Annotated in this window: 111 protein-coding genes, 1 other RNA gene and 2 pseudogenes (1 of these 114 cut by a window edge); 53 read left to right on the top strand and 61 right to left on the bottom strand. The window is 64.2% G+C overall.

Translation table 11 applies throughout. From position 1 onward, the window contains the following. From lldD to ssrA, 4 genes are all read left to right on the top strand, one after another. Positions 1-637, top strand: the 3' portion of a protein-coding gene (lldD, locus tag M2D63_RS06220; protein ID WP_285861950.1) for an FMN-dependent L-lactate dehydrogenase LldD. It extends 509 nt beyond the left edge of the window; 637 of the gene's 1146 nt are visible here — the last part of the coding sequence; its start codon lies beyond the left edge, outside the window; it ends in the stop codon at positions 635-637. A gap of 77 nt (positions 638-714) precedes the next feature. Beyond that, positions 715-3525 carry an FAD-binding and (Fe-S)-binding domain-containing protein gene (locus M2D63_RS06215; RefSeq protein WP_285861949.1) on the top strand — a complete coding sequence of 937 codons (2811 nt, stop codon included), beginning with the start codon at positions 715-717 and terminating at the stop codon, positions 3523-3525. A gap of 146 nt (positions 3526-3671) precedes the next feature. Then, a complete protein-coding gene (locus tag M2D63_RS06210) occupies positions 3672-3944 on the top strand; it encodes a hypothetical protein (RefSeq protein WP_285861948.1) in 273 nt (90 codons plus the stop codon). Positions 3945-4039: 95 nt separating this feature from the next. Then, positions 4040-4431, top strand: a transfer-messenger RNA (tmRNA) gene (ssrA, locus tag M2D63_RS06205). Positions 4432-4572: 141 nt separating this feature from the next. Here the strand turns inward: ssrA and M2D63_RS06200 are convergent. From M2D63_RS06200 to M2D63_RS06160, 9 genes are all read right to left on the bottom strand, one after another. Next, complete coding sequence (locus tag M2D63_RS06200) at positions 4573-5841, bottom strand: OprD family porin (RefSeq protein WP_285861947.1); 1269 nt, start codon at positions 5839-5841, stop codon at positions 4573-4575. A 76-nt stretch (positions 5842-5917) separates the two neighbouring features. After that, complete coding sequence (locus M2D63_RS06195) at positions 5918-6928, bottom strand: branched-chain amino acid ABC transporter permease (RefSeq protein WP_285861946.1); 1011 nt, start codon at positions 6926-6928, stop codon at positions 5918-5920. A 2-nt stretch (positions 6929-6930) separates the two neighbouring features. Then, positions 6931-7818 carry a branched-chain amino acid ABC transporter permease gene (locus tag M2D63_RS06190; protein ID WP_285861945.1) on the bottom strand — a complete coding sequence of 296 codons (888 nt, stop codon included), beginning with the start codon at positions 7816-7818 and terminating at the stop codon, positions 6931-6933. Positions 7819-7876: 58 nt separating this feature from the next. After that, positions 7877-9106 carry an ABC transporter substrate-binding protein gene (locus tag M2D63_RS06185; protein WP_285861944.1) on the bottom strand — a complete coding sequence of 410 codons (1230 nt, stop codon included), beginning with the start codon at positions 9104-9106 and terminating at the stop codon, positions 7877-7879. Between the two features lie 110 nt (positions 9107-9216). Then, positions 9217-9939: an ABC transporter ATP-binding protein gene (locus M2D63_RS06180; protein ID WP_285861943.1), complete on the bottom strand. Its 723-nt coding sequence runs from the start codon at positions 9937-9939 to the stop codon at positions 9217-9219. Beyond that, a complete protein-coding gene (locus M2D63_RS06175; RefSeq protein WP_285861942.1) occupies positions 9936-10712 on the bottom strand; it encodes an ABC transporter ATP-binding protein in 777 nt (258 codons plus the stop codon). Before M2D63_RS06175 ends, M2D63_RS06180 begins: the two co-directional genes overlap by 4 nt. A 234-nt stretch (positions 10713-10946) precedes the next feature. Next, positions 10947-11537, bottom strand: coding sequence for a peroxidase-related enzyme (locus M2D63_RS06170; protein ID WP_285861941.1), 591 nt, complete (start codon positions 11535-11537; stop codon positions 10947-10949). Positions 11538-11779: 242 nt separating this feature from the next. Continuing rightward, positions 11780-13033, bottom strand: a complete 1254-nt coding sequence (locus M2D63_RS06165; RefSeq protein WP_285861940.1) for an amino acid permease — start codon at positions 13031-13033, stop codon at positions 11780-11782. 273 nt (positions 13034-13306) lie between these two features. Then, the gene (locus M2D63_RS06160) at positions 13307-14317 is read right to left on the bottom strand and encodes an NAD(P)-dependent alcohol dehydrogenase (protein ID WP_285861939.1); all 1011 of its coding nucleotides are present in this window, start codon (positions 14315-14317) and stop codon (positions 13307-13309) included. A gap of 142 nt (positions 14318-14459) precedes the next feature. Here M2D63_RS06160 and M2D63_RS06155 point away from each other — a divergent pair, with 142 nt between their 5' ends. From M2D63_RS06155 to M2D63_RS06145, 3 genes are all read left to right on the top strand, one after another. After that, the gene (locus M2D63_RS06155) at positions 14460-14960 is read left to right on the top strand and encodes a sigma-70 family RNA polymerase sigma factor (RefSeq protein ID WP_285861938.1); all 501 of its coding nucleotides are present in this window, start codon (positions 14460-14462) and stop codon (positions 14958-14960) included. Then, positions 14961-15908, top strand: a complete 948-nt coding sequence (locus M2D63_RS06150) for a FecR domain-containing protein (RefSeq protein WP_285861937.1) — start codon at positions 14961-14963, stop codon at positions 15906-15908. A 105-nt stretch (positions 15909-16013) separates the two neighbouring features. Beyond that, positions 16014-18485: a TonB-dependent receptor gene (locus M2D63_RS06145; protein ID WP_285861936.1), complete on the top strand. Its 2472-nt coding sequence runs from the start codon at positions 16014-16016 to the stop codon at positions 18483-18485. Between the two features lie 71 nt (positions 18486-18556). Here the strand turns inward: M2D63_RS06145 and M2D63_RS06140 are convergent, their stop codons facing one another. From M2D63_RS06140 to M2D63_RS06130, 3 genes are all read right to left on the bottom strand, one after another. Beyond that, on the bottom strand, positions 18557-19150 hold the full coding sequence (locus tag M2D63_RS06140) for an HAD family hydrolase (protein WP_285861935.1): 594 nt from the start codon (positions 19148-19150) through the stop codon (positions 18557-18559). Continuing rightward, positions 19147-20016 (bottom strand): acyl-CoA thioesterase II, encoded by an 870-nt coding sequence (gene tesB / locus M2D63_RS06135; RefSeq protein ID WP_285861934.1) that lies wholly within the window; start codon positions 20014-20016, stop codon positions 19147-19149. Before tesB ends, M2D63_RS06140 begins: the two co-directional genes overlap by 4 nt. A gap of 76 nt (positions 20017-20092) precedes the next feature. After that, positions 20093-20662: a GNAT family N-acetyltransferase gene (locus M2D63_RS06130; RefSeq protein WP_285861933.1), complete on the bottom strand. Its 570-nt coding sequence runs from the start codon at positions 20660-20662 to the stop codon at positions 20093-20095. A gap of 206 nt (positions 20663-20868) precedes the next feature. On the opposite strand from M2D63_RS06130, the gene M2D63_RS06125 reads away from it, so the two are divergent. Both M2D63_RS06125 and M2D63_RS06120 read left to right on the top strand, forming a co-directional pair. Beyond that, positions 20869-21552, top strand: coding sequence for a histidine phosphatase family protein (locus M2D63_RS06125; RefSeq protein ID WP_285861932.1), 684 nt, complete (start codon positions 20869-20871; stop codon positions 21550-21552). A 2-nt stretch (positions 21553-21554) separates the two neighbouring features. Next, the gene (locus M2D63_RS06120; RefSeq protein WP_285861931.1) at positions 21555-22403 is read left to right on the top strand and encodes a phosphatase PAP2 family protein; all 849 of its coding nucleotides are present in this window, start codon (positions 21555-21557) and stop codon (positions 22401-22403) included. Here the strand turns inward: M2D63_RS06120 and M2D63_RS06115 are convergent. Continuing rightward, the gene (locus M2D63_RS06115; RefSeq protein ID WP_285861930.1) at positions 22369-22794 is read right to left on the bottom strand and encodes an EamA family transporter; all 426 of its coding nucleotides are present in this window, start codon (positions 22792-22794) and stop codon (positions 22369-22371) included. The two genes, M2D63_RS06120 and M2D63_RS06115, sit on opposite strands and share 35 nt — an antisense overlap. 101 nt (positions 22795-22895) lie before the next feature. On the opposite strand from M2D63_RS06115, the gene M2D63_RS06110 reads away from it, so the two are divergent. Together M2D63_RS06110 and M2D63_RS06105 are read left to right on the top strand one after the other, a co-directional pair. Beyond that, positions 22896-23810, top strand: coding sequence for a histone deacetylase (locus M2D63_RS06110; protein ID WP_285861929.1), 915 nt, complete (start codon positions 22896-22898; stop codon positions 23808-23810). A 149-nt stretch (positions 23811-23959) separates the two neighbouring features. Then, entirely contained in the window at positions 23960-25195 is a 1236-nt protein-coding gene (locus M2D63_RS06105) for a TIGR03862 family flavoprotein (protein WP_285861928.1), read from the top strand. Between the two features lie 114 nt (positions 25196-25309). On the opposite strand, the gene M2D63_RS06100 is transcribed toward M2D63_RS06105, so the two are convergent. Together M2D63_RS06100 and yedA are read right to left on the bottom strand one after the other, a co-directional pair. Further along, entirely contained in the window at positions 25310-26641 is a 1332-nt protein-coding gene (locus M2D63_RS06100) for a DEAD/DEAH box helicase (RefSeq protein WP_285861927.1), read from the bottom strand. 37 nt (positions 26642-26678) lie between these two features. Beyond that, positions 26679-27665: a drug/metabolite exporter YedA gene (yedA, locus tag M2D63_RS06095; RefSeq protein ID WP_285861926.1), complete on the bottom strand. Its 987-nt coding sequence runs from the start codon at positions 27663-27665 to the stop codon at positions 26679-26681. A gap of 153 nt (positions 27666-27818) precedes the next feature. Here yedA and M2D63_RS06090 point away from each other — a divergent pair, with 153 nt between their 5' ends. Continuing rightward, positions 27819-28277: an Lrp/AsnC family transcriptional regulator gene (locus M2D63_RS06090; protein WP_285861925.1), complete on the top strand. Its 459-nt coding sequence runs from the start codon at positions 27819-27821 to the stop codon at positions 28275-28277. Here the strand turns inward: M2D63_RS06090 and M2D63_RS06085 are convergent. The 3 genes from M2D63_RS06085 to M2D63_RS06075 all read right to left on the bottom strand — a co-directional run bounded on the left by M2D63_RS06085 (position 28274) and on the right by M2D63_RS06075 (position 30202). Further along, positions 28274-28876 (bottom strand): PolC-type DNA polymerase III, encoded by a 603-nt coding sequence (locus tag M2D63_RS06085; RefSeq protein WP_285861924.1) that lies wholly within the window; start codon positions 28874-28876, stop codon positions 28274-28276. The two genes, M2D63_RS06090 and M2D63_RS06085, sit on opposite strands and share 4 nt — an antisense overlap. A 19-nt stretch (positions 28877-28895) precedes the next feature. Then, a complete protein-coding gene (locus tag M2D63_RS06080; protein WP_285861923.1) occupies positions 28896-29375 on the bottom strand; it encodes an NYN domain-containing protein in 480 nt (159 codons plus the stop codon). Positions 29376-29476: 101 nt separating this feature from the next. Beyond that, complete coding sequence (locus M2D63_RS06075; RefSeq protein ID WP_285861922.1) at positions 29477-30202, bottom strand: DUF2076 domain-containing protein; 726 nt, start codon at positions 30200-30202, stop codon at positions 29477-29479. A gap of 151 nt (positions 30203-30353) precedes the next feature. Between M2D63_RS06075 and M2D63_RS06070 the strand changes: the two genes are divergently transcribed. After that, entirely contained in the window at positions 30354-31022 is a 669-nt protein-coding gene (locus M2D63_RS06070) for a hypothetical protein (protein WP_285861921.1), read from the top strand. Positions 31023-31140: 118 nt separating this feature from the next. Then, complete coding sequence (locus M2D63_RS06065) at positions 31141-31644, top strand: hypothetical protein (protein ID WP_285861920.1); 504 nt, start codon at positions 31141-31143, stop codon at positions 31642-31644. A gap of 5 nt (positions 31645-31649) precedes the next feature. On the opposite strand, the gene hrpB is transcribed toward M2D63_RS06065, so the two are convergent. Then, the gene (hrpB, locus tag M2D63_RS06060; RefSeq protein WP_285861919.1) at positions 31650-34178 is read right to left on the bottom strand and encodes an ATP-dependent helicase HrpB; all 2529 of its coding nucleotides are present in this window, start codon (positions 34176-34178) and stop codon (positions 31650-31652) included. A 118-nt stretch (positions 34179-34296) separates the two neighbouring features. Between hrpB and M2D63_RS06055 the strand changes: the two genes are divergently transcribed. Together M2D63_RS06055 and M2D63_RS06050 are read left to right on the top strand one after the other, a co-directional pair. After that, a complete protein-coding gene (locus tag M2D63_RS06055) occupies positions 34297-34716 on the top strand; it encodes a polyribonucleotide nucleotidyltransferase (protein ID WP_285861917.1) in 420 nt (139 codons plus the stop codon). A gap of 25 nt (positions 34717-34741) precedes the next feature. After that, entirely contained in the window at positions 34742-35614 is an 873-nt protein-coding gene (locus M2D63_RS06050; protein WP_285861916.1) for a cation diffusion facilitator family transporter, read from the top strand. A 47-nt stretch (positions 35615-35661) separates the two neighbouring features. Here M2D63_RS06050 and M2D63_RS06045 read toward each other — a convergent pair whose 3' ends face one another. Then, entirely contained in the window at positions 35662-36174 is a 513-nt protein-coding gene (locus M2D63_RS06045) for a hypothetical protein (RefSeq protein WP_285861915.1), read from the bottom strand. A 379-nt stretch (positions 36175-36553) separates the two neighbouring features. Between M2D63_RS06045 and M2D63_RS06040 the strand changes: the two genes are divergently transcribed. Then, positions 36554-37030: an Lrp/AsnC family transcriptional regulator gene (locus M2D63_RS06040; RefSeq protein ID WP_285861914.1), complete on the top strand. Its 477-nt coding sequence runs from the start codon at positions 36554-36556 to the stop codon at positions 37028-37030. Between the two features lie 56 nt (positions 37031-37086). Next, entirely contained in the window at positions 37087-37290 is a 204-nt protein-coding gene (locus M2D63_RS06035; RefSeq protein ID WP_285861913.1) for a DUF2788 domain-containing protein, read from the top strand. On the opposite strand, the gene M2D63_RS06030 is transcribed toward M2D63_RS06035, so the two are convergent. The 4 genes from M2D63_RS06030 to M2D63_RS06015 all read right to left on the bottom strand — a co-directional run bounded on the left by M2D63_RS06030 (position 37287) and on the right by M2D63_RS06015 (position 43179). Beyond that, complete coding sequence (locus M2D63_RS06030) at positions 37287-37916, bottom strand: pseudouridine synthase (RefSeq protein WP_285861912.1); 630 nt, start codon at positions 37914-37916, stop codon at positions 37287-37289. The two genes, M2D63_RS06035 and M2D63_RS06030, sit on opposite strands and share 4 nt — an antisense overlap. Positions 37917-37922: 6 nt before the next feature. After that, a complete protein-coding gene (gene amn / locus M2D63_RS06025; RefSeq protein WP_285861911.1) occupies positions 37923-39395 on the bottom strand; it encodes an AMP nucleosidase in 1473 nt (490 codons plus the stop codon). Between the two features lie 66 nt (positions 39396-39461). Next, complete coding sequence (locus M2D63_RS06020; RefSeq protein ID WP_285861910.1) at positions 39462-41114, bottom strand: acyl-CoA dehydrogenase family protein; 1653 nt, start codon at positions 41112-41114, stop codon at positions 39462-39464. An 82-nt stretch (positions 41115-41196) separates the two neighbouring features. Next, entirely contained in the window at positions 41197-43179 is a 1983-nt protein-coding gene (locus tag M2D63_RS06015) for a hybrid sensor histidine kinase/response regulator (protein WP_285861909.1), read from the bottom strand. A 265-nt stretch (positions 43180-43444) separates the two neighbouring features. On the opposite strand from M2D63_RS06015, the gene M2D63_RS06010 reads away from it, so the two are divergent. The 4 genes from M2D63_RS06010 to M2D63_RS05995 all read left to right on the top strand — a co-directional run bounded on the left by M2D63_RS06010 (position 43445) and on the right by M2D63_RS05995 (position 46899). After that, the gene (locus M2D63_RS06010) at positions 43445-44242 is read left to right on the top strand and encodes a hydroxymethylpyrimidine/phosphomethylpyrimidine kinase (protein WP_285861908.1); all 798 of its coding nucleotides are present in this window, start codon (positions 43445-43447) and stop codon (positions 44240-44242) included. 15 nt (positions 44243-44257) lie between these two features. Next, on the top strand, positions 44258-44884 hold the full coding sequence (gene thiE / locus M2D63_RS06005) for a thiamine phosphate synthase (protein WP_285861907.1): 627 nt from the start codon (positions 44258-44260) through the stop codon (positions 44882-44884). 15 nt (positions 44885-44899) lie between these two features. Then, positions 44900-46183, top strand: a complete 1284-nt coding sequence (gene hemL / locus M2D63_RS06000; protein WP_285861906.1) for a glutamate-1-semialdehyde 2,1-aminomutase — start codon at positions 44900-44902, stop codon at positions 46181-46183. A 167-nt stretch (positions 46184-46350) separates the two neighbouring features. Then, a complete protein-coding gene (locus tag M2D63_RS05995) occupies positions 46351-46899 on the top strand; it encodes a tetratricopeptide repeat protein (protein ID WP_285861905.1) in 549 nt (182 codons plus the stop codon). A 6-nt stretch (positions 46900-46905) separates the two neighbouring features. Here M2D63_RS05995 and M2D63_RS05990 read toward each other — a convergent pair whose 3' ends face one another. Beyond that, positions 46906-47232, bottom strand: a complete 327-nt coding sequence (locus M2D63_RS05990; RefSeq protein ID WP_285861904.1) for a DUF1820 family protein — start codon at positions 47230-47232, stop codon at positions 46906-46908. A gap of 129 nt (positions 47233-47361) precedes the next feature. Here M2D63_RS05990 and miaB point away from each other — a divergent pair, with 129 nt between their 5' ends. From miaB to lnt, 5 genes are all read left to right on the top strand, one after another. Beyond that, positions 47362-48690: a tRNA (N6-isopentenyl adenosine(37)-C2)-methylthiotransferase MiaB gene (miaB, locus tag M2D63_RS05985; RefSeq protein WP_285861903.1), complete on the top strand. Its 1329-nt coding sequence runs from the start codon at positions 47362-47364 to the stop codon at positions 48688-48690. 123 nt (positions 48691-48813) lie between these two features. Next, entirely contained in the window at positions 48814-49815 is a 1002-nt protein-coding gene (locus tag M2D63_RS05980; RefSeq protein ID WP_285861902.1) for a PhoH family protein, read from the top strand. Continuing rightward, positions 49808-50281 (top strand): rRNA maturation RNase YbeY, encoded by a 474-nt coding sequence (ybeY, locus tag M2D63_RS05975; RefSeq protein ID WP_285861901.1) that lies wholly within the window; start codon positions 49808-49810, stop codon positions 50279-50281. The genes M2D63_RS05980 and ybeY overlap by 8 nt, the downstream gene beginning before the upstream one ends. 27 nt (positions 50282-50308) lie before the next feature. Next, complete coding sequence (locus tag M2D63_RS05970; RefSeq protein ID WP_285861900.1) at positions 50309-51148, top strand: HlyC/CorC family transporter; 840 nt, start codon at positions 50309-50311, stop codon at positions 51146-51148. An 8-nt stretch (positions 51149-51156) separates the two neighbouring features. Then, on the top strand, positions 51157-52674 hold the full coding sequence (lnt, locus tag M2D63_RS05965; protein WP_285861899.1) for an apolipoprotein N-acyltransferase: 1518 nt from the start codon (positions 51157-51159) through the stop codon (positions 52672-52674). On the opposite strand, the gene M2D63_RS05960 is transcribed toward lnt, so the two are convergent. Then, positions 52671-53432, bottom strand: coding sequence for a YdcF family protein (locus M2D63_RS05960; RefSeq protein ID WP_285861898.1), 762 nt, complete (start codon positions 53430-53432; stop codon positions 52671-52673). The genes lnt and M2D63_RS05960 overlap by 4 nt on opposite strands. 122 nt (positions 53433-53554) lie before the next feature. After that, the gene (locus tag M2D63_RS05955) at positions 53555-53872 is read right to left on the bottom strand and encodes a hypothetical protein (RefSeq protein WP_285861897.1); all 318 of its coding nucleotides are present in this window, start codon (positions 53870-53872) and stop codon (positions 53555-53557) included. A gap of 238 nt (positions 53873-54110) precedes the next feature. Here M2D63_RS05955 and leuS point away from each other — a divergent pair, with 238 nt between their 5' ends. The 5 genes from leuS to M2D63_RS05930 all read left to right on the top strand — a co-directional run bounded on the left by leuS (position 54111) and on the right by M2D63_RS05930 (position 60122). Next, the gene (gene leuS / locus M2D63_RS05950; RefSeq protein ID WP_285861896.1) at positions 54111-56717 is read left to right on the top strand and encodes a leucine--tRNA ligase; all 2607 of its coding nucleotides are present in this window, start codon (positions 54111-54113) and stop codon (positions 56715-56717) included. 65 nt (positions 56718-56782) lie between these two features. Beyond that, entirely contained in the window at positions 56783-57391 is a 609-nt protein-coding gene (gene lptE, locus M2D63_RS05945; RefSeq protein WP_285861895.1) for an LPS assembly lipoprotein LptE, read from the top strand. Positions 57392-57427: 36 nt separating this feature from the next. Next, on the top strand, positions 57428-58465 hold the full coding sequence (gene holA, locus M2D63_RS05940) for a DNA polymerase III subunit delta (RefSeq protein WP_285861894.1): 1038 nt from the start codon (positions 57428-57430) through the stop codon (positions 58463-58465). A gap of 114 nt (positions 58466-58579) precedes the next feature. After that, positions 58580-58744: an alternative ribosome rescue factor ArfA gene (arfA, locus tag M2D63_RS05935; protein WP_285861893.1), complete on the top strand. Its 165-nt coding sequence runs from the start codon at positions 58580-58582 to the stop codon at positions 58742-58744. Between the two features lie 61 nt (positions 58745-58805). Beyond that, on the top strand, positions 58806-60122 hold the full coding sequence (locus tag M2D63_RS05930) for a lytic murein transglycosylase (protein WP_285861892.1): 1317 nt from the start codon (positions 58806-58808) through the stop codon (positions 60120-60122). A gap of 81 nt (positions 60123-60203) precedes the next feature. Here the strand turns inward: M2D63_RS05930 and M2D63_RS05925 are convergent, their stop codons facing one another. From M2D63_RS05925 to M2D63_RS05865, 13 genes are all read right to left on the bottom strand, one after another. Beyond that, positions 60204-61157, bottom strand: coding sequence for an LD-carboxypeptidase (locus M2D63_RS05925; RefSeq protein WP_285861891.1), 954 nt, complete (start codon positions 61155-61157; stop codon positions 60204-60206). 135 nt (positions 61158-61292) lie between these two features. Then, positions 61293-62291 (bottom strand): lipoyl synthase, encoded by a 999-nt coding sequence (lipA, locus tag M2D63_RS05920; RefSeq protein ID WP_285861890.1) that lies wholly within the window; start codon positions 62289-62291, stop codon positions 61293-61295. Positions 62292-62293: 2 nt separating this feature from the next. Continuing rightward, the gene (gene lipB / locus M2D63_RS05915) at positions 62294-62941 is read right to left on the bottom strand and encodes a lipoyl(octanoyl) transferase LipB (protein WP_285861889.1); all 648 of its coding nucleotides are present in this window, start codon (positions 62939-62941) and stop codon (positions 62294-62296) included. After that, a complete protein-coding gene (locus M2D63_RS05910) occupies positions 62941-63216 on the bottom strand; it encodes a DUF493 domain-containing protein (protein ID WP_285861888.1) in 276 nt (91 codons plus the stop codon). Before M2D63_RS05910 ends, lipB begins: the two co-directional genes overlap by 1 nt. Before the next feature lie 76 nt (positions 63217-63292). Further along, positions 63293-64453: a D-alanyl-D-alanine carboxypeptidase family protein gene (locus tag M2D63_RS05905; protein ID WP_285861887.1), complete on the bottom strand. Its 1161-nt coding sequence runs from the start codon at positions 64451-64453 to the stop codon at positions 63293-63295. Between the two features lie 134 nt (positions 64454-64587). Beyond that, a complete protein-coding gene (locus M2D63_RS05900; protein WP_285861886.1) occupies positions 64588-65583 on the bottom strand; it encodes a septal ring lytic transglycosylase RlpA family protein in 996 nt (331 codons plus the stop codon). Then, the gene (gene mltB / locus M2D63_RS05895; RefSeq protein ID WP_285861885.1) at positions 65583-66593 is read right to left on the bottom strand and encodes a lytic murein transglycosylase B; all 1011 of its coding nucleotides are present in this window, start codon (positions 66591-66593) and stop codon (positions 65583-65585) included. The genes M2D63_RS05900 and mltB overlap by 1 nt, the downstream gene beginning before the upstream one ends. A gap of 17 nt (positions 66594-66610) precedes the next feature. Further along, positions 66611-67714: a rod shape-determining protein RodA gene (rodA, locus tag M2D63_RS05890; RefSeq protein WP_285861995.1), complete on the bottom strand. Its 1104-nt coding sequence runs from the start codon at positions 67712-67714 to the stop codon at positions 66611-66613. Between the two features lie 38 nt (positions 67715-67752). Further along, positions 67753-69642, bottom strand: coding sequence for a penicillin-binding protein 2 (mrdA, locus tag M2D63_RS05885; protein ID WP_285861884.1), 1890 nt, complete (start codon positions 69640-69642; stop codon positions 67753-67755). Positions 69643-69658: 16 nt separating this feature from the next. Next, a complete protein-coding gene (rlmH, locus tag M2D63_RS05880; protein WP_010222895.1) occupies positions 69659-70126 on the bottom strand; it encodes a 23S rRNA (pseudouridine(1915)-N(3))-methyltransferase RlmH in 468 nt (155 codons plus the stop codon). A gap of 9 nt (positions 70127-70135) precedes the next feature. Continuing rightward, the gene (rsfS, locus tag M2D63_RS05875; protein ID WP_285861883.1) at positions 70136-70564 is read right to left on the bottom strand and encodes a ribosome silencing factor; all 429 of its coding nucleotides are present in this window, start codon (positions 70562-70564) and stop codon (positions 70136-70138) included. A gap of 45 nt (positions 70565-70609) precedes the next feature. Next, a complete protein-coding gene (gene nadD, locus M2D63_RS05870; protein ID WP_405309181.1) occupies positions 70610-71266 on the bottom strand; it encodes a nicotinate-nucleotide adenylyltransferase in 657 nt (218 codons plus the stop codon). A gap of 31 nt (positions 71267-71297) precedes the next feature. Further along, complete coding sequence (locus M2D63_RS05865) at positions 71298-72569, bottom strand: glutamate-5-semialdehyde dehydrogenase (protein ID WP_285861882.1); 1272 nt, start codon at positions 72567-72569, stop codon at positions 71298-71300. A 272-nt stretch (positions 72570-72841) separates the two neighbouring features. Between M2D63_RS05865 and M2D63_RS05860 the strand changes: the two genes are divergently transcribed. Beyond that, positions 72842-73534, top strand: a complete 693-nt coding sequence (locus M2D63_RS05860) for a DNA-3-methyladenine glycosylase (RefSeq protein WP_285861881.1) — start codon at positions 72842-72844, stop codon at positions 73532-73534. A 4-nt stretch (positions 73535-73538) separates the two neighbouring features. Beyond that, positions 73539-74855, top strand: coding sequence for a bifunctional DedA family/phosphatase PAP2 family protein (locus tag M2D63_RS05855; protein ID WP_285861880.1), 1317 nt, complete (start codon positions 73539-73541; stop codon positions 74853-74855). Positions 74856-74859: 4 nt separating this feature from the next. On the opposite strand, the gene M2D63_RS05850 is transcribed toward M2D63_RS05855, so the two are convergent. Genes M2D63_RS05850 through M2D63_RS05840 form a run of 3 tightly spaced genes read right to left on the bottom strand, consistent with a single transcriptional unit; the run spans position 74860 to position 76535 of the window. After that, positions 74860-75450, bottom strand: coding sequence for an LON peptidase substrate-binding domain-containing protein (locus M2D63_RS05850; protein ID WP_285861879.1), 591 nt, complete (start codon positions 75448-75450; stop codon positions 74860-74862). Between the two features lie 9 nt (positions 75451-75459). After that, complete coding sequence (locus M2D63_RS05845) at positions 75460-76170, bottom strand: LrgB family protein (protein WP_285861993.1); 711 nt, start codon at positions 76168-76170, stop codon at positions 75460-75462. 2 nt (positions 76171-76172) lie between these two features. Next, a complete protein-coding gene (locus tag M2D63_RS05840; RefSeq protein WP_285861878.1) occupies positions 76173-76535 on the bottom strand; it encodes a CidA/LrgA family protein in 363 nt (120 codons plus the stop codon). A gap of 169 nt (positions 76536-76704) precedes the next feature. Here M2D63_RS05840 and M2D63_RS05835 point away from each other — a divergent pair, with 169 nt between their 5' ends. From M2D63_RS05835 to M2D63_RS05825, 3 genes are all read left to right on the top strand, one after another. Beyond that, positions 76705-77160 (top strand): MaoC family dehydratase, encoded by a 456-nt coding sequence (locus M2D63_RS05835; protein ID WP_285861877.1) that lies wholly within the window; start codon positions 76705-76707, stop codon positions 77158-77160. 88 nt (positions 77161-77248) lie between these two features. Continuing rightward, entirely contained in the window at positions 77249-78979 is a 1731-nt protein-coding gene (locus M2D63_RS05830; RefSeq protein WP_285861876.1) for a C13 family peptidase, read from the top strand. A 26-nt stretch (positions 78980-79005) separates the two neighbouring features. After that, the gene (locus M2D63_RS05825) at positions 79006-79647 is read left to right on the top strand and encodes an oxidoreductase (RefSeq protein ID WP_285861875.1); all 642 of its coding nucleotides are present in this window, start codon (positions 79006-79008) and stop codon (positions 79645-79647) included. A 119-nt stretch (positions 79648-79766) separates the two neighbouring features. Here the strand turns inward: M2D63_RS05825 and M2D63_RS05820 are convergent, their stop codons facing one another. The 5 genes and pseudogenes from M2D63_RS05820 to M2D63_RS05800 form a co-directional block, all read right to left on the bottom strand. Beyond that, the gene (locus M2D63_RS05820; protein ID WP_285861874.1) at positions 79767-80054 is read right to left on the bottom strand and encodes a YceK/YidQ family lipoprotein; all 288 of its coding nucleotides are present in this window, start codon (positions 80052-80054) and stop codon (positions 79767-79769) included. Further along, positions 80051-80680 (bottom strand): flavin prenyltransferase UbiX, encoded by a 630-nt coding sequence (ubiX, locus tag M2D63_RS05815; RefSeq protein WP_285861873.1) that lies wholly within the window; start codon positions 80678-80680, stop codon positions 80051-80053. The genes M2D63_RS05820 and ubiX overlap by 4 nt, the downstream gene beginning before the upstream one ends. Further along, positions 80677-82026, bottom strand: coding sequence for a UDP-N-acetylmuramate:L-alanyl-gamma-D-glutamyl-meso-diaminopimelate ligase (gene mpl / locus M2D63_RS05810; RefSeq protein WP_285861872.1), 1350 nt, complete (start codon positions 82024-82026; stop codon positions 80677-80679). Before mpl ends, ubiX begins: the two co-directional genes overlap by 4 nt. A gap of 66 nt (positions 82027-82092) precedes the next feature. Then, positions 82093-82245, bottom strand: a pseudogene (locus M2D63_RS05805) (helix-turn-helix domain-containing protein); the annotation flags it as partial. Positions 82246-82334: 89 nt separating this feature from the next. Next, positions 82335-84063: pseudogene (locus M2D63_RS05800) on the bottom strand (sigma-54-dependent Fis family transcriptional regulator); the annotation flags it as partial. Between the two features lie 266 nt (positions 84064-84329). On the opposite strand from M2D63_RS05800, the gene M2D63_RS05795 reads away from it, so the two are divergent. From M2D63_RS05795 to M2D63_RS05755, 9 genes are all read left to right on the top strand, one after another. Continuing rightward, positions 84330-85850 (top strand): aldehyde dehydrogenase family protein, encoded by a 1521-nt coding sequence (locus tag M2D63_RS05795; protein ID WP_285861870.1) that lies wholly within the window; start codon positions 84330-84332, stop codon positions 85848-85850. A 109-nt stretch (positions 85851-85959) separates the two neighbouring features. Beyond that, positions 85960-87408, top strand: a complete 1449-nt coding sequence (gene eat, locus M2D63_RS05790; protein ID WP_285861869.1) for an ethanolamine permease — start codon at positions 85960-85962, stop codon at positions 87406-87408. A gap of 52 nt (positions 87409-87460) precedes the next feature. Then, complete coding sequence (locus M2D63_RS05785; protein ID WP_285861868.1) at positions 87461-88855, top strand: ethanolamine ammonia-lyase subunit EutB; 1395 nt, start codon at positions 87461-87463, stop codon at positions 88853-88855. Positions 88856-88866: 11 nt separating this feature from the next. Next, entirely contained in the window at positions 88867-89688 is an 822-nt protein-coding gene (gene eutC / locus M2D63_RS05780) for an ethanolamine ammonia-lyase subunit EutC (RefSeq protein ID WP_405309231.1), read from the top strand. Between the two features lie 98 nt (positions 89689-89786). After that, positions 89787-90245 (top strand): N-acetyltransferase, encoded by a 459-nt coding sequence (locus M2D63_RS05775; RefSeq protein ID WP_285861866.1) that lies wholly within the window; start codon positions 89787-89789, stop codon positions 90243-90245. A gap of 267 nt (positions 90246-90512) precedes the next feature. Beyond that, positions 90513-91160: a DedA family protein gene (locus M2D63_RS05770; RefSeq protein ID WP_285861865.1), complete on the top strand. Its 648-nt coding sequence runs from the start codon at positions 90513-90515 to the stop codon at positions 91158-91160. 9 nt (positions 91161-91169) lie between these two features. Continuing rightward, positions 91170-91985 (top strand): zinc-dependent peptidase, encoded by an 816-nt coding sequence (locus M2D63_RS05765; protein WP_285861864.1) that lies wholly within the window; start codon positions 91170-91172, stop codon positions 91983-91985. A gap of 91 nt (positions 91986-92076) precedes the next feature. Continuing rightward, positions 92077-92604 carry an inorganic diphosphatase gene (gene ppa / locus M2D63_RS05760; RefSeq protein ID WP_133210484.1) on the top strand — a complete coding sequence of 176 codons (528 nt, stop codon included), beginning with the start codon at positions 92077-92079 and terminating at the stop codon, positions 92602-92604. Positions 92605-92835: 231 nt separating this feature from the next. Beyond that, complete coding sequence (locus tag M2D63_RS05755; protein WP_285861863.1) at positions 92836-93546, top strand: XRE family transcriptional regulator; 711 nt, start codon at positions 92836-92838, stop codon at positions 93544-93546. Between the two features lie 252 nt (positions 93547-93798). Here the strand turns inward: M2D63_RS05755 and M2D63_RS05750 are convergent, their stop codons facing one another. Beyond that, on the bottom strand, positions 93799-95004 hold the full coding sequence (locus M2D63_RS05750; protein ID WP_285861862.1) for an RtcB family protein: 1206 nt from the start codon (positions 95002-95004) through the stop codon (positions 93799-93801). 407 nt (positions 95005-95411) lie between these two features. On the opposite strand from M2D63_RS05750, the gene M2D63_RS05745 reads away from it, so the two are divergent. From M2D63_RS05745 to M2D63_RS05730, 4 genes are all read left to right on the top strand, one after another. Further along, positions 95412-95654 carry an exodeoxyribonuclease VII small subunit gene (locus M2D63_RS05745; protein WP_285861861.1) on the top strand — a complete coding sequence of 81 codons (243 nt, stop codon included), beginning with the start codon at positions 95412-95414 and terminating at the stop codon, positions 95652-95654. Further along, a complete protein-coding gene (ispA, locus tag M2D63_RS05740; RefSeq protein ID WP_285861860.1) occupies positions 95651-96538 on the top strand; it encodes a (2E,6E)-farnesyl diphosphate synthase in 888 nt (295 codons plus the stop codon). The genes M2D63_RS05745 and ispA overlap by 4 nt, the downstream gene beginning before the upstream one ends. Before the next feature lie 131 nt (positions 96539-96669). Continuing rightward, positions 96670-98568, top strand: a complete 1899-nt coding sequence (gene dxs, locus M2D63_RS05735; RefSeq protein ID WP_285861859.1) for a 1-deoxy-D-xylulose-5-phosphate synthase — start codon at positions 96670-96672, stop codon at positions 98566-98568. A 93-nt stretch (positions 98569-98661) separates the two neighbouring features. Then, the gene (locus M2D63_RS05730; RefSeq protein WP_285861858.1) at positions 98662-100536 is read left to right on the top strand and encodes a TonB-dependent receptor domain-containing protein; all 1875 of its coding nucleotides are present in this window, start codon (positions 98662-98664) and stop codon (positions 100534-100536) included. Here the strand turns inward: M2D63_RS05730 and M2D63_RS05725 are convergent. The 12 genes from M2D63_RS05725 to nrdR form a co-directional block, all read right to left on the bottom strand. Then, a complete protein-coding gene (locus M2D63_RS05725; RefSeq protein ID WP_285861857.1) occupies positions 100514-101323 on the bottom strand; it encodes a cobalamin-binding protein in 810 nt (269 codons plus the stop codon). The genes M2D63_RS05730 and M2D63_RS05725 overlap by 23 nt on opposite strands. Then, positions 101323-101742: an MFS transporter gene (locus M2D63_RS05720; protein ID WP_285861856.1), complete on the bottom strand. Its 420-nt coding sequence runs from the start codon at positions 101740-101742 to the stop codon at positions 101323-101325. The genes M2D63_RS05725 and M2D63_RS05720 overlap by 1 nt, the downstream gene beginning before the upstream one ends. Continuing rightward, positions 101739-102356, bottom strand: coding sequence for a GTP cyclohydrolase II (gene ribA, locus M2D63_RS05715; protein ID WP_285861855.1), 618 nt, complete (start codon positions 102354-102356; stop codon positions 101739-101741). The genes M2D63_RS05720 and ribA overlap by 4 nt, the downstream gene beginning before the upstream one ends. 113 nt (positions 102357-102469) lie before the next feature. Further along, complete coding sequence (locus M2D63_RS05710) at positions 102470-103222, bottom strand: ABC transporter substrate-binding protein (RefSeq protein ID WP_285861854.1); 753 nt, start codon at positions 103220-103222, stop codon at positions 102470-102472. Between the two features lie 12 nt (positions 103223-103234). Next, entirely contained in the window at positions 103235-103738 is a 504-nt protein-coding gene (locus M2D63_RS05705; RefSeq protein ID WP_285861853.1) for a phosphatidylglycerophosphatase A, read from the bottom strand. Further along, a complete protein-coding gene (thiL, locus tag M2D63_RS05700) occupies positions 103735-104700 on the bottom strand; it encodes a thiamine-phosphate kinase (protein ID WP_285861852.1) in 966 nt (321 codons plus the stop codon). Before thiL ends, M2D63_RS05705 begins: the two co-directional genes overlap by 4 nt. Positions 104701-104718: 18 nt before the next feature. Beyond that, positions 104719-105219: a transcription antitermination factor NusB gene (gene nusB, locus M2D63_RS05695; protein WP_285861850.1), complete on the bottom strand. Its 501-nt coding sequence runs from the start codon at positions 105217-105219 to the stop codon at positions 104719-104721. Continuing rightward, positions 105216-105692, bottom strand: coding sequence for a 6,7-dimethyl-8-ribityllumazine synthase (gene ribE, locus M2D63_RS05690; RefSeq protein ID WP_028944446.1), 477 nt, complete (start codon positions 105690-105692; stop codon positions 105216-105218). Before ribE ends, nusB begins: the two co-directional genes overlap by 4 nt. An 89-nt stretch (positions 105693-105781) precedes the next feature. Continuing rightward, on the bottom strand, positions 105782-106873 hold the full coding sequence (ribBA, locus tag M2D63_RS05685; RefSeq protein WP_285861847.1) for a bifunctional 3,4-dihydroxy-2-butanone-4-phosphate synthase/GTP cyclohydrolase II: 1092 nt from the start codon (positions 106871-106873) through the stop codon (positions 105782-105784). Between the two features lie 18 nt (positions 106874-106891). Further along, on the bottom strand, positions 106892-107557 hold the full coding sequence (locus tag M2D63_RS05680) for a riboflavin synthase (RefSeq protein WP_285861846.1): 666 nt from the start codon (positions 107555-107557) through the stop codon (positions 106892-106894). A 42-nt stretch (positions 107558-107599) separates the two neighbouring features. Next, positions 107600-108730 carry a bifunctional diaminohydroxyphosphoribosylaminopyrimidine deaminase/5-amino-6-(5-phosphoribosylamino)uracil reductase RibD gene (gene ribD / locus M2D63_RS05675; RefSeq protein WP_285861845.1) on the bottom strand — a complete coding sequence of 377 codons (1131 nt, stop codon included), beginning with the start codon at positions 108728-108730 and terminating at the stop codon, positions 107600-107602. 2 nt (positions 108731-108732) lie between these two features. Continuing rightward, a complete protein-coding gene (gene nrdR, locus M2D63_RS05670; protein ID WP_026144921.1) occupies positions 108733-109197 on the bottom strand; it encodes a transcriptional regulator NrdR in 465 nt (154 codons plus the stop codon). Between the two features lie 108 nt (positions 109198-109305). Here nrdR and M2D63_RS05665 point away from each other — a divergent pair, with 108 nt between their 5' ends. The 3 genes from M2D63_RS05665 to trxA are packed head-to-tail and all read left to right on the top strand — an operon-like array spanning position 109306 to position 111315. Further along, complete coding sequence (locus M2D63_RS05665; RefSeq protein ID WP_285861840.1) at positions 109306-109752, top strand: hypothetical protein; 447 nt, start codon at positions 109306-109308, stop codon at positions 109750-109752. After that, the gene (locus M2D63_RS05660; RefSeq protein ID WP_285861838.1) at positions 109752-110411 is read left to right on the top strand and encodes a methyltransferase; all 660 of its coding nucleotides are present in this window, start codon (positions 109752-109754) and stop codon (positions 110409-110411) included. The genes M2D63_RS05665 and M2D63_RS05660 overlap by 1 nt, the downstream gene beginning before the upstream one ends. Before the next feature lie 31 nt (positions 110412-110442). Beyond that, positions 110443-111315, top strand: a complete 873-nt coding sequence (trxA, locus tag M2D63_RS05655) for a thioredoxin (RefSeq protein ID WP_285861836.1) — start codon at positions 110443-110445, stop codon at positions 111313-111315. The last annotated feature ends 100 nt before the right edge of the window (positions 111316-111415 follow it).

Here is a 111415-nt window from a genome sequence, read left to right as displayed (position 1 = left end):
CGGCATGAGCGGCCCGAACGCGCCACTGCGTCGCGTCTGGCAGGCCATGACCCATCCACAGTGGGCGCTGGACGTCGGCTTGCTGGGCAGGCCCCACGACCTGGGCAACATCTCCAAGTACCGTGGCAACCCCACCGGCCTTGCCGACTACATCGGCTGGCTGGGCGCCAACTTCGACCCGTCGATTTCCTGGAAGGACCTGGAGTGGATCCGTGACTTCTGGGACGGTCCCATGGTGATCAAGGGCATCCTCGATCCGCAGGACGCCAAGGACGCCGTGAAGTTCGGCGCCGACGGCATCGTGGTATCCAACCACGGCGGTCGCCAGCTCGACGGCGTGTTGTCCAGCGCCCGCGCCCTGCCGGCCATCGCCGATGCGGTCAAAGGCGACCTGAAGATCCTCGCCGACTCCGGCATCCGCAGCGGCCTGGATGTGGTGCGCATGATCGCCCTGGGCGCCGACACCGTGCTGATCGGTCGCGCCTTTCTCTACGCCCTCGCCACCGCTGGCGAAGCCGGGGTGAAGAACCTGCTGGAGCTGTTCGAGAAGGAAATGCGCGTGGCCATGGTGCTCACCGGCGCCAAGTCCATCAGCGAGATCACCCGCGATTCGTTGGTACGCGAACTGGGCGCCTGATAGCGCGCCCGCACGAACACCGCCTGATTGACCGGGGCACAGGGCGCGTCAGATGCCAGGCCCCGCGAGGAGATTGCATGAGTCTGCCTGCCGCGTTCCTCGACACGGTTGAACACCTGATTCCCCGCGAGCGGCGTTTCGACGACCCGCTCTCGACCCTGGCCTTCGGCACCGACGCCAGCTTCTACCGCCTGATTCCCAAGCTGGTGATCCGCGTCGAGAGCGAAGAGGAAGTCGCCACCCTGCTCAAGGCGGCCCACGCCCAGCAGGTCGCCGTGACCTTCCGCGCCGCCGGCACCAGCCTGTCCGGCCAGGCCGTCAGTGACTCGGTACTGCTGGTGCTGGGCGATAACTGGAACGGTCGCGACATCCGCAACGACGGTACGCAGATCCGCCTGCAGCCCGGCGTCATCGGCGCCCAGGCCAATGCCTGGCTGGCACCGTTCGGGCGCAAGATCGGCCCGGACCCGGCCTCGATCAATGCCTGCAAGATCGGCGGCATCGTCGCCAACAACGCCAGCGGCATGTGCTGCGGCACCGCGCAGAACAGCTACCACACCCTCGCCGGCATGCGCCTGCTGCTGGCCGACGGCACCCTGCTCGACAGCGAACGCCCCGAGACTGTCAGCGCTTTTCGCTACAGCCACGGCGAACTGCTCGAACAACTCGGCGAACTGGGGCGCCAGACCCGCGCCAATACCGAACTGGCCGCCAGGATCCGGCATAAGTACCGGCTGAAAAACACCACCGGGCTGTCCCTGAATGCGCTGATCGACTATGACGAGCCGCTGGATATCCTCACCCACCTGATGGTCGGTTCCGAAGGCACCCTGGGCTTCATCAGCGCGGTGACCTACAACACCGTGCCGGACCATCCGCACAAGGCCAGTGCGCTGATCGTCTTCCCCGATGTCGAGACCTGCTGCAAGGCGGTACCGGTGCTCAAGCAGCAGCCGGTCTCGGCGGTCGAGCTGCTCGATCGTCGCAGCCTGCGCTCGGTGGAGAACATGCAGGGCATGCCGGTGTGGGTGAAAAGCCTGTCCGCCAGTGCCTGTGCGCTGCTGATCGAATCCCGCGCGGCCAGCCAGTCGCTGCTGCATGAACAACTGGCCCAGATCAGCGCCTCCATCGCCGGCTTCCCGGTGGAAAAACAGGTGGATTTCAGCGAAGACCCGCTGGTCTACAACCAGCTCTGGCGCATCCGCAAGGACACCTTCCCGGCGGTCGGCGCCGTGCGCGAGACCGGCACCACGGTGATCATCGAAGACGTCACCTTCCCGGTGGAGAAACTGGCCGAGGGCGTGAACCGCCTGATCGCGCTGTTCGACAAGCATGGCTACGACGAGGCGATCCTGTTCGGCCATGCCCTGGAAGGCAACCTGCACTTCGTCTTCACCCAGGGCTTCGACTCGCCTGAACAGGTGGCGCGCTACTCCGCCTTCATGGACGACGTCGCGCAGCTGGTGGCCGTGGAATATGGCGGCTCGCTGAAGGCCGAGCACGGCACCGGGCGCAACATGGCACCCTTCGTCGAGCTGGAATGGGGCAGCGATGCCTATCAACTGATGTGGCAACTCAAGCGCCTGCTCGACCCCGCCGGGATCCTCAACCCGGGTGTAGTGCTGACCGACGATCCACAGCTACACCTGAAGAACCTCAAGCCGCTGCCGGCCGCCGACGAGATCGTCGACAAGTGCATCGAGTGCGGCTTCTGCGAACCGGTGTGCCCTTCCAAGGGCCTGACCCTGAGCCCGCGCCAGCGCATCGTCATGTGGCGCGATATCCAGGCGAAGAAGCGTGCCGGCAGCGACACTCGCCAGCTCGAACGTGACTACCAGTACCAGGGCATCGACACCTGTGCCGCCACCGGCTTGTGTGCCCAGCGCTGCCCGGTCGGCATCAACACCGGCGAGCTGGTGAAGAAGCTGCGTGGCCAGGCGGCCGCCCATGGGAAAACCGCCGACTGGCTGGCCGAGAATTTCCACACTGCGCTCAGTGGTGCGCGATTCACCTTGAGTGCAGCCAATAGCGCGCGCAAGCTGCTCGGCGCACCGCGCCTGAGCCGCCTCAGCGCCAGCGTCAACCGCCTCAGCCACGGCCGCGTGCCGCAGTGGACGGCGGCCATGCCGCAACCACTGAAGGCGCTCAATCTGACGTCCGCCAGCCATGACGCACGCCCCCGGGTGGTGTACCTGGCCGCCTGCGTCTCGCGGGTGATGGGCCCGGCCGCCGCCGACCGCGAGCAGACCTCACTGCTGGACAAGACCCGCGCCCTGCTGGAAAAGGCCGGCTACCAGGTGGTGTTCCCGGACAACGCCGACAGTCTCTGCTGCGGCCAGCCCTTCGCCTCCAATGGCTATGCCGAGCAGGCCGAACACAAGCGCCAGGAACTGATCAACGCCCTGCTGCATGCCAGCCGCGGCGGCCTCGATCCGATCTACTGCGACACCAGCCCCTGCACCTTGCGCCTGGTCCAGGACCTGGCCGAAACCCGCCTGGACCTCTACGACCCGGTACGTTTCATCCGCACCCACCTGCTCGACAAACTGGAGTTCACGCCCCAGGACGAACCCATCGCCGTGCACGTGACCTGCAGCACCCAGCACCTGGGCGAGAGCCAGGCGCTGATCGACCTGGCCCGGCGCTGCAGCAAGCAGGTGGTGATCCCGGAGGGTATCCACTGCTGCGGCTTTGCCGGCGACAAGGGCTTTACAACGCCGGAGCTCAACGCCCACTCGCTGCGCAGCCTCAAGGAGGCGGTGCAGTACTGCAGCGAAGGGATCTCCACCAGCCGCACTTGTGAGATCGGTCTGTCGAATCATGGCGGGATCGATTATCACGGTCTAGTTTATCTGGTGGACCGCGTGACCCGGCCTCGGAGTCTTTGAACACCGATCGCGGGGCAAGCCCGCTCCTACAGGATTGGTAGGAGCGGGCTTGCCCCGCGAAGAGGCCACCAGATCTGCCTCCCGGCAAGCATCGCAGTCCATCCGCTAAGCCCCTTTCCCAAGGCCATCGCGCCAAGGAGATTTACATGAAGCGAACTGCGATTTCCGGACTGTTCATTGCCGCTGCGTTGCTTGCCTCACCTGTGTTTGCGGCTGACGACCTGTGTGCCGACAACCTGAAGAAGATCAACGATGCCATGGCCATGGCCGGCGCGACCTCCGAAGGTTTTGACGATGCGATCAAAAAGAACGTCGAGGAGGCCAAGAACGCACAGGCAAGCGGCGATGACAAATCCTGTATTGCCATCACCAGCAAGGTCTTGGAGCGCCTGGCCAAAATCGAAAAAGGCGGCCAGTAACGAATTCATCGGGCGACGGGAACCGCAGTCGACGTCGCCCGAGCGATGACGTATACTGGGCTCAAGCGTTGAAAAACGCTGCTAGAGCAATACATGGGGCCGATTAGGATTCGACGCCGGTAGTGAAACTCTAGGTGCATGCCGAGTTGGTAACAGAACTCGTAAATCCACTGTTGCAACTTTCTATAGTTGCCAATGACGAAAACTACGAGGGCTACGCTCTCGCTGCGTAAGCAGCTGAGCCCGCTCTTCTGGTAGCTTCGGCTCCAGCAATCATCAGGGGATGCCTGTAAACCCGAAATGATTGTCATACAGAACAGGATCGCCGCGTAGTACGTTGTGGACGAAGTGGCTAAAACTTACACAACTCGTCCAAAGCACCCTGCCCGTCGGGCGGCTGCGGATTAACTCAATAGACACGGCTAAGCATGTAGGACCGACAGCGGAGCACTGGCGGACGGGGGTTCAAATCCCCCCGGTTCCACCAAACACGCAAAACAGAAAAGGCACTTGGCGAATCTCGCAAGTGCCTTTTTTGTGCCTGTTCGATTTGTCCTGGCCGGGAGGTGCCCGCGATGTGGATGCGCCACACCGCGAGCCCCACGCCTACCCGCCTGCCACTACCCGGTTACCAGAGCGCCAGGGTGTAGCTGAGGATCAGACGGTTCTCATCGATGTCGCTGGTGAAGCTGGTGCGATAGGTCGCATTGCGCCATTTGATCCCGACGTTCTTCAGCGGGCCACTCTGGATCACGTAGCCGATGTCGGTGTTGCGTTCCCACTCCTTGCCCTCGCCTGGCGCGGCGCCCAGGTTGACGTTGTCGCCTTTGACGTAACGGGTCATGAAGGTCAGGCCGGGAATACCGATACCAGCGAAGTTGAAGTCGTAACGCGCCTGCCAGGAGCGTTCATCCTGGTTGGCGAAGTCGTTGATCTGCACCAGGTTGACCAGGTACGGATCGGCGCCGTTGACGTTGGCAAAGCCGGTATCACCGCTCATCTTCTGATAGGTCACACCGAACGCATGGGCACCCAGCGAGTAGGTAAACATCGCGCCGAGCATGCGGTTGTCGACGTTGCTGTTACCGTCATCGTCCGCGCTGGACCAGCGCAGGTCGGTCTTGAGCGACTGGCCCTCGGCCACCGGCCAGAGGTGGGTGAGTGTCAGGAAGTGCTGCTTGTACAGCTCGTCCAGGTGCGCATAGTGATAGCCGGTGGTCAGCGCGCTGGTCCACTTGTAATCGGCACCGATGAAGTCGAACTGGTCGGTGGTGGCATTGGCCCCAGTGACGATGTTGCGTCGCGGGCCTTTCATCAGCGTCATGTCTTCGCGGTTCGACGAGTTGCGCTGGCTGACTTGGGTCAGGCGACCGGCGTTGAAGCTCAGGTTGTCGAGTTCCATCGAGTTCAATTGCCCGCCCTGGAAGGTCTGCGGCAACAGGCGTGATTCGTTGGGCTGCAAGACCGGCAACTTGGGCGCCAGGGTGCCCACCTTGAGGGTCGACTTGGAGACCCGCAGCTTGCCGGTCAGGCCCAGTTCGCTGTAGTCATCCGGCGCGCGCTTGGATTGCGGCCCCTGGGGCAGCAGGCCGGTGACCCCGGCGCGATCGGGGCTGGAGTCGAGCTTGATGCCCAGTTGCCCCAGGGCATCGATACCCACGCCCACCGGCCCCTCGGTGTAACCCGACTCCATGCGCAGGATGAAACCCTGCGCCCATTCCTCACCTTTGCTTTGTGGCGCGCCGGCCTGGCGGAAGTCGCGGTTCATGTAGAAGTTACGCGCCTCCACACTGGCTTTGCTGTCCGCCACGAACGCAGCCGACGCTGGCGCGCTGACCCCGATAACCCCGGCGATACCAGTCAATTGAACAACTCGGGCAAAACGTATGGCGTGCATAAAACTCTCTTTTTTATTGTTGTGGTCAAGCCCACCCACGCAGACCACGCGGGCTCCCGACAGCGATGGTTACGAATCAGTTGTGGAAGTTGCGCCGGCTGAGCTTGAGTACCCAGCCGACGATGCCGACCCGGAACAGCAAGACGCAGAGGACGAAGATCAGCCCCAGGATCACGTGCACCCATTCCCCCAGCGGGCCGTTGGACAGGTAGCTTTGCAGCGTCACCACGACCGTGGCGCCGACCAGGGGCCCCAGCACCGTGCCCACGCCGCCGAGCAGGGTCATCAGGATCACTTCGCCAGACATGTGCCAGTGCGCGTCGGTCAACGACGCCAGCTGGAACACCACGGTCTTGGTCGAGCCGGCAAGGCCGGTCAGCGCCGCCGAGATGACGAACGCCAGCAGCTTGTGGGCATCGACGTTGTAGCCCAGGGAAATGGCCCGTGGCTCATTCTCACGAATGGCCTTGAGCACCTGGCCATAGGGTGAGTGGATGGTGCGCTGGATGACCGCGTAGCCGAACACGAACACCGCCAGCACGAAGTAGTACAGGGTCAGGTTGTTACTCAGGTCGAACACACCGAACAAGGTGCCGCGCGGCACACCGTGCAGGCCGTTCTCGCCGCCGGTGAACGGGGCCTGGACGTAGATGAAGAACACCAGCTGGGCCAGGGCCAGGGTGATCATGGCGAAGTAGATGCCCTGCCGGCGGATCGCCAGAAGCCCGAACACCAGGCCGAGCGCGGCCGATGCCAGGGTGCCGGCGAGAATCCCCAGCTCCGTGCCCAGGCCAGTGTAGTGACTGAGCAAAAAGCCGGTGACATAGCCGCCGGTTGCCAGGAATGCCGCATGCCCGAAGGACAGCAAGCCGGCATACCCCAACAGCAGGTTGAAGGCGCAGGCGAACAGGGCAAAGCACAGCAACTTCATCAGGAACACCGGGTAGATCGCCATGGGCGCCACCAGGGCAACGGCAAACAGTGCCAGGTAGAAGCCACGCTTGCGGCGACTGGCCGCCTGTTGCCGCTCCAGCACCACCTGGGGTTGCAGGCGTGCAGCGGCCGGTTTGATTTGCAGACTCGTCATCGTCACGCCTCCTTTCCGAACAGCCCGGCCGGACGCACGAGCAGCACCAGCACCATTACCAAAAACACCACCGTGTTGGACGCTTCGGGGTAGAACACCTTGGTCAGCCCTTCGATCAGGCCCATGGCCAGCCCCGTGACGATGGCGCCCATGATCGAGCCCATGCCGCCGATCACCACCACGGCAAACACCACGATCAGCAGGTTGGCGCCCATGGTCGGCGTCACCGAATAGACCGGCGCCGCCAGCACCCCGGCGAAGGCGGCCAGGGCGGCGCCGTAGCCATAGGTCAGAGTGATCAGCAGCGGCACGTTGATGCCGAAGGCCTGCATCAGTTTCGGGTTCTCGGTACCGGCGCGCAGGTAGGAGCCCAGGCGCGTGCGTTCGATCATGAACCAGGTCAGCAGGCACACCGCCAGCGCGGCGACGATGACCCAGGCGCGATAGGTCGGCAGGAACATGAAGCCCAGGTTGTAGCCGCCCTTGAGTTGCTCCGGCATCGGGTAGGACATGCCGGACACCCCGAACAGCTTGACGAACGAACCTTCGAAAATCAGGGCCAGGCCGAAGGTCAGCAGCAGGCCGTAGAGGTGATCCTCACCGGCGATGCGGCGCAACAGAAAGCGCTCGATGATTACCCCGACGACGCCCACCAGCAGCGGCGCCAGCACCAGCGCAACCCAATAGTTGACGCCCAGGTAGTTGAGCCCCAGCACCGCCGCGAACGCTCCCAGCATGTACTGTGCGCCATGGGCGAAGTTGATGATGCGCAGCAGGCCGAAAATGATCGCCAGGCCAAGGCTGAGCAAGGCATAGAAGGCACCGTTGATCAGCCCCAGGAGCAACTGCCCCGACATGACGCTCAGGGGTATACCGAATATCAAAGTCATGATTCACCACCCGCAGAAAGTCCGTGACGCCCGGCTGACAGCAACCGGGCAAGCAACATCAGTCACGCTTGGCCAATTCCTTGGTCAGCAACTGGCACTTGCTTTCGGATGCCGGGCGGTACGCCTCGTCACCGGGGATGGTGCGGACGATCTTGTACAGGTCCCACTCGCCCTTGGACTCAGCGGGCGTCTTGACCTGGGCCAGGTACATGTCATGGACCATGCGGCCATCGGCGCGCACCTTGCCGTTCTTGGCGAACATGTCGTTGACCGGTGTCGCCATCATCTGCGTGCGTACGGTCTGCGCCTCGTCACTGCCGGTGGCCTTGATCGCGTTGAGGTAGTTCATGGTCGCCGAGTAGATGCCTGCTGGCACCATGCCCGGCATTTTGCCGAAGCGTTTGTGGTAGCGCTGGGCCCAGGCGCGGCTCTCGTCATTCATGTCCCAGTACCAGCCGGTGGTCAGCATCAGGTTCTGGGTCACGTCCAGCCCCATGGCGTGGATATCGTTGAGAAACACCACCATGCCGGCCAGCTTCTGCCCGGACTGGGCCACGCCGAACTGGCTGGCGGTCATCAGCGAGTTGACGGTATCGGCACCGGCGTTGGCAAAGGCGATCACGTCCGCACCGGAGCCCTGGGCCTGAAGGATGTAGGAGGAGAAATCGCTGCTCGGGAACGGGTGGCGGGCCTTGCCGACCACCTGGCCGCCATCGGCTTCGACGACCTTGGTGATGTCCGCTTCCATCGCGTGGCCGAAGGCGTAGTCGGCGGTGAGAATGAACCACTTCTTGCCGCCGCTGGCCAGCACCGACTTGGCGGTGCCGTTGGCCAGCGCGTAGGAGTCGTAGGTCCAGTGGATGTGGTTGGGCGAGCAGTATTCGTTGGTCAGGCTGGAAGCGGCGGCACCGGAGATCAGCGCCAGCTTGCCGGACTGCTCGACCACCTTGCTCGCCGCCAGCACCACCGAGGAGGCCACCATGCCGGTGACCATGTCGACGTTGCGCTCATCGACCCACTGGCGCACGGTGTTGGCGCCGACATCCGGCTTGTTCAGGTCATCGGCACTGAACACGACGATCTTCTTGCCATTGACCTGTCCGCCGAAATCTTCGACGGCCATGTTCAGGGCCTCCAGGCCACCCGGGCCGGAAAGATCGCGGTAAGTCCCGGACATGTCCGCCAGGTAACCGATGCGGATCTCGTCGTCACTGATCTGGGCCTGGGCCGCGCCGGCGATCAGGCTGGATACGAGGATGGCGCTTGCTGTGTGCTGAAAAAACTTCATGACATTCCCCCACTGTCCAACGTTATTTTTATTGTTCCAGGCAAAGCGACCCCGGGTCGTCAGGCTCTCTGGCCACGGCGACCTGCATAGTGCACGGGGTAAAACGGGGTTCAGACGCCCAGGCAGCGGTGCAAAAGATCTTGCTTGGCGTCCAGTTCAGCGGCGCTGATTTGCTCCACGATCTGACCGTGGTCCAGCACGTAATGGCGGTCGGCCAACGGTGCGGCGAAGCGGAAATTCTGCTCCACCAGGACGATGGTCAGGCCCTTGTTCTTGAGCTTGATCAGCACCTGCGCCAGCTTCTGCACAATCACCGGGGCCAGGCCTTCGGTGATCTCGTCGAGCAGCAACAGGTTGGCGCCGGCGCGCAGGATCCGCGCCATGGCCAGCATCTGTTGCTCACCGCCAGACAGGCGCGTGCCCTGGCTGAAACGGCGTTCGTAGAGATTGGGGAACATCTCGTAGATTTCATCGAGGCTCATGCCGTCACTGCGCACCGTTGGCGGCAGCAACAGGTTTTCCTCGACATTGAGGCTGGCGAATATGCCCCGCTCTTCCGGGCAAAAGCCAACGCCCAGGCGCGGGATCAGGTGGGCAGCCAGGCCGATGGTCTCGGTGCCGTTGACCATGATCGAGCCGGTGCGGCGGCCCACCATGTTCATGATCGCCCGCAGCGTCGTGGAGCGGCCGGAGCCGTTGCGCCCGAGCAAGGTCACCAGTTCGCCACGGCGCACTTGCAGGTCGATGCCGTGCAGGATGTGCGATTCGCCGTAGAAGGCATGCAGGTCGCAAACCCGCAGCTGTTCAAATTCAGGGGCGTGCAGGCTGCTCATGCGTGCACCTCTTCAGCCATCGCCGCTTCGCTGCCCAGGTAAGCCTCGCGCACCTGCGGGTCGGCGGAAACACTGGCGTAGTCGCCTTCAGCGAGAATCGCCCCGCGGGCCAGTACGGTGATGCGGTCGGACAACTCGCTGACCACACTCAGGTTGTGTTCGACCATCAATACCGTGCGCCCGACCGCTGCACGGCGCACCAGTTCGATGACCATGTTCACATCCTCATGCCCCATGCCCTGGGTCGGCTCGTCGAGCAGCAGGACACTGGGCTCCAGTGCCAGGGTGGTGGCCAACTCCAGCGCACGCTTACGACCGTAGGGCAGTTCGATGGTCTGGATGTGGGCGTAATCGACCAGGCCGACCTCGTCGAGCATCTGCATGGCCCGTTCGTTGAGGGCATCGAGGCCGCGCTCGGGTTTCCAGAAATGGTACGAATTGCCCTGCTTGCGTTGCAGCGCCACGCGCACGTTTTCCAGCACGCTCATGTGGCCGAACACCGCCGAAATCTGAAACGAGCGCACCAGCCCCTGGCGAGCCACTTCGTTGGGCTTGAGCTGGGTGATCGGTTTGCCTTGGTAGAGGATCTCGCCACGGGTTGGCGGGAGGAATTTGGTGAGAAGATTGAAAACGGTGGTCTTGCCGGCCCCGTTGGGACCGATCAATGCGTGGATGTGTCCCTTCTGCACACGCAGATCGACCGAGTCAACGGCGGTAAAGCCGCGAAACTCCTTGGTCAGCCCGCGTGTTTCCAACACAAACTCTGGTGACATGTGGAGCCCTCTAACCTTGATTGTTTTTATTGGTTATGGCGCTGCTGACACACTTGCTTGGTTACTTACGTTTACGTAAACGTGACGAAATATACAAAAGCCCTACAAAGACTAAAGGAACAACTTGTAACAAAATGTTTCAGTAATGGCGCATAGCCACGCAACGCGCTCAAGCCCGGGCATTAGCGGCGCACAGGCGGGGTAAAAAAACGTTCAAACGCCCGTGTGAACCGCTCACTTAGCGGCCCTGGGCAGGCGTCCCATCAGGTAAAACTCGGGATTGGGCGGCGTCCCGGCCAACGACACCAGGCGATTGGACAAGCTGAAGAATGCGGTCACCGCGCCGATGTCCCAGATGTCATCGAGGCTGAACCCAACCGCCTGCAGTCGCTCACGCCACGCCTCATCCAGGGCGCCACCGGCAAAGCTGAGGTGGAAGGCAAAGTCGAGCATCACCCGCTGCCGCTCACCGATGGGAGCGGTGCGATGGTTGACCGCCACCTGATCGGCCAACAGCGGGTCCTTGCTGTAGATACGCAAAATGGCGCCATGGGCCACGACGCAGTACAGGCAGCCGTGGCGCGCGCTGGTGGCGACCACGATCATCTCCTTCTCTGCTGCCGTCAGGCTGTCGGACTCACGCGCCATCAGGGCATCGTGATAGTCGAAAAAGGCCCTGAACTCTGCCGGGCGGTGCGCCAGCATGAGGAATACATTGGGCACGAACCCGGCCTTTTCCTGCACCGCCGCGATGCGCTCGCGCAGGTCCACAGGCAGGTCTTCAAGGGTTTCGGGAAGCGGGAAATGGCTGATGCTTGAGTGCATGGGACGTCCTTGAGCAAAGTTCACAGAGGGTGAATTCAAGCTTACGTTAACGTTAACGTAAATAGCAAAAAGCAACAAATCCTGCCACTGGACAAGGGGCATCACGTTCAACTACCGAAAAATGAGCGACGCAGGCAAAAACACAAAAGGCATCGTGCGCCAGGCGCACGATGCCTTTTTTTGCCTTGATCCTTGAACAAGGTGCACCAGGCCTGCCGCAGCGGGCCTGGCTCACGCCGGCATTACCAGCCGCCCGGCAACCAGCCCAGGGCGCTGGCAATGGCATAGGCCATGCTGCACAGGTAAAGGATTACCACCAGGACCTGGATTGCGGGATGGGCGATCCAGCCGCACTGCCAGGCCGGGACGATATCGCCGTGCTTGCGCGCCGAACGCAGCATCAGGATCGGCATGATCGACAGGATCACGCCGCTGAACACGCCGGCAAAGTACAGCGCGTTGACGAAGCCGACCATGCCGCTATAGGCCAGGATGAACGGCGGTACGCAGACGATCGCCAGCACCACCAGACGGTTCTTCGGGTTGCTTTCCGAGCCCAGGCGCTTGAACTTGTCGAAGATGTTGGTCAGGAAGCTGCCACCCAGGCCCCAGTAGGAGGTCATCATGGCGCACAGGGCAAAGGTGTTGGCGGTGTAGAAAGCCCACTGCCCCAGCGCCTGGCCCCAGGCCAGGGTGGCCACTTCGGTCTGGTTTTCCAGGCCGTTGAGGGCAATCACCGACATCGGCACGACGGCCAGCAGAATGAAGGTGATGACCATGCCGGTGATCACCGCAACCGGCAGGCGCTTGGGATCATGACTGAAGCCGCGGGCCATTTCCGGTACGACGTACTGCGCCGAGAAGCAGAACACGGCAATGTTGAACACCGGAATCATGTAGACCCAGCTGCCATCGAGCAGGTTGGCAAAGTCGGTTCTTTCGTTGATCAAGGTTGCCGCGACCAGCACCAGGGTCATCGAAACCATGCCGATGCTGATGAACTTCTCACCCTTGCCGATGGCTTTCAGGCCCAGGTACAGCACCAGTGCTGCCGGCAGGAAAAACAACAAGCTGCCCAGCGCCGGACTGATACCGAAGAACTCGCTGAGGATCTTGCCGCTGCCGCTCATGTAGGCGGTCAGTGCGCCGATGCTGTTGACCGCCACCGACAGGAAGATCGCCCAGGCGCCGAAGGAGCCGACATAGCGCTGTGCCAGGCCACTCAACTGGTGGTGACTGCGGGTGCGCAAGGTGGTTTCCGAGACATAGAGCATGGAAATGGTGGTGAAGACACCGGCCACGGCCAGCCACAACAGCAGCGGCATGTAACCGGCCAGGCGGCTGGCATAGGCCATCGACAGCACGCCGGCACCGATATTGGTGCCCACGATCATCGCCACGGCCTCGACGAAGGTCAGGCGTTTGACCTCCAGGCCCGATGAATCGGATACGGACGCGTCAGCACCGCCGAAGGCGGTGTTGGGTTTTGCACTCATGATCACACTCACTGCGTATTTGTATTTATTACCGGAAGCACCTGAAACGATGCGTCACTGGCCCATCGTGATGAGGGGCGCTGTTCCATGGATTTTTCGAGCGACGGGCAAAATATCACACGGAGCGTTCGAAATAACATTCACACTAGGCAATGAGGTGTTACACGATTTTTCGTGAAAAAGTTATTTAAAATCAGATAGTTATGCTGGTTTAAAGAGAGCAGGATCAAGGTCAAGCCCGACCAAGGTCGGGCCACCTTGTAGGTGAAAAGATCAGAATTCCAGACAGATCTTGCCGAAATGTCGGTTACTTTCCTGATAACGGAAGGCCTCGACGATCTGCTCCAGGGCGAAGGTCTTGTCGATCACCGGCTTCAGGCCATTGGCATCGATCGCCCGGATCATCGCCTGCTGCTGGGCCCGGCTGCCAACCAGCACGCCCTGCAGGCGGATCTGCCGGACCAGGGCCTGCACCAGCGGCAGTTGCCCGGCGACGCCGGTGAGGATACCGATCAGCGAGACATGGCCGCCGATGCGCGCGGCGATCATCGATTGCTCCAGGGTGGCCGGCCCGCCCACTTCGATCACATGATCGACACCGCGGTTGTTGGTGAGCTGGCGCACGGTTTCGCCCCAGGCCGGGGTCTTGCGGTAGTTGATCAGGTGATCGGCGCCCATGGCCTTGAGCCGTTCGAGCTTCTCGTCACTGGACGAGGTGGCGATCACCGTGGCGCCAGCCAGCTTGGCGAACTGCAGGGCGAAGATCGACACGCCCCCGGTGCCTTGCACCAGCACGGTATCGCCGGGCTTGAGCGAATCATCGACCATCAGCGCCCGCCAGGCGGTCAACCCCGCAGTGGTCAGGGTCGCTGCTTCGGCATGGCTGTAACCCTTGGGGGCATGGGTGAAGGAAGTGGCACGGGCGGTCACCTGCTCGCGGGCATAGCCGTCGATACCGTCGCCCGGCACCGTGGCGAAGCCTTCCACCAGCGCCTGACCGTCCAGCCAGTCGGGGAAGAAGGTGCTGACCACCGCATCGCCTACGGCGAACTCGCTGACGCCAGCGCCGACAGCGGTCACCACCCCTGCTCCGTCGGCCATGGGAATGCGCGATTCGCTCGGCCCCCACGCGCCGCTGACCACGGCGAAGTCGTGATAGTTGAGCGAGTTGGCGTGCAGGCGCACGGTGATTTCGCCCGCCTTGGGTGCTGCGGCCTCGCAGGTGCCGACCTGCACCTTGTCGTAACCACCGCCCGCCTGGACGTAGATAGCCTTGCTGGTCATGGGAATCTCCTGATTCGATCCGACAAATAGCTCATCAGTCTTTGCCGGGCACAGGCGCAGGTCAAGCGACCGCACTTGCGAAACATCCAGACAAACCACGATAATGCGAGTAATTATCAATTACCAACGGGTCGCACCGCTCATGCCCGCCCCCGATCACACCGCCCTGCATGCGCTTTACAGTGAACACAACGGTTGGTTGAAGAACTGGCTGCGCGCTCGCCTGGGCAATGCCAGCGATGCCGCGGACCTGGCCCAGGACACCTTTATCCGGGTACTGACCGCACGCAATGTCGAGAGCATTCGCGAGCCGCGCAGCTACCTGGGCGCCATCGCCCATGCGCTGATGGTCGACAAGTTCCGCCGCAAGGCGCTGGAACAGGCCTACCTGGCCGAACTGGCGAGCCGGCCGGAGCGCATGGCCGATTCGCCGGAAACCCGTCTGCTGATCCTTGAAACCCTGGTGGCCGTGGACACCCTGCTCGACGGGCTTGGAGAACGCACCCGGCAGATCTTCCTGGCGGTGCAACTGGAAGGCTTGAGCTATGTGGCCACCGCCGAGCGCCTCGGGGTTTCGGTTACCACGGTGAAAAAACACCTGATCCGCGCCATGACCCACTGCCTGTTGCTGACGGATGACTGAATGGCCCAGCCCCCCGATTACCGCACCCTGGAAGCGGCGGCCACCTGGTTCGTCCAGCTCAACGCCGCCAAGCCCAGCGATGCCCAACTGCAGGCCTGGCAGGAATGGCTGGGCAAAAGCCAGGCCCATGCCCAGGCCTGGGCGCGGGTGGAAAAGCTGCAACGGCAACTGGGCAGCCTGCCCGCCGATGTCGCCCTACCGACCCTGGCCGGCGTACGTGCCCGTCGTCGCGCCGTGCTCAAGACCCTGGCCATGCTCCTGGCGGTGGGCACCAGCGGCTGGGTTTTGCGTGAAAGCCATCCGGGCCAGGCGCTGATGGCCGAACTGCGCACCGGCAAGGGCCAGCGCCACAAGCTCAGGCTCAGCGACGGCAGCCAGCTTGAGCTCAATACCGACAGTGCCGTGGACATCCACTTTGACCACCGGCAGCGGCAGATTCGCCTGTACCAGGGTGAAATCATGGTACAGACCGCCAGCGACCCAGCCGCCCGCCCCTTCCTGGTACAGACGGCCGAAGGCAGCGTTCGTGCCCTGGGCACGCAATTCAGCGTGCGCAGCGACAACGGCGTAAGCCGGGTCAGCGTGCTGCAACACGCCGTGGAGCTACACCCGGTGGATCAGCCGCAGCTGATGCTGCGCCTGGATGCCGGCCAGTCAGCCAGCTTCGATCACCGCCACATTGCCCCGGCCAGCACCCTCGCCCCCGGTGCCGACGCCTGGACACAGGGCATGCTGACGGTGATCGAGTGGCGCCTGGCCGACTTCATCAACGAACTGCATCGCTATCGCCCAGGCGTCCTGCGCTGCGCCGAGGGGGTCGCTGACCTGCGCCTGTCCGGTGCATTTCGCATCGACGATACCGACACCATCCTGGAAAACCTCGCCGCTTCCCTACCCGTCAAGGTGAAGTACCTGACGCGCTACTGGGTGAGCATCGAGGCGGCCTGATTATTTTCAAGAGCAGGGTTGCCGATTTTCATTCTCATTCGGCTACGCAGGTAGAGCAGCCCATCCAACTGCCCCCTCTGCCCAGCCAATCGAAGGAAAACCTGCATGACCCGCATTTGCCCACGGGCGCCCCGCCCCTTGGTTCGCGCCGTTCACCTGGCGTTGTTCGGCCTGACCCTGGCCCCGGTGCCCCTGCTGGCATTGCTGCCCACCCCTGCCCTGGCCCAGAGCGCCAGCCCCCACTTCCAGATTGCCCCGGGCCCGCTGGGCACCAACCTGAGCCTGTTCGCCACTCGCGCCAACATCACCCTGTCCTTCGATGCCCGCCAGACCCAGGGCCGGCAATCAGCCGGCCTGCAGGGCAACTACTCGGTGGAGGAAGGCCTGGCGCGTCTGCTCCAGGGCAGCGGCCTGCAGGCCCAGCGCCAGAGCAACGGCGGCTATGTGCTGGTGACGACGACCAGCGATGGCACGGTAGAACTGGGTGCGACCAGCATCAACGGCCAGCTGCTGGGCGAAACCACGGAAAACACCGGCTCCTACACCACCGGCGCGTCACGGACCGCGACCAAGCTGCCACTGTCGATCCGTGAAACACCGCAGTCGATCACCGTGATGACCCGCCAACTGATGGACGACCAGGGTGCCCAGAGCATCTCCGATGTGCTGCGCAATACCCCCGGCGTTTCCGCCCAGACCTATGACAGCGACCGCACCGAGTTCTCCAGCCGCGGTCTGGTGATCACCAACTACCAGTACGACGGGGTCAACACCATCTACGACGGTGTCTACGGCGAAGGCACCGCCCATGTCGACATGGCCATCTATGACCGCGTCGAAGTGCTCAAGGGCGCCACCGGCCTGATGACCGGCTCCGGCGATCCGTCGGCCACCGTCAACCTGATCCGCAAGAAACCCACCGCGCAGTTCCAGGCTTCGCTCAGCGGCAGTGCCGGCAGCTGGGACGACTACCGCGGCGAAGGCGATGTCTCCGGGCCGCTGAACAGCAGCGGCACCCTGCGTGGACGCTTCGTCGGTGCGCAGCAGGACAGGCAGGGCTACCAGGACCACTACCAGCAGAAGAAAGAGGTGTACTACGGCATCCTCGAAGCCGACCTCACCCCCGATACCCTGCTGACCGTTGGCATGGACCAGCAGGACACCACCCCGCGCGGCACCTCCTGGACCGGCAACCCGGTGTACTACAGCGATGGCGGTCGTACCGATTTCTCCCGCTCGTTCAACCCGGGCGCCGACTGGAGCCGTCGCGACTTCCAGAACCGCACCTACTTCGCCTCCCTCGAACAGGCCCTGGCCAACGACTGGTCGCTCAAGCTCAGCCTCAACCAGTTGCAGAGCGACCACGACACCCGCCTGGCGTCTGCCAGCGGCGGCTCACCGGACCGCGCCGGCGAAGGCATGTTTTTCTATTGGGGCCGCTGGGAAGGCCATCGGGTGCAGAACAGCGCCGATCTGAATCTCTCCGGCCCGTTCAGCCTGTTCGGCCGCCAGCATGACCTGGTGGTCGGTTACAACGCCTCCTACTCGCGCCAGACCGGCAGCACCTGGGACACCAGCGAATTCGGCTTGGTGCCGGGCAGCATCTTCGACTGGAAGGGCCACATCGGTGTGCCGGACTTCCCGAAGAACGGCAAGTACGAACAGAAGAAGAGCCAGACCGGTGCCTACATCGCCACCCGCCTGCGCCCTACCGACGAACTCTCGGTGATCCTCGGCAGCCGGGTCAGCACCTTCAAGTACCACGACGACTACGACTATGACGGCCTGAACCCGAACTTCCAGGACAACTCGGCCAGCTACAAACAGCACGGCGTGGTCACCCCCTACGCCGGTGTCGTGTATGACCTGGACGACACCTACTCGGTGTACACCAGCTACACCTCGATCTATCAGCCGCAGAGCAACAAGGACGCCAACGGCTCCACCCTCGACCCGGTCGAAGGCGACAGCTACGAAGCCGGCCTGAAGGCGGCCTACTTCGACGGCCGACTCAATGCCAGCCTGGCGGTGTTCCGCATCGAACAGGACAACGTGGCCGAATCGGTCGGCACCAACCCGATCACCAACGAAGGCATCTACAAGGCCGTCAGCGGGGCGACCACCAAAGGCGTGGAGCTGGAAATCGCCGGCGAATTGCAAGAAGGCTGGAACCTCTCGGCCGGCTACACCTACGCCCGTACCCGCGATGCCGACGAGCAACGCATGTATGGCTTCCCCATGAGTACCAGCAAGCCTGAACACCTGGTGCGGCTGTTTACCACTTACCGCCTGCCGGGCATGCTCGACAAGGTCACGGTCGGTGGCGGGGTGAACTGGCAGAGCGCGTTCTACGGCAAGATCTACAGCGGTGCGGTGAACGACTACACCTACATCAAGCAAGGCGGCTACACCCTGGTCGACCTGATGAGCCGCTACCAGTATGACCAGCACCTGAGCTTCACCCTCAACGCCAACAATATCTTCGACAAACGCTACCTGACCGGGCTGGGCAACTTCGATACCACCTATTACGGTGAGCCGCGTAACCTGATGCTGACCACGCGCTGGGATTTCTGAGACCGCTTCGCGGGGCAAGCCCGCTCCCACAGGCCAGTGTGGGAGCGGGCTTGCCCCGCGATGATTTCAAATCACCCCTGAAGCAACACCCGCAACGCCCGGCAGTCCGCCGCATGCCAGTCCGCCAGCTCCGGCCAGGGGTTGTCCGGCAGGTTGACCAGGATGGTCCGGGCACCCGCCGCCCGGCCGCAGTCGAGGTCGAAGCGGTAGTCGCCGACCATGACCATCTCCCCGGGCGCCACCGCCCAGGCGTCGGCCAGTTTCAGCAGGCCACCGGGGTGCGGCTTGGGCGGTGCTTCGTCGCGCCCCAGCACGTACTGCTCGGCAAAGCAGTCCGCCAGGCCAATGGCTTCGAGCGTGACATGGGCCAGTTCGCGGGCATTGCGGGTGAGGATGCCCAGTTGGCAACCACGGGCAACCAGCTCACGCACCAGCTCCACCGCCCCGACTGCCGCCGTCGAACCGATCGCCAGATCGCGTTCGTGCTCCAGCAACCAGGCGTGCTTGGCCGCAGCCTCTGCCGCGGGCAAGGCGGCCAGGTGGGTGAGGATGTCGTGGTCAGGTGGGATCTCCAGCGCCTCGCGGATGGCGGCGAAGTCATGCACCGCCACCGTCAGGGTGCCATCCATGTCGAACACCCAGTGACGGATATCCTTGAGGCTCATGCCCAGTCCTTGCGCTGACGGATCAGGCCTTCCTGGCAGGACGACGCCACCAGTTGCCCGGCCTGGTTGTAGATATTGCCGCGGGAGAAGCCGCGGGCATTGCCGGCCCAGGGGCTGTCCATGGCATACAGCAGCCACTCATCGGCGCGCAGGTTGCCGTGGAACCACAGGGCATGGTCGAGGCTGGCGACCTGCATGTCTTTTTCCCACACCGATTTGCCGTGGGGCAGCAGCGAGGTGGTCAGCAGGCCGAAGTCCGAGGCGTAGGCCAGCATGTATTTGTGCAGTGCCGGCACGTCCGGCAGGTTGCCATCGGCGCGGAACCAGATGTACTTCACCGGATCGCCCACCTTGGGGTTGAACGGGTCTTCCTCGGTCACCGGGCGCATCTCGATCGGCTTGGCGCACAGCATCTTGTCGCGGATCGATTCGGGCAGGCGGTCGGCCATGCGCTGGGCCAGTTCCACTTCCGACGGCAGGTTTTCCGGCCCCACCACCTTCGGCATCTGGGTCTGGTGTTCGAAGCCTTCTTCGTCGTACTGGAACGAGGCACTGCAGGTAAAGATCGGCTGGCCCTTCTGGATCGCCGTCACCCGCCGGGTGCTGAAACTTCCGCCGTCGCGCACGCGATCAACCGAGTAGACCACCGGCATCGCCGCATCGCCCGGGCGCAGGAAATAGCCGTGCAGGGAATGCACGTGACGCGCCTCTTCGACCGTCTGGCTGGCGGCCGACAGCGATTGTCCCAGTACCTGACCACCGTACAGCTGGCGAAAGCCCAGGTCCTGGCTTCGCCCGCGAAACAGGTTTTCCTCGATGGCTTCCAGACTCAACAGGTCGACCAGATCGTCCAACACGTGGCTCATTCAAGATTCTCCAAAGCGATGCGCACCTGGGCAAATAATACAGGGTTTGTCATCGCTCACCCCTATGTTGTGCCATTCAGCCACGCAGGGTCTGTTGCCACTGGGCACGAGAGATGCGGTACAGCACATGGGCACGCAGCGGATGCCCCTCGGGCAGTTTCGGGTGCATGAAGCTGCCCTCGATGTCCTGCTGCATGCCGATGGCCTGCATGACTTTCTGCGACGGCAGGTTGCTCTCGCTGGTGAACGACACTACCTGCTCCAGGCCCAGCTGGGCGAAGGCGCAACGCAGGCTGGTCCAGGCCGCCTCGCTGGCAAACCCCAGCCCCCAGTGCCGGCGCGCCAGGCGCCAGCCGATCTCCACCGCCGGGGTGAAGTCGGCCTCGAAACTGACATTGAGCAGGCCGGTCATGCCGATGAAGGCGCCGCTGTCCTTGCGCTCCAGGGCCCACAGGCCGAAACCGTATTCGTTGAAATGGCCACGGATGCGGCCGATCAGGGCGGCGCTTTCCAGGCGTGTCATGGGCGCTGGGAAGTAGCGCATGACCTGGGGATCGGCACACATGGCCGCGAACTCGGCAAGATCGTCGTCCTGCCATTGGCGCAGCACCAGTCGTGCGCTCTCCAGTTCAAGTGGGGGGATCATCGCCTGCTCCTCAGTCCATCACCGGAATGATTACAGAGTAGGCAGGTGCCGGAAAGCCAGCGCTCCGACCGGAGGGAATCGGCGAAGATTTTTTTCACATCCACTTCACCTGCTCTCCACGGCTCGGCCCCTAGAGTGCCGCCACCTCGTAGTGCCTGCCCCGCCCGGCAGCCACCCGATTCGATTCCGCGTCATGGAGTAGCAGTATGTTGCCAAGCGAAGCTCACACCACCCCGCCAACACCCGAGCGACGACGCCAACTGACTGGCAAAACCAAACTTATTGGCCTGTGCGCCTTGCTGGTACTGGCTTCCCTCACCACATGGGCCTCAACGAGAACGCGCATCGTGGACCTGAGCAGCGACACGCAAATGCACAGCCGTGGGGTCTACAAGGAATGGGCCAAGGGGTCGGTGATCGTGCTGATCCGTCACGCCGAACGCTGCGACCGGTCGAGCAACCCGTGCCTGGGTGATCCGACGGGTATTACCGTGGCCGGCAGCCAGGCCGCACGGGATGTCGGCACGGGGCTGCAAACACTGGGCCTCGAAGACGCCGATCTGCTCAGCAGCCCGCAAGTCAGGACCCGCCAGACCGCGCACTTCATCTTCGGTAAAGCCATCGCCACGCAAGACTGGGTGCAAGCCTGTGACCAGGACTTCGCCGACGAAACCCTGGCCCACAAGGCGCCCGCGCATAACCTGGTGCTGGTGACCCACAGCGGCTGTATCGACCATATGGAGCGCCAGCTGAACGTCCCCGGCGCCCTGCGCGCCAGCGACTATGCCAGCGCCCTGTTCATTTCGGTGGCCGCCAACGGCAAACCGCGAATCCTCGGCCAGATGAACGCCAGCGAATGGCAAAAACTCCTGGACAGCACAAGGACGTGAGTATGCACGGCACTTCACGCAAGGCCTTCTACCTGGTCAACCTGGGTATCCCGCTGTTGCTCGCGGCTGTCGTGTTCCTGATGTTCGACCTGACGCACCTGGACCGCTGGATCAGCAACCTGCTGCTCGATCCGGCCAGCGGCCAGTTCCCGCTGCTGCACGACCAGTGGTTCGAGAAGGTCACCCACAAATGGCCGCGGCTCCTGCCGAACTGGACCGGTGAGGCGGCCATCATCGGCTCGCTGCTGTCGTTCATCTGGCCACGCCTGGCCGGGTATCCGCGGCTCGCCCACAGCCCCCTGCTGGAGAAATCGCGGATTGCCCCGCTGCTGCGCTTCAGCACCCGGCATCGGCGTGATTTTCTTTTCGTGGTCGTGGCCTTCGCCCTGTGCACCACGGTGATTCACTACCTCAAGAGCCACACCAGCGTGTACTGCCCGGTGGAAACCACCCTGTACGGCGGCCCGCAACTGCGCAGCGAGTGGTTCGAGCACTTCTCCTGGTTCGAAAAGGCCGGGGACGGTCGCTGCTGGCCAGGCGGCCACGCTTCCAGTGGTTTTACCCTGCTGGCCCTGTACTTCGTCGCCCGTCGTCATCGCTGGCAATACGCGCGTCCCCTGCTGATCGCAATCCTGCTGCTGGGCTTCGTCTACGGCACCACCCGCGTACTGCAGGGCTGGCACTACATGTCGCACACCTTCTGGGCCGGTATTTTCGTCTGGCTGACCACCTGGCTGACCGCGCTGTGCTTCTACGGGCGACAGGCCTTACAAGCACCCGTCAGGCGCGTTACACGCGCATCGCAGGCACCCGCCGTCAGCGCCATGCCAGCAGCACTACGCCCAGAGTGACCAGGCTGATGCCCGCCCACTGGCGCAGGTCGAGCTTCTCGCCGAGCAGGGTCACCCCGAGCACGGCGACCAGCACCACGCTGAGTTTATCCACAGGGGCGACCTGGGAGGCCTGCCCCAGTTGCAGTGCGCGGAAGTAACAGATCCAGGAAGCACCGGTGGCCAGCCCGGAGAGCACCAGGAACAGGTAGCTGCGCGCCGGGATCTCGCGCAGCGACTGGTACTGGCCGGTGGCATACAGAATCAATGCCAGGCTGACCAGCACCACCACGGTGCGCAACAAGGTGGCGAAGTCGGAATTGATACCACTGATGCCGACCTTGGCGAAGATCGCAGTCAGCGCGGCAAACACCGCAGAAAGCACGGCCCAGAATGTCCAGGAAGCCAGCATCGTCAGTTCGCCCGTGGTTGAGGTCGTCGATCTGTTTACAAGGTAGCGCAAGGGCCGCGGCAACTGGCAAGATCGTCTTCTGTCCCGGCCAAGAACCTGCCATGCCCCTGCCGCTGATCTATCACGATGACTACAGCCCGGCGTTTCCTGCCGAGCACCGCTTTCCGATGGACAAGTTCCGCCTGTTGCGCGACCACCTGGTCGACAGCGGCCTGACCACCGACCAGGCCCTGCTGCGCCCGGAAATCTGCCCCAACGATATCCTCGCCCTGGCCCATGACCGCGATTACATCGAGCGGTACATGAACGGTGAACTGTCGCGCGAAGACCAGCGACGCCTCGGCCTGCCCTGGAGCGAAGCCCTGGCGCGACGCACCGTGCGCGCGGTTGGCGGCTCGTTGCTGGCCGCCGAGCAAGCGCTGCAACATGGCATCGCCTGCCACCTGGCCGGCGGCACCCATCATGCCCACTACGATCATCCGGCCGGCTTCTGCATCTTCAATGACCTGGCGGTGATCAGCCATTACCTGCTGGAGGCCGGCCGGGTGCACAAGGTGCTGATCTTCGATTGCGACGTCCACCAGGGCGACGGCACCGCACGCATCCTCCACGACACCCCGGACGCGATCACCGTGTCGTTGCACTGCGAACAAAACTTTCCGGCGCGCAAGGCCCAGAGCGACTGGGACATTCCCCTGCCGCGCGGCATGGGCGACCAGGCCTACCTGAAGGTGGTCGAAGACACCCTGAACTACCTGCTGCCCTTGTACCGACCCGACCTGGTGCTCTATGACGCCGGCGTCGATGTGCACAAGGACGACGCCCTGGGCTACCTGCAATTGACCGACGAAGGGCTCGCCGCCCGTGACGAGCACGTGCTGCGCCAGTGCCTGGGCCGGGACATCCCGGTGGTCGGGGTGATCGGTGGCGGCTACAGCAAGGACCGCCAGGCCCTGGCCCGTCGCCATGGCATCCTCCATCACAGCGCCAGCCGGGTACTGGGTTACTCACAATGACTGTGGAGCCGCCTGTGGATAACCTGCGCGAAAGCCACTCCAGGCCTTTGTTTACCTGGCGTTGAGAGGACTGCTCATTTTTTGTTCAGTGTTTCCGGGCCTCTCGCTGGGGTAGAATGCCGGCTCTTTTTTCCAGCTTGCAGCCGACCATGACCGACACCCGCTCCGCCGACCGCCCACACGTTGCCATTATCGGAGGCGGGCCGGCCGGGTTGATGGCCGCCGAAGTGCTGAGCCAGGCCGGGCTTGCCGTGGACCTGTACGACGCGATGCCGTCGGTGGGACGCAAATTCCTCCTGGCCGGGGTCGGCGGCATGAACATCACCCACTCCGAGCCCTACCCTGCCTTCATTTCACGCTATGCCGAGCGCGCGGGTGAAATCGCCGGCCTGCTTGAAGGGTTCGACGCCGATGCCTTGCGCCAGTGGATTCACGACCTGGGCATCGAAACCTTTGTCGGCAGTTCCGGTCGGGTCTTCCCGCGCGACATGAAAGCCGCGCCGCTGCTGCGCGCCTGGCTCAAGCGCCTGCGCGATGCCGGGGTAGTTATCCACACCCGTCACCGCTGGCTTGGCTGGAATGCCGATGGCAGCCTGCGGATCGGTTATCCACAGGGCGAACTGGCATTCAACCCGGCAGCCACGGTACTGGCCCTGGGTGGCGGCAGCTGGGCGCGCCTGGGTTCCGATGCGGCGTGGCTGCCCTGGCTTGTGGATAAAAACGTGCAGGTCGCGCCCTTGCAGGCGGCCAACAGCGGTTTCGAGGTGCAGGCCTGGAGCGACCTGCTCAAGGACAAGTTTGCCGGCGCCCCGCTGAAGAACATCGCCTTGAGCCTTGCCGGCCAGGCGCCGCGCCTGGGTGAATGCATCGTCACCGCCCAGGGCCTGGAGGGCAGCCTGGTGTATGCCTGGTCGGCGCAGATCCGTGAAACCATCAACCGCACCGGCAGCGCCACCGTGCTGCTCGACCTGCTGCCCAACCGGGCTGTGGATAACATCGAAAAAGCCCTGGCCAGGCCACGCGGCTCGCGCTCGATGGCCAAGCACCTGCACAGCCAACTGGGCCTGGATGGGGTCAAGGCGGCCCTGCTGCGCGAGTTGACCGATGCACCGACCTTCGCTGATCCTGCCTTGCTGGCCCGGGCGATCAAGGCGCTGCCGATCGAACTGCTGCGCCCTCGCCCGCTGGATGAAGCGATCAGCAGTGCCGGTGGCGTGGTCTTCGAGGCGCTGGACCAGCACCTGATGCTCAAGGCCATGCCGGGGGTGTTCTGCGCTGGGGAGATGCTCGACTGGGAAGCGCCAACCGGCGGCTACCTGCTGACTGCCTGTTTTGCCAGTGGCCGCAAGGCGGGGTTCGGGGTGCTGGAGTGGCTCAAGCCGTAAGGAATGCGGTGTATTCATCGCAGGCTTCGCCAGCTCCCACAACCATTGAATCATCACTGATCCCTGTGGGAGCTGGCGAAGCCTGCGATGGGCCGCACAGCGGCCCCGACTGAATCAAGGCTTGCGCTTGCGCGGCCCGGTATTGAAGGTCGGCACCTTGCGCACCGGCTTGGCCGCCGGTGCCGGCGCCGAGGTCTCGGCACTGTCCATCCAGCGCCCGAGGCTGCGCTTGCTGCTGCTCTCTTTGGGCTTCTTGGGTTTCTTCGGCTTCTTCAGCACCTGGCCATTGGCATCGGTCATCGGCACCCGGTGGTCGGGGATGAAATCCGGTTCCTCATGCCGCGGCAGGGTTTTGCGGGTCAGGGTTTCGATGGCCGACAGCAATTGCACTTCATCGGCACACACCAGCGAGATCGCCTCGCCGCTGTTACCGGCACGACCGGTACGGCCGATGCGGTGGATATAGTCCTCGGCCACGATCGGCAGGTCGAAGTTGACCACCAGCGGCAGGTCGTCGATGTCCAGGCCACGCGCCGCCACGTCGGTGGCTACCAGGATCTGGATCTCGCGGGCCTTGAAACTGTCCAGGGCGCGCTGGCGGGTAGCCTGGGGCTTGTCGCCATGAATGCCGTCGGCGTTCACACCCTGGCCACGCAGGCGCTCGACCAGTTGATCGACGCCGTTGCGGGTCTTGGCGAACACCAGCACCTGCTTCCAGCGTTGCTTGCGCAGCAGGTGGCTGAACAGCTCCGGCTTGCGCTTCTTGTCCACCGGCACGATCCACTGCTTGACCGTGCTGGCGGTGACGTTGCGCGGGCTGACTTCGATGCTCAGCGGGTCGTTGAGGGTCTGCCCGGCCAGCATGCGGATCTCGTCGGAGAAGGTGGCCGAGAACAGCAAGGTCTGCCGGCGTGCCGGCAAGGCGGCATAGACCGAACGCAGTTCCTCGGCAAAACCCAGGTCGAGCATGCGGTCGGCTTCGTCGAGCACCAGGGCCTGCAACTGGTTGAACTTCACCGCGTTCTGGCGGAACAGGTCGAGCAGGCGCCCGGGCGTGGCCACCAGCAGGTCGATGCCCTTGCGCAGCTTCATCATCTGCGGGTTGATGCTGACCCCGCCGTACACCGCATAGGTGCGCAACGGCAGGTGCTCGGCGTATTCACGAATGTTGTTGTGCACCTGCTCGGCCAGTTCGCGGGTCGGCACCAGCACCAGGGCGCGGACCGAGTTGCTGGCGACCTGGGCGCCTTCCAGGGTCAGGCGCTGCAGCAGCGGCAAGGCGAAACCTGCAGTCTTGCCGGTACCGGTCTGGGCCGCGGCCATCAGGTCACGGCCGGCCAGCACGGCAGGAATCGCCTGGGCCTGGACCGGCGTCGGAGTGTTGTAGTCCAGGCGCTCGAGCGCGCGCAGCAAGGGTTCAATCAGGCCGAGTTTGGCGAATGTCATGGCAATACCGTCAGGGGATTTCAGCAATGGCGGCAGTTTACCTTGTTCCGCCTGCGCCTTCCTGACAAACCTCCTTCACCGCCTGCTTGTGCGCCTTGCGTGCTTCGCGCACCTGCGGCTCTTCATTTTTGCCAGGTTCGCTGGTCGGCTTGCGCCACTGCGGCAGGCCGATCAGCACCACCGCGCCGATGATGACCGCCATGGCCACGCACTCCTCGAAACCGATCTGCTCGCCGGCAAACAGGATGCCCAGCAACACCGCGACCGCCGGGTTGACGTAGGCATAGCTGGTGGCCGCCGCCGGGCGCACATGCTTGAGCAGGTACATATAGGCGCTGAACGCCAGGATCGAACCGAAGAACACCAGGTAGGCCAACGCGCCCCAGCCGGCCGCCGTGGGCATCTGGGTCATGCGTTCGCCACTCAGGGCGCTGCCCAGCAACAGGGCGACGCCACCGACGAGCATTTCCGCGGCACTGGCCATCGGCCCCTGGGGCAGCGGCAGGCTCTTGCTCCAGACCGAGCCGAAGGCCCAGGAGGCCGCAGCGAACAGAATCAATGCCGCGCCCATGGGGCTGGCCTGCAGGTTGGAACCCAGGTTGAGCAGGGCAATGCCGATCAGCCCGAGGAAGATCCCGGCCCATTCCAGGCGGGTGTTGCGCTGGCCCCAGAACAGCCCGAACAACAGGGTGAACAGCGGCACCGTCGCCACCGCCAGGGCGGCAACGCCAGAGGCCACGCCGGCATGTTCGGCCAGGGTCACGCCACCGTTGCCACAACTGAGCAGCAAGATGCCGATGATGCCGGCGGCACGCCATTGCCGCCAGGTCGGCGCCGGCACGCCGCGCCAGCGCAGGAAGCCGTACAACAGGGTACCGGCGATGACAAAGCGCACCCCGGCCATCAACAACGGCGGCCAGGATTCGACACCAATGCGAATGACCAGGTAGGTCGAGCCCCAGACCAGGTACAACGCCAGGAAGGCGCCGATCAATACCAAAGGAAAGCGACGAGAGGCAGGCATGGCAGGCTCGAATTCTGATTGTCGGGGGGATTAGTTTAGAAAGGCAGGCGCGTAAACATAAGTTACAAAACCTGTTTAAATGAACCGTATACTTTTGAAAGCACGGTTTTTCACATCCCGAACCTTTGATTGCAAACCCACCACCGGTAGCCCATGGACAAGTACGATCGCATGCTCCTCAGCGCCCTGCTGGAAAACGGCCGCGCTTCCTTCGCTGAACTCGCGCGCAAGGTCAACCTGTCGGCCCCTGCCGTTGCCGAACGGGTCGCCAAGCTTGAAGCCAGTGGGGTCATCACCGGCTACCAGGCCAAGGTCGACCTGGACAAGATCGGCCTGCCGATCCAGTGCGTGATCGAGTTGCGCCTGGCCAGCCACGGCAACCAGCAAACCTATGAAGAACTCACCCAGATCCCGCAACTGACCGAATGCCATCGGGTCACCGGCGACCCCTGCGTGATCATGCAGGCAGCGGTGGGTTCGATGCCGGAACTGGAAGAGCTGATCAACCGGGTCGCCCAGTTCGGTTTCAGCAAGACCTCGATCATTCTCTCCAGCGCCGTGGAGCGGCGTCTGCCGCTGGGCCACCTGGAGCACAACGGCAAGAAGGCCTAGCGGTAGGCCTTGAGCGCTTCGCCGATCTTCGCCGCGGGGACTTTCTGCAGGCTGCAGAACAGTTGGTGGGACACCCCGTTGACGCCCTGCTCGCGCAAGCGCCCGGCCAGGTGCTGGGCCAGGTTGGCGGCCATTTCCGCATCGGCCATGGCCCGGTGCGCGGTGCCGGTGTCCGGCAGGCCGGCCCAGCGGGTCAGGGTGCCCAGCTTGTGGTTGGGCGCAGCCGGCAACAGGCGCCGGGCCAGCAGCATCGAGCAGGCGAAACGCTGGCTGCGGCTGCGGCCGATTTGCGCCAGCTCGAAGTCCCAGAACTTCTGGTCGAACGAGGCGTTGTGCGCCAGCAACGGGGTATCGCCGACAAAGTCGGCCACCTCGTTCATCACCTGGGCAATCGGCGGCGCGCTGCGCAGCATGGCCGTGGTGATGCCGGTCAGGCCGGCGACGAAGGCCGGCACCGGCAGCCCGGCGTTCATCAGGCTCTGGTAGCGATCGACAATGCGTCCGCGTTCGAGCATGACCACCGCCACTTCGGTGGCCCGGCAGCCGGTGCCCGGCGAGATGCCGGTGGTTTCAAAGTCGATGACCGCTATACGTTCCACAACATAACCTCGATAAAACCTAGTGCTTGAGCAGCAAGCCGCCCTCGATGGGCACGTAGCGGCTGGCGGCGCGAATCAGTGAATTGGCGGTCAGGCCCGGCACCCCGTAGGCCACCGCTTCGATGCCATGGCGGCTGATGACCCGTTCCAACAGCAGGTCGAAGTCACCGTCGCCGGAGGCCAGCACCACCTCGTCGACCCGGGCGGCGGCATCGATCACATCCAGGGTGATGCCCACGTCCCAGTCGCCCTTGGCCGAGCCGTCGCTGCGCTGGATATAGGGCTTGAGTTTGACCGTGAAACCGAGGTTGCGCAGGATCTGCTGGAACTGCTGTTGCTTGCTGTCGCCACGGTCGATGGCGTAGGCCACCGCTTCGACGATCTGCCCGCGCTGGCTGATATCGGCCCACAGCGCCGCATAGTTGAAGTGACAGCCGTAGGCCTGGCGCACGGTGTAGTAGAGGTTCTGCACATCGGCGAATACCGCGATCTTCTTCACCGCTCGTCCTCTTGGCGCCGGGGCGCTGTTGCCGGCCGCCGCACACCGGGGCCGTTTCGGCGCCCAGTATGCCAGCCTGGAGGCGGTGCGGGTATGCGCGCTCAGACGAAGGTGTCGTCGCCGTCGAAGAAGCCGCCGTCGTCGCTGCCGTAGTCGGCGTCCATGAAACCGCCCTGGTCGTAGCCGTTGTCGGCGGTCAGGCGCTGCTCGTCGTTGCCACCCCAGCCACCGCTGCTGTCGCTGGCCGGTGCCGGCTCTTCCTTGATCACCTCAGCCACTTCTTCAGGTTGCGAGTGATGGTTGAACAGGCTGCTGATGCCCTGGGCGAGCATCACCCCACCGGCCACGCCTGCGGCCGTCTGCAAGGCGCCGCCGAGAAAACCGCTGGCGCCACCGCGCGCCGCCGGCGCCGGTGCGGCGTTGAAGCCTTGCGCCGGGGCTGCACCCGGTTGATTGAACGAACGGGCAGGCTCGCGCCAGCCTCCGCCTGTCGATGCCGGTGGATTTTGCACCGGTTGCGGGTCACGGCTGGCGCCGCCGAAGATACTCGAAAGAAAGCCACCGCCCGTGCCCGGCGCGCTGGCCGGTGCCTGGGCCCTGGCTTGTTTCAGCTGCTCTTGCAGTTGCTTGTTCTGCTCATCCAGGCGCTTGAGTGCGGCCTCCTGGACCAGGATCGCCTGGGCCATGTAATAGGGTGCCGACGGCTGTTGCTGCAGGTGCTCGGCGATGCGCGCCTGGGCCTGGGCATCACGGGGGACGGCCGGGTCATCGGCTTGCTTGAGTCGGCCGAACAGGCCATCGATCAGGGTTTGTTCTTCACTGTTCATTGCAACCTCATTCACAGCCGGAAAAATCGGGTCTACTGAAAATGGGGCGTCTGGCCCGCGGATTCAACACAAGGCCGGATGAAACTTTCTTCAGCTTGGGTGACGGCTGGGCTAAAGTTACGCCCTGCTTTTTTCACTATGAAATCGACCGATGAATCCGCTCAGTGTTCTGCGTGACTCCCTGTACTTCTTCCGCCGCCACCTGTTGAGCATCGCTCAGCTGTGCCTGCCGCTGGTGGTGCTCGAAGCGCTCGTCTCCCAATTGCTCTACCAGCAACTGGGCAAGGACGCGTCGCAAGCCTACGGCATGCTCGCCAGCCTGCTGTTCTACCCGCTGTACAGCGCCGCCCTGATTCTCTACCTCGATACCCGCACCAACGGCTACACCCCGCTCAAGCGCAACCTGCTGGCCATGGCCCTGCGCCTGTGGCCATCGTTTGCCCTGATGGTGATGCTCAGCTCGCTGCTGATCATGGCCGGCGCGGCGCTGTTCATCCTTCCGGGGATCTGGGTGATGGTCAACCTGGTGTTCGCCGAGTACCTGCTGGTGCTGCGCGGCCTGCCGCCGCTGGCAGCCATGCGCGAAAGCTTCCAGATGACTACCGGCAACTTCTGGCGGATCCTCACCTGCATCCTCGGCGTGCTGGCGCCGCTGTGGTTGATCGACGGCCTGACCCAGATGCTGCTGCCCGAGCCGTCGCCGCTGGTGCAACTGGCCATCGACAGCTTCAACGGCTTCCTGCAACTGTTCAGCACAGTGGTGATGTTCCGCCTGTACATGCTGGTCACTGAGGCTGCCGCCGTGCCTCCGGCGCCTTGAGCCACACGGGAAATCCTTCGACCTCCAATCGCTGTTCACCGGGTTTGACAATGCACGCGTGGTAGCCCCGCGCTGCCACCGCTAAAACCCGGTAACTGAAAGGATAAGGAAATTCCCCATGACCGAAGCACAGAACGAAACCCTGTACGCTGAAGAAATCTCCTCGTTTCGAGGCAGGATCTACATGCTTAAGGCGGGACGCGAAATCCCGCTTCGCCTCAGTCACTCGACGGACAAATGGACATGGGGTTTTACCCCTGAAAACGACTGGATCCAGGCAGGCGGCAATAAGGAGTCGCCCCTGTTCAACTTCATCTTCCATTCGCAGACCGAAGATCGCCTGCATTTCAATATCTTCGGTACCGGGCGAAAAGCGACGAAGAAACTCGGTATCAGCCTCAATGGCTACCTGGGACTCTACAAAGTGGCAGAGGTGACCGACTACTGGAAACTTGAACCACTGGCCTGGACGGAAAAAGGACTGGTCTGCCGCTGGCGCGACCATCAGGGGCATGAAGTCAAGGCGATCCAGGACTATCCCCATCGCCAGCCGGGCAAGTTCTTCCACTTGAACGTCTCGGAAGGCACCCCCCATGAGTTCCTGGTCGAGCGAATCGACTGAATGCTTCAGGTACCCCTTGGTTTCGCCCGCGCAGTCGCTTCGGCCACCAGCGGATCATCCGGCCAGTAGTGTTTCGGATAACGTCCCTTGAGGTCCTTCTTCACCTCGGCGTAGGTGGTGCGCCAGAAGTTGGCCAGGTCCTGGGTCACCTGTACCGGACGACGCGCCGGTGACAGCAGGTGCAACAGCACCTGCTGGCGACCCTGGGCGATGCGCGGGGTGTCGGCCAGGCCGAACAGTTCCTGCAGGCGCACGGCTAGGATCGGTGGCGTTTCACTGTAGTCCAGGCGGATGTTCGAACCCGAGGGTACGCTCAGGTGCACCGGCGCCCACTCATCCAGGCGCTGGGGCAACGGCCAGGGCAGCAAGTTGCGCAGGATCGAGGCCAGGTCGAGCTGGGCGAAATGGCTCAGGCGGGTGACTTTGCCCAGGTAAGGTAGCAGCCAGTCCTGCAGCGTCGCCAACAAGGCGGCATCGCTCAGGTCCGGCCATTCACTGCTATTGCCCGCCATCAGATCCAGCTGACGCAGCAATGCCACCCGCGCCTGCCACTGGCGCAGTTCCGGGGTCCAGGTCAGCAGCGCCAGCCCCTTGCGCCGGACCAGCTCCAGCAAGGCCCGGGCGCGGGCGTCCTCGTCCAGGCCGGTCATGGGTTCACGGCTGAGCACCAGCTCACCGACCTTGCGCTGGCGTTCGGCGCGCAGCACGTTTTCGCGTTCGTCCCAGTCCAGCACGTCAAGATTGCGCACCTGTTCGGCCAGCACGCCGTCGAACAGGGCCGGATCGAATTCAGCTGCCAGATAGATCCGTTCTTCGCGCTGGCCCTGGCGACTGCCCAGGTCGGCGATCACCAGCCACGGGCATTTCATCAAGGCATCGGGCTCGCCGAACTGCGCCGCGCGACCATTGGCCAGGCGGTACTCGCCGCCACCGGCACGGCGCTGCTGGGCCACCCGGTCCGGATAGGCCAGCGCCAGCAAGGCGCCCAGCCAGCGCGGATGATCGGGATCGGCCACTGCCGAAGCGGGTTTGCCACGCAACTGGCCGCGATACTGCCGGGCCAGTTGCCGGGCGCGCTGCACCCCACCCTGCCCGCCCCGGGCCGCGCGGCTCTCGCCGCTGAGCAAGGCCAGGCGACTGTGCAGGTCGGCGCCGCCGCCACGCAGGATATCGCGCTCGCCGAGCAAGGCGGCGACGTCACAGGCCATGTCCGCCAGCCCCAGGTCCTGGCCGCGCAACAGCAAGTGGGCGATGCGTGGATGCGCGGGCAGTTCGGCCATCGCCTGGCCATGGGCCGTCAGGCTGTCACGACTGTCGGGCTTGAACGCCCCTAGGCGCTGCAACAGGTCCAGCGCCTGGGCATAGGCCGCCGACGGTGGCTGGTCGAGCCAGTTCAATTGCTCCGGTGTCACGCCCCAGCGGGCCAGTTGCAGGGCCAGCCCGGCGAGGTCGGCCTGGAGGATCTCGGCGGTGCCATAGGCGGCCAGTTGTTCATGCTGGGCCTCGGACCACAGGCGATAGCACACCCCCGGTTCCAGCCGCCCGGCCCGGCCGGCGCGTTGGGTGGCGCTGGCGCGGGAAATACGCTGGGTGTCCAGGCGGGTCATGCCGCTACCCGGATCGAAGCGCGGCACCCGCGCCAGCCCGGCATCGACCACCACACGCACGCCATCGATGGTCAGGCTGGTTTCGGCGATATTGGTCGCCAGTACCACCTTGCGCTTGCCGACCGGCGCCGGGTCGATGGCCGCACGCTGGGCGTTGAGGTCCAGCTCGCCATGCAAGGGGCACAAAAGAATATCCGCACGCTCGCCTACCACGTCCTGCAACGACTGGTGCACCCGACGGATCTCGGCCTGGCCGGGGAGGAACACCAGCAGGCTGCCGGACTCATCGGCAATGGCCTGCAACACGCAATCGACCACCCGCGGCTCGATGTACTCGCCCGGCTGGAAGGGGCGTCCCCAGCGGATGTCGACCGGGTACATGCGCCCTTCGCTGCTGACCACCGGCGCATCGTCGAGCAGGTTCGACAGGCGCTCGCCTTCCAGGGTCGCCGACATCAGCAGGATCTTCAGTGGCGGCTCGTCACGCAGCAGTTCACGACCATTGAGGCTCAGCGCCAAGGCCAGGTCGGCATCCAGGCTGCGCTCGTGAAATTCGTCGAAAATCAGCAGCCCCACGCCTTCCAGCGCAGGATCTGCCTGCAGGCGCCGGGTCAGGATGCCTTCGGTGACCACTTCGATGCGGGTGTCGGGGCCGACCTTGCTGTCCAGGCGAATGCGATAACCGACGGTCTGCCCCACTGATTCGCCCAGCTCGCTGGCCAGCCGCTCGGCCGCCGCGCGTGCGGCCAGCCGGCGTGGTTCGAGCATCAGGATCTTCTGGCCCTGCAGCCACGGCTCATCAAGCAGTGCCAATGGCACACGGGTGGTCTTGCCGGCGCCCGGAGGCGCCTCCAACACCGCCTCGTGGCGCTGATTCAAGGCGTGGCGCAAGGCTGGCAGTACGGCATCGATCGGTAACGAAATCATGGTGGCCCTCAAACAATGCGCCGAGTATAACGGCGAACCGAGCCTGCTCTATCATGGTCTTAGCTGTAGATACCGGCTCTTTGCCTGTATCGTTGTGGCCTTCATACCGGAGATTTCCATGCGCATTCCTTCCCGCATCATCGGCGGCGTTCTGGTTACCACCCTGCTGACCCAACTGACGGCCTGCGGCACTATTTTCTTCCCTGACCGGCGCGGCCAGATCGAAGGCAAGGTCGACCCGGTGGTCGCGGCCCTCGATGCCATCGGCATCCTGTTCTACGTCATTCCGGGGCTGATCGCCTTTGCCGTCGACTTCGCCACCGGCGCCATCTACCTGCCGGGCGGCACCACGGCACAGGTCGCGCCGGAGAAACTCAACGAAGCGATCAGCGCCGACGGCAAGGTCGACAACGGCAAGCTGCAGGCTATCCTCGAAAGCGAACTGGGCCAGCGCCTGCCGCTGAACGACCCGCGCCTGATCCAGCACAAGGGCAGCGTCGAACAGTTGGCGATGTACGGCATCAAGCCCGCCGCCTGACCTTGCACAGGACGCTCCCGGCAGCATGATCCCTTCGGCCGAACATCAACGCCTGCTGCGCCTGGCCACCCGCGCTTCGCTGGCGGTGGCCAGTATCCTGATCCTGGCCAAGGCCCTGGCCTGGTGGCTCAGCGGTTCGGTGAGCCTGTTGGCCGGCCTGACCGACTCGGCGCTGGACGGCGTCGCCTCGTTCCTCAACCTGCTGGCGGTGCACTACGCCCTGCGCCCGGCCGATGAAGATCACCGCTATGGCCACGGCAAGGCCGAAGCCATGGCCGGCATGGCCCAGGCACTGTTCATCGGCGTCAGTGCAGTGTTGATCGGAGTGCAGGCGGTGGAGCGCATGCAGCATCCACAGCCGCTGGGCGATACCGCCATCGGCATTGCAGTGATGTTGCTGTCGCTGGGGCTGACGGTAGCCTTGTTGATGCTCCAGGCCCGGGTGATCCGCATCACCGGCTCCACGGCGGTGCGGGCCGATTCCCTGCACTACCGCTCCGACCTGCTGCTCAACGGCAGCATCCTGGTTGCCCTGGTGCTGGCCCGGGTCGGCTGGCCGCAGCTGGATGCGGTCTTCGGCCTGGGCATTGCCCTGTACATTCTCTGGAGTGCCCTGCAGATCGCCCGGGAAAGTTCGGCGATCCTGATGGACCAGGAACTGCCGGGCGACATCAGCGAGCAGATGCTGGCGCTGGCCTGCAGCGTGCCCGGCGTTCGCGGCGCCCATGACCTGCGCACGCGGGTGTCGGGCAGCCACTGGTTCGTGCAACTGCACCTGGAACTGCCCGGCGACCTGCCACTGACCCAGGCCCATGCCTTATGCGACCAGGCTGCGGCGGCGATTCGCGGCAAGTTTCCGCGAGCCGAGGTACTGGTGCATGCCGACCCGGCACCTTGATCACCCTGTGGGAGCGGGCTTGCCCCGCGATTGCATGCCCAGGTTTCCTACATGACGCTATAACCCCGGCCATTCAGACAAGCCCCCTGGGCCCGCCGATAGTTGTCCAGCACCTGCGCCGCCGGCGCATAACGTGCCGACTCGGGGTCGAAACCGCTCTGCCGGACCGCCCAGCGCTGGCACTCATAGCGGTCACGCTCCAGTTGCCCTGGACTCTGCCCGGAAACCGGATACACCATCAGCTCATAGGGCGGCGTCACCTCCACATAGCGCGGGCCTTGCGGGCGATACCAGTAGCCGTTGGAATAGAAGTACTCCTGCCCGCCATAGGGCACCCGCCAGTACGGATCGGCAAATCGATCGATGACATGCCCCGGCCGGTAGCCAGGGCCACGCCGGGGAATATCCTCGTAGTAACCGATGCGCGGCGGCTGGGTCTGGCGTACTTCGTCGGGACGCGACTGCAGGGGCGAACCGCCCTGCCCGTCGGCCAGTACCTGCCCGTTGGCACCAGCGCAGAGCAAACCCATGGCGACCAGACGCCAGATGCGCGACTTCATGCTGTTTCTCCAGGACCCTTGAATGACCGCAGGTTATCGGCAGCAAAATGAAAAATCGCAGGCAATAAAAAAGGGAGACCAGTGGTCTCCCTTCGAGAATTTTGTCCTTGCTCGGCGCTTGTGACGCCGGCTCACCTCACGCTGTCGGGTAGACAGTGTGTAGCCCGGGGGCCGAGCACAACCCTGTTGGGTTGCTGGCCGCAGCTGCCCTGATTGGGCCAGCTGCAGTGGACTGATGTCCGGGCAGTGATTCTGGGTATAAGCATACGTCTGCAGCGACGACAGATGATTGCTAAGATTGCTCATTCAAATAGCACTTGCGCAATTTTTACCTACGGATCGATAATTCAACGCAATCGAAACAGAAAAGGCATGATCCATGAGCAAACTGGACCGTTACGACCTGAGCATTCTGGCCGAATTGCAGCGCGACGCGCGCATCTCCAACCAGGAACTGGCCGAACGCATCGGCCTGTCACCTTCGCCCTGTTCGCGCCGGGTCAAACAGCTGGAAGACGATGGCTACATCGCACGCCAGGTCGCCCTGCTCGACCGCAAGAAGCTGGGCCTGAGCCTCACCGCCTATGTGCTGATCGGCATGGACCGCCACACCCCCGAGCGCTTCGAGACCTTCGAGGCCGCGATCCGCAGCCTGCCCCAGGTGCTGGAGTGCAGCCTGGTCACCGGGATGGACGCCGACTATCAGCTCAAGGTCGTGGTGCCGGACATGGACCACTACCAGAAGCTGCTGCTGGGGCACCTGACCCGCATCGAAGGGGTGACCAGCGTGCGTTCCAGCTTCGTGCTCAACCAGGTACTGGCCAGCACCGAACTACCGTTGACGCACCTGCGTTAGTCAGACCGGCAAGTGGGGCGTATAATCGCGCGCCTCAACTTTGCCGGAGAAAATCGATGGATCCTGCGTTGTTCGAAGAGTGGATGATGACCATCCTGGTCACCATCCTGATTGGTTTCATGGGCTTCATCGTCTGGGACCTGGCGAAGAAATCCAAGGCCGGCAAGTTCGGCACCTTCATTCTGTTTTTCGTCCTCGGCCTGGGCGTGCTCGCCTTCGTCATCAAGAGCGTGGTGATCGGCTATATCGAAGGCGTCTAGCGCCTGGCCGGCACTTCACGCCACTGCCCCTGCTCAAGGCCGTCCAGCGTCCAGTCGCCGATCCGCACCCGTACCAGGCGCAGGGTCGGCAGGCCGACGGCGGCGGTCATGCGCCGCACCTGGCGGTTGCGCCCCTCCTTGATCACCAGCTCCAGCCAACTGGTCGGCACGCTTTTGCGAAAGCGCACCGGCGGGTTGCGCGGCCACAGCTGCGGCTCGTCGAGCTGACGGGCCTGGGCTGGCAGCGTGGGGCCATCGTTGAGTTCGACACCGTCGCGCAGGCGCTGCAACTGCTCGGGCGTCGGCTCGCCTTCGACCTGCACCCAATAGGTTTTTGCCAGCTTGTGCTTGGGATCGGCAATACGCGCCTGCAGCTGGCCGTCGTTGGTCAGCAACAGCAGGCCTTCGCTGTCACGGTCCAGGCGCCCGGCCGGGTAGACACCGGGAATGTCGATGAAGTCCTTGAGGGTCGCGCGCCCCTCGCCATCGCTGAACTGGGTCAGGACATCGAAGGGCTTGTTGAACAGGATCAACCGCGGCTCGGCCGGCGGCGCCTTGGGCTGGCGACGCGGACCGGCGGGTTTTGCCGCGGGACGACGCGGCGTGGAGCGTGGGGGTAAGGGCATGGGGCCTCAGCGGAACGGCGGCTCATCGAAACTGCGCAGTTTACGCGAGTGCAGCGAATGAAGTTCGGTGCGCAGCAGGTCCAGTGCGGCGATACCGATCTTCAGGTGCTGGCTGACCGCCCGGTTGTAGAAGGCGTTGGCCGCCCCCGGCAGCTTGATTTCGCTGTGCAGCGGCTTGTCCGAAACGCAGAGCAAGGTGCCGTATGGCACGCGCAGGCGATAACCCTGGGCGGCGATGGTGCCACTTTCCATGTCCACCGCCACGGCCCGTGACAGGTTGATCAGCGGACGCTCCTGGGCCCAGCGCAACTCCCAGTTACGGTCGTCGTAGGTCAGCACGGTGCCGGTGCGCAGGCGCTTTTTCAGCTCGTCGCCACGCTCGCCGGTAATCTGCGCCGCCGCTTCCTGCAAGGCCAGCTGCACCTCGGCCAGGGCCGGAATCGGGATGTGCGGCGGTACCACGCGGTCAAGAATGCCATCGCGGCGCATGTAGGCGTGGGCCAGTACATAGTCACCGATGGTCTGCGACTGACGCAGGCCGCCACAGTGACCGATCATCAGCCAGCAATGCGGACGCAGCACCGCCAGGTGGTCGGTGATGTTCTTGGCGTTGGACGGGCCGACGCCGATGTTGACCAGGGTGATGCCATCGCCATCGGCGGCGATCAGGTGATAGGCCGGCATCTGGTAACGGTGCCAGACCACACCGGCCACCAGGGCCTGGGCCTCGCCATTGTCCATGCCCTTGTCGATGATGACGTTGCCGGGCAGGACCATGCGCACGAAACGCGGATCTTCGCGCAGTTGCTCCAGGCCGTGGGTGACGAACTGGTCGACATAGCGATGGTAGTTGGTCAGCAGGATCCAAGGCTGCACATGGCGCCAGTCGCTGCCGGTGTAATGCACCAGGCGGCGCAGGGAGAAATCCACCCGCGCGGCGTCGAACAGGGCCAGCGGCAGGGGATCGGCGTTGGCCCAGTCATGCAGGCCATCGGCGATGCCGTCGGTGGCCGCCGACAGGTCGGTGCTGGGGAACACCCGCGCCAGCGCGGCGGCGGTGATACCGCTGCCGGCCAGTTCGTCGCCCTGCTCGACCACATAGGGGTACGGAATGTTCTGCTCGCTGACGCCCACTTCCACCGTCACGGTGAAATCACGCATCAGCGGCTTGAGCTGTTCGAGCAGGTAGGCACGAAACGCCGCCGGCTGGGTCACGGTGACGCTGTAGGTACCCGGCAGTTGCACCTTGGCATAGGCACGGGTGATGGCCGGCACTTCACCGTGATACTGGTAGGTCAGGCGCAGTTCCGGGTAGCGAAACAAGGCCCGCTCCTGGGCATCGGGCTCGGTGCGGTCCTTGAGGTAACGCTTGAGCGCCAGGCTCAGGGCGGCGGTGGCTTTTTCGTGCAGGCTCGCCAGGCGATCGACGGCCTGCTCGGCGGTTTCTACGACAACGAAGGCTTCATCAGTACGGCTCACAATGTACTTCCTGTCTGAACATGCATGCCTCCATCTTGCCTATATATTCAGGCAAAGGCACGCACGTTAGAGCGGCCAGTTCGGCGTCGAACGTGCCACCAGTTCGCCAACATCGATGCCCCGCGGCAGTACCCCATAGACCCGGCCACTGCCGCCCAGGCGGCTGCCGATAAAGGCATCGCTGACCGTGGCGTTGCCCGCTTCGAGCAGTAGCTTGGCCTGCAGGCCCAGGGCAATGTCTTCGGTGAGCTGGCGGGCGCGGTACTGGATATCGCCGGTGTCGGCAAACGCCGCCTTGAGGTTGCCGATGTGCGTCGCCAGCCGAGGGTCGCCATGGCCATCGCCCAGTTCGTCGAACAGCGCCTCGAGCACGCCCGGCTCCTTGGACAGGGCCCGCAGCACATCCAGGCACTGGACGTTGCCCGAGCCTTCCCAGGTCGAGTTGACCGGCGCTTCGCGGTACAGGCGCGGCAGGATGCTGTCTTCGACATAGCCGGCGCCGCCCATGCACTCGGCGGCTTCGTTGATCATCGCCGGGGCCCGCTTGCAGATCCAGTACTTGCCCACCGCCGTGACCAGGCGGGCGAAGCGCGCTTGCTGGGCATCGTCCGGCTGGTCCAGGGCATGGCCCATGCGCAGGCTCAGGGCCAGCGCCGCTTCGCTTTCCAGGGCCAGGTCGGCCAGCACGTTCTGCATCAGCGGCTGTTCGGCCAGCAGCCGTCCGCTCACCTGGCGGTGGGCGCAATGATGGGCGGCCTGGGTCAGGGCCTGGCGCATCAGGGCGCTGGAGCCGACCATGCAGTCGAAGCGGGTCATGGCGACCATTTCGATGATGGTCGGCACGCCGCGCCCCTCCTCGCCGATCATCCAGGCCAGGGCGCCACGGAACTCCACTTCGCTGGAGGCGTTGGAGCAATTGCCCAGTTTGTTCTTCAGGCGCTGGATGTAGAACTGGTTGCGGCTGTCATCCGGGCGATGGCGCGGCAGCAGGAAACAGCTCAGGCCCTTGTCGGTCTGGGCCAGAGTCAGGAAGGCGTCGCACATCGGCGCCGAACAGAACCACTTGTGCCCGACCAGTTCGTAGGCATGGCCCGGCCCCGGCGCGCCCACCGGGTAAGCGCGGGTAGTGTTGGCGCGCACGTCAGTGCCGCCCTGTTTCTCGGTCATGGCCATGCCCAGGGTCACGCCGACCTTGTGCCGGTCGCCGATATTGCGCGGGTCGTACTCGGTGGCGAGGACCTTGGGCAACCAGTATTCGGCCAGGTCCGGCTGCAACTTGAGCGCCGGCACCGCGGCGAAGGTCATGGTCAACGGGCAACCACTGCCGGCTTCGGCCTGGCTGTGCAGGTAGGTCATGGAGGCCCGGGCGACATGGGCGCCCGCACGGGGATCGGTCCACGGCAGCGACGGCAGGCCGTGCTCGATGGCCGTTTGCATCAGTTGGTGATACGCCGGATGAAACTCCACCAGGTCGATACGATGGCCATAGCGATCATGGCTGCTGAACTGCGGCTTGTGCTGGTTGGCGAGGAAACCTGCGGTCATCAGCGGCCCACCTGCCAGTGCCCCGTACGCATCGATCCGCGCCTCGGCCCAGCCCGCCCCATAGTGCCGCGACCATTGCTGCAGGGGCAGGTCGATGCGGTAGAGATTGGCCCCGTCCAGCGACGGCGGCTGGTTGGTGACCTCATGGGTTTCAGCGTACTGGTGCAGGTTCATCGGGGGCCTCCTGGATCCGGACGTGACTGAAATTTCAGTGAATCACGCCCCGCCCCCCGGTCAAAGTGACAAATACGCCTAACTAGCCGCGATTTAGCCCTTGCCAGGCCCTGGCCTGCGGCTGGCTCAACGCCAGGCTCAAGCCCAGTTCGAAACGACTGCCCAGCCCCGGATTGGACTCATGCTGCAGGCGCGCGCCCATCAGCTCGGCCAGGCGCCGGCAGATCGCCAGGCCGATGCCCAGGCCACCGTACTGGCGGGTCATCGAACCGTCGACCTGGAAGAAGCGCTGGTACAGGTTGGCGTCGTCCAGGCTGTCGAAACCGATGCCGCTGTCGCTGACACTGATGGTCAGGCCGAGCAGGTCCGGCCCCAGCAGACGCCCCCTGACCTGCAGCATGACCCCGCCCTGGCGGGTGAACTTGATACCGTTGTCGAGCAGGTAGCTGATACACATCGCCAGCTTGTGCCGATCGCCAACCAGCATCTCGGGGAGGTCGGCCGGGGTATCCAGGCTCAGGTACAGGCCCTTGGCCTGGGCGCACGTGGCGTACTTGCCGCGCAATTCCTGCAGCAGCATGCGCAAGCCGAAGGGCGCGTTCTGCGCACTCAGGCGCCCTGCCTGCAGCTCGGTGAGGATGAGGATGTCGTCGACCATGCGCATCATGTCCTGGGCCGCCGCACTGGCGGTGTGCTGGTACTGAGCCAGTTCCGGCTCCAGCGCCAGCGTCTGCATTAACTCCAGCGAGCCGATCACCCCGTTCATCGGCGTGCGCAGCTCATGGGTCACGGTGGCGAGGAACTCATCCTTCAAACGGTTACTGTTGGCCAGTTGCTGGTTGAGCCGCTCCAGGGTCTGCCCGGTTTCGCGCAGGGCCTGAGCCTGCTGCTCGCGCATGCTGTTGATACGGTCGGCCAGGGCCAGCGACAGCAGGCACACCTCAAGGGCCGAACCGATCTGGCTGGCGTACATGGTCAGGAACACATTGGGCAGGTACCCCAGGACCATCAGGGTGTTGACCAGACCGCCGAGCAGGAAGGCCGACCAGGCAATGATGAAATAGCGCGCCACGCGCAGGCCGCGACGCCAGGCGAACAAGCCGGCGGCGAAGATGCTCACGGTGAACAGCAGGGCCAGGGCCGTGGCCAGGCGCAAGGCGATGCCGTAGCTGCTGGTCAGCGCCAGCAGCATGACCACCAGGCCACCGGCCATCAGCGCCTTGAGCAGCCTGTCGAAGCCGCGGCTGGTCAGCGACAGTTGCAGGAAACTGCGGGCGAACTGACAACCGAACAGCCCCGCGGCACCGATGAACAGGGGCGTGGCGGCATTGGCCCACCAGGGGTTGTCCGGCCAGAAATAAGCCACCCCGGCACCATTGACCGTCACCTGGTACAGGCCGAACGAAGCGATGTAGAGGATGTAGTAGAGGTAGCTGGTGTCGCGCACGCTGAGGTAGATGAACAGGTTGTAGACCAGCATCCCCAGCAGCACGCCGTAGATCAGGCCCAGCACATAAAGGCGGGTCGGCTGGGCTTCCAGGTAGGCCTCGGTGGACCACAGGGTCAGGGGCGCCTGGACCGAGCCCTGGCTATGCAGGCGCAGGTAGGCGGTGGTGGTCTTCCCCGGGGTGAAGGGCAGTTCGAACAGGTAGTTGTTCTGCTCGATCTCGCGGCTGGAATAGGGCAAGGCATCGCCGGTGCGCTGGGCCAGGCGGAAGGTGCCGGAGGCGTCGGCCAGGTAGAGCTCCAGATGATCCAGCGGCGGATAGGCCAGTTCCAGCAGCCAGCTGCGTGGCGCTGCCGAAGGCAGGGCGGTGTAGTGCAGGTCGAGGCGGATCCAGAACACCGAGGTCGAGTAACCGGCATTGAGCACGTCGGCCTGGTGCGGGTGAAAATGTTCGCTGAAGGCAGGTGCGCTCACCTGGGCAATGCTGGCATTGCCGTCACGGTCCTCGTATACCTGCATCAGCCGCCCCAGGGGCAGACTGCGGGTCGAGTCGTCGAAATCGACCGCCTGGGCCAACAGTGGCAACCAGCTCAGCACAACAATCAGCAAATAGCGCATACAGCCCCAGCATGGCCTGTCCCGGCTGTGTCGCGGTGGCCCCCTATCCGTTTGAGACGACGCAATCCGGCAGTAACCCTTATCGGTTTGTTCGAGCACTCTAGCATAGCTTTTCAGGGCTGCCAGAAGCCACTTAAAATTTCGAAGAAACAGCTCTAGCACGGTGCTTTCAAGGCACCGCACAAACACTTCCTGACCATTTGATCAAAAAACCTCGACTCAGGGGCCGTCCCGACAAAAGCGATTGGTGGTAAGCTCGCGCACCATGAATACCTACAGCTCCCGCCCCGTTGTCCTCTGTCTCTCCGGCCACGACCCCAGTGGCGGCGCCGGCTTGCAGGCAGATATCGAAGCCCTGATCGCCCAAGGTTGCCACGCCGCTCCCGCCGTGACCGCCCTGACCGTCCAGGATACCGTCAATGTCAGTGACTTCCGCGTGCTCGACCGCGAGTGGGTACTGGCCCAGGCCAATGCCGTGCTTGCCGATTCCACGGTAGCGGCGGTCAAGCTGGGCATGCTCGGCTCGCTGGAAATGGTCGACACCGTCGTCGAACTGCTCAGTGCCCACCCACACCTGCCGCTGGTCTGCGACCCGGTGTTGCGTGCCGGCGGCGGTGGCCGCCTGGGCAAGGATGAAGTCGGCTATGCCATGCGCGAGCGGTTGCTGCCGCTGGCGACCATCGCCACCCCCAACCTGCCTGAAGCCCGCATCCTGGCCGAACTGCCCGAGGGCAGCGCGGACGAGTGCGCAGAAAAACTATTGCCCTTCGTCAGACACTTGCTGATCACCGGCGGTCACGGTGACGAACACGAAATTCACAACCGCCTGTACAGCCGCGACGGCCAGCGCCACACCTGGACCTGCCAGCGCCTGCCCGGCAGCTACCACGGTTCGGGCTGCACCCTGGCCAGCGCCCTGGCCGGCCGCCTGGCCCTGGGCGAGCAACTGCACAGCGCCGTACGTTCGGCACTGGACTACACCTGGCGCACCCTGCGCGATGCCGAACAACTGGGTAAAGGCCAGTATGTGCCGCGTCGCCTCCCCCTGGATTTCTGTTCCTGAGCCCGAGGCCCCGAGATGAAGCTACGCGGTCTGTATGCCATCACCGACAGCCAGCTGTTGGCCGGCAAATTCCTGCCCTGGGTCGAGGCGGCCCTCGAGGGCGGCGTGACCTTGTTGCAATACCGTGACAAAAGCCAGGACCAGGCCCGCCGCCTGCGCGAGGCCGAAGCCCTGGCCGAGCTCTGCAGCCGCTACCAGACCCGCCTGATCATCAACGACGATGCCGAGCTCGCCGCGCGCCTGGGTGTCGGCGTGCACCTGGGCCAGACCGACGGTCCGTTGACCCCGGCACGCGCCCTGCTCGGCCGCCAGGCGATCATCGGCTCCACCTGCCATGCCCAGCTGGAGCTGGCCGAACAGGCCGCCCGCGAAGGTGCCAGCTATGTCGCCTTCGGCCGCTTCTTCAATTCCGTGACCAAGCCGGGCGCCCCGGCGGCCGACGTCGCCTTGCTGGAGCAAGCGCGCACCCGGCTCACGTTGCCGATCTGCGTGATCGGCGGCATCACCCTGGACAACGCCGCCCCGCTGGTCGCCCACGGCGCCGACCTGCTGGCGGTGATTCACGGCCTGTTCGGCGCCGACAGCACGCAGGAAGTCACCCGCCGTGCCCGCGCCTTCAACGCCCTGTTCGCATCTGCCTGATTGAGAGAGTCCACCATGTCTCGTTCCGAAACCCTGTTTGCCAACGCCCAGAAACACATCCCCGGTGGCGTCAACTCGCCGGTGCGGGCGTTCAAGAGCGTTGGCGGCACGCCGCTGTTCTTCAAGCACGCCGAAGGCGCCTATGTCACCGACGAAGATGACAAGCGCTACGTCGACTATGTCGGCTCCTGGGGCCCGATGATCCTCGGCCACAGCCACCCCGAGGTACTGGCCTCGGTGCGCAAACAGCTGGAGCACGGCCTGTCCTACGGCGCGCCGACCGCGATGGAAACCGAGATGGCCGACCTGGTCTGCTCGATCGTGCCGTCGATGGAGATGGTACGCATGGTCAGCTCCGGCACCGAAGCGACCATGAGCGCCATTCGCCTGGCCCGCGGCTACACCGGCCGTGACAGCATCATCAAGTTCGAAGGCTGCTACCACGGCCACTCCGACAGCCTGCTGGTCAAGGCCGGCTCCGGCCTGCTGACCCAGGGCGTGCCAAGCTCGGCCGGCGTGCCGGCGGCCTTCGCCAAGCACACCCTGACCCTGCCGTTCAACGACATCGACGCCGTGGCAAAAATGCTCGCAGACGTCGGCCAGGACGTGGCCTGCATCATCGTCGAGCCTGTGGCCGGCAACATGAACTGCGTACCACCGGCCCCGGGCTTCCTCGAAGGCCTGCGCGCGCTGTGCGACCAGCATGGCGTGGTCCTGATCTTCGACGAAGTGATGACCGGTTTCCGCGTGGCCCTGGGCGGCGCCCAGGCGCACTACGGCGTCACCCCGGACCTGTCGACCTTCGGCAAGATCGTCGGCGGCGGCATGCCAGTAGGCTGCTTCGGCGGCAAGCGCACGATCATGGAACAGATCGCGCCACTGGGCCCGGTCTACCAGGCCGGCACCCTGTCCGGCAACCCGCTGGCCATGGCCGCCGGCCTGACCACCCTGAAGCTGATCAGCCGCCCGGGCTTCCATGACGAGCTCAGCGCCTACACCAGCCGCCTGCTCGACGGCCTGCAGCAGCGCGCCGATGCCGCCGGCATCCCGTTCGTCACCACCCAGGCCGGTGGCATGTTCGGCCTGTACTTCACCGGTGCCGACGACATCGTCACCTTCGATGACGTGATGGCCAGCGATGCCGAGCGCTTCAAGCGCTTCTTCCACCTGATGCTCGAAGGCGGCGTATACCTGGCGCCAAGCGCCTTCGAGGCCGGCTTCACCTCGATCGCCCACGGCGAAACCGAGCTGAAGATCACCCTGGATGCCGCCGAGCGGGCGTTCGCCAAGCTCAAGTGATGGCAATCATCGCGGGGCAAGCCCGCTCCCACATTGCCCCTGTGGGAGCGGGCTTGCCCCGCGATAAGCAGAAAATCGAGTAAAGACTTTGTAAGGTGGGCGCTGCTTATCCCATAATGTGCCACCAGACACTTTGGCCGCAGCTTTGCAGAGGTAAGTCGATCCCCATGAACCGCACCGGCCGCGCCCTCGCCCTGGGCTGCCTGTTGCTTCTTCAGCCCCTGCTGGCCTCGGCAGGCGGTAACTCGTTGCTGATTCCGGCAACGGGCCGCTGCACCCTCAATTCCCAACCCGAAGACCTGCCCCAGGCCCTGGCGGCGTGCCAGCAGGCAGCGGCGTCCGGTGATGCCCAGGCGCAGTACGAACTGGGCGAGTTCTACTACGAAGGCAGCAACACCCCGCGCGACCTCAAGCAGGCCCTGACCTACTTCGAGCAGGCCTCGCTGCAAGGCCATGCCGAGGCGCAATACCGCCTGGGGAGCATGTTCTCCAAAGGGGAAGGTGTCGCCGCCAACAATGTACAGGCGTATATCTTGCTGAAAATGGCGGCGGTCAATGGCGCCGAAGACGCCCTGGACATGGCCGACGAAGTGTCGGCGCAAATGCCCCGCGACGAACTGGAAACGGCAACCCAGGTACTGGGCCAGATCTTCCGCAAATACCTGCTCGAACTGCAGACTGCCGAAGGCCGCACGCCCTTCGCGCCACTGCCCTGATCCGGCTTACTTTTCCGGCATCGGCATCGGAAACGGCATTACATTGCCAACGCCACGGGCCTCGCTGATTTTCGGCGTCCCCAGACGCTCCACCTCATCGATGCGCACGATCGAATGCATCGGCACGAAACTGCGCACCACCCCTTCGAACTGGGCCTTGAGCTTTTCCTCGCTGGGGTCGACCACGACCTGGGTGCGCTCGCCGAAGACAAACTCTTCTATTTCCAGGAAGCCCCACAGATCGCTCTGGTAGATCTGCTTGGCATACATCTCGAACACCTGGCCCTGGTTGAGAAAGATCACTTTGTAGATAGGCGCTTCACGTTTGCTCATTTCGGCGAGGACAGTCACAGGTTGTAAAGAAAGCGCAAACTATAACATAGGCCCTGAACCGACAACGCTAGGATCCACCGCCCTGCGCCCTTATAATATGCGGTTCTTCGAATTACCTGATGATCTCCCATGGCCAAGAAGCTCTATATCGAAACCCACGGTTGCCAGATGAACGAGTACGACAGCTCGCGCATGGTCGACCTGCTGGGAGAACATCAGGCCCTTGAGGTCACCGAGCGCGCCGAAGACGCCGACGTGATCCTGCTCAACACCTGCTCGATCCGCGAGCGCGCCCAGGACCGGGTGTACTCCCAGCTGGGCCGCTGGCGCGAGCTGAAGGACCAGAACCCGGAGATGGTCATCGCCGTGGGCGGCTGCGTGGCCAGCCAGGAAGGCGAGTCGATCCGCAAGCGGGCGCCCTACGTCGACGTGGTGTTCGGCCCGCAGACCCTGCACCGCCTGCCGGAAATGATCGATGCCGCACGCACCACGCGCCTGCCCCAGGTCGACGTGTCGTTCCCGGAAATCGAAAAGTTCGACCACCTGCCCGAGCCGCGCATCGACGGGCCGACCGCCTATGTGTCGGTCATGGAGGGCTGCAGCAAGTACTGCACCTTCTGCGTAGTGCCCTACACCCGCGGCGAAGAAGTCAGCCGGCCGTTCGACGATGTGCTGAGCGAAGTCATCCACCTGGCCGAAAACGGCGTGCGCGAGATCACCCTGCTGGGCCAGAACGTCAATGGCTACCGGGGCCAGACCCACGATGGCCGCCTGGCCGACCTCGCCGAACTGATCCGCGTGGTAGCGGCGGTGGATGGCATCGAGCGCATCCGCTACACCACCTCGCACCCGCTGGAGTTTTCCGACAGCCTGATCCAGGCCCACGCCGAAGTCCCGGAGCTGGTCAAACACCTGCACCTGCCGGTGCAATCGGGCTCCGACCGGGTGCTGGCGGCGATGAAGCGCAACCACACCATCCTCGAGTACAAGTCCAAGCTGCGCAAACTCAAGGCCGCCGTGCCGGGCATCTGCATCAGCTCGGACTTCATCGTCGGCTTCCCGGGTGAAACCGAGAAAGACTTCGAACAGACCATGAAGCTGGTGGCCGATGTCGGCTTCGACTTCTCCTACTCCTTCGTCTATAGCCAGCGCCCGGGCACCCCGGCGGCCGACCTGCCCGACGACACCCCGGAAGAAGTGAAAAAGGAGCGGCTCAAGGCCCTGCAACATCGCCTCGACACCCAGGGCTTCGAAATCAGCCGACAAATGGTCGGCACGGTGCAGCGCATCCTCGTCACCGACTACTCGCGCCGCGACCCCGGCCAGTTGCAGGGGCGCACCGAGAATAACCGTATCGTCAACTTCCGCTGCGACAATCCGAAGCTGATCGGCCAGTTCGTCGACATCCACATCGACGACGCGCGCCCGCATTCGCTGTTCGGTTCGCTGGCGCACTGACCTGTCCGGCCGGGCCGCAACACTGGCCCGGCGACCCTTGATCGTTTCAGCGCTTTCGCCCTGCAGCGGCTGGGGTTATCCTTGAGTCCATATCCACTGCCGTTGGGCGGCTGAAAAACGACCTTGAACGCACCCATAGAACCCCATCGTTTCATCCTCGAACCTTTCGAGGCCCATCGCTTCGCCAATCTGTGCGGGCAGTTCGACGAGCATCTGCGCCTGATCGAACAGCGTCTTGCCATTGAAATCCGCAACCGCGGCAATCAGTTCGAACTGATCGGCGAACCCAGGCACACCTCCTCTGCCGAGCAACTGCTGCGCCGTCTCTATCGCGAGACCAAGGCCACCGAGCTGTCGCCGGAAATGGTCCACCTGTTCCTGCAGGAATCGGCGGTCCAGGAACTGGAAAACCCGGCCGTCAACGAAGTCAGTGTCTCCCTGCGCACGCGCAAGGGCATGATTCGTCCTCGCGGGCTGAACCAGCAGCGCTATGTGAAGGAGATCCTCGGCAACGACATCAACTTCGGCATCGGTCCGGCCGGTACCGGCAAGACCTACCTGGCCGTAGCCTGCGCCGTCGATGCCCTGGAGCGCGAGCAGGTTCGACGCATCCTGCTGGTGCGCCCGGCGGTCGAAGCCGGCGAGAAGCTCGGCTTCCTGCCTGGCGACCTGGCCCAGAAGATCGACCCGTACCTGCGTCCGCTGTACGACGCGCTGTACGAGATGCTCGGCTTCGAACACGTGGCCAAGCTGATCGAACGCCAGGTGATCGAGATCGCCCCGCTGGCCTACATGCGCGGTCGCACCCTGAACAACAGCTTCATCATCCTCGACGAGAGCCAGAACACCACGGTCGAGCAGATGAAGATGTTCCTGACCCGTATCGGCTTCGGCTCCACGGCGGTGATCACCGGTGACATCACCCAGGTCGACCTGCCGCGCGGCACCAAGTCGGGCCTTTCCCATGTGATCGAAGTGCTCAAGGATGTACCGGGCATCAGTTTCACCCATTTCCAGCCCAAGGACGTCGTGCGCCACCCCCTGGTTCAGCGCATCGTCGAAGCCTACGAGCGCTTCGACAGCCGTCAACAGGACACCAGCGAAGGCAACCGTCGCGATGCTTGAACTCGACCTGCAACGGGCCACGGATGCCGCTGCCCCTGATGACGCCCACTTTCGCCGCTGGTGCGAGCTGGCCCTGCGCCAGCGCAGCGCCGATTCGGAAATGACCATCCGCCTGGTGGACGAAGCCGAAGGCCGTGAGCTCAATCACACCTACCGGCACAAGGACTACGCCACCAACGTGCTGTCCTTCCCGGCCGACGTCCCCGACGACCTGCTCGACATTCCCCTGCTCGGCGATCTGGTGATCTGCGTGGCGGTGGTCGAGCGCGAGGCTGCCGAACAGGGCAAGTCCCTGGAAGCCCACTGGGCCCACCTGGTGATCCACGGCTGCCTGCACCTGCTGGGCTACGACCACATCGAAGACGATGAGGCCGAGGAAATGGAAGCCTTGGAACGAGAGTTGCTAGCTGAACTGGGTCATCCGGACCCGTACGCCGACGACGAAATCGGCGACATCCAACACTGATATCTGCAAGGATCACGAGTAACCGCCATGAGCGAAGATCGATCGAGCAACGGGCAAAAGTCCTGGCTGGGCAAACTGACCCAGGCTTTTGCCCACGAGCCGAAAAGCCGCCAGGAGCTGCTTGAGCTGCTGCGCGAAGCCCACCAGAACAAACTGCTCGACAGCGAGGCGCTGACCATCGTCGAAGGCGCCATCCAGGTGGCAGACCTGCAAGTGCGTGACATCATGGTGCCGCGTTCGCAGATGATCAGTATCAAAGCCACGCAGTCGCCGCGCGAATTCCTGCCAGCGGTGATCGACGCTGCGCACTCGCGCTACCCGGTGGTCGGCGAAAGCCACGACGACGTGCTCGGTGTGTTGCTGGCCAAGGACCTGCTGCCGCTGATCCTCAAGGAGAACGGCGACAGCTTCAACATCAAGGACCTGCTGCGCCCGGCCACTTTCGTGCCGGAGTCCAAGCGCCTGAACGTGTTGCTGCGTGAATTCCGTGCCAACCACAACCACATGGCCATCGTCATCGATGAGTACGGCGGCGTGGCGGGCCTGGTGACCATCGAAGACGTGCTCGAGCAGATCGTCGGCGACATCGAGGACGAGCACGACGTCGAGGAAGACAGCTACATCAAGCCGCTACCCAGTGGCGACTTCCTGATCAAGGCGCTGACCCCGATCGAGAATTTCAACGAATTCTTCGACAGCCAGTTCTCCGACGACGAGTTCGACACTGTCGGCGGCCTGGTCATGAGCGCCTTCGGTCATCTGCCCAAGCGTAACGAGACCACCGAAATCGGCCCGTATCGCTTCCGCATCCTCAATGCCGACAGCCGCCGGATACACCTGCTGCGTCTGACCCCTATCACCCGTTAAGGACAACCATGCGCTGGATCACCCGTCCCGGCTGGCCCGGTAACCTGCTGGCCGTGGCGGCTGGCGCAATCACCACCCTGGCCCTGGCGCCCTTCGACATCTGGCCGCTGGCCCTGCTGGCAGCCGGCCTGTTCTACCTCGGCCTGCGCGAACTGAGCCCGCGCCAGGCCCTGGGCCGCGGCTGGTGCTTCGGCTTCGGCCTGTATGGCGCCGGCACCAGCTGGATCTACGTCAGTATCAACACCTACGGTGGCGCGACACCGGTGCTGGCCACCGGCCTGTTGCTGGCGTTCTTCGCCGCCATCGCCTGGTTCCTGGCCCTGCCCGCCTGGCTCTGGGCGCGCTGGCTGCGCCGCAACGAAGCGCCGCTGGCCGACGCCCTGTGCTTCGCCGCCCTGTGGGTCGGCCAGGAAGCCTTCCGCGGCTGGTTCCTCACCGGTTTTCCGTGGATGTACTCCGGCTACAGCCAGCTGGACGGCCCGCTGTCGGGCCTGGCTCCAGTAGGTGGCATGTGGCTGATCTCGTTCTGCCTGGCGCTGTGCGCGGCCTTGCTGTGCAACCTGCCGCGCCTGCGCGAGCGCAAGTCGTTCCTGGCTGTTGCGGTGGCGCTGATCCTGGCCCCCTGGGCCGTCGGCCTGGCCCTGAAGGACCATGCCTGGACCGAGCCTGCCGGCAAGCCCCTGACCGTCGCCGCCCTGCAAGGCAACGTCGAGCAGGAGCTGAAATGGAACCCCGAACACGTCAACGCCCAGCTGGCCCTGTACCGCGACATGAGCTTCAGCTCCAAGCCGGTCGACTTGCTGGTGTGGCCGGAAACCGCCGTGCCGATCCTCAAGGACCAGGCCCAGGGTTACCTGGACATGATGGGCAACTTTGCCGCCGAGCGTAATTCGGCGCTGATCACCGGCCTGCCGGTGCGCGAAGTGGTGCACCAGCAACGGCGCTACTACAACGGCATCACCGTCACCGGCGAGGGCGACGGCACCTACCTGAAGCAGAAGCTGGTGCCTTTCGGCGAATACGTGCCGCTACAGGACATGCTGCGCGGCCTGATCGCCTTCTTCGACCTGCCGATGTCGGACTTTGCCCGAGGCCCTGCGGACCAGCCGCTGCTGCAGGCCAAGGGCTATCAGATCGCGCCGTACATCTGCTACGAAGTGGTCTATCCGGAGTTCGCTGCCAGCCTGGCCGCGCGCAGCGACATTCTCCTGACCATCAGCAACGACACCTGGTTCGGCACCTCCATCGGCCCCCTGCAGCACTTGCAGATGGCCCAAATGCGCGCCCTGGAAGCCGGACGCTGGATGATCCGCGCCACCAACAACGGCGTCACCGGCCTGATCGACCCGTTCGGCCGCATCACCGCGCAGATTCCGCAGTTCGAACGCGGGGTCCTCTACGGTGAAGTGGTGCCGATGCAGAAGCTCACCCCTTACCTGCAGTGGCGTTCCTGGCCGCTGGTGATCCTGTGTGCGCTACTGCTGGGCTGGGCCCTGCTGGCCAGCCGGATTGCCAAGACGGTTTAGTAGAACAGGCGATAACCGAGCAGGCCAACGGCTTCATTGAGCAGTTGGCCGCTCTGCCAGATGGATTTGCTCTCCGGCAACCAGCCACCATAGGGCCGGCCATGCTCGCGACCGAGAAAGCCCATTGGCGCCGGCACCACCTCGAACCCGGCCTGCTCGAAGCTCCAGCGCGAGCGTTGCATATGCCAGGCCTGGGTCACCACCACCACGCGCTTTATCCCCTGCGGCAAGAGCATCTCGGCGCTCATCTGGGCATTTTCCCAGGTGGTGCGGCTGCGCTCTTCCTTCCAGCGCACATCGACCCCCAGGTCGCGCTGCAGGGCGTCAGCCATCAGTTGCGCCTCACTGGGCGGCGAGCCGAAGTGCAAGCCCCCCGTGGTCAGCACCGGCAAGCCCGACGCCCTGGCCAGTTGCGCGGCATAGCGCATGCGCTCCATGGCCACCCCGGTGGGCTGGTCGAGCTGGTCCCAGGCAGGATCCCCGCGCTCACGTCCGGCACCGAGGATGACGATGGCATCGGCCCGGGTGGCCAACTGCGCCCACTGCTCGCGGCTCAGCGCCGGCTCGGTTTCCAGCAGGCGCGCCGAGCGTTCGACGACAATCGGCAGGCTCATCGCCCACAACCCGCCCAGCCCCAGGACAAAGCACAGGGCAGACAGTCGCGGCCAGGAACGGCGCAGCCACCAGGCGGCAATCAGCAGCAGGAACAGGATGCCGGGCGGCAGGATCATTTGCTTGATGAGATAGCGAATCGGCACAGGACACCTCCATGGAGGTGTGCAGCCTAGAATGATCGGTACCCGGCAACAATGGTCAGGCACCGATCATCTGATTTTTTCGAAGCTGGCGCACTCCGTATTGCGCCTGGTAATCCGAACGGCTATCTGAATTGCAGCGTCCTGGATTTTGCCGTGGTGGTGGAGCGTGCCTTGTCCTTGAGCCAGACGACTCTGGCCGAAGAAGGCGGCTCCGTTGTGAGCTGTGCGCCGGCGCGTCCATGCCAGCCCTCCGGAAGGGAGTCCAGATAGGCTTTGATCACATCGAATTCAGCGCGGCTCAGACCACGCAACTCCAATTCAGCAGGCACTTCATCGCGTAACCGAACGGCGGTTCTGGCGACCTCCAGGGCCAACCCCAGACGATCGATCAGCCGTTCGTAAAGCTCCGGTTTCGTTGCTTGTAGCTGCGACTCTCCCATCCGTTCACCTCATTGAAGATAAATATATCTCCCCCATTGATGAGCTTAGCGTCACTCGCAGAAGCGGCCGGGCGCCGCGACCAACGGCCCACGGCGGCGAATGCGGTGCAATCAGGGTTTCCCACGGTGGACAGCGCTCATGTATGCTAGGGCGTTCACCATTTTGACCCCGGATTGCCGATGCAGCGGTTTTCCCGCTGCCTGGATAAGGTCTCCCATTTCTCAGCGCAAAGTAGCCATGCACGAACTCTATCAGCCCCGCGAAATCGAAGCAGCCGCCCAGTCGTACTGGAACGAGCAAAAGTCTTTTGAAGTCAGTGAACAGCCAGGCAAGGACACCTATTACTGCCTGTCGATGTTCCCGTACCCGAGCGGCAAGCTACACATGGGCCACGTGCGCAACTACACCATCGGTGACGTGATTGCCCGCTACCAGCGCATGCTGGGCAAGAACGTCCTGCAGCCGATGGGCTGGGACGCCTTCGGCATGCCGGCGGAAAACGCCGCGATGAAGAACAACGTCGCGCCGGCCAAGTGGACCTACGAAAACATCGAATACATGAAGACCCAGCTCAAGAGCCTGGGCCTGGCCTTCGACTGGTCGCGCGAAGTCACCACCTGCAAGCCAGACTACTACCGCTGGGAGCAGTGGCTGTTCACCCGCCTGTTCGAAAAAGGCGTGATCTACCGCAAGAACGGTACCGTGAACTGGGACCCGGCCGACCAGACCGTACTGGCCAACGAGCAGGTCATCGACGGCCGCGGCTGGCGTTCGGGCGCGCTGATCGAGAAGCGCGAAATCCCGATGTACTACTTCAAGATCACCGACTATGCCGACGAGCTGCTGGAAAGCCTCGACGAGCTGCCGGGCTGGCCCGAGCAGGTCAAGACCATGCAGCGCAACTGGATCGGCAAGTCCCGTGGCATGGAAGTGCAGTTCCCCTACGACCAGGCCAGCATCGGCCACGCCGGGGCACTGAAAGTCTTCACCACCCGTCCGGACACCCTGATGGGCGCCACCTACGTGGCCGTTGCCGCCGAGCACCCGCTGGCCACCCAGGCCGCCCAGGGCAACCCCGAGCTGCAAGCCTTCATCGATGAATGCAAGAGCGGCAGCGTCGCCGAAGCCGATGTCGCCACCCAGGAGAAGAAGGGCCTGGCCACTTCCCTGTTCGTCGAGCACCCGCTGACCGGCGAAAAACTGCCGGTGTGGGTCGCCAACTACGTGCTGATGCACTATGGCGACGGCGCAGTAATGGCCGTACCGGCCCACGACGAGCGCGACTTCGAATTCGCCAAGAAGTACAACCTGCCGTTCAAGGCCGTGATTCGCACCCGCCTGGGTGACGACGTCGCGACCGAGTGGGACGCCGCCTGCGGCGAATACGGCGAGCTGATCAACTCCGGCGAATTCGACGGCCTGGATTTCGCTGGTGCCTTCGACGCCATCGAAGTCGCCCTGATCAAGAAGGAACTCGGCAAGTCGCGCACCCAGTTCCGCCTGCGTGACTGGGGTATCAGCCGCCAGCGTTACTGGGGCTGCCCGATCCCGATCATCCACTGCCCATCTTGCGGCGATGTGCCAGTACCTGAGGACCAGCTGCCGGTCACCCTGCCCGAGGACGTGGTTCCCGATGGCGCCGGCTCGCCGCTGGCGCGCATGCCCGAATTCTACGCGTGCACCTGCCCGAAATGCGGCACTGCGGCCAAGCGCGAAACCGACACCATGGACACCTTCGTCGAGTCGTCCTGGTACTTCGCCCGCTACGCCTCGCCGAACTATGAAGGCGGCCTGGTCGACCCGAAAGCAGCCAACCACTGGCTGCCGGTTGACCAGTACATCGGTGGCATCGAGCACGCCATCCTGCACCTGCTGTACGCGCGCTTCTTCCACAAGCTGATGCGCGACGAAGGCCTGGTCACCTCCAACGAGCCGTTCAAGAACCTGCTGACCCAGGGCATGGTCGTCGCCGAGACCTACTACCGCGTTGCCAGCAACGGCGGCAAGGACTGGTTCAACCCGGCCGACGTCGAAGTCGAGCGCGATGCCAAGGCCAAGATCATCGGCGCCCGCCTGAAAACCGACGGCCTGCCGGTCGAGATCGGCGGCACCGAGAAGATGTCCAAGTCCAAGAACAACGGCGTTGACCCCCAGGCGATGATCGAAGCCTACGGTGCCGACACCTGCCGCCTGTTCATGATGTTCGCCTCGCCGCCCGACATGAGCCTGGAATGGTCCGACTCCGGCGTCGAAGGTGCCAGCCGCTTCCTGCGTCGTGTCTGGCGCCTGGCCCAGGCCCATGTCACCCAGGGCCTGCCTGGCAAGCTCGACATCGCCACCCTGGACGATGCACAGAAAGCGATCCGCCGTGCCACCCACGCCGCGATCAAGCAGGCCAGCACCGACGTCGGCCAGTTCCACAAGTTCAACACCGCCATCGCCCAGGTGATGACCCTGATGAACGTGCTGGAAAAAGCCCCGCAAGCCACCGAGCAGGACCGTGCCCTGCTGCAGGAAGGCCTGGAAGCGGTGGTGCTGCTGCTGTCGCCGATCACCCCGCACATCAGCCATGAACTGTGGCATCGCCTGGGTCACCAGGAAGCGGTCATCGACGCCGGCTGGCCGGCAGTGGATGAAAGCGCCCTGGTCCAGGACAGCATCGTCCTGGTCGTCCAGGTCAACGGCAAGCTGCGCGGCCAGATCGAAATGCCGGCCGCCGCCAGCCGCGAAGAGATCGAAGCCGCTGCCCGCAGCAACGACAACGTGCTGCGTTTCATCGACGGCCTGAGCATCCGCAAGGTCATCGTGGTACCGGGCAAGCTGGTCAATATCGTCGCCAACTGACAGGAACACGGGCCCGCCTCCGCGGCGGGCCCGCGAACAGATTCGGCCCTCAAGGGAGCAACAAGATGATCAAACGCAATCTGCTGGTGATGGGCCTGGCTGTCATGCTCAGCGCCTGCGGCTTCCAGCTGCGCGGCACCGGCCAGACCGAGCTTGCGATCAAGGAACTCGACCTGGACGCACGCAACGCCTACGGCGAGACCGTCACCCAGCTGCGCCAGGCCCTGCAGAGCAACGGCGTCAACGTGCATGCCGGCGCGCCGTACAAGCTGATCCTGACCAACGAAGCCGAGACGCAGCGTGCAGCCACCTATTCCGGCGGCTCGGGCCGCACTGCCGAGTATGAGCTGAGCACGGTGCTGAGCTACACCATCGGTGGCCACGACAACACCAACCTGCTCAGCGACAAGCTCGAAGTGCGCGATACCTACATGCATGACGGCAACAACATCGCCGGCTCGCAACAGGAAGCCCTGCAGGCCCGCAAGGAAATGCGCCGCGAGCTGGTGCAGAACATGCTGGTGCGCCTGCAACTGCTGACCCCGACCCAGCTGGAACTGTTGCAACAGAAAGCCGACGAGCGCGCCAAGGCCGAAGCACAGGCCCTGGAAGCGGCCCGCCGCGCCCAGGAAGCAACCCCTCAGCAGTCGCCCCTGCAACTGCCGGCCAACTGAGCCTGAACGGGGCACTTCGGTGCCCCGCCTGCGATCATGAAACTCGCCCCCGCCCAACTCAACAAGCACCTGCAAGGCAGCCTCGCACCGGTCTACGTGATCAGTGGCGATGACCCGCTGCTGTGCCAGGAAGCCGCCGATGCGGTGCGTGCCGCCGCACGCCAGCAAGGCTTCGACGAACGCCAGGTGTTCAGCGCCGACGCCAACTTCGACTGGGGCACCCTGCTCCAGGCCGGGGCCAGCCTGTCGCTGTTCGCCCAGCGCCGCCTGCTGGAACTGCGCCTGCCTTCGGGCAAGCCGGGCGACAAGGGCGCGGCTGCACTGATCGAGTATTGCTCCCGCCCCGCCGAAGACACCCTGCTGCTGATCAGCCTGCCCAAGCTCGATGGCAGCGCGCAGAAGACCAAATGGGGCAAGGCGTTGATCGAGGGGACACAGGTTCAGTTCATCCAGATCTGGCCGGTCGACACCCAGCAACTCCCCCAGTGGATCAACCAGCGCCTTTCCCAGGCGGGCTTGTCGGCCCAGCGTGATGCCGTCGACCTGATCGCCGCCCGGGTGGAGGGCAACCTGCTGGCCGCGGCCCAGGAAATCGAAAAGCTCAAGCTGTTGGCCGAAGGCAACCAGATCACGGTGGAAACCGTGCAGGCCGCGGTGGCCGACAGCGCCCGCTTCGATGTGTTCGGCCTGGTCGATGCCATCCTCAATGGCGAAGCCGCCCACGCCTTGCGCATGCTTGAAGGCTTGCGTGGCGAGGGCGTCGAACCACCGGTGATTCTCTGGGCCCTGGCCCGGGAGTTGCGCGTGCTGGCGGGTCTGGCCCAGCAATACAGCCAGGGCGTGCCCCTGGACAAGGCCTTCAGCCAGGCCCGGCCACCGGTCTGGGACAAGCGCAAGCCACTGATGAGCAAAGCCCTGCAACGCCACTCAGCGCAACGCTGGAGCCAGTTGCTGCAGGACGCCCAGCGCATCGACGCGCAGATCAAGGGGCAGGCCCAGGGCTCGCCCTGGACCAGCCTGGCGCGCTTGTCGCTGTTGATGGCCGGCCAGCGTCTGGCCTTGCCAGCAGAATAACGGCCATCGCGGGGCAAGCCCGCTCCTACAGCAGTTTTCTGTGGGAGCGGGCTTGCCCCGCGAAGGCTGCCCCCCTATATTCGCCCCCACACCCACTCCACAGGATCGCCTGCCATGAGCAAGAAACCCGCGAAACCCGGGCCCAACAAGGCCAAGTCAATCATCGCCCAGCCCCTGTTCCGTTGCCGCCAGGAACGAGCAGGCAAAGGCAAGGGCAGCTACCGCCGCGAAGCCTTCCAATCGAGAGATTGGGAGGCTTCGTTCTTTCGGGCCGCATAAAAGCAAGAATTCGACAGGCATGGTATGGTCAGCACCTGACCTGAAATACCTGGAACTGTGCATGCCCTTTTGTCTTACCCATCGTTGGCAACCTCGCCAACTGATCGCTGCCTCCAGCCTGATCCTGCTCGTTGCCTGCGCGGAGAAACCCACCGCCGCCGACGCGCTGCCGCTGGCCCCTGCCCAGCCGGCCCCGGTGGTCACCCTGCCGAACCCCGCCGTCGACACCAGCAGCGAAATCCAGCCGCTGCAATCCTTTGCCCAATGGCAGGCAGGTTTCCGCCAGCAAGCCCTGCAAGCGGGCATCAACGCCGGTACTTTCGACCGCGCATTCCTCGGCGTCACGCCGGACATGGACGTGGTCAAGGCCGATCGCAGCCAACCCGAATTCACCCGCCCGGTCTGGGAATACCTCGACGGCGCGCTGTCGCCCCTGCGCGTTCGCAATGGCAAGGCGCTGCTGGAGAAACATGCCGAGCTGCTCACCCAGATCGAACAGCGCTATGGCGTCGACCGCCAGGTACTGGTCTCGGTCTGGGGCATGGAAAGCAACTTTGGCCAGTTCCAGGGCAACAAGTCGGTAATCCGCTCCCTGGCGACCCTGGCCTATGAAGGCCGCCGTCCGGCATTCGCCCAGGCGCAGCTGATCGCGGCCCTGCAGATCCTGCAGAACGGCGATATCCAGCCCGACGCCATGCGCGGTTCCTGGGCCGGCGCCATGGGCCAGACCCAGTTCATCCCGACCACCTACAACACCCATGCGGTGGACTTCGACGGCGACGGTCGCCGGGATATCTGGAACAGCTCAGCCGACGCCCTGGCCTCGACCGCCCATTACCTGCAGAGCTCCGGCTGGAAGCGTGGCGAACCCTGGGGCTTCGAGGTGCAACTGGCACCCGGCTTCGACTACTGGCTGGCCGATGGCAGCCAGCGCAAGAGCGTGGCCGAATGGCTGCAACTGGGCCTGAAGCTGCCAACCGGCGTGCGCCTGCCAGCCGGCAGCGAGCAACTGTCCGCCGCCCTGCTGCTGCCGGCCGGTTATCGCGGCCCGGCGTTCCTGGTGCTGGATAACTTCCGCGCCATCCTCAAGTACAACAACTCCTCGTCCTACGCCATGGCCGTGGGCCTGTTGGGTGACCGCTTCTATGGCTCCGGCTTCATTGCCGGCAGCTGGCCCAAGGATGACCTGCCCCTGAGCCGCAGCGAGCGCGTCGAACTGCAGACCCTGCTCAGCGCCAGGAACTACGACGCCGGCGCGGCCGACGGCATTATCGGTGCCAACACCCGCAAGGCCATTCGCAGTGCGCAACAGGCGCTGGGATGGCCGGCTGATGGCTATCCGACCCACAAGCTGCTGGACAGCCTGCGCCAGCGCTGAGGCCGGGCCATGTTCGCGGGGCAAGTCGAGTCGTCGCACCGCCGCTCCTACCTGTAGGAGCGGGCTTGCCCCGCGATGGCATCAGAACAGATCTTCCTGTAACACCAATTGCTGGCAATCCGCATCCAGCCGCACCTGCGCGCCCAGGGGCAAGCTCAGGTTGGGATCGCAATGGCCGCTGCACCAGCCGGCCAGCACCGGAATGCGCAAGGGCTCGAACATCTCGCGCAGCAGCGGTGTCAGGGCTTGCACGGTCAGGCCGACGAAATCGCCGACCAGCACACCCCGCAGGCCTTCGAACTTGCCCGCCAGGCGCAGTTGGGTCAGCAGCCGGTCGATGCGGTACAACGGCTCGTTGACATCCTCGATAAACAGAATGCCATCCTGGCTGCACAGTTCCGCCGCAGTCCCCAGGGTTGCACCGAGCATCGCCAAGTTGCCGCCCACCAGGCGCCCTGTCGCCGCACCAGGAACGATTGTGCTCAACGGGTAGGCCTGTGGATGCGCCAGTGTGTCGCCGCGCCCCAGCTTGCCGCTGAGCAGCGCGAACAGCGAGGACACCGTCGGCTCCTGCTTGTCGGCCAGCAACTCGGACTTGAGCATGGCTCCGTGGAAGGTCACGAACCCCGCCTGCCGGGCAATCGCGCCATGCAACGCGGTGATGTCGCTATAACCCACCAGGGGCTTGGGGTGGTTGCGCAACAAGGCGTAGTCGATGCCGTCGAGCAGGCGCATGCTGCCGTAGCCGCCGCGCAGGCAGATAATGGCGTCGACATCGCTGGCAGCGAAGGCCGCATGCAGGTCAGCCAGGCGCTGCGCATCGCTACCGGCCAGGTAACCGTCGGACTCGCTGACCCCGGGATAGACCCGGCATTGATAGCCCCGGGCCTCGAACCAGTGGATCGCCTTGAGCGTGTCGAGGCGGGCCGGCCCGGCTGGAGCAATGATTGCGATGCGGCCATTTTCCGGCAGCGGCTTGGGCAAGCGCCGGCAGGCAGGCTGCACCTCTGGCGGATGATCGAAGGGAGGATTCATCCAGACGACTCCTTGTATGGACCTGGCCGGTGATCCTGGCGCCATGGGCAAGCACATGGCGCCCGGAAAACCTGCCACAAATAAAAATGCCGATGTCGCCGGCAAGCGGACATCGGCATCGGACTACGCCATCGATCAGAGCTTGATCTTGGCCTCGTGAGCCTGCTGGTCGGCGTGGTACGAGGAACGCACCAGCGGGCCGGAAGCCACGTTCTTGAAGCCCATCTTGTAGCCTTCCTCGGCGAACCAGGCGAAGGTGTCCGGGTGCACGAAGCGCTGTACCGGCAAGTGGCTGCGCGATGGCTGCAGGTACTGGCCCAGGGTCAGCATGTCGATGTTGTGCTCGCGCATGCGGTGCATCACTTCGATCACTTCTTCGTCGGTCTCGCCCAGGCCCAGCATCAGGCCGGACTTGGTCGGCACGTGCGGCACCAGTTCCTTGAACTTCTGCAGCAGGGTCAGCGACCACTGGTAGTCCGAACCCGGACGCGCAGCCTTGTACAGGCGCGGTACGGTTTCCAGGTTGTGGTTGAACACGTCTGGCGGAGTCTGTGCGGTGATTTCCAGGGCCACGTCCATGCGTCCACGGTAATCCGGCACCAGGGTCTCGAGCTGCACGCCCGGCGACAGGGCACGGATCTCGCGGATGCAGTCGGCAAAGTGCTGGGCACCGCCGTCACGCAGGTCGTCGCGGTCCACCGAGGTGATCACCACGTACTTCAGGCGCAGGTCGGCGATGGCCACGGCCAGGTTCTTCGGCTCGTCGACATCCAGCGGCTTCGGCCGGCCGTGACCGACGTCGCAGAACGGGCAACGACGGGTGCAGATGTCACCCATGATCATGAAGGTCGCGGTACCGCCGGAGAAGCACTCGCCCAGGTTCGGGCAGGACGCCTCTTCACAGACGCTGTGCAGCTTGTGCTTGCGCAGCAGTTGCTTGATGCGGTCGACTTCCGGCGAAACCGGGATGCGCACGCGGATCCAGTCGGGCTTCTTCGGCAGTTCGTCGGTGGGGATGATCTTTACCGGGATACGCGCGACTTTCTCCGCGCCCCGCAGCTTGACGCCCGCCTCGACCTTGGGCCGTGGCGTCGGAGTCACGCTTTGCACTGGATCTTGCACAACAGTAGTCATATTCAGAAGATTCCGCCCGTAAGGGTCGTCTGCTCAGCATAGTCGAGGTGCTTGACCAGCTGCCCGCGCAGCCTTGCCCTGACCTCGGAGAGTTCGATCGGGCCTGCCTGATCGCGCAGCTGGGTCATGGCCAGCCCCGCATACCCGCAGGGGTTAATCCGGCGGAATGGCCCAAGGTCCATGTCCACGTTCAAGGCAAGGCCATGGAAAGAACAGCCATTGCGAATCCGCAAGCCGAGCGAGGCGATCTTCGCCCCGTCGACATAGACGCCCGGTGCATCGGCCTTGGCGGCCGCCTCGACGCCGTAGCTGGCGAGCAGCTCGATCAGCGAGCGCTCGATGCGGCTGACCAGCTCGCGCACGCCAAAGCCCAGGCGACGCACATCGAGCAACAGGTAGGCCACCAGCTGGCCCGGGCCGTGATAGGTCACCTGGCCACCACGGTCAGTCTGCACCACCGGGATATCCCCCGGCACCAGCAGGTGCTCGGCCTTGCCCGCCTGGCCCTGGGTGAACACCGGTGGGTGTTCAACCAGCCACACCTCGTCGGCGGTATCCGGGCCACGCTGGTCGGTAAACCGACGCATGGCCTCCAGCACCGGCTCGTAGGGCAGCAGGCCGAGGTCGCGCACACCGAGGCTGGCCGGCATCAGAGCACCATTTTCACGATGCCGGTAGCACGCAGGGCGCTGTTGATGTCGTGCAGCTGGTCTTCGCCGGTGGCGACGATGTGCAGTTGCACCGTGGTGTACTTGCCTTCCTTGCTCTGGCGCTCGGCCAGGGTCTTGAGATCGACTTCGGCGTACTTCTTGAGGATCTCGATCACCGTGTCCTTGAAATTGACCACGGTGTCGCCGATGACCTTGATCGGGTAATCGGCGCAGGGGAATTCGATTTTGTGCGACTTGACGTCAGGTTCAGTCATGGCGGTAACGGCCTCGTAAGCCGTGGCAACAACAACGCCCCCGCGTGAATGCGCGGGGGCGTGGCAGGTCACGATATCAGTTGAACAACCCGTAGAAGAATAGACGAATGCTATCCCACACCCGGCCGAAGAAACCAGCTTCCTCGACAGCGTCCAGCGCGATCAGGTCGGCGCTGTGGACTACCTTGTCATCCAGTTTGACTTCCACTTTACCGATCACGTCACCTTTGGCGATCGGAGCGGTCAGTTGCGGGTTCATGGTCATGCTTGCCGCCAGGCGTTTCAATTGGCCTTTAGGCAAAGTCATGCTCAGGTCGTTGGCCAGACCGGCCTTGACCTGGCTGGCGGTACCTTTCCAGACCGGAGCCTGGGCCAGTTCGGTGCCCTTCTGGTAGAAGGTCTGGGTTTCGAAGAAGCGGAAACCGTAGGTCAGCAGCTTCTGGGTCTCGGCGGCGCGGGACTGCTCGCTGTTGGTACCGAAGACCACCGCGATCAGGCGCATGCCATCACGTACGGCCGAAGACACCATGCAGTAGCCGGCTTCGTCGGTGTGACCGGTTTTCAGGCCGTCGACGGTCTTGTCGCGCCACAGCAGCAGGTTGCGGTTAGGCTGCTTGATGTTGTTCCAGAAGAACTCCTTCTGCGAGTAGATCGCGTAGTGGGCAGGGTCTTCGTGGATGATCGCACGGGCCAGCACCGCCATGTCGTGGGCCGAGGAGTAGTGCTCCGGGTTCGGCAGACCGGTCGGGTTCATGAAGTGGCTGTTGGTCATGCCCAGGTCGGCGGCAGTCTTGTTCATCATGTCGGCGAAGGCGTCTTCGCTGCCGGCGATGTGCTCGGCCAGGGCGACACTGGCGTCGTTGCCCGACTGGATGATGATGCCGTGCAGCAGGTCGCTGACGCTGACCTGGGTGCCGACCTTGATGAACATCCGCGAACCACCGGTACGCCAGGCGTTTTCGCTGACGGTCACCGGATCGTTCTCGCCGATCTGGCCACGGCGGATGTCCAGGGTCGCGATGTAGGCGGTCATCAGCTTGGTCAGGCTGGCCGGCGGCAGACGCTCGTCACCATTGTTCTCGACCAGGACGTTACCGCTGGATGCTTCCATGAGCACGTAGGACTTGGCTGCCAGTTGCGGCGGCGACGGCATCATCTGCTCTGCCGCGAAGGCGGCAGGGGTGATCATCAGCGGAACTAGCAGGCAAAGGCGTTTGGCAAAGGTGGTGATGTTCATCCGTCTCTCGAAATGGCTAATGGGCTCATGCCCTCATGGGCAAAACGTTTTTTGGCGCTAGGCCTTGCGAGCAAAACCGCCATTGTACATGGCCGCAATGCCCGCTTGCATGACAAACCGACCAGTCCCCCCGGTCAGTCCGCCGTGACGACTTTCGCCTGGCCGAGGTTGGCCAGGCGCACACTGTCCTGCATTTTCTGGGCTTCACCCTGGCTGTTGATCGGCCCCATGCGTACCCGGTGCAGGGTCTGCTGGTTGCGCACGATCGAACTGATGAAGACCGGCGCGCTGACCATGCCGCTAAGCTTGGAGCGCAGCAATTCGGCCGCATCCGGGTTGGCGAAAGCGCCGACCTGCAAGTAAAGACCATTGCTGGCCAGGCCACTGTTGCTGGCGACCTGCACGGGCACGGCCGCGGCGGCATGCTGCTGCGGTGGCGGGGTCCACTGCTCGACCGCACCGGTGCTGGCAGAGAACGTCTGGGTCTGGGCGACCTGCGGCTGCTCCAGCACCATCGGCGCCGGCTGGCCACGCTGGGCCCACCATTGTTTCGGGTCGATCCCCTCGACGCGCACCCGTGCCGTGCCGGTTTCGGCATAACCCAGTTTTTTCGCCGCCGCATAGGACAGGTCGATGATGCGGTCCGAGTAGAACGGTCCACGGTCGTTGACCCGCAGGATCACGCTGCGATGATTGTCCAGGTTGGTGACCTTGACGTAGGCCGGCAGCGGCAGGGTCTTGTGCGCCGCGCTCATGCCGTAGAGGTCATAGACCTCGCCATTGGCTGTGTTCTGGCCATGGAATTTGGTGCCGTACCACGACGCCGTACCTTCGGCGCGGTAGTTGCGCGAATCCTGGATCGGGAAGTAGGTCTTGCCCAGCACGGTGTAGGGGTTGGCCTTGTAGTTACCGGTGTGCACGGTCGGCGTAGCGTCCGGGATCTTCGTGACATCGACGTCCCACCACGGTGCGCCGTCCTTGTGCGCCCGGTTGATATCCAGGCCCGGCTTGGCCTTGACCGTGTTGCCGCTTTGCTGTGCCGGACGGCTCGAAGAACAGCTGACCAGCATCAGGCCCAGGGCCGCGCAGCCGATCAGTTTGAGAGATGTGTCAGAAAACAAAACGCGCATTACTTGGCGCCCCGTGCTTGAACCAGCAGGTCCGATAGCTGATGTACCGCCATGGCGTACATCACGCTGCGGTTGTAGCGAGTGATCGCGTAGAAGTTTTTCAGGCCCAGCCAGTATTCGGGACCGTTGTCGCCTTCGAGCCGGAAAGCGGTGACCGGCAGATCATCGCGCAACGCATCATGACTTGACCAGCCCAGTGCCCGCAACTGCGCGACCGTCTTGACCGCGTCGATGCCGGGGCTCAGCCCTTCGTCGACCCGGTTGCCGCTGACCGTGGCGCGGCTGACCACCTGCTCGCCGGCGACCCAGCCGTGACGCTTGAAGTAGCTGGCCACGCTGCCGATGGCATCGTCCGGGTTGTTCCAGATATTGATATGGCCGTCGCCATCGAAGTCCACGGCGTAGGCGCGAAAGCTGCTGGGCATGAACTGCGGCAGGCCCATGGCCCCGGCGTAGGAGCCCTTGAGCACCAGCGGATCGACCTGCTCTTCGCGGGCCAGGAGCAGGAACTCGCGCAATTCCTTGCGGAAGAACTCGGCCCGTGGCGGGTAATCGAAGCCCAGGGTCGACAGCGCGTCGATCACCCGGTAGTTGCCGGTGTTGCGGCCAAAGAAGGTCTCGACGCCGATGATCGAGACAATCACCTGGGCCGGTACGCCATATTCCTGCTCGGCACGGGCCAAGGTGGCTTCATGCTGGCGCCAGAAATCCACGCCACGGGCGACCCGGGCGTCGGTGAGGAACATCGGGCGATAGTCCTTCCACGGTTTTACCCGCTCGGCCGGGCGGGAAATGGCATCGAGGATCGACTGCTTGCGCTGTACCTCGCGAAACACATCCATCAACTGCTCACTGGCAAAGCCGTAATCGCGAGTCATTTCGCTGACGAATTCGGCCACCTGGGGCGAACCGTCGTAGTCGCTGGCGGCTGCCTGCTGCGCCCCCCCGAGCAGGCCGACCAGGCCGACCCAGGGCGCACAACGGGCGGCCCAGCCACGCATTGCTTGCATGTAATTCTTCACCTTATTCAAACCTGTGCAATCCATTTGCGATGCGTGTGGATCGACATGAGAACCCCAAACGCTGACAGCAGCGTCACCAACGAAGTTCCGCCATAACTAATGAAGGGCAGCGGCACGCCCACCACGGGCAACAGGCCGCTGACCATACCGATATTGACGAACACATATACGAAGAAGGTCATGGTCAGGCTGCCGGCCAGCAGCTTGCCGTAGAGTGTCTGCGCCTGGGCGGTGATCACCAGGCCGCGACCGATCAGCAGCAGGTAGATCAGCAACAGGGCGCAAATGCCGACCAGGCCGAACTCCTCGCCCATGACGGCGATGATGAAGTCGGTATGACTTTCCGGCAAAAAGTCCAGGTGCGACTGGGTGCCCAGCAACCAGCCCTTGCCGAACACGCCGCCGGAACCGATCGCTGCCTTGGACTGGATGATGTTCCAGCCAGTGCCCAGTGGGTCGCTTTCCGGATCGAGAAAGGTCAGTACCCGCTGTTTCTGGTAGTCATGCATGACGAAGAACCACATGGCCACCGCCACCGGCACGGCGGCGGCGATCACGCTGAGGATCCAGCGCCAGCGCAGGCCGCCCATGAACAGCACGAACGCGCCCGAGGCCAGGATCAGCAGCGCCGTGCCCAGGTCCGGCTGGCGCACGATGAGAATGAACGGCACACCGATCATGATCAGGCTGATCATCACATGCTTGAGGTGCGGCGGCAGCGATCGCTTGGCCAGGTACCAGGCGATGGTCGCCGGCATGATGATCTTCATGAATTCCGAGGGCTGGAAGCGGATCACCCCGGGAATGTTGATCCAGCGCGTGGCGCCCATGGCGTTGTGGCCCATGACGTCCACCACCACCAGCAGGATCACCCCGCCGACGTAGGCAAGCGGCACCCAGCGCGCCATGAAGCGCGGCTCCAGCTGGGCGATGATGAACATCGACACCAGGCCGATGCCGAAGGAACTGGCCTGCTTGAGCAGCAGGTCCCAGTTCTTGCCGCTGGCCGAATAGAGAACGAACAGGCTGCCGGCCGCCAGGGTCAGCAGCAGGATCAGCAAGGGGCCATCGATGTGGATGCGCTGCAGGAAGCTGGCCCGGCGGCGCATGACATCCTCGCTGGAGAGCATGCGATCGAAATTACTCATCACGGCGCCGATTCCTGGGCAATGGAAGGGTTGGCAAATTCAGGCTTGAGGCGCCCGTCGGGGCCGAGCAACCAGGCGTCCATGACCTGGCGCACCACAGGGGCGGCCACGCCGGAGCCGGACTCGCCGTTCTCGACCATCACCGACACCACGATCTTCGGGTTGTCGGCCGGGGCGAAGCCGACGAACAAGGCGTGGTCGCGATGGCGTTCCTGCAACTTGTTGCGGTCGTACTTCTCACCCTGCTTGATCGCCACCACCTGGGCGGTACCACTCTTGCCGGCGATCCGGTACTGGGCACCGATGGAGGCTTTGCGCGCGGTGCCGCGGGCACCGTGCATCACCTGCTCCATGCCGTGAGTGACCTTGTTCCAGTCGGACTTGTCACGCAGGACGATATCCTCCATCGGGTTTTCGTCCACCGGCGGCAGGCCTTCGATGGTCTTGGCCAGGTGCGGGCGGTTCCACTTGCCCTTGTTGGCGATCAGCGCGGTGGCCTGGGCCAGCTGCAAGGGCGTGGCCTGCATGTAGCCCTGGCCGATACCGAGGATCAGGGTCTCGCCCGGGAACCAGGCCTGGCGCCGGGTGGCGCGCTTCCACTCGCGCGACGGCATCAGGCCCGGCGACTCCTCGAACATGTCCAGCGAGACCTTCTGGCCGATGCCGAAGCGGTTCATGTAGCTGGACAGGCGGTCGATGCCCATCTTGTGCGCCAGGTCGTAGAAGTAGGTGTCGTTGGAACGCATGATTGCCGTGTCGAGGTCGACCCAGCCATCACCGGTGCGGTTCCAGTTACGGTACTTGTGGTCGTAGTTGGGCAACTGGTAGTAGCCCGGGTCGAACACCCGGCTTGTCGCCGTCACCACGCCACTGTCGAGGCCGGCGATGGCCACTGCCGGCTTGATGGTCGAGCCCGGCGGGTACAGGCCACGCAGCACGCGGTTGAACAGCGGCCGGTCGATGGAATCACGCAGCTCGGCATAGGCCTTGAAGCTGATACCGGTGACGAACAGGTTGGGATCGAAGCTCGGCTGGCTGACCATCGCCAGGACTTCGCCGGTGTTCGGATCAAGCGCGACAATGGCACCACGACGCCCGGCCAGGGCCGCCTCGGCAGCCTCCTGCAGCTTGATGTCGAGGCTCAGGACGATGTCCTTGCCAGGGCTTGGGTCGGTGCGCTTGAGCACCCGCAATACCCGGCCACGGGCGTTGGTCTCGACTTCTTCATAACCGACCTGGCCGTGCAGCTCAGGCTCGTAGAAGCGTTCGATACCGGTCTTGCCGATATGGTGAGTGCCACTGTAGTTGACCGGATCGAGGGTCTTGAGCTCTTTTTCGTTGATCCGCCCGACATAGCCGACCGAATGAGCGAAGTGCGCGCCCTGCGGGTAATGGCGCACCAACTGGGCCACCACTTCCACCCCGGGCAGGCGGAACTGGTTCACCGCGATCCTTGCAATCTGCTCTTCGGTCAGCTCGAACAGGATCGGCACCGGCTCGAACGGCCGGCGCCCCTGGCGCATGCGTTTTTCGAACAGGGTGCGGTCGTCCGGGGTCAGCTCCAGCACTTCGACGATCACGTCGAGCACCTGCTGCCAGTTACCGGAGCGCTCGCGGGTCATGCTCAGGCTGAAGCTCGGCCGGTTGTCGGCGATGATCACTCCGTTGCGGTCGAAGATCAGGCCACGGGTCGGCGGAATCGGCTGCACATGCACCCGGTTGTTTTCCGACAGCGTCGAGTGATAGTCGTACTGGATCACCTGCAGGTAATACAGGCGAGCGATCAGCACGCAGATCAGCAGGACGATCGCCACGGCACCGACCACGACGCGACTGCGCACCAAACGGGCGTCTTTCTCGTGATCCTTGAGGCGAATCGGCTGCGTCATTGAAAGGCTTACAGGTTCATTTATGGTAAGGATGCCCGGACAGCACGGTCCAGGCGCGGTACAGCTGCTCGCCGATCAGTATCCTTACCAACGGGTGCGGCAGGGTCAGCGGCGACAGCGACCAGCGTTGCTCGGCGCGCGCGCAGACTTCCGGCGCCAGCCCTTCCGGGCCGCCGACCATGAAGTTCACGGTACGCGAGTCCAGCCGCCAGCGATCCAGCTCGACCGCCAGTTGCTCGGTACTCCAGGGCTTGCCATGGACCTCCAGGGTGACGATCCGTTCCCCTGGCTGGACCTTGGCCAGCATGGCCTCGCCCTCCTGACGGATCAGGCGGGCGACATCGGCATTCTTGCCCCGGGTATTGAGCGGAATTTCCACCAGCTCCAGCGACAGCTCCGAAGGCAGGCGCTTGGCATACTCATGCCAACCGTCCTCGACCCACTTGGGCATGCGCGAGCCGACCGCGATCAGACGCAGACGCACGACGCTTCCTTATTCCCGGTCTTTGAGCTTGTCAGCGTAGTCGTGGGTGTTTTCCGGGCTGTGGTGTTTGCCATCGTGCGCGCGGCTCTGCTCGGCGCCCAGCCACAGGCGCTCCAGGTCGTAGAACTGACGGGCAGCGGCGGTCATCATGTGAACGATGACGTCGTTCAGGTCGAGCAGCACCCAGTCGCTATCGCCCTTGCCTTCTTCGCCCAGCGGCTGCGCGCCCTTGGCCTTGACCGCTTCGCGGACCTTTTCCAGCATGGCGTTGATCTGGCGGTTGGAGGTACCGGTGGCGATGATCATGTAGTCGGTCAGGCTGTGCTTGTCGCGCACGTCGATGACCTGGATGTCCTGGGCCTTGACGTCCTCCAGGGCTGCCTTGGTCAGTTCGACCAGTTCTTCGCCATTGATGGCACTGATTTTTTGCTTGGTCATATAAAACTCATTCAACTCGTAAAGTAGGGGGCGCTTGCAGCACCCTCAGTTCGGCGCACGGTAGAGGTTGTGCGCATCGATATAGGCCAGTACTGCGTCCGGCACCAGAAACCGCACCGACTTGCCGCTGGCCAGCAGCTGTCGGATCTGCGTGGCAGACACCGCAAGCGGCGTCTGCCAGACGAATGCAATATGTCCCGCCGGCCCGACCAGGGCCTGCGGGTCACTGACTGAGCGTGCTGCCAACAGGTTGCGCAGGGCATCCGGTGGCTCGACGTCGGCATCCGGGCGTTGCAGCACCAGGATGTGGCAGTGTTGCAGCAATTCTTCCCAGCGATGCCAGCTGGGCAGGCCGCAGAAGGCATCCCAGCCCAGCAGCAGGAACAACTGGTCCGAGGCGGCCATTTCGGCGCGCATCAGTTCCAGCGTTTCGATGGTGTACGACGGCGTGTCGCGCAACAGCTCGCGGGCATCGACCGACAGCGTCGGCACGCCCTCGACCGCGCAGCGCACCATCGCCAGGCGATCCTCGGCCGACACCTGCGGGGTGTCGCGGTGCGGCGGACGGGCATTGGGCATCAGCCGCAGCTCGTCCAGCGCCAGCACTTCGGCCACCTCCAGCGCGCTGCGCAGGTGTCCGATGTGCACCGGGTCGAATGTCCCGCCGAGCACGCCGATGCGCCGGGCGGGCGACATCGTCATGACAGGGGCGAGCGGTGTGCGCTCGGCCAAGTCAGAGCGACTCCTGTCCGCGCAGTTGACCGTCGCCGATCACCACGTATTTTTCGCAGGTCAGGCCTTCCAGGCCGACCGGGCCGCGGGCGTGCAGCTTGTCGGTGGAAATACCGATCTCGGCGCCCAGGCCGTACTCGAAACCGTCGGCAAAGCAGGTCGGGGTGTTGATCATCACCGAGGACGAATCGACCTCGGCCATGAACCGCCGGGCCTGGCCCTGGTGTTCGGTAACGATGGAGTCGGTGTGGTGCGAGCCATACCGGTTGATGTGTTCGATGGCCTGCTCCAGGCCGTCGACCACGCGGATCGAGAGGATCGCCGCGAGGTATTCGGTGTTCCAGTCCGCTTCCGTGGCCGGCACTGCCTCGATGATCTGCCGGGTACGCTCGCAACCGCGCAGTTCGACGCCTTTTTCCCGGAATTGGCCGGCCATTTCCGGCAGGAACGCCGCCGCTACCGACTGATCGACCAGCAGGGTTTCCATCGCCCCGCAGATGCCGTAACGGTAGGTCTTGGCGTTGAATGCAATGCGCCGGGCCTTGTCCAGTTCGGCATGCTCGGCCACATACACGTGGCAGATGCCGTCCAGGTGCTTGATCACCGGTACCCGGGCGTCACGGCTGATGCGCTCGATCAGGCCCTTGCCACCACGCGGGACGATCACATCGACGTACTCGGGCATGCTGATCAGCGCGCCCACGGCTTCGCGGTCGGTGGTTTCCACCACCTGGACCACTGCCGCCGGCAAGCCTGCCTCGGCCAGGCCACGCTGGATGCAGGCGGCGATGGCACGGTTGGAATGAATGGCCTCGGAACCACCGCGCAGGATCGTCGCGTTACCCGACTTCAGGCACAGGCTGGCGGCATCGATGGTCACGTTCGGACGCGACTCGTAGATGATCCCGATCACCCCCAGCGGCACGCGCATCTTGCCGACCTGGATACCCGACGGCCGATAACTCATGTCGCGAATCGCACCCACTGGGTCCGGCAGGCTGGCCACCTGGCGCAGGCCGACGATCATGCCGTCGATGCGCGCCGGGGTCAGCGCCAGGCGCTCGAGCATGGCCGGTTCCAGGCCATTGGCGCGGCCGGCGGCCAGGTCCAGCTCGTTGGCGGCGGACAGCTCGGTGCGCGCCGCGTCCAGGGCATTGGCGGCAGCCTGCAGCGCGCGGTTCTTCTGCGCGGTACTGGCGCGGGCGATGACGCGGGCAGCCTCACGGGCGGCGCGACCCAGGCGGGTCATGTAGTCAAGAACGGACTCAGTCATGGGCTCAGTGTCTTGGCGGAGGGGAAATCGGCTGATTATAACTGGCAGGCCGCCCCACGCCCAGCGGTGACAGGCGGATGGTCGAAAACAGTGCCCCTGATGTCCCACAACCCCTGTAGGAGCGGCGGTGCGACGACTCGACTTGCCCCGCGATACGATGTGTCTGGTGGATTGCAATCGCGGGGCAAGCCCGCTCCTACAGTGAGCCGTTCAGCCTTGATTAAGCGATTAGTTGCTATCATCGCCCACCTGACCAATGCGAATCCGCCAGCATGCCCGACACCGCCCCCTGCCCGTCCCGGGCCTTGCCCGACAGTTTTTTCGACCGCGACGCCCAGGAACTGGCCAAGGCCCTGCTGGGCAAGATCATCCGCCACCGCCACGGCCCCTACTGGCTGGCGGCACGAATCATCGAGACCGAGGCTTACTACTGCAGCGACAAGGGCAGCCATGCCTCCCTCGGCTATACGGAAAAACGCAAGGCGCTGTTCCTCGACGGCGGGCATATCTACATGTACTACGCCCGTGGCGGCGACTCGCTGAACTTCAGCGCCCAGGGCCCAGGCAACGCGGTGCTGATCAAGTCCGCCTACCCCTTCGTCGACGCCATTTCCGACGCCAACAGCCTGGCGCAAATGCAGCTGAACAACCCCGACGCCAGCGGCCAGCCCCGGACCATCGAGCGCCTGTGCGCCGGCCAGACCCTGCTGTGCAAGGCCATGGGCCTGAAAGTGCCGCACTGGGACGCCAAGCGCTTCGACCCTGACCGACTGTTTGTCGAAGACTGCGGAATCAATGTGAAACACATTATTCAAAGCACCCGTCTGGGAATCCCTACGGGCCGCGACGAACATCTGCCCTACCGTTTCGTCGACGCCGACTTCGCCCGCCACTGCACCCGCAACCCGCTGCGCCGGGGTCAGGTCGAAGGCCGGGACTATTTTTTACTGACACAAGGAAACTGACACGATGGGCCAATGGCTCGACAGCCTGACCGGTTGGCTTGGTGCCAACCCGCAATGGCTTGGCTTGGCGATTTTTCTGGTGGCCTGCGTGGAATGCCTGGCCATCGCCGGGATCATCGTACCCGGCACCGTTCTGCTGTTCGGCGTCGCCGTGCTGGCCGGCAGTGGCGCCCTGTCGCTGGGCGAAACCCTGCTGCTGGGTTTCTTCGGCGGCCTGCTGGGCGATGCCATCTCCTACACCCTGGGGCGCAAGTTTCACCAGAACATCCGGCGCCTGCCCCTGCTGCGTCATCACCCGGAGTGGATCGGTGGCGCCGAGACCTATTTCCAGCGCTACGGCATCGCCAGCCTGCTGGTCGGCCGCTTCATCGGCCCGCTACGGCCCATGCTGCCGATGGTCGCCGGCATGTTCGACATGCCCCTGCCACGCTTCATCGCCGTGAGCCTGATTGCCGGTGCCGGCTGGTCGGTGGCCTATCTGCTACCCGGCTGGGCAACCGGCGCGGCCATGCGCCTGCCACTGCCGGAAGGCTTCTGGATGGATGCGGGGATAATCGCTGCGGGCCTGGCGCTGCTGATCGGTGTCAGCATCAGTTGCAGCCTGCGCAGCATGCGCCGCGGCACCAAAGTGATCGCCGGGCTCAGCCTGCTGGCCCTGGCGGGTGTGTTTCTGGGCTGGCCCTACCTGCATGAATTCGACCAGGGCCTGATGACCCTGATCCAGGAACATCGCAGCAATGTCATCGATGGCAGCGTGGTGCTGATCACCCGCATGGGCGATTTTCGTACCCAGTTTATCCTCGGCGGGCTGCTGACCGGGCTGTTGATGCTGGCGCGCCAATGGCGTCCGGCGCTGTTTGCCGGCGCTACCCTGGTCGGCACCGCCCTGGCCAATGGCAGTCTGAAATGGCTATTCGCCCGCGCCCGCCCGGAAGTCCTGAGCGACCCGCTGACCTCGTACAGCATGCCCAGCGGCCACAGCTCGGCGGCTTTCGCCTTCTTTCTGGTGCTGGCGGTGCTCGCCGGACGTGGCCAGCCGGCGCGCATGCGCCTGACCTGGATCCTGCTGGGCTGCCTGCCGGCCCTGGCGATTGCCCTGTCGCGGGTCTACCTGGGCGCGCACTGGCCGACCGACATCCTCGCCGGCGCCCTGCTCGCCTGCTGCATCTGTGCCACCAGCCTGACCCTGGTCCAGCATCGCCAACCGCTCACGGCCCTGCCGCTGAAGGTCTGGTGGCTGATCCTGCCGGCCTGCGTGGCGGTGCTGGCCTTCTTCAGCCTGCATTCGCTGCCACACGCCCTGCTGCGCTACCAGTATTGAGGGCTCAGGCGAACAATTCGCCCTGGAGCCGGTCGAGCAGCGCCTGGATCTTGTCCAGGCGCTGGCGTGGCGAGTCGATCGCCAACAGTTCGAGCTTGTCGTCTTCGACGAACGGCAGCAGGTAGGCCAACTGATTGGCCAATGACTGCTGACCCGTGACCTCCCTCGGCATACCCAGGGCCTCCACCATCGGATGCTCGCCCAACGCCACGAGCAAGGCCAGCAGGTCACTGTCGGCTTCGCTCAAGGGGGCGTCCGGCGCTTCTGCCAGCCACTGCACATCGGCCACCAGCAACTGGTCCTTCTGCACCTCGAAGGGCCCGACGTGAAAGCGCCGTATGCCTTCGACTCGGATGCCGAGCAAGCCGTTGTCCTGCTGCTGGAAGTCGCGAATCACCGCTTCGCAACCCAGCAGCGAAAAGCCCGCCGGCACCGTGCCGACCTGATCGCCTTCGAGGATGCAGACCACGCCGAAGCCGCCGTTCTTCTTCATGCAGCGACCGATCATGTCCAGGTAGCGCGCCTCGAAGATCTGCAGATCGAGGTAGCAGCCTGGAAACAACACGGTATTGAGCGGAAACAGGGGTAGCGTCATCGCAATTCCTCAAACAACCAGGCTGACCGCCAAGGGCAGGAATACTGCCGTGGCAACCCCCATCAGGCTCATCGCCAGGGCCGCGAAAGCCCCGCATTCATCACTTTCCTGCAGCGCCACCGAAGTGCCTACCGCGTGGGCGGTCACTCCCAGGGCCATGCCCCGCGCCTCGGCACTGTGCACACCGCAGCGCGACAACAGCGCCGGGCCGAAGATCGCCCCGATTACCCCGGTGATCAGCACGAACACCGCTGCCAGTGCCGCCACACCGCCGATCTGCTCGGCCACCAGCATGGCAATGGGCGAGGTTACCGACTTGGGCGCCATGGTCATCAGGATCATGTGCTCGGCACCGAACCACCAACCCAGCAGCAGGCAGGCGCCCGTGGCGAACACCCCTCCGATTACCAGCGTAGTAAAAGTCGGCCAGAACAGCTGGCGAATGCGCCGCAGATTCAGGTACAGCGGCACCGCCAGGGCCACGGTGGCCGGCCCCAGCAGGGTGTTCATGATCTCGGTGCTTTTGCGGTATTCGCTGTAGGTCAGGCCACAGGCGAGCAGTACGCCAATGACCACCAGCATCGACACCAGCACCGGTTGCAGGAAAATCCAGCGGGTTTTCTCGAAGGCTGCCAGTACCAACTGGTAGGCACCCAGGGTGATACCGATGCCAAACAGCGGATGGTGAATCACAGCGTCGAGCGCGCCACTCCAGTCCAGGCTCATGGCTGCTCCTCACGCTTGCCCTGGCGGGAGATGAGCCTTTGCATCAGCACACCGACAAAGGCCAGGGTGATCAATGCCGACAGCACCAGGGCGCCGACGATGGCCCAGAAGTCAGCGGCGATATCGGCGGCGTAGACCATCACCCCCACCGCCGGCGGCACCAGCAGCAACGGCAGGTAGCGCAACAGGCTGCTGGCCGCTTCGTTCAGGGGCGCGCCTACTTCGCCGCGCACCATCAGGAACACCAGCAGCAGCAAGAGGCCGATGATCGGCCCGGGCAGGATGGGCACGAACAGATGATTGATCGCCGTCCCAAGCAATTGGAACAACACCAGCCAGGTCAATCCACGCAACAGCATAACGCTCTCCTTCGGGCCAGGGCGGCATTATAAGCACGCTAACGACCTGTCTATAACCTGATATTCGCCGAAAATATGCCGACTTGACCACTTGGGACTAGCGTGCTGATCTTAAGGCCTTGAATCTGCCGTAGTCATAAGAAAACCAAAGACAATCTGGAGAGTCACGATGCCCCAAGTACCTGTTGCAGAGCTTTCGCAGTACGTTGGAAAGGAACTGGGACGTTCCGACTGGATGACCATCGATCAAGACCGCATCAACCTCTTCGCCGAGGCCACTGGCGACTTTCAGTTCATTCACGTCGACCCGGTGCAGGCGGCAAAAACGCCATTTGGCAGCACTATTGCGCATGGTTTTCTCAGCCTGTCGCTGATCCCCAAGTTGATGGAAGACATCATGGTCGTCCCCGAGGGCAACAAGATGGTGGTCAACTATGGCCTGGACAGCGTGCGCTTCATCCAGCCGGTGAAGGTCAACAGCCGGGTCCGCCTCAAGGTCGACATGGCCCAGGCGACCGAGAAGAAGCCTGGCCAGTGGCTGATCAAGCTCACTGCCACCCTGGAAATCGAAGGCGAGGAAAAGCCGGCCTATATCGCCGAGCCGCTGACACTCTGCTTCGTCTGACCCCACCTCCTGCTGAAACAGCTCCCGTGGCTGTTTCAGCCAGTGCGTTGTGCGGCATACTCGGGGCCTCACCCGTCCGGACCCCGTCATGCGCCCACTCGTTCCGCTTGCCCTGACCCTGCTGCTCGCCGCGTGTGGCGACGGCGAACCGCTGTCTCCACCCGACGCCCGCCTGCCCGATGGCGGCCGCTTCCGGGGCCAGGTGGTCGATGGCCTGCTGCAAGGTGAAGGGCGCATCGACTATCCCAATGGCAGCTGGTACGCCGGCAACTTTCTCAATGGCCAGTGGCACGGCCAGGGCGAATGGCACGGCAGCAATGGCGAGGTCTACCGCGGCCAGTTCCAGCAGGGTCTGTTCCATGGTTCGGGCACACTGAAAACCCCGGGCAGCAGCTATGCCGGCACGTTCAAGCTGGGCCGCCGCGATGGTGAAGGCACGCTGAAGGAGAACGGCCAGCAGTATCGCGGCCAGTTCAAGGACGACCAGTACAACGGTGCAGGCCTGCTGCAACTGGCCGACGGCAGCCAGTACCAGGGCCTGTTCGCCCGCGGCAAGCCCAATGGCGAAGGCATCCGCAGCGATGCCGATGGCAATCAGTTCAGCGGCCAGTTCCGCAACGGCCAACTCGAAGGCAGCGGCACCTTCAACAGTGCCGAAGGCGACCAGTACATCGGCGCCTTTCGCGACAACCGCCTCGAAGGCCGGGGCCGCTACGAGAGCGCCGAGGGCGATGTGTGGATCGGCCAGTTCAAGGACGGCACACTCAATGGCAAGGGCGAACTGATCGGCAGCGACGGCAGCCACTACAAGGGCAACTTCCGCGACTGGCGCTTTTCCGGCAAGGGCCGCCTGCAATTGGCCGACGGCAGCCTGTACGTAGGCAGCTTCGACAATGACACCTACCAGGGCCAGGGCCGCCTGACCCTGGTCGATGGCAGCAGCCAGAGCGGCTGGTGGATCAACGGCCAGCGTGTGCGCGACGAACAGGGTCGCCTGTTGCCCGACCCGCTGGAACTGGCCCTGCTCAATCAAGGCGCGCTGCTGGACAAGGCACTGGCCAGCGTTCCCCCCTCGACGCCACAGATCGAACTGTACAGCCTGACCCTGGCCGGCGATGGCAAGCAGAGCGTATTCATGCGCGAAGCCGACTATGTCAGCGGCATGCTCAAGAGCCGCTTCGGCGCTGTGGGCCAGGTCAACCTGGTCAACCACCGCGACCACCTCGACGACCGCTTGATGGCCACCCGCGAGAACCTTGCCCACGCCGTGCGCACCCTGGCCGCACGCACCGGTCCCGAGGACCTGGTGTTCATCTACCTGACCAGCCACGGCAGCGCCGAGCACGAACTGGTCCTGGACCAACCGCGACTGCAACTGGCCGACCTGCCGGCCGACGCCCTGGCTACCACCCTGGCGCCACTGAAGGAGCGCGACAAGGTCATTGTCATCTCGGCCTGCTATTCAGGGGGCTACATCGATGCGCTCAAGGACAACAAGACCCTGGTCATGACCGCCTCGCGCGCCGACCGGGTGTCATTCGGCTGCTCCGAGGAGGCCGATTTCACCTACTTCGGCGACGCCCTGTTCGCCCAGGCCCTGAACCAGACCGACGACCTGCAGCAGGCCTTCGACCTGGCCCGCGCCAGCGTGGCCGAGCGTGAGGGCGAGGAAGGATTCGATCCCTCGGAGCCACAGATCTGGGCACCCAAGGAGGTGCTGGCGCACTGGCAGCGGCTGCGCCAGCAGCAGGCCAGCAAGGCCTTGCAGAGCAGTGACAGAAATTCGGCGGAACATGCAAAAAGCGCCAGCAACCACTAAGCTGACTGTATCAAGGGAGAGACATCATGTACTTGACGCCTCAGCATATCCTGCTTGCCGGAGCCACCGGTCTCACCGGTGAACATCTACTTGATCGGTTGCTCAACGAGCCTACCATCAGCCGGGTGCTGGCCCCTACGCGCCGGCCCCTTGCCGAACATCCGCACCTGGAAAACCCGGTAGGCGACCCGGCGATCTTCCTTCCACAACTGGCAGGACGCGTGGACATCGCCTTCTGCTGCCTGGGCACCACCATCAAGCAGGCCGGCTCCGAACCTGCCTTCCGCGCCGTCGACCTGGACATGGTCGTGGCCTTCGGCAAGCGCGCCCGGGAGCTGGGTGCGCGACATCTGCTGGTGATCAGTGCCCTGGGCGCCGATCCGAAATCACCGATCTTCTACAACCGGGTCAAGGGCGAAATGGAAGAAGCCCTCAAGGCCCAGGACTGGCCGCAGCTGACCATTGCCCGTCCTTCGCTGTTGCTGGGTGACCGGCCCGAGCCGCGCCTGGCCGAACGGGTGGCCGGCCCGCTGTCCAGACTGATTCCGGGCAAGTTCCGTGGCATCGAGGCCTGCCAACTGGCTCGCGCACTGTGGCGTCTGGCCCTGGAAGAGCAGGACGGGATTCGTATCGTCGAGTCCGACGAGCTGCGCAGGCTGGGCAAGTAACCCTCCGCTGTAGGAGCGGGCTTGCCCCGCGATACGATGCGACTGACAGCACGCGATCGCGGGGCAAGCCCGCTCCTACAGGTAATCGATCGAGCCTTGTTCCTCGGCGAGACCGGCAGTCACAACCCGCCTGTTGCCTGGAATCCTATCCCCAGCGCCGTCAACACCGACAACGGCAGCAACAAGGTGTCGAGCAGCAAACTGCCCGGCAGGTCCAGCCCCGGATAATCCGGTGCCTCAGCGCCAAAACGGTCCATGGCACAACAGCCACCCTGCATGGCATAGAGGTCCAGGCGTGTACCGCTATAGACCAACGGCGCCCCCGGCTTGTTCGCATCCAGCGTGCGTACGCTGGCGCAGCCACTGGCCAGCAGGCACAGCAGCACGACCCCACCCAGACGCTTCATTCATCCGCGCCAGAATGATGCTCGCCCCAACGCGGCAGCATGTCCTGGGGGATATTCAGCAGATTCAGGATCCGCGCCACGACAAAGTCGATCAGGTCGTCGATGGTCTGCGGCTGATGGTAGAAGCCCGGCGCCGCCGGCAGGATCACCGCGCCCATGTTCGACAGCTTGAGCATGTTCTCCAGGTGGATAGTGGAGAACGGCGCCTCACGCGGCACCAGGATCAGTTGGCGACGCTCCTTGAGGGTGACGTCGGCGGCACGTTCGATCAGGTTGTTGCAGGCACCGGTGGCAATGGCCGACAGCGTCCCGGTGGAACAGGGCACCACCACCATCGCCGCTGGCGCACCGGAGCCCGAGGCCACCGGTGACATCCAGTCTTCCTTGCCGTACACGCGGATCTGCCCATCGGCAGCCCCGGTGTACTCGGTGAGAAACGCTTGCATCGCTTGCGGCTTGGCCGGCAGCACCACATCGGTCTCGGTAGACATCACCAGTTGCGCGGCCTTGGAGATCAGAAAATGCACCTCGCGGTCCTCGCGCACCAGGCAATCGAGCAGGCGCAGCCCATACTGCGCCCCCGAAGCCCCGGTCATGGCCAGGGTGATGCGTTCCGGCCCGTTCATTTCAGGGCCTCGGCCAGCTTGCCATGCAGCCCGCCAAAGCCGCCGTTGCTCATGATCACCACCTGGGTGCCGGGCTTGGCCAGGCCCTTGACCCGCTCAATGATCGCTTCGAGGCTGTCGGCGACCACCGCAGGCACCTTGCACTCGGCGGCGGTGGCGCCCAGGTCCCAGCCCAGGTTCGGTGGCGCGTACCAGATCACCTGGTCGGCATCGTTGACGCTTTCCGGCAGGCCATCGCGGTGGGCCCCGAGCTTCATCGAGTTGGAGCGCGGTTCGATCACCGCAATCAGCGGCGCATCGCCGACACGCTTGCGCAGGCCGTCGAGGGTGGTGGCAATGGCGGTCGGGTGGTGGGCGAAGTCGTCATAGATGGTGACGCCCTGCACTTCGGCGACCTTCTCCATGCGCCGCTTGACGCTCTTGAAGGCGCTGAGCGCGGCGATGCCCATGGCCGGCACCACGCCGACATGGCGAGCTGCAGCCAGGGTGGCCAGGGCATTGGCGACGTTGTGCTGGCCGGTCAGTTCCCACTCGACCACACCCTGGCTTTCGCCGTCGAAGCTGACTTCGAACCGCGAGCCGTCGGCGCTGAGCAGTTTGACCTGCCACAACCCACCTTCGCCGGTGGTCTGCACCGGGGTCCAGCAACCCATCTTGATCACTCGCTCGATCGCAGGCTCGGTGGTCGGGTGAATGACCAGGCCTTCGCTCGGAATAGTGCGCACCAGATGGTGGAACTGCCGCTCGATCGCTGCCAAGTCAGGGAAGATATCCGCATGATCGAACTCAAGGTTATTGAGGATCGCAGTCCGTGGACGGTAGTGGACGAACTTCGAGCGCTTGTCGAAGAAGGCGCTGTCGTATTCGTCGGCCTCGACCACAAAGAACGGTGTGCCGCCCAGGCGCGCCGATACCGAGAAGTTCTGCGGCACGCCGCCGATCAAGAAGCCCGGGCTCATGCCGGCATGCTCCAGGACCCAGGCCAGCATGCTGCTGGTGGTGGTCTTGCCGTGGGTACCGGCGACCGCCAGCACCCAGCGCCCCTGCAGGACGTGATCGGCCAGCCACTGCGGGCCGGACACATAGGGCAGGCCCTTGTTGAGCACGTACTCGACCGCCGGGTTGCCACGCGACAGGGCGTTGCCGATCACCACCAGATCAGGTGCCGGATCCAGCTGGGCGGCGTCATAGCCCTGGGTCAGCTCGATGCCCTGGGCTTCGAGCTGCGTGCTCATGGGCGGATAGACATTGGCGTCGGAGCCCGTGACGCGATGACCAAGCTCTTTGGCCAGCACCGCCAGCGAACCCATGAAAGTGCCGCAAATACCGAGAATATGAATGTGCATGTTCGACCTCGCAAAACGTCGAGGCAGGGTAGCCCAGGGCGCGGGAAATCGCACCCTGTGATTCGCTCAAGCGTCGCGAGCGATGCCGTGTTTGCGAAGTTTTCGATACAAGGTATTACGACTGACCCCCAGTTGCGCCGCGACATGAGTCATGTGCCAGCGCTGCTGCTCCAGTACGGCCAGCAAGGTGCTGCGCTCGGCATCCGCCAACGGTGGGACTTGTGGGGGCAACTGTCTTTGTGGGAGCGGGCTTGTCCCGCGATGCGATGTAGCTGACCCACTGCAATCGCGGGGCAAGCCCGCTCCTACACGAATGATGGCTGGAAGGTCGCAGAGCGTGATACAGCCGTCGTCACACAGCGCGACCACTGTCCGCAACACATTTCGCAACTGGCGCACGTTGCCCGGCCAGGCAAACGCCAGCAGGGCATTGCGGGCGGCGGGCTCCAGGCTGACCGCCTGGTTGCCGGCCTCTTCAGCCAGGATGAAATCCAGCAACTGGGATTTGTCACTGCGTTCGCGCAGCGCCGGCAACTCGATTTCCAGGCCATTGAGGCGGTAATACAGGTCTTCGCGGAAACTGCCATCCGCAACCCGCTCAAGCAGGTTGCGGTGCGTGGCGCTGATGATGCGCACGTTGACCGCCTGCGGCTCGCCACCGATCGGCACCACCATGCGATCTTCGAGCACGCGCAGCAGGCGTGTCTGCAAGGCCAGCGGCATGTCACCGATTTCATCCAGCAACAGCGTGCCGCCATCGGCCTGCTGCAGCTTGCCGCGCATGCCGTCCTTGCGTGCACCGGTAAAACTGCCGCCACGGTAGCCGAACAGTTCGCTCTCGATCAGGCTTTCGGGGATAGAAGCGCAGTTGAGCGCGACAAAGGCCTTGCCGCTACGTTGACTGGCCTGGTGCACTGCCTTGGCGAAGGCCTCCTTGCCGCAGCCGGTCTCGCCATTGAGCAACAGCGGCACATCGCGCTCGAACACCCGCACGGCACGACGAAAATCGTTCTGCAGGGCCGGGTCGACCAGGCAGATCGCCCCGGCCCGCGGTGTCGCCGGCACCGGCACCACCGGCGCCACCCCGGGCGACGGCAGTGAGCGCGCCTGGCCGCGCAGGCTGGCAAACAACAGCCGTCCGTCACGGGTGCGCAGCGGCCAGCTGGTGCTGGCCTGGGACGTAGCACGGCTGAACAGCTCATCCTGGGAACAATCGAAAAACATATCCACAGGCTTGCCCAGCACGCCGCCACGGATGGTGCCCAGCAGGTTCAACGCGCCCTGGTTGACGGCACAGATGCGCCCGTCACCGTCAAACGCCAGCAACCCTTCGCTGAACAACCCGACCGACTCGGCCTGCAGGTGGAAACGCAGCAGGAACTGGTTCTCGAAATAACGCAGGAAATAGCAGCTCTCGATCATCTTCGCCGAGAGGTTGACCAGGGCCATGGTGTGGAACTGGCTCTGGCGCGACACATCCGGGCGGGCCGAGGACACATCCAGCACCGCCAGAAGCTCGCCATGGGGGTCGAACACCGGACTGGCCGAACAGGTCAGGCCCGTGTGCCGGCCACGGAAATGTTCATCCTGATGGATGGTCAGGGCCTGGCGCTCGACCAGGCAGGTACCGATGCCGTTAGTGCCTTCGCGGGCCTCGCTCCAGTCGGCGCCCAACCACAGCCCGGCGCGCTCGAAGATGCGCCGCTCGGTCGGCGCGGTGACGCAGTTGAGGATCACCCCGCGGGCGTCGGTCAGCAGTACCGCATGCCCGGCGCCGGACAACTGCTGGTGCAGGCTGTTCATCTCGCTGCCGGCGATCTGCAGCACCTGCTGCAGGCGCTCGCGGCTCTCCAGCACACGGCCATGTTCGAGCACGGTCGGCGCCACGCTCAAGGCCGGGTCCAGGTGGTAGTCCTCCAGGCACCGCAACCAGGAGCGGGCAATCGAGGGATCGCTGCCCGGCCCGTGCATCTGCGCCTTGCCTTGGGTCACCGTGAGCACTTGCCGGGCGTGCCGGCTGAGATGAGTGTTCTGCACTTTTTATTGTTCTCCGCAGACGAGATGGCCCCAGCATCCTCCACCCGCCTGCGCATTGCAATGCTGGCTTGACCCATGGGTCACAGCCTGTGCCGATAACGGTACAAAGTGTCACCCCTGCTGTACCAGCGCCGCCACAGCGCACCCGGCAACAACCTGGAAAAACCTCGCAACCCCTTGATTTATCTGACCCTGGCAACACTGGCCCAACCCTTGCTCTATGCTTCATATCCTCCCCAACAAGCACAATAGCCAGGAGACACACCATGCGTTATGCACATCCCGGTACCGAAGGCGCCAAGGTTTCCTTCAAGAGCCGTTATGGGAACTACATTGGTGGCGAATTCGTTGCGCCGGTCAAAGGGCAATATTTCGAAAACACCTCGCCGGTCAACGGCCAGCTGATTGCCGAATTCCCGCGCTCCACCGCCGAAGACGTAGAGAAGGCCCTGGACGCTGCCCACGCCGCCGCTGACGCCTGGGGTAGCACCTCGGCCCAGGCGCGCTCGCTGATCCTGCTGAAAATCGCCGACCGCATCGAACAGAACCTCGAACTGCTGGCCATCACCGAAACCTGGGACAACGGCAAGGCCATCCGCGAAACCCTCAACGCCGACATCCCACTGGCCGCCGATCACTTCCGCTACTTCGCCGGCTGCCTGCGCGCCCAGGAAGGCGGTGCCGCGGAAATCGACGGCAACACCGTGGCCTACCACCTGCATGAACCCCTGGGTGTGGTCGGCCAGATCATCCCGTGGAACTTCCCGATCCTGATGGCCGCCTGGAAACTCGCCCCGGCCCTGGCCGCCGGCAACTGCGTGGTGCTCAAACCGGCCGAGCAGACCCCGCTGGGCATCAGCGTGCTGCTGGAAGTGATCGGCGACCTGCTGCCACCCGGCGTGCTCAACGTGGTGCAGGGCTATGGCCGCGAAGCCGGTGAAGCGCTGGCCACCAGCAAGCGCATCGCCAAGATCGCCTTCACCGGTTCCACCCCGGTGGGCTCGCACATCATGAAGTGCGCTGCCGAAAACATCATTCCGTCGACCGTGGAGCTGGGTGGCAAATCGCCGAACATCTTCTTCGAAGACATCATGCAGGCTGAACCTGCGTTCATCGAAAAAGCCGCCGAGGGCCTGGTACTGGCCTTCTTCAACCAGGGTGAAGTCTGCACCTGCCCGTCGCGCGCCCTGGTGCAAGAGTCGATCTACCCGGCGTTCATGCAAGAGGTGATGAAGAAGATCAAGCAGATCAAGCGCGGCGACCCGCTGGACACCGACACCATGGTCGGCGCCCAGGCGTCCGAGCAACAGTTCGACAAGATCCTCTCGTACCTGGAAATCGCCGAGAAGGAAGGCGCCGAGTTGCTCACCGGCGGCAAGGTGGAAAAACTCGAGGGCAGCCTGTCGACCGGCTATTACATCCAGCCGACCCTGCTCAAGGGCACCAACCAGATGCGCGTGTTCCAGGAAGAAATCTTCGGCCCGGTGGTGAGCATCACCACCTTCAAGGATGAAGCCGAAGCCCTGGCCATTGCCAACGACACCGAGTTCGGCCTCGGTGCCGGCGTCTGGACCCGCGACATCAACCGTGCCTACCGCATGGGCCGCGGCATCAAGGCCGGCCGCGTATGGACCAACTGCTACCACCTGTACCCGGCCCACGCCGCGTTCGGTGGCTACAAGAAGTCCGGCGTTGGCCGTGAAACTCACAAGATGATGCTCGACCACTACCAGCAGACCAAGAACCTGCTGGTCAGCTACGACATCAATCCGCTGGGCTTCTTCTAACCCCGCAACCGAGCGGCCCCAACCCCGGGGCCGCTCTGGCTCGCTTCCTGCAAGACCCTCACCACAGGCCGGCATCCGCTGGCGACGATAAAAAAAACAGGTGACTCCTATGCCAAGCGATCACACCGGCAGCGTGCCGGCCGGCTCTTCTGTCGACTTTGAAAAGGTCGGCTCCGACTATTTCCAACAACGTGAACTGAAAAAGGGCGCGGCAGGCTGGGTGCTGCTGGTAGGCCTGGGCGTCGCCTACGTGATTTCCGGCGACTACGCCGGCTGGAACTTCGGCCTGGCCCAGGGCGGCTGGGGCGGCATGTTCCTGGCCACATTGCTGATGGCCACCATGTACCTGTGCATGTGCTTTTCCCTGGCCGAACTTTCGTCGATGATTCCCACCGCAGGCGGCGGCTACGGCTTCGCCCGCAGCGCCTTCGGGCCCTGGGGCGGGTTTCTCACCGGCACCGCGATCCTCATCGAATATGCCATCGCCCCGGCGGCGATTGCCGTGTTCATCGGCGCCTACTGCCAGTCGTTGTTCGGTATCGGCGGCTGGATGATCTACCTGGCCTTCTACATCATCTTCATCGGCATCCATATTTTCGGCGTCGGTGAAGCGCTCAAGCTGATGTTCATCATCACCGCCATTGCCGCCATCGCCCTGGGTGTATTCCTGGTAGCCATGGTCCCGCATTTCAGTGTCGACAACCTGTTCGACATTGCCCAGACCGATGCGGTCGGCGCCAGCAGCTTCCTGCCCTTCGGCTATGTCGGCGTGTGGGCGGCGATTCCCTATGCGATCTGGTTCTTCCTTGCCGTCGAAGGCGTGCCGCTGGCTGCCGAAGAGACCAAGAATCCGAAACGCGACCTGCCCCGCGGCCTGATCGGCGCCATGCTGGTGCTGCTGGCCTTCGCCCTGCTGATCTTGGTGGTCGGCCCCGGCGGCGCTGGCGCCGAAGCCCTCAAGGCTTCCGGCAACCCGCTGGTCGAAGCACTGGCCAAGGCCTACGGCGGTTCCACCTGGATGGGCAGCTTCGTCAACCTGGTGGGCCTGGCCGGTCTGATCGCCAGTTTCTTCTCGATTATCTACGCCTATTCGCGGCAGATTTTCGCCCTGTCCCGCGCTGGCTACCTGCCGCGCAAGCTCTCGGAAACCAACAAGAGCAAAGCACCGGTGCTGGCCCTGGTGATCCCGGGCATCATCGGCTTCGCCCTGTCGCTTACCGGCCAGGGCGACCTGCTGATCCTGGTGGCGGTGTTCGGCGCTACGCTGTCTTATGTACTGATGATGGCCGCGCATATCACCCTGCGCATCCGCCGCCCCAAAATGGAGCGTCCGTACCGCACGCCGGGCGGCATCTTCACCTCCGGCGTGGCCCTGGTGCTGGCCTGCATCGCTGTGGTCGCGGGTTTCCTGGTCGACCCACGGGTGGTGATTGGCGCGGCGGTGATCTATGGGGTACTGATCGCCTACTTTGCGTTCTACAGCCGGCATCACCTGGTCGCCGGCACACCGGAAGAAGAATTCGCCGCGATCCAGAAGGCCGAAGAGGCCCTGCACTGATCCGCGCCACCCTCCGCCGCAGGCCTGGCCTGCGGCATTCTGGAGATTGTGTATGGCAAGTTTCGTTCACACGGCAGGCCAGCAGACCTACCGTTTCGACAGCCTCAAAGAGGTCATGGCCAAGGCCAGCCCCGCCCGCTCCGGCGACTATCTCGCCGGAGTGGCCGCCAGCAACGATGGCGAACGGGTCGCCGCGCAGATGGCCCTGGCCGACATCCCGCTCAAGCACTTTCTGAGCGAGGCGCTGATTCCCTATGAAGACGACGAAGTCACCCGGCTGATCATCGACACCCACGATGCCCAGGCCTTCGCTGCGGTCAGCCACCTGACCGTTGGCGGCCTGCGCGACTGGCTGCTCAGCGAACAGGCCGACGAAGACAGCCTGCGCGCCCTGGCCCCGGGCCTGACCCCGGAAATGGCCGCCGCCGTGTCGAAGATCATGCGCGTGCAGGACCTGGTGCTGGTGGCGCAGAAAATCCGCGTGGTCACCCGCTTTCGCGGCACCCTGGGCCTGCGCGGGCGTCTTTCGACCCGCCTGCAACCCAACCACCCCACCGACGAGCCGGCCGGCATCGCCGCGAGCATCCTCGACGGTCTGCTCTACGGCAACGGCGATGCCATGATCGGCATCAACCCGGCCACCGACAGCATCGCCTCGATCTGCGCCTTGCTGGAAATGCTCGACGCCATCATCCAGCGCTACGACATTCCCACCCAGGCCTGTGTGCTGACCCACGTCACCACCTCGATCGAAGCGATCAACCGGGGCGTGCCGCTGGACCTGGTGTTCCAGTCGATCGCCGGCACCGAAGCCGCCAACGCCAGCTTCGGCATCAACCTCAATGTCCTCAAGGAAGGCTACGAGGCGGGCCTGAGCCTCAAGCGCGGCACCCTGGGGCAAAACCTGATGTACTTCGAGACCGGCCAGGGCAGCGCCCTGTCGGCCAACGCCCACCACGGCGTCGACCAGCAGACCTGCGAAACCCGCGCCTACGCCGTGGCTCGCCACTTCAAGCCGTTCCTGGTCAACACCGTGGTCGGTTTCATCGGCCCGGAGTACCTCTACAACGGCAAGCAGATCATCCGCGCCGGCCTTGAGGACCACTTCTGCGGCAAGCTGCTGGGCGTGCCCATGGGCTGCGACATCTGCTACACCAACCATGCCGAAGCCGACCAGGACGACATGGACATGCTCCTGACCCTGCTGGGGGTAGCCGGGATCAACTTCATCATGGGCATCCCCGGCTCCGACGACATCATGCTCAACTATCAGACCACCTCGTTTCACGACGCCCTCTACGCCCGCCAGACCCTGGGCCTGAAGCCGGCACCCGAGTTCGAGGCCTGGCTGGCGCGCATGGGCATCTTTACCCAGGCCGACGGCCGGGTGCGTTTCGGTGACAACCTGCCACCGGCCTTTCGCCAGGCCCTGGCGCAACTGGGATGAGCGAGCCGACCATGGACAACGCCCCACAACACGACAACAGCAGCAATCCCTGGCTGGAACTGCGCCGCCTGACCCCGGCGCGCATCGCCCTGGGCCGCACCGGCACCAGCCTACCGACCGGCGCCCAGCTGGACTTCCAGTTCGCCCATGCCCAGGCCCGCGACGCCGTGCACCTGGCCTTCGATCACCAGGGCCTGCGCAGCCAGCTCGCCGAACGTGGCCGCGACAGCCTGCTGCTGCACAGTGCCGCCGCCGACCGTGACAGCTACCTGCAGCGCCCGGACCTGGGCCGGCGCCTGCACCCGGACTCGGCCGCGCAGCTGCGCGAGCATGCCCAGGCCACTCCGGGCGGCGTCGACCTGGCCATTGTGGTCGCCGATGGCCTTTCTGCCCTGGCCGTGCACCGCCATACCCTGCCGTTTCTCACCCGCTTTGAAGAACAATCGGCCGCCGACGGCTGGTCGACGTCACCGGTCATCCTGGTGCAACAAGGCCGTGTGGCAGTGGCGGACGAAGTCGGCGAGCTGCTCGGCGCGAAAATGACCGTGATCCTGATCGGTGAACGCCCGGGCCTGAGCTCGCCGGACAGTCTCGGCCTGTACTTCACCTACAACCCCAAGGTCGGCCTGACCGACGCCTACCGCAACTGCATTTCCAACGTGCGCCTGGAAGGGCTGAGCTACGGCATGGCCGCTCACCGCCTGCTGTACCTGATGCGCGAGGCATGCCGGCGCCAGCTTTCAGGGGTCAACCTGAAGGATGAAGCCCAGGTTCATGCCCTGGAATCAGACGAGAAAACGACCACACAGGGAAATTTCCTGCTAGGCAGCTGAGCGCATTTTCGTAGATTGCGCTTTCTAACTTTTTTCAGGCAGCATCGAACCGCTGCCGGCGATTCGCCGCAAACTTCCATGGACCCTGAGGCCTGCTTATGCGAATCATCAAAGCAACCCTGGAACATCTGGACCTGCTTGCCCCGCTGTTCGTCCGCTACCGCGAGTTCTACGGACAACTGCCCTACCCCGATTCCTCGCGCAAATTCCTGAAAAATCGCCTGGAGCGCGGCGAGTCGGTGATCTACCTGGCCCTGCCGGACGATGACGACAGCAAGCTCATGGGCTTCTGCCAGCTCTACCCGAGCTTTTCGTCGCTGTCGCTCAAGCGCGTGTGGATCCTCAACGACATTTTCGTCGCCGAAGACTCCCGGCGCATGCTGGTGGCCGACCACCTGATGCGTGAAGCCAAGAAAATGGCCAAGGATACCAACGCCGTGCGCCTGCGGGTGTCCACCAGCAGCAACAACGAAGTGGCGATGAAGACCTACGAATCCATCGGTTTTCGTGAAGACCACGAGTTCAAGAACTACATCCTGCCGATCAACTCGGATTGATCTGCCCCCAGTGGGAGCGGGCTTGCCCCGCGATGCGGTGTGACTGACACATTGCAATCGCGGGGCAAGCCCGCCCCTACCATTCCAACCTGGGCTCGCTTAGAAATCCGCCGCTACAAACTGCGCAGGCACAATCCCGTTGTCGCCGTATAATGCGCCCCCTCAATATGTGTGAAACTTTACCTATCTCAGGGGAAGCGTCCTGACGTTTTCGCCTACCCCGTCATCGCCAGCCCGTTGCCCGGCTCAAGAACACAGGTGCTGTACATGGACTTCAACCCGCTGGACCTTATTCTGCATCTCGATGCCTACCTGGACTTGCTGGTCAACAACTATGGCCCGTGGATCTATGCAATCCTGTTCCTGGTGATCTTCTGCGAGACCGGTCTGGTGGTCATGCCGTTCCTGCCGGGCGACTCCCTGCTGTTCATCGCCGGCGCCGTGGCGGCCGGTGGCGGCATGGACCCGATACTGCTGGCCGGCCTGTTGATGGCGGCGGCGATCATGGGCGACAGCACCAATTACGTGATTGGCCGAACCGCGGGTGAACGGCTGTTCCGCAACCCCAATTCGAAGATTTTCCGCCGCGACTACCTGCAGCAGACCCACGATTTCTACGAGCGCCATGGTGGCAAGACCGTGACCCTGGCGCGCTTCCTGCCGATCCTGCGTACCTTTGCGCCGTTCGTCGCCGGAATCGCGAAAATGGAATACCCGCGTTTCCTCGGCTTCAGCGTCGCCGGCACCGTGCTCTGGGTCGGTGGCCTGGTCACCCTCGGCTACTTCTTCGGCAACGTACCGTTCATCAAGCAGAACCTGTCGCTGATGATCGTCGCGATCATCCTGCTGTCGCTGGTGCCGATGATCGTCGGCGTGGTGCGCAGCCGCATGCACCGCCCGGCCAAGGTCCAGTAAGCCCTGGCCATGTGGTCCCTGAGCGCCTGGCGCCGTCGCCGCACCCTGGCCCGCCACCCCGTTGATGCGCAGCGCTGGCAGCGGGTGCGCGAGCGCCTGCCGATGCTCGACGGCATCAGTGCCGACGAAGACCGCTGGCTGCGCGAGGCCTGTGTGCTGTTTCTTGACGACAAGCACCTGAGCGCCCTGCCCGGCGTCGAGCTGGATGGTGAACAACGGCTGTTTCTAGCGGCCCAGGCCCAGCTGCCGCTGATGCACCTGGGCGAGCTGAACTGGTACCAGGGCTTTCACGAGATCATTCTCTACCCCGACGATTTCCTCAGCCCACAACGCCATCGCGATGCCAGTGGCGTGGAACACGAGTGGGATGCCGAGCACAGTGGTGAAGCCTGGCAACAGGGGCCGGTGATCCTGGCCTGGCCCGGCGTACTGGCCAGCGGTGGCTGGGAAGGCTATAACCTGGTCATCCACGAACTGGCGCACAAGCTCGACATGCTCAACGGCGACGCCAACGGCCTGCCGCCCCTGCACAGCGACATGCGCGTCAGCGACTGGGCCCAGGCCATGCAGCAGGCCTACGACGACCTCAACCGCCAGCTCGACCACAACCCGGACGCCGAGACCGCCATCGACCCCTACGCCGCGGAAAACCCCGCGGAGTTCTTTGCCGTCACCAGCGAATACTTCTTCAGCGCCCCGGACCTGCTCAACGACGCCTACCCCGCGGTGTACCGGCAATTGTGCGGTTTCTACCGCCAGGATCCGCTGGCGCGCCTGCAGCATCTGCAGCACAACCACCCGCATTACCGGCAGGCGCAGGACTGACGCAGCCGGACATCCGGGCACCCGTGGCAAGCCCCGCGGAATGTGCCTATAATCGCGACCAATTTTTGGCCAAACATGGGGGCAATGCCCAATGAGCTACAGCAAGATTCCGGCTGGCAAAGACCTGCCGAACGACATCTACGTCGCCATCGAGATTCCAGCCAACCACGCGCCGATCAAGTACGAGATCGACAAGGACAGCGATTGCCTGTTCGTTGACCGCTTCATGGCCACCCCGATGTTCTACCCAGCCAACTACGGCTACATCCCGAACACCCTGGCCGACGACGGTGATCCGCTGGACGTGCTGGTCGTTACTCCGTACCCGGTTGCTCCAGGCTCGGTGATCCGTGCCCGTCCGGTCGGCATCCTGAACATGACCGACGACGGCGGCGGCGACGCCAAGGTCGTCGCCGTACCGCACGACAAGCTGTCGCAGCTGTACGTCGACGTCAAGGAATACACCGACCTGCCAGCCCTGCTGATCCAGCAGATCGAGCACTTCTTCGAGAACTACAAGGATCTCGAGAAAGGCAAGTGGGTCAAGATCGAAGGCTGGGAAGGCGCCGACGCCGCCCGCGCTGCGATCACCAAGTCGGTTGCTGCCTACAAAGGCTAAGCACAGCGCCCGACAAAAGCCCCGCCCCGGCGGGGCTTTTTATTGCCTGTAGGAGCGGCGGTGCGACGACTCGACTTGTCCCGCGATTGCGCCTCACGAGGGGTACAATCGCGGGACAAGCCCGCTCCTACATAGTCCTAAGTCAACATCTGTAAAACAGCCGCTAACTCCCGCTAAAACTGAACACCCCGTTTATATCCCCGCCCCGCCAAGCCCACTACACTCGGGCTCATGAATACCTCCGGTGATCGCCTCAAAGCCCTCCTGCAGGAGTGCAACCTATCCCCTTCCGATTTTGCCGCCCAGCGCAAGATCACGCCGCAGCACGTCAACAACTGGTTCAAGCGTGGCGTACCGCTGGCGCGTCTCGACGAAATCGCCGAGCTACTGTGTGTGCGCAGCAAATGGCTGCGCAGTGGCGAGGGCCCCAAGCACCCCAACCCCCTGCCCCGCCTGAACGCCTCGGCGCGCCAGCCCGACACGGCACTGGCTGAGCCAAGCCTGCTCGCGGCCCATGGCAGCGACGACGTCCAGTTGCCGTTCTTCAGCATCCAGTCCAGGCAACTGATGCCCATTACCGACCGCTACCTGCGCCTGCCTGTCCGCGCCCTGGATGCGCTGGGCGTCGACCCCGGCCAGGCCCTGTGCCTGAACATGCCAGCAGGCAACATGAGCCCCCTGCTGCCGCGCGGCACCACCCTGGCCATCGACTGCGGCCTGACCCAGGTGGTCGAAGGCGAGCTCTATGCCCTGTTGCATAACGGTCGCCTGCGGGTCCACAGCCTCAGCCAACTGGCCAATGGCGCCTTGCGCCTTCACAGCCACGCCAATGACGAACACCCCACCGAAACCTACAGCCCGGCCCAGCTCAAGAACCAGAAGCTGAGTGTGCTTGGCTGGGTGTTCTGGTGGGGTCATTTGCGCGATAGCCGCCCGGTTTGAGTGCACGCTGGTAATTTTTGCTGGGCATGGCGCGTCATACCCAGTATGCTACGCCGCACATTTAGCCCCGGCTGCCTAGCACGCCTGCGGGCCTGGCGAGGCTACACACAGCCTGTCCGCCACCTCCCGGCCCGAGCGCCGGCGCAACGATTTTAAGGCGGTTGCGGCTTACCATAAATTAGCCAAGACCGTCCCCTAGAAGCCGGCCACAAGCCGGCTTTTTAATGCCTGCGATTTGAGCCCCGTCGGTTCTCAGCCCTTCACACACACCACCTGCCGCAAGGTATGCACCACCTCCACCAGCTCACGCTGCGCCTGCATCACCGCATCGATATCCTTGTAGGCCATGGGAATCTCGTCAATCACGTCCTTGTCCTTGCGACACTCCACATGGGCGGTGGCGCGGCGCTGGTCTTCGATGGTGAACTGCTTTTTCGCCCGGGTCCGGCTCATGGTGCGCCCGGCGCCATGGCTGCAGGAGCAGAATGACTCCTCGTTGCCCAGGCCGCGGACGATGAAGCTCTTCGCCCCCATGGAGCCGGGAATGATCCCCAGCTGGCCCTTCTGCGCCGACACCGCGCCCTTGCGGGTGACCAGGATGTCGTGGCCGAAGTGGCGCTCGCGCTGCACGTAGTTGTGGTGGCAGTTCACCGCTTCGAGGTCGGCCTCGAAGGGACGACCGAGCACCTGCCGGGCGGCGGCGATCACCGCGTGCATCATCAGCGCACGGTTCTGCCGGGCATAATCCTGAGCCCATTCGACCGCTTCGACATAATCGGCAAAGTGCCGGCTGCCTTCTTCGAAGTAGGCCAGGTCCTTGTCCGGCAGGTTGGCGATGTGCTGGCGCATGTCGGCCTGGGCCAGTTCGATGAACAGGTTGCCGATGGCGTTGCCCACACCGCGTGATCCACTGTGGAGCATGAACCAGACGCGGTCGGCTTCATCCAGGCAGACTTCGATGAAATGGTTGCCGCCTCCCAGGGTGCCCAGGTGATGGCGGTTGTTGGTTTTTTCCAGCTTCGGGTATTTGTCGGTGATGGCCACAAAGCGCGCGGCCAGGTCCTGCCAGGCACGGTCGGCCAGCGCCGGTACCTTGTCCCAGGCCCCCTGGTCATGGCGGCCGAAGGTCTTGCCATGGGGCACGGCCTGTTCGATGGCCGTGCGCAGGCGATGGAGGTTGTCGGGCAGGTCGCGGGCGCGCAGTGACGTACGGGCGGCGATCATGCCGCAGCCGATATCCACCCCCACCGCCGCCGGAATGATCGCGCCGAGGGTCGGAATCACGCTGCCGATGGTCGAGCCCTTGCCCAGGTGAACATCCGGCATCACCGCCAGGTGCTTGAAGATGAACGGCATCTTCGCGGTGTTCAGCAACTGCTGGCGCGCCTCGTCTTCCACCGGCACCCCTTGGGTCCAGAGTTTGATCGGTTTGCCGCCCGCCACTTCCAGCACGTTCATGTCTTACCTCTGGGCGTAACACCCTGACACATCTTCTGTTCGACAAATTTTACAGTACAACAGACAGCGTCTAAGGTGTATTTCAGAGGACCGAATCGCGGCGGGCCAAACACCCGCCGGCATTTGCTGAGCAGGTGCCCCAGGGCATCTGGATTTGCCTCTTTACGAGAGCGGAGGACGGCTCCCAAGGGGCCCCGCAAGCCATCCCGGAGCCGTCCCCGTTTCTCCTTTTCCTACCCTGGCTGCCTGCGCTTCTACATCAGATACCCCGGTTTCGGTGCGCGCCATCGATCAACCCGTGCTTATTTGTGCACAGGGGTGCGACGAAAGATCCACCCCGACGATTTGCTCCCCCCGCCCTGCTCTGCTAGTGTCGCGCCGTTTATACCGCCACCGAGACAGCCGCCATGGCCCGAAAAAAAACCTCCATTGATTTCGAGCAATCCCTCGCCGACCTGCAGACCCTGGTCGAGCGCCTGGAGAACGGTGAGCTGTCGCTGGAAGACTCGCTGGCCGCTTTCGAGCAAGGCATCAGCCTGACCCGCGACTGCCAGAGCGCCCTGGCCCAGGCCGAGCAGAAGGTCCAGGTGTTGCTGGAGCGTGACGGCGAACTGGCTGCCGAACCCTTCGATGCGGACCAGGCCCAATGATCGCCCGCTATCAGGCCAGCTGTCAGGCCCGGGTCGATGCGGCCCTCGAGCAGTTGTTCGTCGCGCCTTCGCCGGAGTTGACCCGCCTCTACGCCGCCATGCGCTACAGCGTGATGAACGGCGGCAAGCGCGTGCGCCCGCTGTTGGCCTATGCCGCCTGCGAAGCCCTCGGTGCCGCGCCCGAGCAGGCTAATGGCGCGGCCTGCGCGGTCGAGTTGATCCACGCCTACTCGCTGGTGCATGACGACCTGCCGGCCATGGACGATGACGACCTGCGTCGCGGCCAGCCGACCACCCACAAAGCCTTCGACGAAGCCTGCGCGATCCTCGCCGGCGACGGTCTACAGAGCCTGGCCTTCAGCGCCTTGCTCGACCCCCGCTTGAGCCCGCAGGCCGACAGCATCCGCCTGGCCATGGTCCAGGCGCTGGCACTGGCCGCAGGGCCGGCCGGCATGGTCGGTGGCCAGGCCATCGACCTGGGCTCGGTGGGCCTGAAGCTTGACCAGACGGCCCTCGAGTTCATGCACCGGCACAAGACCGGCGCGCTGATCGAAGCCAGTGTGCGCCTCGGTGCCCTGGCCAGTGCCCGTGCCGACCAGCACCAGCTGCAGGCCCTGCAAACCTACGCCCAGGCCATCGGCCTGGCGTTCCAGGTGCAGGACGACATCCTCGATGTCGAAAGCGACACCGAAACCCTGGGCAAACGCCAGGGCGCCGATATCGCCCGGGACAAACCGACCTACCCGGCGCTGCTCGGCCTGGAAGCCGCCAAGGCGTACGCCCTGGAGCTGCGCGACCAGGCGCTGCACGCCCTGCGCCCGTTCGACGCGGCGGCCGAGCCGCTGCGCGAGCTGGCCCGTTATATCGTCGAGCGCCGCAATTAATAGCCGCCATCGCGGGGCAAGCCCGCTCCTACAGGTGTGGGAGCGGGCTTGCCCCGCGAAGCGCGCAAATGGGCAGCCAATACCGCAATAAGGTAAACTGCCGCCACTTCACACCTATAACGATTCGCCTGATGCCCACGACGTTTCAAGAGATCCCCCGCGAACGCCCGGTCACGCCGCTGCTTGACCGTGCCGATACGCCCGCCGGCCTGCGCCGGCTGGCTGAAGCCGACCTGGAGAACCTGGCCGACGAACTGCGCCAGGAACTGCTCTATACCGTTGGTCAGACCGGCGGGCATTTCGGTGCCGGCCTGGGCGTCATCGAGCTGACGATTGCCCTGCACTACGTCTTCGACACCCCGGACGACCGTCTGGTGTGGGACGTCGGTCACCAGGCCTATCCGCACAAGATCCTCACCGGTCGCCGCCAGCGCATGCACACCCTGCGCCAGAAGGACGGCCTGGCCGCCTTCCCGCGCCGCGCCGAGAGCGAGTACGACACCTTCGGCGTCGGCCACTCCAGCACCTCGATCAGTGCGGCGCTGGGCATGGCCATCGCCGCCCGCCTGCAGAACGATCCGCGCAAGTCCATCGCCGTGATCGGCGACGGTGCGCTGACTGCCGGCATGGCCTTCGAGGCGTTGAACCACGCCCAGGAAGTCGATGCCGACATGCTGGTGATCCTCAACGACAACGACATGTCGATCTCGCGCAATGTCGGCGGCCTGTCCAACTACCTGGCCAAGATCCTCTCCAGCCGCACCTATTCGAGCATGCGCGAGGGCAGCAAGAAGGTCCTCTCGCGCCTGCCCGGCGCCTGGGAAATCGCCCGGCGTACCGAAGAGTACGCCAAGGGCATGCTGGTACCCGGCACCCTGTTCGAAGAGCTGGGCTGGAACTACATCGGCCCGATCGACGGCCACGACCTGCCGACCCTGGTCACCACCCTGCGCAATATGCGTGACCTCAAGGGCCCGCAGTTCCTGCACGTAGTGACCAAGAAGGGCAAGGGCTTCGCCCCGGCCGAGGTCGACCCGATCGGCTACCACGCGATCACCAAGCTCGAGCCCGTCGACGCACCGGCAGCCGCGCCGAAAAAGGCCGGCGGACCGAAGTACTCGGCCGTGTTCGGCCAGTGGCTGTGCGACATGGCCGCGGCTGACGAGCGTCTGGTCGGGATCACCCCGGCCATGAAGGAAGGCTCCGACCTGGTGGCCTTCAGCGAACGCTACCCTGATCGTTATTTCGACGTGGCCATCGCCGAGCAACACGCGGTGACCCTGGCCGCCGGCATGGCCTGCGAAGGCAGCAAGCCGGTGGTGGCGATCTACTCGACCTTCCTGCAGCGCGCCTACGATCAGCTGATCCATGACGTTGCGGTGCAGAACCTCGACGTGCTGTTCGCCATCGACCGCGCCGGCCTGGTCGGCGAAGACGGCCCGACCCACGCGGGCAGCTTCGACCTGTCGTTCCTGCGCTGCATCCCCGGCATGCTGGTGATGACCCCGAGCGACGAGAACGAACTGCGCAAGATGCTCAGCACCGGTCACCTGTACAACGGCCCGGCAGCCGTGCGCTACCCGCGCGGCAGCGGCCCGAACGCGACCATCGAGAACAACCTCGAAGCGCTGGAAATCGGCAAGGGCGTGGTTCGCCGCCAGGGCAGCAACGTGGCCCTGCTGGTGTTCGGCGTGCAGTTGAGCGAAGCGCTGAAGGTTGCCGAAACCCTCGACGCGACCGTGGTCGACATGCGTTTCGTCAAGCCGCTGGACGAGGCACTGGTACGCGAACTGGCCGCCAGCCATGAGCTGCTGGTGACCATCGAAGAAAACGCCATCATGGGCGGTGCCGGTGCGGCCGTCAGCGAGTTCCTCGCTCGCGAAGCCGTGCTCAAGCCGATCCTGCACCTGGGCTTGCCGGACATCTACGTCGAGCATGCCAAGCCTGCGCAAATGCTGGCCGAGTGCGGCCTGGATGCCGCCGGGATCGAGGCCTCCGTACGTCAGCGGATGCAACTGCTCGGTCTTTGATCTTTTGCCGGCCCCTGGGCCCCTATCGCAGGCTACGCCAGCTCCCACACCCCGTGGGAGCTGGCGTAGCCTGCGATAGCGCTGGAACTGTCGATGAAACCCGCTTACCTTGCCCCGCTCCTGCTGTGCCTGCCCACCACCCTGCTGGCCGATGACCGCGACAACGCCCTGAAGCTGCCCGACACCTTTATCAGCGCCAACCGCCAGGTCGAGGACCGCACCCAGACCAGCGCGGCCAATTCCGTGTTCACCCGCGCCGACATCGACCGCTTGCAGCCTTCCAGCGTCACCGACCTGCTGACCCGCGTCCCCGGCGTGCAGGTCGCGCCGACCGGTGGACGGGGCAGCGTGCCGGGCATCTACATCCGTGGCAGCAAGACCGCCCAGAGCCTGGTGCTGGTGGACGGTGTGCGCATCGCCAATGCCACCTCCGGCGACAGCGGCCTGCAGTTTCTCGACATCGACCAGATCGAGCGGGTCGAAGTGCTGCGCGGCTCGCGCTCGGCGGTCTATGGCAGCGACGCCATCGGCGGGGTGATCCAGATCTTCACCCGCCGCAGCGCCGAGCAGGGCCTGCAGCCCCGCCTGCGCCTGGGCGCCGGTAGCAACCAGACCTGGCAGCGCAGCCTCGGGCTTTCCGGGGGCGATCAGAACACACGCTTCAACCTGGGCGCGAGCCTGGATGAAAGCGCCGGTATCGACTGGAGCCACACTTCCTACCCCAGCGATGGCGACCACGACGCGCTGCGCAACAAATCGCTGAACCTGAGCCTGAGCCACAGCTTCAACGACACGCTCGAAGCCGGCCTCAACCTGCTCGACAGCCGTGGCCGCAGCGAATACGACAACCCCTACGGGCGCTTCGACCCAGGTACCTCCCAGATCTTCGGCCAGGCGCCCTACACCGACTTCAGCGTCAGCAGCCTGGGCACCTACCTGGGCGCCCAGCTCAACGACCACTGGTATTCGCGCCTGGAACTGAGCCACAGCGAAAACCGCGACAGCAAGCGCGACAAACTCAGCGACGACAGCAGCGACTTCAACACCTACCGCGACTCGGCCAGCTGGCAGAACGACCTGACCGTCAATGAGCAGCACAGCCTGATGCTCGGCGCCGACGGGTACCAGGACCGCGTGCACGGCAGCACCGACTTCGACGAAGACAGCCGCTGGAACCGCGCCGCCTTTGTCCAGCACCGTTTCAAGGGTGAGTGGTTTTCCACCGAAGTGGGCCTGCGTCGCGACCAGAACCAGCAGTTCGGCGGCCAGAACAGCTGGAGCGGCAGCCTGACCCTGCCGGTCGATGCGCGCAACGATGTGCTGCTGTCGTACACCGAAGGTTTCCGCGCCCCGACCTTCAACGACCTGTACTACCCCCAGTACAGCAACCCCGACCTCAAGCCCGAACGCTCGAAAAGCTATGAATTGCAGTGGCGCAGCCAACTGAGTGACGACAGCCGCCTGGAAACCTCGCTCTATCGCACCGACCTGCGCGACGCGATCATCTTCGGCGCCGGTTCCATCCCGCAGAACGTCGCTTCAGCCCGGATCAACGGCTTCGAGGCGGCCCTGCATCAGCAGTGGTTCGGCTGGCAGAGCAGCCTGGGGCTGGCGCTGATCGACCCACGGGATCGCGACAGCGGCCATACCCTGGCCCGTCGCGCGCGGCGCACCCTGAACCTGGACCTGGACCGCCAGTTCGACCGGCTAGGCCTGGGAGCCAGCTGGCAGGCGGTCAGCAGCAGCTACGACGATGAAGCCAATCGTAAAGCGTTGGGCGGTTATGGCTTGCTCGGGCTGCGCAGCAGCTGGACGCTGAACTCGGAGATAACCCTGGACCTGAAGGTGGACAACCTGCTGGACAAGGATTATTCCCGCGCCCTCTACAGCTATGAAGGCGCCAGCTACGGCTACCGCGAAGAGGGCCGGACCTGGCTGCTGGGCATCACCTGGACACCGGCGCTTTAGCCGCAAGCAACTGGCACAGGCGCGCGGTCGCCTCGATCATCTGGCCACTGGGCCGTTCCAGGCCTTTATCCGGCACCCGCAACAAGCGCCCGTTGCGTACGGCGTCGACCTGCGGCCAGGCTTTCCAGGCATCGAGCTGACGCTGGTCGCCGGCCAGGATCACCTGCGGATTGCGCAGCAATACCGCCTCCAGGCTGATCTGTGGCGCGGGCAGCGAGAGGTCGGCAAACACATTGTGGGCGCCGCACACGGCCAGGGCATCGCTGACGATCTGGCCGCCGCCGACGGTGTACAGCGGCTTGTCCCAGACCTGATAGAACACCTGCAAAGGCGCTTCGCGATGATAGTGCGTGCGCAGCGCCTGCACCTGCTCGCGTAACTGCTGTGCACGTGCCCGCCCCTGCTCGGCGCATCCCAGTTGAATACCGATGGCCTCGATCTGCTCGATCAACTCATCGATACCCCGGGGTTCGGCCGTGTAGGTAGCGATGCCCAGGCGCTTGAGCTGGTCGCGCTGGGCGGCCGGCACGCTACCCGGCCACAGCAGCAGTAGATCGGGCTTGAGACTGAGCAGGCGCTCCATGTCGATCTGGCCATGGCGCCCCACCGAGGGCACGGCGGCCAGCACAGCCGGGCGCTCACCGCCATCGAGCAGGCCCACCAGCAGATCGGCGGCCTGCAGCTCGACGACGATTTCCGTCAGCGAAGGCGCCAGGCTGACCACCCGCGGCGCCGCACACAGCGGCATGCCGAACGCCAGCAACACCAGCAGCAGAAGGCTGCGCATCAACCCAACTGACGCGGGATACGGTAGAGGTAGAGCAGCACCAGGCTGGAAATGGCCAGCAGGATCTGCGGCACGGCTTCCAGGCCGACGAACACCGACAGGGCCGAGATCCAGGCCGGCAGGCAGGCGAACAACATGCCCAGGCGTCGCACCCGGGCCAGTTCGATCCAGGCGGCCGGCTCTTCAGCGCTGTCCAGGGACTTCTGCGTGGCGATCAGCCCGCGCTTATAGGCGCCGAAGCGCGGCAGGCTGAGGAACATCGACGCCACACCGGCGATGAACACCGGCATGGCCAGGATCGGGATCAGCGCCTGGCCGGCGTCGAAAGCCCAGGCGAACACCAGCAACGGCGCCAGCGCCACGGCCAGGTATTGCCACCAGGCCAGCTCCAGCCGGCGACGCACCTGGGAGCGGGTCACGCCCGACCGGCCTCGCCCTGGTGCTCGTTACCCATCATGTGGCCGAGCTTGCCGGCCTTGGTCGCCAGGTAGTGTTTGTTGTGCGGGTTATGGCCGGTGTGCAGCGGCACGCGCTCGGCCACCGGAATGCCCATGGCGGTCAGCGCCTTGACCTTGCGCGGGTTGTTGGTCATCAGGCGCAGCGACTTGACGCCCAGGTGCTCGAGCATCGGCTGGCACATGCCATAGTCACGCTGGTCGGCGGCAAAGCCCAGGCGCTCGTTGGCCTCGACCGTATCGGCGCCGCCATCTTGCAGCTCGTAGGCACGGATCTTGTTCAACAGGCCGATGCCACGGCCTTCCTGGCGCAGGTACAGCAGCACGCCACGGCCTTCGCGGGCGATGGCCTGCAAGGCGGCTTCGAGTTGGGAGCCACAGTCGCAACGCTGGCTGAACAAGGCATCGCCGGTCAGGCATTCGGAATGCAGGCGCCCCAGTACCGGTTGCCCATCGGCCACATCACCCAGGCTGAGCACGACGTGCTCGCGGCCGGTGGCTTCGTCGAGAAAACCATGCATGGTGAAAGTCGCAAACGGGGTAGGCAGCTTGGAAGCGGCAACAAAGACGACGGGCACGTTGTGCTCCTGATCAGTAACTTGAAAATAGACGTGGGGCGATTGTATCAGCAGCGCCGCAGCGCTGCTTAGGCTGAATTATTGGGCAAACAGATCGACAGGTTCGATATCACCTAGCGCGAGGTGCTCGCCTCGTCGAACGGGTAAGGCTGCTGCCAGCGCTTGAAGATCTCGCGCAACTCACCACTGGCCACCAGCTTGCCCATGCGCTGGTCGAACACGTGCTGCAGCGCATGGCCTTCGCGGGTTCGGGCAAACGCCAGGTACAGCGGCAGTTCGATCAGGTGCGTGCGACGGAAGGCTTCAGGTTTCGGCGCCTGGTCGAGCACATAGTCGACCTCGGTCAGGGCGTCGATGTAGAAATCGACTCGATCATGCTCAAGCATCGGCAGGATGCCTTCGCGACGCTGGATCTCGCGGAAGTGACCGACATGGGGCAGATAGTCCTTGAAGTCGTAGCCCCGCACCCAGGCCAGGCGGAACTGCCCCAGGTTTTCCAGGGTCGGTACGGGCTGGCTGGCCAGGCCCAGGGCATAGATATGGTCGAGGTCGAAATGCCAGTGCGGATAGAGGTTGTCCGCATTTTCCTCTTTATAGGAACCGACCCAGGCATCGGCTTCGCCGCGCTTGACCAGGCCGATCGCCCGGCTGTAGGGCACGCTCTGGGTACGCACCTTGACCCCGGCCGGCTCGAACACCTTGCGCAGAACGTCCCAGGCCAGGCCACTGCCATCGGCGTTGGTGTAATCGAGCCATTCCTCGCTGGCCAGGCGGATCTGGGCAGGAATCGCCGGCGGCGGCTCCGCCGCTTGTACAGTGCCTGCCAGCAGGGCCAATACCAAGAGTCCGAGTCGCCATCCAGTCATCGTCCTACTCCCTTAGGTAAAACTCCATACCAGAACCTGCATGCCCAACCAGGCGAACACACCCGCCAGCACGTCGTCGAGCATGATCCCGACACCGCCATGTACATGCCGGTCGACCCAGCGGATCGGCCAGGGCTTGAGAATATCGAAGAAGCGGAACATCAGGAAACCCGCCAACAACCAGTGCCAGCCCTCGGGCACCAGCCACAAGGTAATCCACATGCCGACCATCTCGTCCCAGACGATGCCTTCATGGTCATGCACGCGCAAGTCATCGGCGACTTTTCCGCACAGCCAGAAACCGAACAGCATGGTCAGGCCGAGCATCAGCCAGTAGCCCCAGTCGGGCAGCATCTGCCACAAGGGGATGAACGGCAAGGCTACCAGCGAGCCCCAGGTTCCCGGCGCCTTGGGCAAGGTCCCGGAGCCGAAGCCGAAGGCGAGAAAATGCCAAGGATTACGCCAGACCGACGGCGGAACGTTCTCCGCAGGCACCTGGTTGGGGTGATCGGTCACGGTTGCTCCCTAAAATGTTGATAGCCCCGGGTAACCGGGGTGATGTCCCTGCCCTGGCCGTCCACCAGGCTGACGCCGGCACCGCTGGCCACCCGGCCGACCACGTGAACCGGCCAGCCGGCCGCGTGCAGGGGCGCAAGCTGCGCCTCGGGCAGGGTGAATGCCAGGACATAATCGTCGCCGCCCGCCAGGGCCGCCTGCCGGGCGCCTTCCAAGCCGAAGAACGCCTGCAGCGCGGCCGAGATCGGCAAGCGCTCCAGCTCGACCTGCAGGGCCACTTGCGAGGCTTTGGCGATATGCCCGCAGTCGGCCAGCAGGCCGTCGGAAATATCCAGCGCCGATGTGGCTTTGCCGCGCAGGGCCTGGCCCAGGGCGAACTGTGGCGACGGCGACCAGTAATGGGCCAGCAAGGGCTCGGCGACGGCAGGCGCCGCCTGGCGCTCGGCCAGCACCAGCGGCAAGGCGCCGGCGGCATTGCCCAGTTCACCGCCCACACACAGCAGGTCACCGGCGCGGGCACCGCTGCGGGTCAGCGCCATTCCTTGGGGCACCCGGCCAAACACGGTCATGGTCAGGCTCAAGGGGCCGCGGGTGGTGTCGCCACCGATCAGACTCAGGCGGCAGGCCTGGGCCATCTGGTTCAGGCCACGGGCATAGGCTTGCAGCCAGTCCGCATTCACGTCCGGCAGGGTCAGGGCAAGGGTAAAGCCGATGGGGGCAGCCCCCATGGCAGCCAGGTCACTGGCGGCAACGGCCAGCGAACGCTGACCGAGCAGAAATGGATCGCAGACGGCCGGGAAATGCACCCCGGCCACCAGCGTGTCGGTGGAGATCGCCAGCTGCTCGCCGGCCGCCACGCTGAGCAAGGCGCAATCGTCGCCAATGCCCAGCGCAACCGCTTCGCCGCCCTGCGCACAGGGCGCGGCGGCGAAGTAATGGCGAATCAGTTCGAACTCACCCATCGGCAGGAAGCGCCAGGATCAGCGCTTGAATGCCTTGACTTCGGCTTCACGAAGCCGTGGTGCCAGCTTGTCGAGCACGCCGTTGACGAACTTGTGACCGTCGGTGGCACCGAAGATCTTGGCCAGTTCGACGCCTTCGTTGATCACCACGCGGTACGGTACGTCGACACGCTTGATGAACTCCCAGGTGGACAGGCGCAGGACCGCCAGCTCAACCGGGTCGAGTTCTTCAAGGGCCAGGTCCAGGCAGGGCGCCAGGGCCTTGTCGATTTCCTGCACCATCACCGGAACCCCGTGGAGGATTTCGCGGAAATAGGCACCGTCGACATCGGTGAAATCGTTATCGACCCGGAACTGCGCTTCGATCTCGTTCAGCGACTGCCGAGCCATGTGCCATTGATACAGGGCCTGGGTCGCGAGCTGACGGGCTTCGCGACGCTTGGCGCTCTTCGATGGCTTGCCAGCATCCGCAGGTTTTGGATCGCGCGGGTTGAAACGATCGTGCTCGTCGCTAATCACTTGGCCTCCAACTGCGCCAGCAGGCTGACCATTTCCAGGGCGGACAGGGCCGCTTCGGCGCCCTTGTTGCCGGCCTTGGTGCCGGAGCGCTCGATGGCCTGTTCGATCGAATCGACGGTCAGGACACCGAATGCAACCGGTACGCCGAACTCCATGGACACCTGGGCCAGGCCCTTGGTGCACTCGCCCGCCACGTATTCGAAGTGCGGGGTACCGCCACGGATCACTGCGCCCAGGGCGATGATCGCGGCATATTCGCTTTGCTGGGCGACTTTCTGTGCCACCAGCGGAATCTCGAACGCACCCGGGGCACGGATGATGGTGATGTCGCTTTCGCTGACACCGTGGCGAACCAGGGCGTCAACGGCACCGCTTACCAGGCTTTCGACGACGAAGCTGTTGAAGCGGCCAACCACCAAAGCATAGCGACCTTTGGGGGCGATGAAGGTACCTTCGATGGTCTTCAGGGTCATACCGGAGTTCTCATCTTAAAGAGCCAGGCCGCAAATTGGCGGCCTGTAGGGGTTTGGGACACGAATGGCAGCGCGACAAACCGCCTGCTTTATTCGGAGGGCACGTATTCTACAACTTCCAGATCGAATCCGGATATCGCATTGAACTTCATTGGCGAACTCATCAGGCGCATTTTGCGTACGCCCAGGTCGCGCAGAATCTGCGAACCGGCACCGACGGTGCTGTAGGTGGTCGGGGTTTTCACCGGTGCAGCGTCGGCGCTTTCGCGGATATGCGCCAGCAGCACGTCGCCTTCCAGCGGGTGACCGAGCAGCAGCACGACACCGCTACCGGCCTCGGCAACCGCGCTCATGGCGGCGCGCAGGCTCCAGCGGCCCGGTTGCTTGACCATCAGCAGGTCGCGCAACGGGTCCATGTTGTGCACCCGCACCAGGGTCGGTTCTTCGGCGCAGATGTTGCCCAGGGTCAGGGCCATGTGCACGTCGCCTTCGACCGAATCACGGTAGGTGACCAGGTTGAAATGACCCAGCTCGCTGTCCAGCGGCTGCTCGGAAACCCGCTGAACGGTACGTTCGTGGATCATCCGGTAGTGGATCAGGTCGGCGATGGTACCGATCTTGATGTCGTGCTCGGCGGCGAAGGCTTCCAGCTCCGGGCGACGGGACATGGTGCCGTCGTCGTTCATCACCTCGCAGATCACCCCGCTCGGCTCGAAACCGGCCATGCGCGCCAGGTCGCACGCCGCTTCGGTGTGGCCTGCACGGGCCAGGGTGCCGCCTGGCTGGGCCATCAGCGGGAAGATGTGACCGGGGCTGACGATGTCTTCGGCCTTGGCGTCGCGGGCGGCTGCAGCCTGGACGGTGCGGGCACGGTCGGCGGCGGAGATGCCGGTGGTGACGCCTTCGGCCGCCTCGATCGAGACGGTGAACTTGGTGCCGAAGCCCGAGCCATTGCGCGGTGCCATCAGCGGCAGCTTGAGCGTTTCGCAACGCTCGCGCGACATCGGCATGCAGATCAGGCCGCGGGCATGCTTGGCCATGAAGTTGATGTGTTCGGCCTTGCAGCACTCGGCGGCCATGATCAGGTCGCCTTCGTTCTCGCGGTCTTCGTCATCCATCAGGATGACCATTTTGCCCTGGCGGATGTCTTCGACCAGTTCTTCGATGCTGTTGAGCGCCACGCGGCACCCCCTTTCAAATCAGGATTTCAGGTAGCCGTTGGCGGCCAGGAAACTTTCGGTAATGCCGCTGCCTTTGCTCGGCTCGGCGGCTTTGTCACCCAGCAGCAGACGCTCCAGGTAACGGGCCAGCAGGTCGACCTCAAGGTTGACCCGACGACCGGGACGGTAGTCGGCCATGATGGTTTCGGCCAGTGTATGCGGAACGATGGTCAGCTCGAACTCGGCGCCATCGACCAGGTTCACCGTCAGGCTGGTGCCGTCGACGGTGATCGAGCCCTTGTGGGCAATGTACTTGGCCAGCTCCTTGGGTGCACGGATGCGGAACTGGATGGCGCGGGCGTTATCGCTGCGCGAGACCACTTCGCCGACACCGTCGACATGGCCGCTGACCAGGTGGCCGCCCAGGCGGGTGGTCGGGGTCAGGGCCTTTTCCAGGTTGACCCGGCTGCCGCTCTTGAGGTCGTCGAAGGCGGTGCATTCCAGGGTTTCGCGGCTGACGTCGGCCCAGAAGCCATCGCCAGGCAGCTCGACCGCGGTCAGGCACACACCGTTGACGGCAATGCTGTCGCCGAGTTTGACGTCGCCAAGGTCCAGCTTGCCGGTTTCGACATACACCCGCACGTCGCCGCCTTTGGGGGTCAGGGTGCGGATGCTGCCTATGGATTCGATGATGCCGGTGAACATGAGTCCTCCTCGAGAACAGGGCTGCGCAGGGCTAGCCTGGAATTATACGCCGGGCGCCGGCACAGGGATCGCAGTGACTCGCCAGTCATCGCCCACCGCGCGCATTTCAGTGATTTTCAGCGGTGCCGCTTCGCTCATGCGCTCCAGCGGCCAGTCCAGCAAAGGCCGGGCACTGGAGCCAAGGAACTTGGCGGCGACAAAGATCTGGTATTCGTCGATCAGCCCGCTTTGGGCAAAGGCACCGACCAGGCCGGCCCCGGCTTCGAGCAGCACTTCGCTGGCGCCACGGGCCGCCAGCTCGCGCAACAGGGCGTGCAGGTCGACCCGACCGCCCTCGCCCGGCAGGCTCAGCAGTTCGTGGCCGGCCTCGGCGTAGCGACTGTCGACGGCAGCGGCCGTTACTACCAGGGCAGGCCCGGCCAAGAAGAACGGCGCATCCAACGGCAGGCGCAGGCGCCCGTCGATCAGCACGCGCAGGGGCGGGCGCGCCAGGGCCAGGGCCGTGGTCTGCGGGTCGAGGCCCAGCTCATCAGCACGCACGGTCATCCGCGCGTTGTCGGCCAGTACGCTCTGGGCACTGGTCAGCACCACGCTGGAGCGGGCCCGCAAGCGCTGTACGGCGCTACGCGCGGCAGGGCCTGTGATCCACTGGCTTTCGCCGCTGGCCATGGCGGTGCGGCCATCCAGGCTCATCGCCAGCTTGGCGCGAACGAACGGCAGGCCGAACTCCATGCGCTTCAAAAAGCCCGGGTTGAGCGCCCGCGCTTCGGCTTCGAGCACGCCGCTGGCAACCTCGATACCGGCATCGGCCAGGCGCTTGAGGCCCTGCCCCGCCACTTGCGGGTTGGGGTCCTGCATGGCGGCGACCACGCGCGCCACACCGGCCTTGACCAGCGCCTCGGCACAGGGCGGCGTGCGCCCGTGGTGGCTGCAGGGTTCAAGGGTGACGTAGGCGCAGGCGCCACGGGCCAGCTCACCGGCCTGGCGCAGGGCATGCACTTCGGCATGCGGCTCGCCGGCGCGCACGTGCCAGCCTTCGCCGACCACCTGGCCGTCCTTGACGATCACGCAACCGACGCGCGGGTTCGGGTGGGTCGAATACAGGCCCTTGCGGGCCAGTTCCAGGGCCCGGGCCATGTAATGGGCATCGAGTACCGCGCGTTCGCTGGACATGTTCACTCTTTAGCCGGCTCACGGGCCAGGCGGTCGATTTCTTCACGGAACTCGTCGAGGTCCTGGAAGCGCCGGTATACCGAGGCAAAGCGGATATAGGCCACTTCATCGAGCTTCTGCAGCTCGGTCATGACCATCTCGCCGACGACCAGCGACTTGACCTCGCGCTCACCGGTGGCCCGCAGCTTGTGCTTGATGTGTGCCAGCGCCGCTTCCAGGCGCTCGACACTGACCGGGCGTTTTTCCAGGGCGCGCTGCATGCCGGCGCGCAGCTTCTCTTCGTCGAAGGGCTGGCGGCTGCCGTCCTGCTTGATCAGCCGGGGCAGGACCAGCTCGGCGGTTTCGAAAGTAGTAAAGCGCTCACCGCAGGCGACGCATTCGCGCCGACGGCGCACTTGCTCGCCCTCGGCAACCAGTCGAGAGTCGATGACCTTGGTGTCGTTGGCACCGCAGAAGGGACAGTGCATGGTGGCAGGCAACAAAAAAAGGGAGGGCCATGGTAGCGCATCCCACTGGCAAGACAAGCCAAAGGGTTTACCATCCACAGTGGAAAAAATGCCGCGAAGGAATTCCCCATGCCATTTCGAGCGCTCGTTGTGCTCAGTTTTGCCGCCTTGCTGGTGGCCTGCAGCAGCGACAAACCCCAGCCTGCACCGGCCCCGAAAGCCCCGGTGGCGAGCAAGACCGCCAAGGACCTGGGTCCTTTGCCGGCCTATCAACGCGAATTGAGCGGCACCTTGCTCAACATTCCGGCCGGCGCCGAAGTCGAGCTGGCCCTGCTGGTCATCGATGAACGCGGCCGTCCGCAGCAATTGCTGGCCAGCAGCACCCTGAGCGGCAACGGCCTGGACCTACCCTACCAACTGCGCTTCAGCCCCGAGGCCTTCCCGGCCGGTGCCCGGGTCGAGCTGCGCGGACGCGCCAGCCAGTCCGGCCAGCTGATCCTGCATTTGTCGCCGGTACGCATCAACCAGGCCCAGACCCAGGCCACCGGCCCCCTGCGCTTTGTAAAGGCGCCATGATGGCGCCAGCACCGCTGCAACAGGCATTGGGGGAGCTGCTGGGCGATGCCCGGCTGGTGGTCAGCGACCTGCCCGACTGCGCGCTCAAGCTGTGGCTGATCGATGCGCAGAACATGGACCGCGAATTCACCCCCGATGAAACCCGGCGCATCCTCCACGAGCCACCGTACTGGAGCTTCTGCTGGGCCAGCGGCCTGGCCATGGCCCGCTACCTGGACGAACAGCGTCACTGGGTCGAAGGCAAGCGCGTGCTGGATTTTGGCGCAGGCTCCGGCATTGCCGGAATCGCCGCCGCCCGCGCTGGCGCCCTCGAAGTGGTGGCCTGCGACCTCGATCCCCTGGCCCTGCAGGCTTGCCAGGCCAACGCCGAACTCAATGGCGTGGAACTGAGCTACTCCAGCGACTTTTTCCAGGAGGCCGACCGTTTCGACCTGATCCTGGTGGCCGACGTACTCTACGACCGGGCCAACCTGCCGCTGCTCGACGAATTCCTCAGCCGTGGTCGCCAGGCCCTGGTGGCCGACTCGCGGGTGCGCGACTTCAGCCACCCGCTGTACCAGCCCCTGGGCGTGCTCGAAGCCCTGACCCTGCCGGATCTGGCCGAGCCCCACGAATTCCGCCGGGTCAGCCTGTACCACGCCAGCCGCCAGCCTTTATAGTGATGTCATTCACGGATTTTCGAGAGTCGCGATGAGCCCTGCTACCCCGTATATTTTCGACGCAACTGCCGCCGACTTCGATCAGTCGGTCATCCAGAATTCCTTTCACAAACCGGTGCTGGTCGACTTCTGGGCCGAATGGTGCGCCCCCTGCAAGGCACTGATGCCGCTGCTGGCGCAAATCACCGAGAGCTACCAGGGCGAGCTGCTGCTGGCCAAGGTCAACTGCGATATCGAACAGGACATCGTCGCCCGCTTCGGCATCCGCAGCCTGCCGACCGTGGTGCTGTTCAAGGATGGCCAGCCGGTCGACGGCTTTGCCGGTGCCCAGCCGGAGTCGGCCATCCGCACCCTGCTCGAACCTCATGTGCAGATGCCGCCACCGGCTGCCGCCGCCCCCCTGGAAGTCGCCCAGGCGCAGTTTGCCGAAGGCCGCTTCAGCGAAGCCGAAGCCACCCTCAAGGCCCTGCTGAGCGAAGACAACAGCAACGCCGCGGCACTGATCCTGTATGCCCGCTGCCTGGCCGAACGCGGTGAGCTGGGCGAGGCCCAGGTCGTGCTCGATGCGGTCAAGACCGATGAGCACAAGGCGGCCCTGGCCGGTGCCAAGGCCCAACTGACCTTCCTGCGCCAGGCCGCCAGCCTGCCGGAAGTCGCCGACCTCAAGACGCGCCTGGCGCAGAATGGCGAAGACGACGAGGCTGCCTACCAGCTGTGCATCCAGCAGCTGTCGCGCCAGCAGTACGAGGCCGCGCTGGACGGCTTGCTCAAGCTGTTCAGCCGCAACCGCGGCTACGAAGGCGGCTTGCCACACAAGACCTTGCTGCAAGTGTTCGACCTGCTGGGCAACGATCATCCGCTGGTGGGGACCTACCGGCGCAAGTTGTTCGCTGCCTTGTATTGAGTTCATCGCGGGGCAAGCCCGCGCCGAAAAGCCCGGTAGGAGCGGGGGTGGCCCCCCAAAGCTGCCCCACCAAAAACCCCACCCCGAGAGACAACCCCCC

Source organism: Pseudomonas sp. BJa5 (assembly GCF_030272875.2).
Taxonomy (GTDB): domain Bacteria; phylum Pseudomonadota; class Gammaproteobacteria; order Pseudomonadales; family Pseudomonadaceae; genus Aquipseudomonas.
This window is presented reverse-complemented; position numbering and strand designations above follow the sequence as displayed.

Bases quoted from the DNA above. Each gene is read 5' to 3' on its own strand.
- M2D63_RS05925 (WP_285861891.1), bottom strand. From the start codon at position 61,157: ATGAATCCTCCCTTCGATCATCCGCCAGAGGTGCAGCCTGCCTGCCGG.
- M2D63_RS06210 (WP_285861948.1), top strand. From the start codon at position 3,672: ATGAAGCGAACTGCGATTTCCGGACTGTTCATTGCCGCTGCGTTGCTT.
- M2D63_RS05755 (WP_285861863.1), top strand. From the start codon at position 92,836: ATGAATACCTCCGGTGATCGCCTCAAAGCCCTCCTGCAGGAGTGCAAC.
- M2D63_RS05830 (WP_285861876.1), top strand. From the start codon at position 77,249: ATGCGCCCACTCGTTCCGCTTGCCCTGACCCTGCTGCTCGCCGCGTGT.
- M2D63_RS06175 (WP_285861942.1), bottom strand. From the start codon at position 10,712: ATGTCACCAGAGTTTGTGTTGGAAACACGCGGGCTGACCAAGGAGTTT.
- lptE (WP_285861895.1), top strand. From the start codon at position 56,783: ATGATCAAACGCAATCTGCTGGTGATGGGCCTGGCTGTCATGCTCAGC.
- M2D63_RS06055 (WP_285861917.1), top strand. From the start codon at position 34,297: ATGCGCATTCCTTCCCGCATCATCGGCGGCGTTCTGGTTACCACCCTG.
- M2D63_RS05770 (WP_285861865.1), top strand. From the start codon at position 90,513: ATGGACTTCAACCCGCTGGACCTTATTCTGCATCTCGATGCCTACCTG.
- leuS (WP_285861896.1), top strand. From the start codon at position 54,111: ATGCACGAACTCTATCAGCCCCGCGAAATCGAAGCAGCCGCCCAGTCG.
- ribD (WP_285861845.1), bottom strand. From the start codon at position 108,730: ATGTCCAGCGAACGCGCGGTACTCGATGCCCATTACATGGCCCGGGCC.
- M2D63_RS06155 (WP_285861938.1), top strand. From the start codon at position 14,460: ATGCCCGCCCCCGATCACACCGCCCTGCATGCGCTTTACAGTGAACAC.
- ispA (WP_285861860.1), top strand. From the start codon at position 95,651: ATGATCGCCCGCTATCAGGCCAGCTGTCAGGCCCGGGTCGATGCGGCC.
- M2D63_RS06120 (WP_285861931.1), top strand. From the start codon at position 21,555: ATGCACGGCACTTCACGCAAGGCCTTCTACCTGGTCAACCTGGGTATC.
- M2D63_RS06115 (WP_285861930.1), bottom strand. From the start codon at position 22,794: ATGCTGGCTTCCTGGACATTCTGGGCCGTGCTTTCTGCGGTGTTTGCC.
- M2D63_RS05905 (WP_285861887.1), bottom strand. From the start codon at position 64,453: ATGAACATCACCACCTTTGCCAAACGCCTTTGCCTGCTAGTTCCGCTG.
- M2D63_RS06100 (WP_285861927.1), bottom strand. From the start codon at position 26,641: ATGACATTCGCCAAACTCGGCCTGATTGAACCCTTGCTGCGCGCGCTC.
- M2D63_RS06165 (WP_285861940.1), bottom strand. From the start codon at position 13,033: ATGAGTGCAAAACCCAACACCGCCTTCGGCGGTGCTGACGCGTCCGTA.
- M2D63_RS06170 (WP_285861941.1), bottom strand. From the start codon at position 11,537: ATGCACTCAAGCATCAGCCATTTCCCGCTTCCCGAAACCCTTGAAGAC.
- M2D63_RS06130 (WP_285861933.1), bottom strand. From the start codon at position 20,662: ATGATCCCCCCACTTGAACTGGAGAGCGCACGACTGGTGCTGCGCCAA.
- thiL (WP_285861852.1), bottom strand. From the start codon at position 104,700: ATGGGTGAGTTCGAACTGATTCGCCATTACTTCGCCGCCGCGCCCTGT.
- M2D63_RS06090 (WP_285861925.1), top strand. From the start codon at position 27,819: ATGGACAAGTACGATCGCATGCTCCTCAGCGCCCTGCTGGAAAACGGC.
- ppa (WP_133210484.1), top strand. From the start codon at position 92,077: ATGAGCTACAGCAAGATTCCGGCTGGCAAAGACCTGCCGAACGACATC.
- M2D63_RS05825 (WP_285861875.1), top strand. From the start codon at position 79,006: ATGTACTTGACGCCTCAGCATATCCTGCTTGCCGGAGCCACCGGTCTC.
- M2D63_RS06215 (WP_285861949.1), top strand. From the start codon at position 715: ATGAGTCTGCCTGCCGCGTTCCTCGACACGGTTGAACACCTGATTCCC.
- M2D63_RS05840 (WP_285861878.1), bottom strand. From the start codon at position 76,535: ATGCTGTTGCGTGGATTGACCTGGCTGGTGTTGTTCCAATTGCTTGGG.
- ubiX (WP_285861873.1), bottom strand. From the start codon at position 80,680: ATGAACGGGCCGGAACGCATCACCCTGGCCATGACCGGGGCTTCGGGG.
- M2D63_RS06185 (WP_285861944.1), bottom strand. From the start codon at position 9,106: ATGAAGTTTTTTCAGCACACAGCAAGCGCCATCCTCGTATCCAGCCTG.
- M2D63_RS06140 (WP_285861935.1), bottom strand. From the start codon at position 19,150: ATGAGCCTCAAGGATATCCGTCACTGGGTGTTCGACATGGATGGCACC.
- trxA (WP_285861836.1), top strand. From the start codon at position 110,443: ATGAGCCCTGCTACCCCGTATATTTTCGACGCAACTGCCGCCGACTTC.
- eutC (WP_405309231.1), top strand. From the start codon at position 88,867: ATGGACAACGCCCCACAACACGACAACAGCAGCAATCCCTGGCTGGAA.
- M2D63_RS05680 (WP_285861846.1), bottom strand. From the start codon at position 107,557: ATGTTCACCGGCATCATCGAATCCATAGGCAGCATCCGCACCCTGACC.
- miaB (WP_285861903.1), top strand. From the start codon at position 47,362: ATGGCCAAGAAGCTCTATATCGAAACCCACGGTTGCCAGATGAACGAG.
- M2D63_RS06190 (WP_285861945.1), bottom strand. From the start codon at position 7,818: ATGACTTTGATATTCGGTATACCCCTGAGCGTCATGTCGGGGCAGTTG.
- M2D63_RS05970 (WP_285861900.1), top strand. From the start codon at position 50,309: ATGAGCGAAGATCGATCGAGCAACGGGCAAAAGTCCTGGCTGGGCAAA.
- M2D63_RS06200 (WP_285861947.1), bottom strand. From the start codon at position 5,841: ATGCACGCCATACGTTTTGCCCGAGTTGTTCAATTGACTGGTATCGCC.
- M2D63_RS06180 (WP_285861943.1), bottom strand. From the start codon at position 9,939: ATGAGCAGCCTGCACGCCCCTGAATTTGAACAGCTGCGGGTTTGCGAC.
- M2D63_RS06050 (WP_285861916.1), top strand. From the start codon at position 34,742: ATGATCCCTTCGGCCGAACATCAACGCCTGCTGCGCCTGGCCACCCGC.
- rsfS (WP_285861883.1), bottom strand. From the start codon at position 70,564: ATGACCAAGCAAAAAATCAGTGCCATCAATGGCGAAGAACTGGTCGAA.
- M2D63_RS05850 (WP_285861879.1), bottom strand. From the start codon at position 75,450: ATGACGCTACCCCTGTTTCCGCTCAATACCGTGTTGTTTCCAGGCTGC.
- lipB (WP_285861889.1), bottom strand. From the start codon at position 62,941: ATGCCGGCCAGCCTCGGTGTGCGCGACCTCGGCCTGCTGCCCTACGAG.
- dxs (WP_285861859.1), top strand. From the start codon at position 96,670: ATGCCCACGACGTTTCAAGAGATCCCCCGCGAACGCCCGGTCACGCCG.
- M2D63_RS05820 (WP_285861874.1), bottom strand. From the start codon at position 80,054: ATGAAGCGTCTGGGTGGGGTCGTGCTGCTGTGCCTGCTGGCCAGTGGC.
- thiE (WP_285861907.1), top strand. From the start codon at position 44,258: ATGAAGCTACGCGGTCTGTATGCCATCACCGACAGCCAGCTGTTGGCC.
- arfA (WP_285861893.1), top strand. From the start codon at position 58,580: ATGAGCAAGAAACCCGCGAAACCCGGGCCCAACAAGGCCAAGTCAATC.
- ribE (WP_028944446.1), bottom strand. From the start codon at position 105,692: ATGACCCTGAAGACCATCGAAGGTACCTTCATCGCCCCCAAAGGTCGC.
- M2D63_RS05745 (WP_285861861.1), top strand. From the start codon at position 95,412: ATGGCCCGAAAAAAAACCTCCATTGATTTCGAGCAATCCCTCGCCGAC.
- M2D63_RS06145 (WP_285861936.1), top strand. From the start codon at position 16,014: ATGACCCGCATTTGCCCACGGGCGCCCCGCCCCTTGGTTCGCGCCGTT.
- M2D63_RS06195 (WP_285861946.1), bottom strand. From the start codon at position 6,928: ATGACGAGTCTGCAAATCAAACCGGCCGCTGCACGCCTGCAACCCCAG.
- M2D63_RS05785 (WP_285861868.1), top strand. From the start codon at position 87,461: ATGGCAAGTTTCGTTCACACGGCAGGCCAGCAGACCTACCGTTTCGAC.
- M2D63_RS06035 (WP_285861913.1), top strand. From the start codon at position 37,087: ATGGATCCTGCGTTGTTCGAAGAGTGGATGATGACCATCCTGGTCACC.
- hrpB (WP_285861919.1), bottom strand. From the start codon at position 34,178: ATGATTTCGTTACCGATCGATGCCGTACTGCCAGCCTTGCGCCACGCC.
- M2D63_RS06160 (WP_285861939.1), bottom strand. From the start codon at position 14,317: ATGACCAGCAAGGCTATCTACGTCCAGGCGGGCGGTGGTTACGACAAG.
- lipA (WP_285861890.1), bottom strand. From the start codon at position 62,291: ATGACTACTGTTGTGCAAGATCCAGTGCAAAGCGTGACTCCGACGCCA.
- holA (WP_285861894.1), top strand. From the start codon at position 57,428: ATGAAACTCGCCCCCGCCCAACTCAACAAGCACCTGCAAGGCAGCCTC.
- ybeY (WP_285861901.1), top strand. From the start codon at position 49,808: ATGCTTGAACTCGACCTGCAACGGGCCACGGATGCCGCTGCCCCTGAT.
- M2D63_RS05855 (WP_285861880.1), top strand. From the start codon at position 73,539: ATGGGCCAATGGCTCGACAGCCTGACCGGTTGGCTTGGTGCCAACCCG.
- M2D63_RS05795 (WP_285861870.1), top strand. From the start codon at position 84,330: ATGCGTTATGCACATCCCGGTACCGAAGGCGCCAAGGTTTCCTTCAAG.
- yedA (WP_285861926.1), bottom strand. From the start codon at position 27,665: ATGCCTGCCTCTCGTCGCTTTCCTTTGGTATTGATCGGCGCCTTCCTG.
- M2D63_RS05995 (WP_285861905.1), top strand. From the start codon at position 46,351: ATGAACCGCACCGGCCGCGCCCTCGCCCTGGGCTGCCTGTTGCTTCTT.
- M2D63_RS06125 (WP_285861932.1), top strand. From the start codon at position 20,869: ATGTTGCCAAGCGAAGCTCACACCACCCCGCCAACACCCGAGCGACGA.
- M2D63_RS06150 (WP_285861937.1), top strand. From the start codon at position 14,961: ATGGCCCAGCCCCCCGATTACCGCACCCTGGAAGCGGCGGCCACCTGG.
- nrdR (WP_026144921.1), bottom strand. From the start codon at position 109,197: ATGCACTGTCCCTTCTGCGGTGCCAACGACACCAAGGTCATCGACTCT.
- M2D63_RS06040 (WP_285861914.1), top strand. From the start codon at position 36,554: ATGAGCAAACTGGACCGTTACGACCTGAGCATTCTGGCCGAATTGCAG.
- eat (WP_285861869.1), top strand. From the start codon at position 85,960: ATGCCAAGCGATCACACCGGCAGCGTGCCGGCCGGCTCTTCTGTCGAC.
- M2D63_RS06020 (WP_285861910.1), bottom strand. From the start codon at position 41,114: ATGAACCTGCACCAGTACGCTGAAACCCATGAGGTCACCAACCAGCCG.
- M2D63_RS05860 (WP_285861881.1), top strand. From the start codon at position 72,842: ATGCCCGACACCGCCCCCTGCCCGTCCCGGGCCTTGCCCGACAGTTTT.
- rodA (WP_285861995.1), bottom strand. From the start codon at position 67,714: ATGCGCCGCCGGGCCAGCTTCCTGCAGCGCATCCACATCGATGGCCCC.
- M2D63_RS06010 (WP_285861908.1), top strand. From the start codon at position 43,445: ATGAATACCTACAGCTCCCGCCCCGTTGTCCTCTGTCTCTCCGGCCAC.
- M2D63_RS05665 (WP_285861840.1), top strand. From the start codon at position 109,306: ATGCCATTTCGAGCGCTCGTTGTGCTCAGTTTTGCCGCCTTGCTGGTG.
- M2D63_RS05710 (WP_285861854.1), bottom strand. From the start codon at position 103,222: ATGACTGGATGGCGACTCGGACTCTTGGTATTGGCCCTGCTGGCAGGC.
- mrdA (WP_285861884.1), bottom strand. From the start codon at position 69,642: ATGACGCAGCCGATTCGCCTCAAGGATCACGAGAAAGACGCCCGTTTG.
- M2D63_RS06030 (WP_285861912.1), bottom strand. From the start codon at position 37,916: ATGCCCTTACCCCCACGCTCCACGCCGCGTCGTCCCGCGGCAAAACCC.
- M2D63_RS05900 (WP_285861886.1), bottom strand. From the start codon at position 65,583: ATGCGCGTTTTGTTTTCTGACACATCTCTCAAACTGATCGGCTGCGCG.
- M2D63_RS05730 (WP_285861858.1), top strand. From the start codon at position 98,662: ATGAAACCCGCTTACCTTGCCCCGCTCCTGCTGTGCCTGCCCACCACC.
- M2D63_RS05660 (WP_285861838.1), top strand. From the start codon at position 109,752: ATGGCGCCAGCACCGCTGCAACAGGCATTGGGGGAGCTGCTGGGCGAT.
- M2D63_RS05750 (WP_285861862.1), bottom strand. From the start codon at position 95,004: ATGAACGTGCTGGAAGTGGCGGGCGGCAAACCGATCAAACTCTGGACC.
- lnt (WP_285861899.1), top strand. From the start codon at position 51,157: ATGCGCTGGATCACCCGTCCCGGCTGGCCCGGTAACCTGCTGGCCGTG.
- M2D63_RS05990 (WP_285861904.1), bottom strand. From the start codon at position 47,232: ATGAGCAAACGTGAAGCGCCTATCTACAAAGTGATCTTTCTCAACCAG.
- M2D63_RS05955 (WP_285861897.1), bottom strand. From the start codon at position 53,872: ATGGGAGAGTCGCAGCTACAAGCAACGAAACCGGAGCTTTACGAACGG.
- M2D63_RS05775 (WP_285861866.1), top strand. From the start codon at position 89,787: ATGCGAATCATCAAAGCAACCCTGGAACATCTGGACCTGCTTGCCCCG.
- nadD (WP_405309181.1), bottom strand. From the start codon at position 71,266: ATGACGATGTCGCCCGCCCGGCGCATCGGCGTGCTCGGCGGGACATTC.
- M2D63_RS06045 (WP_285861915.1), bottom strand. From the start codon at position 36,174: ATGAAGTCGCGCATCTGGCGTCTGGTCGCCATGGGTTTGCTCTGCGCT.
- hemL (WP_285861906.1), top strand. From the start codon at position 44,900: ATGTCTCGTTCCGAAACCCTGTTTGCCAACGCCCAGAAACACATCCCC.
- tesB (WP_285861934.1), bottom strand. From the start codon at position 20,016: ATGAGCCACGTGTTGGACGATCTGGTCGACCTGTTGAGTCTGGAAGCC.
- M2D63_RS05765 (WP_285861864.1), top strand. From the start codon at position 91,170: ATGTGGTCCCTGAGCGCCTGGCGCCGTCGCCGCACCCTGGCCCGCCAC.
- M2D63_RS05835 (WP_285861877.1), top strand. From the start codon at position 76,705: ATGCCCCAAGTACCTGTTGCAGAGCTTTCGCAGTACGTTGGAAAGGAA.
- M2D63_RS05725 (WP_285861857.1), bottom strand. From the start codon at position 101,323: ATGCGCAGCCTTCTGCTGCTGGTGTTGCTGGCGTTCGGCATGCCGCTG.
- M2D63_RS05930 (WP_285861892.1), top strand. From the start codon at position 58,806: ATGCCCTTTTGTCTTACCCATCGTTGGCAACCTCGCCAACTGATCGCT.
- M2D63_RS05865 (WP_285861882.1), bottom strand. From the start codon at position 72,569: ATGACTGAGTCCGTTCTTGACTACATGACCCGCCTGGGTCGCGCCGCC.
- M2D63_RS06105 (WP_285861928.1), top strand. From the start codon at position 23,960: ATGACCGACACCCGCTCCGCCGACCGCCCACACGTTGCCATTATCGGA.
- M2D63_RS05910 (WP_285861888.1), bottom strand. From the start codon at position 63,216: ATGACTGAACCTGACGTCAAGTCGCACAAAATCGAATTCCCCTGCGCC.
- M2D63_RS06075 (WP_285861922.1), bottom strand. From the start codon at position 30,202: ATGAACAGTGAAGAACAAACCCTGATCGATGGCCTGTTCGGCCGACTC.
- mltB (WP_285861885.1), bottom strand. From the start codon at position 66,593: ATGCAAGCAATGCGTGGCTGGGCCGCCCGTTGTGCGCCCTGGGTCGGC.
- M2D63_RS06110 (WP_285861929.1), top strand. From the start codon at position 22,896: ATGCCCCTGCCGCTGATCTATCACGATGACTACAGCCCGGCGTTTCCT.
- M2D63_RS06065 (WP_285861920.1), top strand. From the start codon at position 31,141: ATGACCGAAGCACAGAACGAAACCCTGTACGCTGAAGAAATCTCCTCG.
- M2D63_RS06015 (WP_285861909.1), bottom strand. From the start codon at position 43,179: ATGCGCTATTTGCTGATTGTTGTGCTGAGCTGGTTGCCACTGTTGGCC.
- mpl (WP_285861872.1), bottom strand. From the start codon at position 82,026: ATGCACATTCATATTCTCGGTATTTGCGGCACTTTCATGGGTTCGCTG.
- M2D63_RS06070 (WP_285861921.1), top strand. From the start codon at position 30,354: ATGAATCCGCTCAGTGTTCTGCGTGACTCCCTGTACTTCTTCCGCCGC.